The organism is Pseudomonas sp. 2024-210, assembly GCF_045062345.1.
In the GTDB taxonomy this organism is placed as follows: domain Bacteria; phylum Pseudomonadota; class Gammaproteobacteria; order Pseudomonadales; family Pseudomonadaceae; genus Aquipseudomonas.
Genome location: NZ_JBJGEJ010000015.1, coordinates 1 through 112,941, shown reverse-complemented (window position 1 = coordinate 112,941; position 112,941 = coordinate 1). Strand labels below are relative to the sequence as shown.

Annotated in this window: 105 protein-coding genes and 6 pseudogenes (1 of these 111 only partly in view); 51 read left to right on the top strand and 60 right to left on the bottom strand. The window is 55.4% G+C overall.

All coding sequences use genetic code 11. The annotated features are described in order from the left end of the window. On the bottom strand, positions 1-504 hold the 5' portion of the coding sequence (locus tag ACI7MX_RS18745; RefSeq protein ID WP_405592069.1) for a hypothetical protein. 357 nt of this gene lie to the left of the window's left edge; 504 of the gene's 861 nt are visible here — the first part of the coding sequence; it begins with the start codon at positions 502-504; its stop codon lies beyond the left edge, outside the window. 681 nt (positions 505-1,185) lie between these two features. On the opposite strand from ACI7MX_RS18745, the gene ACI7MX_RS18740 reads away from it, so the two are divergent. From ACI7MX_RS18740 to ACI7MX_RS18730, 3 genes are read left to right on the top strand one after another with little or no spacing between them, the layout of a single operon-like run. Further along, positions 1,186-2,730: an ADP-ribosyltransferase gene (locus ACI7MX_RS18740; RefSeq protein ID WP_405592066.1), complete on the top strand. Its 1,545-nt coding sequence runs from the start codon at positions 1,186-1,188 to the stop codon at positions 2,728-2,730. Positions 2,731-2,764: 34 nt separating this feature from the next. Then, on the top strand, positions 2,765-3,172 hold the full coding sequence (locus ACI7MX_RS18735) for an autotransporter domain-containing protein (RefSeq protein WP_405592063.1): 408 nt from the start codon (positions 2,765-2,767) through the stop codon (positions 3,170-3,172). After that, the gene (locus tag ACI7MX_RS18730) at positions 3,129-3,473 is read left to right on the top strand and encodes an autotransporter domain-containing protein (protein ID WP_405592060.1); all 345 of its coding nucleotides are present in this window, start codon (positions 3,129-3,131) and stop codon (positions 3,471-3,473) included. The genes ACI7MX_RS18735 and ACI7MX_RS18730 overlap by 44 nt, the downstream gene beginning before the upstream one ends. On the opposite strand, the gene ACI7MX_RS18725 is transcribed toward ACI7MX_RS18730, so the two are convergent. Both ACI7MX_RS18725 and ACI7MX_RS18720 read right to left on the bottom strand, forming a co-directional pair. Then, a complete protein-coding gene (locus tag ACI7MX_RS18725; RefSeq protein WP_405592057.1) occupies positions 3,409-3,813 on the bottom strand; it encodes a type II TA system antitoxin MqsA family protein in 405 nt (134 codons plus the stop codon). The genes ACI7MX_RS18730 and ACI7MX_RS18725 overlap by 65 nt on opposite strands. Positions 3,814-3,865: 52 nt before the next feature. Further along, positions 3,866-4,036 (bottom strand): type II toxin-antitoxin system MqsR family toxin, encoded by a 171-nt coding sequence (locus tag ACI7MX_RS18720; RefSeq protein WP_405592054.1) that lies wholly within the window; start codon positions 4,034-4,036, stop codon positions 3,866-3,868. A gap of 13 nt (positions 4,037-4,049) precedes the next feature. Between ACI7MX_RS18720 and ACI7MX_RS18715 the strand changes: the two genes are divergently transcribed. From ACI7MX_RS18715 to ACI7MX_RS18700, 4 genes are all read left to right on the top strand, one after another. Next, positions 4,050-4,253: a hypothetical protein gene (locus ACI7MX_RS18715; RefSeq protein WP_405592081.1), complete on the top strand. Its 204-nt coding sequence runs from the start codon at positions 4,050-4,052 to the stop codon at positions 4,251-4,253. Positions 4,254-4,505: 252 nt separating this feature from the next. Continuing rightward, on the top strand, positions 4,506-5,288 hold the full coding sequence (locus tag ACI7MX_RS18710; protein ID WP_405592051.1) for a hypothetical protein: 783 nt from the start codon (positions 4,506-4,508) through the stop codon (positions 5,286-5,288). 321 nt (positions 5,289-5,609) lie between these two features. Continuing rightward, positions 5,610-7,538: a YadA-like family protein gene (locus ACI7MX_RS18705; RefSeq protein WP_405633904.1), complete on the top strand. Its 1,929-nt coding sequence runs from the start codon at positions 5,610-5,612 to the stop codon at positions 7,536-7,538. Positions 7,539-8,261: 723 nt separating this feature from the next. After that, complete coding sequence (locus ACI7MX_RS18700) at positions 8,262-9,182, top strand: hypothetical protein (protein WP_405586033.1); 921 nt, start codon at positions 8,262-8,264, stop codon at positions 9,180-9,182. A gap of 140 nt (positions 9,183-9,322) precedes the next feature. Here the strand turns inward: ACI7MX_RS18700 and ACI7MX_RS18695 are convergent, their stop codons facing one another. The 8 genes and pseudogenes from ACI7MX_RS18695 to ACI7MX_RS18660 form a co-directional block, all read right to left on the bottom strand. Further along, positions 9,323-9,604 carry a nucleotidyltransferase family protein gene (locus ACI7MX_RS18695; RefSeq protein WP_314486574.1) on the bottom strand — a complete coding sequence of 94 codons (282 nt, stop codon included), beginning with the start codon at positions 9,602-9,604 and terminating at the stop codon, positions 9,323-9,325. Between the two features lie 224 nt (positions 9,605-9,828). Continuing rightward, the gene (locus tag ACI7MX_RS18690; protein ID WP_314486534.1) at positions 9,829-10,884 is read right to left on the bottom strand and encodes a linear amide C-N hydrolase; all 1,056 of its coding nucleotides are present in this window, start codon (positions 10,882-10,884) and stop codon (positions 9,829-9,831) included. Positions 10,885-10,906: 22 nt separating this feature from the next. Then, positions 10,907-11,272 (bottom strand): hypothetical protein, encoded by a 366-nt coding sequence (locus tag ACI7MX_RS18685; RefSeq protein ID WP_405586072.1) that lies wholly within the window; start codon positions 11,270-11,272, stop codon positions 10,907-10,909. Between the two features lie 89 nt (positions 11,273-11,361). Beyond that, positions 11,362-11,637: pseudogene (locus ACI7MX_RS18680) on the bottom strand (FAD-dependent oxidoreductase); the annotation flags it as partial. Between the two features lie 577 nt (positions 11,638-12,214). Further along, positions 12,215-12,430, bottom strand: a complete 216-nt coding sequence (locus tag ACI7MX_RS18675) for a hypothetical protein (RefSeq protein ID WP_405586030.1) — start codon at positions 12,428-12,430, stop codon at positions 12,215-12,217. Positions 12,431-12,603: 173 nt separating this feature from the next. Continuing rightward, positions 12,604-12,957 carry a winged helix-turn-helix domain-containing protein gene (locus tag ACI7MX_RS18670; RefSeq protein WP_405586027.1) on the bottom strand — a complete coding sequence of 118 codons (354 nt, stop codon included), beginning with the start codon at positions 12,955-12,957 and terminating at the stop codon, positions 12,604-12,606. A gap of 74 nt (positions 12,958-13,031) precedes the next feature. Beyond that, positions 13,032-13,739, bottom strand: a complete 708-nt coding sequence (locus ACI7MX_RS18665; RefSeq protein ID WP_405586024.1) for a winged helix-turn-helix domain-containing protein — start codon at positions 13,737-13,739, stop codon at positions 13,032-13,034. A 142-nt stretch (positions 13,740-13,881) separates the two neighbouring features. Further along, the gene (locus ACI7MX_RS18660) at positions 13,882-15,297 is read right to left on the bottom strand and encodes a mannose-1-phosphate guanylyltransferase/mannose-6-phosphate isomerase (RefSeq protein WP_405586021.1); all 1,416 of its coding nucleotides are present in this window, start codon (positions 15,295-15,297) and stop codon (positions 13,882-13,884) included. Positions 15,298-15,542: 245 nt separating this feature from the next. On the opposite strand from ACI7MX_RS18660, the gene ACI7MX_RS18655 reads away from it, so the two are divergent. The 3 genes from ACI7MX_RS18655 (at position 15,543) to ACI7MX_RS18645 (ending at position 17,838) form a co-directional block, all read left to right on the top strand. Continuing rightward, on the top strand, positions 15,543-15,971 hold the full coding sequence (locus ACI7MX_RS18655; protein ID WP_405586018.1) for a LexA family protein: 429 nt from the start codon (positions 15,543-15,545) through the stop codon (positions 15,969-15,971). Continuing rightward, complete coding sequence (locus ACI7MX_RS18650) at positions 15,961-17,244, top strand: Y-family DNA polymerase (RefSeq protein ID WP_405586015.1); 1,284 nt, start codon at positions 15,961-15,963, stop codon at positions 17,242-17,244. The genes ACI7MX_RS18655 and ACI7MX_RS18650 overlap by 11 nt, the downstream gene beginning before the upstream one ends. A 294-nt stretch (positions 17,245-17,538) precedes the next feature. Continuing rightward, positions 17,539-17,838 (top strand): hypothetical protein, encoded by a 300-nt coding sequence (locus ACI7MX_RS18645; RefSeq protein WP_314486521.1) that lies wholly within the window; start codon positions 17,539-17,541, stop codon positions 17,836-17,838. A 199-nt stretch (positions 17,839-18,037) separates the two neighbouring features. On the opposite strand, the gene ACI7MX_RS18640 is transcribed toward ACI7MX_RS18645, so the two are convergent. From ACI7MX_RS18640 to ACI7MX_RS18630, 3 genes are all read right to left on the bottom strand, one after another. Beyond that, the gene (locus ACI7MX_RS18640) at positions 18,038-18,364 is read right to left on the bottom strand and encodes a hypothetical protein (RefSeq protein ID WP_405586012.1); all 327 of its coding nucleotides are present in this window, start codon (positions 18,362-18,364) and stop codon (positions 18,038-18,040) included. 48 nt (positions 18,365-18,412) lie between these two features. Beyond that, positions 18,413-18,601: a hypothetical protein gene (locus ACI7MX_RS18635; protein WP_405586009.1), complete on the bottom strand. Its 189-nt coding sequence runs from the start codon at positions 18,599-18,601 to the stop codon at positions 18,413-18,415. Positions 18,602-18,875: 274 nt separating this feature from the next. Next, positions 18,876-19,568 (bottom strand): DUF421 domain-containing protein, encoded by a 693-nt coding sequence (locus tag ACI7MX_RS18630; RefSeq protein ID WP_405586006.1) that lies wholly within the window; start codon positions 19,566-19,568, stop codon positions 18,876-18,878. A 93-nt stretch (positions 19,569-19,661) separates the two neighbouring features. Between ACI7MX_RS18630 and ACI7MX_RS18625 the strand changes: the two are divergent. Continuing rightward, positions 19,662-19,850: pseudogene (locus ACI7MX_RS18625) on the top strand (methyl-accepting chemotaxis protein); the annotation flags it as partial. A 296-nt stretch (positions 19,851-20,146) separates the two neighbouring features. Here ACI7MX_RS18625 and ACI7MX_RS18620 read toward each other — a convergent pair. Continuing rightward, positions 20,147-20,587 (bottom strand): annotated as a pseudogene (locus ACI7MX_RS18620) (short-chain dehydrogenase); the annotation flags it as partial. 113 nt (positions 20,588-20,700) lie between these two features. Further along, entirely contained in the window at positions 20,701-21,429 is a 729-nt protein-coding gene (locus ACI7MX_RS18615) for an OBAP family protein (RefSeq protein WP_405586065.1), read from the bottom strand. A 182-nt stretch (positions 21,430-21,611) separates the two neighbouring features. Between ACI7MX_RS18615 and ACI7MX_RS18610 the strand changes: the two are divergent. Together ACI7MX_RS18610 and ACI7MX_RS18605 are read left to right on the top strand one after the other, a co-directional pair. Next, positions 21,612-21,832 (top strand): annotated as a pseudogene (locus tag ACI7MX_RS18610) (hypothetical protein); the annotation flags it as partial. A 104-nt stretch (positions 21,833-21,936) separates the two neighbouring features. After that, positions 21,937-22,866 (top strand): ZIP family metal transporter, encoded by a 930-nt coding sequence (locus ACI7MX_RS18605; protein ID WP_314486513.1) that lies wholly within the window; start codon positions 21,937-21,939, stop codon positions 22,864-22,866. A gap of 822 nt (positions 22,867-23,688) precedes the next feature. On the opposite strand, the gene ACI7MX_RS18600 is transcribed toward ACI7MX_RS18605, so the two are convergent. Beyond that, positions 23,689-23,892 (bottom strand): hypothetical protein, encoded by a 204-nt coding sequence (locus tag ACI7MX_RS18600; RefSeq protein WP_405586062.1) that lies wholly within the window; start codon positions 23,890-23,892, stop codon positions 23,689-23,691. 128 nt (positions 23,893-24,020) lie between these two features. On the opposite strand from ACI7MX_RS18600, the pseudogene ACI7MX_RS18595 reads away from it, so the two are divergent. The 3 genes and pseudogenes from ACI7MX_RS18595 to ACI7MX_RS18585 all read left to right on the top strand — a co-directional run. Further along, positions 24,021-24,350, top strand: a pseudogene (locus ACI7MX_RS18595) (DUF4113 domain-containing protein); the annotation flags it as partial. Between the two features lie 195 nt (positions 24,351-24,545). Next, complete coding sequence (locus tag ACI7MX_RS18590) at positions 24,546-24,695, top strand: hypothetical protein (protein WP_405596041.1); 150 nt, start codon at positions 24,546-24,548, stop codon at positions 24,693-24,695. 146 nt (positions 24,696-24,841) lie between these two features. Then, the gene (locus ACI7MX_RS18585; protein ID WP_405586000.1) at positions 24,842-26,620 is read left to right on the top strand and encodes a putative bifunctional diguanylate cyclase/phosphodiesterase; all 1,779 of its coding nucleotides are present in this window, start codon (positions 24,842-24,844) and stop codon (positions 26,618-26,620) included. Between the two features lie 144 nt (positions 26,621-26,764). Here ACI7MX_RS18585 and ACI7MX_RS18580 read toward each other — a convergent pair whose 3' ends face one another. Continuing rightward, the gene (locus ACI7MX_RS18580; protein ID WP_405585997.1) at positions 26,765-28,099 is read right to left on the bottom strand and encodes an amidohydrolase; all 1,335 of its coding nucleotides are present in this window, start codon (positions 28,097-28,099) and stop codon (positions 26,765-26,767) included. Positions 28,100-28,290: 191 nt separating this feature from the next. Between ACI7MX_RS18580 and ACI7MX_RS18575 the strand changes: the two genes are divergently transcribed. Then, positions 28,291-29,247 carry an AraC family transcriptional regulator gene (locus tag ACI7MX_RS18575; protein ID WP_314486502.1) on the top strand — a complete coding sequence of 319 codons (957 nt, stop codon included), beginning with the start codon at positions 28,291-28,293 and terminating at the stop codon, positions 29,245-29,247. Between the two features lie 378 nt (positions 29,248-29,625). Continuing rightward, entirely contained in the window at positions 29,626-30,897 is a 1,272-nt protein-coding gene (locus ACI7MX_RS18570) for an OmpP1/FadL family transporter (RefSeq protein ID WP_405585994.1), read from the top strand. 17 nt (positions 30,898-30,914) lie between these two features. Here the strand turns inward: ACI7MX_RS18570 and ACI7MX_RS18565 are convergent, their stop codons facing one another. The 8 genes from ACI7MX_RS18565 to ACI7MX_RS18530 form a co-directional block, all read right to left on the bottom strand. Further along, positions 30,915-35,615 carry an ATP-dependent helicase gene (locus tag ACI7MX_RS18565; protein ID WP_405585991.1) on the bottom strand — a complete coding sequence of 1,567 codons (4,701 nt, stop codon included), beginning with the start codon at positions 35,613-35,615 and terminating at the stop codon, positions 30,915-30,917. Between the two features lie 798 nt (positions 35,616-36,413). After that, positions 36,414-36,953, bottom strand: coding sequence for a DUF1523 family protein (locus tag ACI7MX_RS18560; protein ID WP_146387375.1), 540 nt, complete (start codon positions 36,951-36,953; stop codon positions 36,414-36,416). A gap of 225 nt (positions 36,954-37,178) precedes the next feature. After that, positions 37,179-37,904, bottom strand: a complete 726-nt coding sequence (locus tag ACI7MX_RS18555; RefSeq protein WP_405586059.1) for an amino acid ABC transporter ATP-binding protein — start codon at positions 37,902-37,904, stop codon at positions 37,179-37,181. Positions 37,905-37,983: 79 nt separating this feature from the next. Beyond that, positions 37,984-39,225: an FAD-dependent oxidoreductase gene (locus ACI7MX_RS18550; protein ID WP_405585987.1), complete on the bottom strand. Its 1,242-nt coding sequence runs from the start codon at positions 39,223-39,225 to the stop codon at positions 37,984-37,986. Between the two features lie 48 nt (positions 39,226-39,273). Further along, positions 39,274-39,984, bottom strand: coding sequence for an ABC transporter permease (locus ACI7MX_RS18545; RefSeq protein ID WP_122785551.1), 711 nt, complete (start codon positions 39,982-39,984; stop codon positions 39,274-39,276). Continuing rightward, the gene (locus ACI7MX_RS18540) at positions 39,981-40,700 is read right to left on the bottom strand and encodes an ABC transporter permease subunit (protein WP_314482722.1); all 720 of its coding nucleotides are present in this window, start codon (positions 40,698-40,700) and stop codon (positions 39,981-39,983) included. The genes ACI7MX_RS18545 and ACI7MX_RS18540 overlap by 4 nt, the downstream gene beginning before the upstream one ends. Before the next feature lie 103 nt (positions 40,701-40,803). Next, on the bottom strand, positions 40,804-41,553 hold the full coding sequence (locus ACI7MX_RS18535; protein WP_314482718.1) for a transporter substrate-binding domain-containing protein: 750 nt from the start codon (positions 41,551-41,553) through the stop codon (positions 40,804-40,806). Between the two features lie 13 nt (positions 41,554-41,566). Beyond that, positions 41,567-42,442: a MurR/RpiR family transcriptional regulator gene (locus ACI7MX_RS18530; protein WP_405585982.1), complete on the bottom strand. Its 876-nt coding sequence runs from the start codon at positions 42,440-42,442 to the stop codon at positions 41,567-41,569. 143 nt (positions 42,443-42,585) lie between these two features. On the opposite strand from ACI7MX_RS18530, the gene ACI7MX_RS18525 reads away from it, so the two are divergent. Beyond that, positions 42,586-43,602 (top strand): Ldh family oxidoreductase, encoded by a 1,017-nt coding sequence (locus tag ACI7MX_RS18525; protein WP_405585979.1) that lies wholly within the window; start codon positions 42,586-42,588, stop codon positions 43,600-43,602. 233 nt (positions 43,603-43,835) lie between these two features. Here the strand turns inward: ACI7MX_RS18525 and ACI7MX_RS18520 are convergent, their stop codons facing one another. The 3 genes from ACI7MX_RS18520 to ACI7MX_RS18510 form a co-directional block, all read right to left on the bottom strand. After that, entirely contained in the window at positions 43,836-44,399 is a 564-nt protein-coding gene (locus ACI7MX_RS18520) for a type 1 glutamine amidotransferase domain-containing protein (protein ID WP_405585977.1), read from the bottom strand. A gap of 235 nt (positions 44,400-44,634) precedes the next feature. Beyond that, entirely contained in the window at positions 44,635-45,183 is a 549-nt protein-coding gene (locus ACI7MX_RS18515) for a cytochrome b (RefSeq protein ID WP_405585974.1), read from the bottom strand. Between the two features lie 95 nt (positions 45,184-45,278). Then, positions 45,279-46,235: a DUF1853 family protein gene (locus ACI7MX_RS18510; RefSeq protein WP_405585971.1), complete on the bottom strand. Its 957-nt coding sequence runs from the start codon at positions 46,233-46,235 to the stop codon at positions 45,279-45,281. A gap of 183 nt (positions 46,236-46,418) precedes the next feature. Between ACI7MX_RS18510 and ACI7MX_RS18505 the strand changes: the two genes are divergently transcribed. From ACI7MX_RS18505 to pepN, 6 genes are all read left to right on the top strand, one after another. After that, entirely contained in the window at positions 46,419-47,309 is an 891-nt protein-coding gene (locus ACI7MX_RS18505) for an NAD(+) kinase (protein ID WP_153379091.1), read from the top strand. After that, a complete protein-coding gene (locus ACI7MX_RS18500; protein ID WP_314482696.1) occupies positions 47,309-48,280 on the top strand; it encodes a metallophosphoesterase in 972 nt (323 codons plus the stop codon). Before ACI7MX_RS18505 ends, ACI7MX_RS18500 begins: the two co-directional genes overlap by 1 nt. After that, positions 48,277-49,155, top strand: a complete 879-nt coding sequence (locus tag ACI7MX_RS18495; protein WP_405585966.1) for a rhomboid family intramembrane serine protease — start codon at positions 48,277-48,279, stop codon at positions 49,153-49,155. Before ACI7MX_RS18500 ends, ACI7MX_RS18495 begins: the two co-directional genes overlap by 4 nt. 180 nt (positions 49,156-49,335) lie before the next feature. Then, complete coding sequence (locus ACI7MX_RS18490; protein ID WP_122782382.1) at positions 49,336-49,596, top strand: YeaC family protein; 261 nt, start codon at positions 49,336-49,338, stop codon at positions 49,594-49,596. Next, entirely contained in the window at positions 49,593-50,423 is an 831-nt protein-coding gene (locus ACI7MX_RS18485) for a DUF2797 domain-containing protein (RefSeq protein ID WP_405586056.1), read from the top strand. Before ACI7MX_RS18490 ends, ACI7MX_RS18485 begins: the two co-directional genes overlap by 4 nt. Before the next feature lie 12 nt (positions 50,424-50,435). Then, entirely contained in the window at positions 50,436-53,093 is a 2,658-nt protein-coding gene (gene pepN, locus ACI7MX_RS18480) for an aminopeptidase N (protein ID WP_405585962.1), read from the top strand. 63 nt (positions 53,094-53,156) lie between these two features. On the opposite strand, the gene ACI7MX_RS18475 is transcribed toward pepN, so the two are convergent. From ACI7MX_RS18475 to ACI7MX_RS18465, 3 genes are all read right to left on the bottom strand, one after another. Further along, positions 53,157-54,383: an alkaline phosphatase family protein gene (locus ACI7MX_RS18475; protein WP_314482684.1), complete on the bottom strand. Its 1,227-nt coding sequence runs from the start codon at positions 54,381-54,383 to the stop codon at positions 53,157-53,159. 112 nt (positions 54,384-54,495) lie between these two features. Continuing rightward, a complete protein-coding gene (locus ACI7MX_RS18470; RefSeq protein WP_314482682.1) occupies positions 54,496-55,221 on the bottom strand; it encodes a FadR/GntR family transcriptional regulator in 726 nt (241 codons plus the stop codon). A gap of 356 nt (positions 55,222-55,577) precedes the next feature. Next, positions 55,578-57,314: an IlvD/Edd family dehydratase gene (locus ACI7MX_RS18465; protein WP_122784283.1), complete on the bottom strand. Its 1,737-nt coding sequence runs from the start codon at positions 57,312-57,314 to the stop codon at positions 55,578-55,580. A 190-nt stretch (positions 57,315-57,504) separates the two neighbouring features. Between ACI7MX_RS18465 and ACI7MX_RS18460 the strand changes: the two genes are divergently transcribed. The 7 genes from ACI7MX_RS18460 (at position 57,505) to ACI7MX_RS18430 (ending at position 64,046) form a co-directional block, all read left to right on the top strand. Next, the gene (locus tag ACI7MX_RS18460) at positions 57,505-58,827 is read left to right on the top strand and encodes an MFS transporter (protein WP_122784284.1); all 1,323 of its coding nucleotides are present in this window, start codon (positions 57,505-57,507) and stop codon (positions 58,825-58,827) included. An 11-nt stretch (positions 58,828-58,838) separates the two neighbouring features. Further along, positions 58,839-59,831 (top strand): AraD1 family protein, encoded by a 993-nt coding sequence (araD1, locus tag ACI7MX_RS18455; RefSeq protein WP_405585955.1) that lies wholly within the window; start codon positions 58,839-58,841, stop codon positions 59,829-59,831. A gap of 11 nt (positions 59,832-59,842) precedes the next feature. After that, positions 59,843-61,426, top strand: a complete 1,584-nt coding sequence (locus tag ACI7MX_RS18450; protein WP_405585952.1) for an aldehyde dehydrogenase (NADP(+)) — start codon at positions 59,843-59,845, stop codon at positions 61,424-61,426. A 101-nt stretch (positions 61,427-61,527) separates the two neighbouring features. Then, positions 61,528-61,830: a DUF5629 family protein gene (locus ACI7MX_RS18445; RefSeq protein ID WP_405585949.1), complete on the top strand. Its 303-nt coding sequence runs from the start codon at positions 61,528-61,530 to the stop codon at positions 61,828-61,830. Next, a complete protein-coding gene (locus ACI7MX_RS18440; RefSeq protein ID WP_405585946.1) occupies positions 61,820-62,992 on the top strand; it encodes a lactonase family protein in 1,173 nt (390 codons plus the stop codon). Before ACI7MX_RS18445 ends, ACI7MX_RS18440 begins: the two co-directional genes overlap by 11 nt. A gap of 155 nt (positions 62,993-63,147) precedes the next feature. After that, positions 63,148-63,321, top strand: a complete 174-nt coding sequence (locus ACI7MX_RS18435) for a hypothetical protein (protein ID WP_314482660.1) — start codon at positions 63,148-63,150, stop codon at positions 63,319-63,321. Between the two features lie 281 nt (positions 63,322-63,602). After that, complete coding sequence (locus ACI7MX_RS18430) at positions 63,603-64,046, top strand: hypothetical protein (protein ID WP_405585943.1); 444 nt, start codon at positions 63,603-63,605, stop codon at positions 64,044-64,046. On the opposite strand, the gene ACI7MX_RS18425 is transcribed toward ACI7MX_RS18430, so the two are convergent. Continuing rightward, positions 64,043-64,792 carry an anti-sigma factor family protein gene (locus ACI7MX_RS18425; protein ID WP_405585940.1) on the bottom strand — a complete coding sequence of 250 codons (750 nt, stop codon included), beginning with the start codon at positions 64,790-64,792 and terminating at the stop codon, positions 64,043-64,045. The two genes, ACI7MX_RS18430 and ACI7MX_RS18425, sit on opposite strands and share 4 nt — an antisense overlap. Beyond that, complete coding sequence (locus tag ACI7MX_RS18420) at positions 64,789-65,295, bottom strand: sigma-70 family RNA polymerase sigma factor (RefSeq protein ID WP_314482654.1); 507 nt, start codon at positions 65,293-65,295, stop codon at positions 64,789-64,791. Before ACI7MX_RS18420 ends, ACI7MX_RS18425 begins: the two co-directional genes overlap by 4 nt. A 185-nt stretch (positions 65,296-65,480) precedes the next feature. Here ACI7MX_RS18420 and ACI7MX_RS18415 point away from each other — a divergent pair, with 185 nt between their 5' ends. Continuing rightward, positions 65,481-66,563: a catalase family peroxidase gene (locus ACI7MX_RS18415; protein WP_314482651.1), complete on the top strand. Its 1,083-nt coding sequence runs from the start codon at positions 65,481-65,483 to the stop codon at positions 66,561-66,563. Next, a complete protein-coding gene (locus ACI7MX_RS18410; protein ID WP_405585937.1) occupies positions 66,560-67,102 on the top strand; it encodes a cytochrome b in 543 nt (180 codons plus the stop codon). Before ACI7MX_RS18415 ends, ACI7MX_RS18410 begins: the two co-directional genes overlap by 4 nt. Positions 67,103-67,163: 61 nt before the next feature. Here the strand turns inward: ACI7MX_RS18410 and ACI7MX_RS18405 are convergent, their stop codons facing one another. The 10 genes from ACI7MX_RS18405 to ACI7MX_RS18360 form a co-directional block, all read right to left on the bottom strand. Next, entirely contained in the window at positions 67,164-67,754 is a 591-nt protein-coding gene (locus ACI7MX_RS18405) for a glutathione S-transferase (protein ID WP_314482644.1), read from the bottom strand. Next, positions 67,751-71,392, bottom strand: a complete 3,642-nt coding sequence (locus ACI7MX_RS18400) for an AAA family ATPase (RefSeq protein WP_405585934.1) — start codon at positions 71,390-71,392, stop codon at positions 67,751-67,753. Before ACI7MX_RS18400 ends, ACI7MX_RS18405 begins: the two co-directional genes overlap by 4 nt. Then, entirely contained in the window at positions 71,389-72,633 is a 1,245-nt protein-coding gene (locus ACI7MX_RS18395) for an exonuclease SbcCD subunit D C-terminal domain-containing protein (RefSeq protein ID WP_405585931.1), read from the bottom strand. The genes ACI7MX_RS18400 and ACI7MX_RS18395 overlap by 4 nt, the downstream gene beginning before the upstream one ends. A gap of 82 nt (positions 72,634-72,715) precedes the next feature. Then, positions 72,716-74,350, bottom strand: coding sequence for a BatD family protein (locus ACI7MX_RS18390; RefSeq protein WP_314482636.1), 1,635 nt, complete (start codon positions 74,348-74,350; stop codon positions 72,716-72,718). Further along, positions 74,350-76,089, bottom strand: a complete 1,740-nt coding sequence (locus tag ACI7MX_RS18385) for a VWA domain-containing protein (RefSeq protein WP_405585928.1) — start codon at positions 76,087-76,089, stop codon at positions 74,350-74,352. Before ACI7MX_RS18385 ends, ACI7MX_RS18390 begins: the two co-directional genes overlap by 1 nt. Then, positions 76,086-77,162 (bottom strand): VWA domain-containing protein, encoded by a 1,077-nt coding sequence (locus tag ACI7MX_RS18380; protein WP_314482630.1) that lies wholly within the window; start codon positions 77,160-77,162, stop codon positions 76,086-76,088. The genes ACI7MX_RS18385 and ACI7MX_RS18380 overlap by 4 nt, the downstream gene beginning before the upstream one ends. Then, positions 77,155-77,649 carry a DUF4381 domain-containing protein gene (locus ACI7MX_RS18375; protein ID WP_314482627.1) on the bottom strand — a complete coding sequence of 165 codons (495 nt, stop codon included), beginning with the start codon at positions 77,647-77,649 and terminating at the stop codon, positions 77,155-77,157. The genes ACI7MX_RS18380 and ACI7MX_RS18375 overlap by 8 nt, the downstream gene beginning before the upstream one ends. After that, entirely contained in the window at positions 77,646-78,590 is a 945-nt protein-coding gene (locus ACI7MX_RS18370) for a DUF58 domain-containing protein (RefSeq protein ID WP_405585923.1), read from the bottom strand. The genes ACI7MX_RS18375 and ACI7MX_RS18370 overlap by 4 nt, the downstream gene beginning before the upstream one ends. A gap of 3 nt (positions 78,591-78,593) precedes the next feature. Then, positions 78,594-79,553 (bottom strand): MoxR family ATPase, encoded by a 960-nt coding sequence (locus tag ACI7MX_RS18365; RefSeq protein WP_314482621.1) that lies wholly within the window; start codon positions 79,551-79,553, stop codon positions 78,594-78,596. Positions 79,554-79,972: 419 nt separating this feature from the next. Further along, positions 79,973-80,329 (bottom strand): hypothetical protein, encoded by a 357-nt coding sequence (locus ACI7MX_RS18360; RefSeq protein ID WP_314482618.1) that lies wholly within the window; start codon positions 80,327-80,329, stop codon positions 79,973-79,975. 550 nt (positions 80,330-80,879) lie between these two features. Here ACI7MX_RS18360 and ACI7MX_RS18355 point away from each other — a divergent pair. Further along, entirely contained in the window at positions 80,880-85,736 is a 4,857-nt protein-coding gene (locus ACI7MX_RS18355) for an NAD-glutamate dehydrogenase (protein WP_405585919.1), read from the top strand. A gap of 72 nt (positions 85,737-85,808) precedes the next feature. Here the strand turns inward: ACI7MX_RS18355 and ACI7MX_RS18350 are convergent, their stop codons facing one another. Continuing rightward, the gene (locus tag ACI7MX_RS18350; RefSeq protein WP_314482612.1) at positions 85,809-86,072 is read right to left on the bottom strand and encodes a DUF4404 family protein; all 264 of its coding nucleotides are present in this window, start codon (positions 86,070-86,072) and stop codon (positions 85,809-85,811) included. A 290-nt stretch (positions 86,073-86,362) separates the two neighbouring features. Between ACI7MX_RS18350 and ACI7MX_RS18345 the strand changes: the two genes are divergently transcribed. The 3 genes from ACI7MX_RS18345 (at position 86,363) to rssC (ending at position 89,056) form a co-directional block, all read left to right on the top strand. Beyond that, positions 86,363-87,052: a VacJ family lipoprotein gene (locus ACI7MX_RS18345; RefSeq protein ID WP_314482609.1), complete on the top strand. Its 690-nt coding sequence runs from the start codon at positions 86,363-86,365 to the stop codon at positions 87,050-87,052. A gap of 340 nt (positions 87,053-87,392) precedes the next feature. Beyond that, positions 87,393-88,577: a two-component system response regulator RssB gene (gene rssB / locus ACI7MX_RS18340; protein WP_314482605.1), complete on the top strand. Its 1,185-nt coding sequence runs from the start codon at positions 87,393-87,395 to the stop codon at positions 88,575-88,577. Further along, the gene (gene rssC, locus ACI7MX_RS18335; RefSeq protein ID WP_122784310.1) at positions 88,574-89,056 is read left to right on the top strand and encodes an anti-sigma factor antagonist RssC; all 483 of its coding nucleotides are present in this window, start codon (positions 88,574-88,576) and stop codon (positions 89,054-89,056) included. Before rssB ends, rssC begins: the two co-directional genes overlap by 4 nt. 72 nt (positions 89,057-89,128) lie before the next feature. On the opposite strand, the gene dusA is transcribed toward rssC, so the two are convergent. Continuing rightward, positions 89,129-90,139 (bottom strand): tRNA dihydrouridine(20/20a) synthase DusA, encoded by a 1,011-nt coding sequence (gene dusA / locus ACI7MX_RS18330; protein WP_405585914.1) that lies wholly within the window; start codon positions 90,137-90,139, stop codon positions 89,129-89,131. Between the two features lie 102 nt (positions 90,140-90,241). On the opposite strand from dusA, the gene ACI7MX_RS18325 reads away from it, so the two are divergent. The 3 genes and pseudogenes from ACI7MX_RS18325 to ACI7MX_RS18315 all read left to right on the top strand — a co-directional run bounded on the left by ACI7MX_RS18325 (position 90,242) and on the right by ACI7MX_RS18315 (position 91,365). Then, positions 90,242-90,565, top strand: coding sequence for a hypothetical protein (locus tag ACI7MX_RS18325; RefSeq protein WP_405585911.1), 324 nt, complete (start codon positions 90,242-90,244; stop codon positions 90,563-90,565). A gap of 104 nt (positions 90,566-90,669) precedes the next feature. Beyond that, a pseudogene (locus ACI7MX_RS18320) lies at positions 90,670-91,099 on the top strand (glycoside hydrolase family 19 protein). Further along, positions 91,096-91,365, top strand: coding sequence for a hypothetical protein (locus ACI7MX_RS18315; protein WP_405586069.1), 270 nt, complete (start codon positions 91,096-91,098; stop codon positions 91,363-91,365). Before ACI7MX_RS18320 ends, ACI7MX_RS18315 begins: the two are co-directional and overlap by 4 nt. 39 nt (positions 91,366-91,404) lie before the next feature. Here the strand turns inward: ACI7MX_RS18315 and ACI7MX_RS18310 are convergent, their stop codons facing one another. From ACI7MX_RS18310 to ACI7MX_RS18300, 3 genes are all read right to left on the bottom strand, one after another. Continuing rightward, a complete protein-coding gene (locus ACI7MX_RS18310; protein WP_405585908.1) occupies positions 91,405-92,508 on the bottom strand; it encodes an alkene reductase in 1,104 nt (367 codons plus the stop codon). A 54-nt stretch (positions 92,509-92,562) separates the two neighbouring features. After that, positions 92,563-93,141 carry a TetR/AcrR family transcriptional regulator gene (locus ACI7MX_RS18305; RefSeq protein ID WP_405585905.1) on the bottom strand — a complete coding sequence of 193 codons (579 nt, stop codon included), beginning with the start codon at positions 93,139-93,141 and terminating at the stop codon, positions 92,563-92,565. A gap of 186 nt (positions 93,142-93,327) precedes the next feature. Next, positions 93,328-94,320: a GlxA family transcriptional regulator gene (locus ACI7MX_RS18300; RefSeq protein ID WP_405585902.1), complete on the bottom strand. Its 993-nt coding sequence runs from the start codon at positions 94,318-94,320 to the stop codon at positions 93,328-93,330. Between the two features lie 232 nt (positions 94,321-94,552). On the opposite strand from ACI7MX_RS18300, the gene ACI7MX_RS18295 reads away from it, so the two are divergent. Next, on the top strand, positions 94,553-95,443 hold the full coding sequence (locus ACI7MX_RS18295; RefSeq protein ID WP_314482433.1) for an MBL fold metallo-hydrolase: 891 nt from the start codon (positions 94,553-94,555) through the stop codon (positions 95,441-95,443). 97 nt (positions 95,444-95,540) lie between these two features. Continuing rightward, positions 95,541-96,086 carry a cysteine hydrolase family protein gene (locus ACI7MX_RS18290; protein ID WP_314482430.1) on the top strand — a complete coding sequence of 182 codons (546 nt, stop codon included), beginning with the start codon at positions 95,541-95,543 and terminating at the stop codon, positions 96,084-96,086. A 277-nt stretch (positions 96,087-96,363) separates the two neighbouring features. Here the strand turns inward: ACI7MX_RS18290 and ACI7MX_RS18285 are convergent, their stop codons facing one another. After that, positions 96,364-96,720, bottom strand: a complete 357-nt coding sequence (locus ACI7MX_RS18285; RefSeq protein ID WP_405585897.1) for an MmcQ/YjbR family DNA-binding protein — start codon at positions 96,718-96,720, stop codon at positions 96,364-96,366. A gap of 374 nt (positions 96,721-97,094) precedes the next feature. Between ACI7MX_RS18285 and ACI7MX_RS18280 the strand changes: the two genes are divergently transcribed. The 6 genes from ACI7MX_RS18280 to ACI7MX_RS18255 all read left to right on the top strand — a co-directional run bounded on the left by ACI7MX_RS18280 (position 97,095) and on the right by ACI7MX_RS18255 (position 100,295). Next, positions 97,095-97,445 (top strand): hypothetical protein, encoded by a 351-nt coding sequence (locus ACI7MX_RS18280; protein WP_405585894.1) that lies wholly within the window; start codon positions 97,095-97,097, stop codon positions 97,443-97,445. A gap of 366 nt (positions 97,446-97,811) precedes the next feature. Further along, positions 97,812-98,285, top strand: coding sequence for a hypothetical protein (locus ACI7MX_RS18275; RefSeq protein WP_314482425.1), 474 nt, complete (start codon positions 97,812-97,814; stop codon positions 98,283-98,285). Between the two features lie 27 nt (positions 98,286-98,312). Next, positions 98,313-98,696: a DUF1090 domain-containing protein gene (locus ACI7MX_RS18270; RefSeq protein WP_405585891.1), complete on the top strand. Its 384-nt coding sequence runs from the start codon at positions 98,313-98,315 to the stop codon at positions 98,694-98,696. Positions 98,697-98,728: 32 nt separating this feature from the next. After that, a complete protein-coding gene (locus tag ACI7MX_RS18265; RefSeq protein ID WP_314482420.1) occupies positions 98,729-99,064 on the top strand; it encodes a DUF2388 domain-containing protein in 336 nt (111 codons plus the stop codon). Further along, complete coding sequence (locus ACI7MX_RS18260; protein WP_405585887.1) at positions 99,061-99,246, top strand: hypothetical protein; 186 nt, start codon at positions 99,061-99,063, stop codon at positions 99,244-99,246. The genes ACI7MX_RS18265 and ACI7MX_RS18260 overlap by 4 nt, the downstream gene beginning before the upstream one ends. A gap of 638 nt (positions 99,247-99,884) precedes the next feature. Further along, positions 99,885-100,295, top strand: a complete 411-nt coding sequence (locus ACI7MX_RS18255; RefSeq protein ID WP_405585884.1) for an Ivy family c-type lysozyme inhibitor — start codon at positions 99,885-99,887, stop codon at positions 100,293-100,295. Between the two features lie 215 nt (positions 100,296-100,510). On the opposite strand, the gene ACI7MX_RS18250 is transcribed toward ACI7MX_RS18255, so the two are convergent. Continuing rightward, complete coding sequence (locus tag ACI7MX_RS18250; protein ID WP_405585881.1) at positions 100,511-101,194, bottom strand: glycosyltransferase family 25 protein; 684 nt, start codon at positions 101,192-101,194, stop codon at positions 100,511-100,513. 325 nt (positions 101,195-101,519) lie between these two features. Here ACI7MX_RS18250 and ACI7MX_RS18245 point away from each other — a divergent pair, with 325 nt between their 5' ends. After that, positions 101,520-102,017 (top strand): anti-virulence regulator CigR family protein, encoded by a 498-nt coding sequence (locus ACI7MX_RS18245; RefSeq protein WP_405585878.1) that lies wholly within the window; start codon positions 101,520-101,522, stop codon positions 102,015-102,017. Positions 102,018-102,052: 35 nt separating this feature from the next. Here the strand turns inward: ACI7MX_RS18245 and ACI7MX_RS18240 are convergent, their stop codons facing one another. The 9 genes from ACI7MX_RS18240 to ACI7MX_RS18200 form a co-directional block, all read right to left on the bottom strand. Continuing rightward, the gene (locus ACI7MX_RS18240) at positions 102,053-103,462 is read right to left on the bottom strand and encodes an amidase (RefSeq protein WP_405585875.1); all 1,410 of its coding nucleotides are present in this window, start codon (positions 103,460-103,462) and stop codon (positions 102,053-102,055) included. Further along, positions 103,459-104,739 (bottom strand): Zn-dependent hydrolase, encoded by a 1,281-nt coding sequence (locus ACI7MX_RS18235; RefSeq protein WP_405585872.1) that lies wholly within the window; start codon positions 104,737-104,739, stop codon positions 103,459-103,461. The genes ACI7MX_RS18240 and ACI7MX_RS18235 overlap by 4 nt, the downstream gene beginning before the upstream one ends. 15 nt (positions 104,740-104,754) lie before the next feature. Then, on the bottom strand, positions 104,755-105,450 hold the full coding sequence (locus tag ACI7MX_RS18230) for an ABC transporter ATP-binding protein (protein WP_405585869.1): 696 nt from the start codon (positions 105,448-105,450) through the stop codon (positions 104,755-104,757). Continuing rightward, positions 105,450-106,208 carry an ABC transporter ATP-binding protein gene (locus ACI7MX_RS18225; RefSeq protein ID WP_405585866.1) on the bottom strand — a complete coding sequence of 253 codons (759 nt, stop codon included), beginning with the start codon at positions 106,206-106,208 and terminating at the stop codon, positions 105,450-105,452. Before ACI7MX_RS18225 ends, ACI7MX_RS18230 begins: the two co-directional genes overlap by 1 nt. Then, on the bottom strand, positions 106,205-107,215 hold the full coding sequence (locus ACI7MX_RS18220) for a branched-chain amino acid ABC transporter permease (RefSeq protein ID WP_405585863.1): 1,011 nt from the start codon (positions 107,213-107,215) through the stop codon (positions 106,205-106,207). The genes ACI7MX_RS18225 and ACI7MX_RS18220 overlap by 4 nt, the downstream gene beginning before the upstream one ends. A gap of 1 nt (position 107,216) precedes the next feature. Beyond that, positions 107,217-108,077, bottom strand: a complete 861-nt coding sequence (locus tag ACI7MX_RS18215) for a branched-chain amino acid ABC transporter permease (RefSeq protein WP_405585860.1) — start codon at positions 108,075-108,077, stop codon at positions 107,217-107,219. Between the two features lie 67 nt (positions 108,078-108,144). After that, entirely contained in the window at positions 108,145-109,347 is a 1,203-nt protein-coding gene (locus tag ACI7MX_RS18210; RefSeq protein WP_314482390.1) for an ABC transporter substrate-binding protein, read from the bottom strand. 106 nt (positions 109,348-109,453) lie between these two features. Beyond that, entirely contained in the window at positions 109,454-110,221 is a 768-nt protein-coding gene (locus ACI7MX_RS18205) for a FadR/GntR family transcriptional regulator (RefSeq protein ID WP_405585856.1), read from the bottom strand. Between the two features lie 124 nt (positions 110,222-110,345). Then, complete coding sequence (locus tag ACI7MX_RS18200; RefSeq protein WP_314482385.1) at positions 110,346-111,059, bottom strand: murein L,D-transpeptidase catalytic domain family protein; 714 nt, start codon at positions 111,057-111,059, stop codon at positions 110,346-110,348. Positions 111,060-111,220: 161 nt separating this feature from the next. Here ACI7MX_RS18200 and ACI7MX_RS18195 point away from each other — a divergent pair, with 161 nt between their 5' ends. Further along, positions 111,221-112,780: a L,D-transpeptidase family protein gene (locus ACI7MX_RS18195; protein WP_314482383.1), complete on the top strand. Its 1,560-nt coding sequence runs from the start codon at positions 111,221-111,223 to the stop codon at positions 112,778-112,780. The last annotated feature ends 161 nt before the right edge of the window (positions 112,781-112,941 follow it).

Below are 112,941 nucleotides of genomic sequence, written 5' to 3'. Positions count from 1 at the left end.
CCCTTTGGTTGGATCATACTCGATCATTTCAGGCCACAGGCCTATTTGATACCAAAATATATATGCTAGACATGCCATTTCTCCACAGTTACCAGATTTAGAGGCAATAGCGTGCTCCAATTGTTTTTCCAAAGTTCCTGATGCGCGTACTTTATTGATTGAGTTTATTTTTGCGCTCCATTCCTCCAAAGTTGTACATGATGTGATTTTATTATCGGATTTATATGGGCTGCCTTTAAATAAAGCACGTGTTAGTGTTAATATTTGTTTTGCTTTGAGGGTTCTGCGTTCCTTTAAAGGAGCCCTGTGGATTTGCTTAGGTATCGTTATAGATAAAGAGTCAGTGTTGTTTGTGGGGGGGCTGTTAGCTGCTGTAGAAAATGATTCAGAGGAGTTTCCTGCTGAAGTAACATTACGCTTTATGCTGTTGGAATCTTGGTTTTCCAATCCTTGGGGTTGAGGAGGGATGACAGAAGTTGAGTGAGTGTTATGAACGGCTAGCATGGTGTACTCGTTGCGCGTGGGGTTTCAATGGTTATGCTCGGGGGTTTCGAGCTTGTGCGCTTTAAAATATCGCTCACTTCGTAAGTTTTTATGAAGATGGCAGCTTGATAATTTTTAAAGAGTGTTTTTTGTATTTTAAGTTATTCAAATACGAGAATTACTGGTTTTGCATAGTTGGCCAAAACGGGTGTTTGAATTTCGTAATCTTATAATAAACGATCTAGAGAGAATGCTAACGACGCCGATACGGGTATTTCGAAATTTGCAGAGGGCAAGATTTTAAATTTGGCGTCAGAGTTTTTTTGAGGTTTGTTTGACTGTTTATGAAGTATTTGAGTTCGCGGCCGGGGTTATTATTGCTTTGATTAATTATAGGGTGACGGTTTTACGTGTTTTGTGCTTGTCGATCAGAGACTGAGTCGAGTTCCTGCAGAATATTACCATTCCTTGTTAATTACCTCCTGAGAAGTGGCCGTTGGCGCAAATCCTTAATGTGGAGCAGGTTCTGGCCTGCAAGTAGTAATCTGGATATTTTTTCTCTATTGAAGTACACCGCTATGAAGATGGAGTGTGATGAGCGTTTTTTTAAAGAGTGGATTATTAGAATGATGCATTTTAAAAGTAAATTGCATGCTTTGGCCTATGTGTTAAATATATGGCCTGATTGAGGGGAGGGTAGATATGCTTAAAGGTATTAGTTCAAAATTTTTTTGCTGTCCCGGAGGCGATGTATTAGAAAACTTTAAGAGGGCAGGAGGCAAGAAGCATAAATACGTATTGCCTAAAAATATGCGATTGAAAAACTCACCTGCCGAGTTGGCTTCGAATGAGTATAGGTATATACGTCCTGATGCTAAAAAATTGGAAAGTGTAGTTCTGGTGAAAGTTTCAAATTTGAACGCAGAGAAAAACAATCTAATTGCGAATTCGGTGATACTTGAAGAAAAAAAACTCGAAAGTGAGACGCCTATTGCTCTTTCGTCTAAAATAAAGGTTTCTTTGGAAGCAGATTTAAGAAAAGTGATTGCAATAGTCGCTCGGAATCTGCGAGTTTTACGTGAAGATATATGTGCCAATAGTCCAGCATGGGATCTGAGTGTTGCGCCGAATAAAGAAAATAGCGATATAAATATCACCGAGGAAATAAATAACCTTTTATTTGGTGAGTCGCTCTCGCCAAAGGACTTAAGAGATTTCACGGCTAAAGATTTTACAGACGTTCTGTCGGATCTGATCACTAAACATTATGGGGCTGAAGTCGCAGCGCTCGCATGCAATAAAATCATTTGTTCTCAACTTAAAAATTCCGATAAAGAACGTGTGGGCGTTTTGATGGATTTAAATACAAGGCTGCAGGCGGCTAAAGATTTGATTGATGTTTACCGGTATCAAGCAAACTACCCATTCCTTGATTTTACGATGATCGCAAAAATGAAGCTTAAGCATACGGCCTCGTTGAGACTGGGTATTGTTCCAGAAAATATGTCGTTCAAGCATTATGCTGCTATTTCTTTTTATGTAAGTTCAAATTTTGAACTTATAAACAGTTATTTAAGGGGTGAGGATAAACACGAAATATTAGACCGTTTGACTGGCGATATTGTTGAGGCAGTAAATTACATGAGAGGTTTTTCAAGTAATAATTATATGCTGTTCAGAGGGATTAAGGTTGCACCAAGCAAGATAATAAAAGCAAGTGAAGGGGATTTGTATTTCGATAAGGCTTTTATGTCTACCAGTAAAAGACCTGATATTGCGAACTTTTTTATGAGTGTAGGGTCTTTGGATAATTCAGATATGGCCTTTTTTGTGTTAAAAGGCAAATCGGGGGCGGATATTTCAAAATTTTATTTGCCGTTTGGAGATATCAAAATAGAACCGGCGTATTTTTATTCATATAATAATGAATTTGATGCAGCAATTAAGTCTATCCTTAAATACAAGGAGTATGGCGCATGGATTGATTCAAGCACGAGCCAGAGAAAACGACTGGACGAGTTTCATAATCAGCAAGAAACACTATTTAAACCTGATACCAAGTTCAGAATATTGTTCAAGTGCTATGATAAAAAAGCCCATTTGTTTAAAATTGTTCTGGAAGAGGATGGGCTTAAAACTGGCCAGACAGCTGGTACGGTTGATGCATTAGTAGATCTACCATTAGGTAATTCGAGAGGGGATGTTAAATCAATTAATAGTTTTAACTTAAAACGTAGATCTCTATAAGTTTTACGCTACCTTCATCTTAAAAAATCTATACTTGGGCAATACTCCCGAATACAACTACGACTTGACGGCGTTTCAGGTAGGCACCGACCTCTACCGCAAGGTCAGAGCCGACGGCAGCCATGAGCAGGCCGGCATCTCGTTATCGGCGGGCACGCTCAATGCGGGTGTCAGTCATTACACCCGCAGCGCCGCCGGTGAGGACACTTTACGAGCCTATGGAATAGGCGCCTACTGGATGCACTTCGGTCCCTCCGGCTGGTATCTGGACGGCGTATTGCAAGTCAATCGCTTCGACATCGAGGCCAGACCTAACGACCTGACGAAACTGATAACCCGCGGCCGAGGCTACACCAGCCTCGCTGGAAAACGGCTACCCGTTCGAGGTCAACAAGGACTTGTACGTCGAGCCGCAATTGCAGCCGTTTTACAGCTACGTTGACCTGGACAGCAGCGATGACGTCGGCGCGAAAGTCCGCTTCAAGGATGTCGACTCTCTAATCGGACGCCCCGGCGTGCGCATCGCCAAGGACTGGGCCACGGAAGGTGTTAACAAAAGCGAACAGCCTACCAATGGCTGGATCCGCCCGAGTGTATGGCACGAGTTCAAGGGTAACCGAAGACCGATTTCTCTTCTGAGTCGGGTTACATTCCGTTCGAATCGAACATTCAGGGAGCCTAGGGCAAGGTCAATTGGTCATTCAGCAGCTCGGGATGGTGATCGAGCAGTTTCAGTAACTTAACCAGTGCCAGTGGTGGTTTAGTTTTACCGCTCTTATAACGGGAAAACGCATTTACGCCACAGCCGAAAATCTCGGCCGCTTCACGTTGGTCACGGTCCAGTTTTTTACGCACGGTGGTGATAAAGCCTGGATCAACAATCGCTGCATTCACTTGTTTGTTGAAGGCCAGCATCGCAGCACTCACACGGGTGGACTCGCTGGCATCCAGTACTGTTTCGCCACAGGCCGGGCAGAATTCGCCGGTGACTGAAGGGATCGCAGTGGACTCGTTCTTGTAGGTGTAAGGCAGGTCGCGAGTGTCATGCACCAGCTCTGCCGCGCCGCAGGATGGACATTTCATGTTCATAGCTCCTTGAAGGACACGATCAGCACATCATCCATGACCGTGAGTTTCAGGTAGACCTCGCCAGCGTGAGTTTACGCCGGTACACGTCCTGCCAGACCTTAGGGCCGGTGTGCGTGGTCATGCTTTTGTAAAAGTCAGCGGGGGCCAGTGCCATTACCACGCTGACGATGCCGCCAAAGTCAAAGACTAAAGCCGCGCCAGCGGTCAGTGTTGACAAGGAAGAGCGCACCTTGCCCGCTTCAATCAGGGCTTACTGCATGGTTCATGGAACCGCGAGAGCCCAACTTGACCGAGCGCATGCTCAACGAATTATCGAAATCACCGGCGACGGCGACCAAGGACTGATGGCGCTGCAAGCCTGTCAGGCCTACGCCAAAGAAGTATCGCGCAACAAATATAAAGAGCGGTCGAAGCTGGATGCGTCAACATCCTGACCGGCCACCGAATCTACAGATCATCGATGCAAACCCAGCCAAAGCTCTCGCTATAACCCTATGAATACTAAAAAAGCTTCTGCATCTATACGTTTCGTTGTCGAAAAAGCGCTTTGGCGAGAGTGCATGAGCGATATCTGATAGTTTTAATTACTCTGCGTGGCTAGATTGCAGTGATATTTACGTTGACATAAGTCTTGTAGAGCTTGGTCGAGCTCATCAGTATTGACGTCTTTATATAAGGGGTAGAGAGTGGGTTTAAGTTTTTTGTCTAGAAGCAGTGCTCCAAGAACTATTGATCAGATATGCTACGATTTTAATCGTCAAGTGTCACTGGATAATAAGGTGAGAACTCGAAATTTAGAAAAATTTGTTAGGCGTGTGAATAATACCCCGCACTCGAATAGAACAATAAGTGTTGAGAATTTTGGTTTTCTTAGCAAAGACCTTAGAGGCGTTAACGAAATATTTAGTCGTCAGGGAGGGGATCTGAAGTCCGCTAAATACAAAACTCTCTCAGAGACATTGTTGCTTGTAAAAAAACCAAAAAAAAGCGAAGTTTTGGCCAAGGATAAGGCTATTTTAGATCAGGTGCAGCGCGGGGCAGCTGATCTGAAAGAAAAGGCTGGTCTGTTGGGAACTGCAATTGAAAATATCGAGAAAGACTGCCTAACTATAATTAAAGATCTAGAGCCTGAATATGAAGAAAAGGCGCTTCGCTACTTGAATGATGCTCACCTGTCTTCTTGGCAAGATCATTTTATTGGCAAGACTACTTATTCTATATTTGCAACAGATTCGGAAGAGACGGAAGATCTCGCCTCTGCCCACGATGGAGGGTCTCAAGTAAAATTATGGTCTTGGGTCTCACTAGGACCGAAATTGCACTTAAAATTTCAGAAGGAAAATGAACTATCAGAGTTAAAAGAATTGATGGCAATAGCAGACAATATGATCAAGAGAAAGGTGGGCGTGCTATCTGTCCCTGATTTCACTCCTGACGAGTATAAGGTGTATGACCATGGGCAACAGTGACACTGTGCGAAGCCATAGGGCCTAACAAAGAGGTCTTATAAATTTGGCAGAATTCCGTACAAAAATAGGAACGCCCTTCTAAGTACGGTCGATGATCACTTATTAATATGCTAAGTATGCAGGGAGCGGGTGCGTGGTTCTTAGGAGCGGTGAATATTGTTGTGTAGGTAATTAAGTAGGATTGTCTTGGCGGGTTTAAGATTCTTTAAGATTCTTTAAGATTCTTTAAGATTCTTTAAGATTCTTTAAGGGTTTTTAATGTTTGTAAAGTGCGCGTAGTAGGTATCATTATCTTCAGTCTCTTGGGTCTTAGGTGCTTCGATGAAAAAATATTTTTTGTTTTTTACCGTGATTGTGGGAAGTGCAAATTCTTCTGCCGCGCCACTCGAAATTTGGAAGTATGGTGGTGGCGACGATGTAGATGCACTAGACCCAGATGCAAAAGAAATCGTTACCGCTGTGGATGTAAAAAGCTTAGGAGGTACAACTATTCCTGGCGGAGCATCATATGTACCTAGAAATCTGGTTTGTTCAGTTGTAGAATCGGCTGATGCTTATATTAATGCGAAGAGAAAAGAAGTCAAAAACCTAAGTGACCATAACAATTATTTGTCCACCACGTTAAAGGGGGAGGTCGATGCTAATACTGCTTCTATCGCAGTTAACAAGCAAGAAATTGGTGACAATAAGGCTGACGCTGATGCAAGAATCACTCGGGTAGATAGCAAGGTCGCGGAGAATAAACGTTCAATAGATGTTAATAAGGCCGACGCTGATGCACACATCACCCAGGTAGATAATAAGGCTGATGCGAATAAGTCTTTAATAGATGCCAATAAGGTCAGTGCCGACAGAGAAATGGCTGCCAATAAGGCTGAGGCTGATACAAAAATCACTAATATGGGCAGGGATGTTGCGTCTAATACCTCTTTAATAGCTGCCAATAAGGCTGAGGCTGATGCAAAAATCACTAATATGGGCAGCGATGTTGCGTCGAATACCTCTTCAATAGCTACCAATAAGGCTGAGGCTGATGCAAAAATCACTAATATGGGCAGCGATGTTGCGTCGAATACCTCTTCAATAGCTACCAATAAGGCTGAGGCTGATGCAAAAATCACTAATATGGGCAGGGATGTTGCGTCGAATACCTCTTCAATAGCTACCAATAAGGCTGAGGCTGATACAAAAATCACTAATATGGGCATGGATGTTGCGTCTAATACCTCTTCAATAGCTGCCAATAAGGCTGAGGCTGATGCAAAAATCACTAATATGGGCAGCGATGTTGCGTCGAATACCTCTTCAATAGCTGCCAATAAGGCTGAGGCTGATGCAAAAATCACTAATATGGGCAGGGATGTTGCGTCGAATACCTCTTCAATAGTTACCAATAAGGCTGAGGTTGATGCAAAAATCACTAATATGGGCAGCGATGTTGCGTTGAATAAATCTTCAATAGATGCCAATAAGATTGATGCCGATAGAGAAATCAATCGTGTGGACCGCAGGGTGATGGCTACTGAAACATCTATAGATGCCAACAAGGTTGAAGCCGATACTAAAATAACCGAAGTAGATACTAGGGTGACGGCTAATAAAGCAGCTATTGATGTCAATAAAATTGAGGCGGCTGCAGACATAAAAAAAGTGGATGATAAAGTTAAAGATAATCAGGCGTTGATATCGGGCAATAAGGCGGAGGGCGACAATAAGATTCGCGCGCTCGATGATAAGGTAGACATTAATGCGAAGATGGCTGCCGCTGACAAAGTCGAGACCGAGAACAGTATTAAAACGGTAGACGGTAAGGTCAATGAAAATAAAAAAGAAATAGTCAATACCGCTCAGCACCTTGAACAGTTTGCGGGAAGGGTAAATGACGTCGCTGAGCAGGTTGATGTTAATACTGCCATGAGTATGGTTAATAGGCGCCGCATAGGCATAGCCGAATTGCGTATAGATAATCTCGAGACGCGTGTACATGGTGTTGAGCAGAAAGTTAAACGTTTGGATAGAAATGTGAGTGGTTTTATGGCGCAAAGTGCTGCAATGAGTTCCCTAATAACCCCGATGAGTCCCGGCAAAACATCGGTCTCGGCAGGCTTTGGCACATCCGGGTCTGCTCAAGCCTTTGCCATCGGCGCGGGACGTCGAATTAATGAAGCGTTGAGCGTAAAGCTCAATGCTGCATACGATAACGTTTCAAAGCAAGTCACTGCAGGTGCAGGTGTTGGTTTTGAATTTTAAATATATTTAGCGTGGTGTGTTCTATAAGCCTTTATTGCTTGCCGGCCTACATTAAAATATTGAAAGCTCTATGTGTTATGTGAGGCCAGATTTCTAAAGTACATCTTGCATCTATATGACATTGCGATATTTATTTTTGGAAAGATAAAAAATCTTGTGGTTGCATTATCTGCTTGCTCTGGATCGTTGAGTATTTGCTATACCCGTCGTCCTAAGGGTGGTTTCGGCTGTCCTCTCCCGGTTAACGCTTATTCTTGATGACCATCGAATGGATTGCCGGCTTGCCGGCGCTATTCTTAAGTATCTTCATTTCAGTAGAAAAATTGTCTTGGAAAAACTATAGATATTGCGCTCGTTTCTATCCTTCGCAGATACGTGCGGTTTGATATTTTCTTCCCCATTATCTAGCCCTATACCGGAGCGTTAGGCCCTTCGCTGAACTCTTCTTCAAGCTCCTTAGCGTAGTCACGTACGGCGTGGTTGGGCAGCGCCGAATCGCTGCGATGGCCTGTATATCACCTGGCACATCACACTGCCGATTGGCATCCGCTTTTATGCTGCTCCAGCGTCTGCGTCGGAAGCTTTTGTGGGGGCTGATTTTACAGCATGATATTTTGTGTATTAGAGATGAGCCAATTTAGTTATTTGGGAGCGTTTTTTTAAAGTCTTTCATGCAAGGTTGTGGGTTAATCAGTTGAATTTAATCCGATCTGGTGATTTCTAATGTTTCGTATGGGTGACTGTGCACGTTCTTTTGTGAGTACGATTAGGTCAACCTTAAATGTGGGGGGTGGTTCGGCTGTTACAAGTTTTTCTGAGGTGTTAAAAGATACCTATAATACCAATGAAACACCCAGCATTAAGAAAGTGCCCAGTACGATTCATCATTTCTGGTATGGAGATACCGCTGTGCTTAGGGGGTATGCTGACAATCTTATTGCTACGGCCAAGATGAATAAGGGCTATTCGGTCGTCTTGCATGTTTTGTCTGCAGATAAAGGTGATTTGAAACGACTGAAAAAAGAGCTTGTTGGGGTTAAGGTTAAAGACGCGGTGCAAGAGAAGTGGTTTTCTAAATTTAAAAGTTCTGAGCGATACCATCAATTTGTGGAGGCGATGAGCGCCGAAGTCCGTTGTTTTGCATCCGGAGCAGACGTTATAAAGTCAGAGATATTGCAAAGAAAAGGCGGGGTTTGGAATGACGTCGACAATATTCCGTTAAAGCCACTCCCTAAGAAGCTGGTTGTTGAAAAAGGAGGCATGTTGACAGCGGGTCCGGTTTTGTTCAATCAAGAGTGTGGCGTGCATTCGAGTACATTGGCGACTCATAAAAATAATTCGATTGTTAAGGATATTAATAAATGCAGCTTTTCCAAGTTTAAAAATCTGGAAGGTGTTGTGTACAAACAGAATGAAAAAACTCGTGATGCTAGCGCTCATTTTCTGAAGATGTCCGAAATTGCAGGTTCGTTGCATTTCTCCAGGGAGTTAATGGGCAGGAGTAAGTGCTTTGAACGTGAGATTTTGGAACTCCGTATTGGTAAACAGTCGAGTAATGATTTACATGTAATATTTGATCGTTTTTTTCAGCCGGTCTTTAGTTCGAGTACGGTCTGGAAGAATCAGCAGTCCAGAAGTAAATGATGTTTTAGGGTTTATTCATGTTGTGCGTGTTTACGGCTTACCCTGTAGATCAACCAAGGTAAGTGCAGCTGTTTCGGGCAAGGCGGTTTATTCATATACCGATTGCGCGGTGCAGAATGATAAGGTGGCGACGTGATAGGTTAATCATCAATGTTTGAAGCTCTACGCAATGCGTCATGATGGCATCGGTGAGTCGGAGGTAAAGGCGCTGACGCAGGCGCAAGCAGTGGCCATATCTTCATCCAGCTTTTGGACTTGAAGCGGTCTTGGTAGATCTTTGTTTTCTGCGTGGCAAACCTTCCCGCTGGCCTAACAACCAACCCCAATAGATCGTCAAGGCCCAGCGGTGCTGCGATCTCGCATGAACCTGCTTCTCGTCGTCTGACGGCGACTGCCGTTACGGTTTCCGGCCAGTAGCACATTGCATCTGTCGCAGAAAGGTACGGTTGATCACCATTCTGAACATGCATTCTGGCTTAGTGTTTACTGACCATATTACGGTCGGATCTAGCCCTTTGAGGATGCTTTCCAAGGCTTTATCATCCTCTGAGGAGCAACGGTCAGCATCAAACCAAATGACGTCAACGTCGAGCTGTAAGCATTACAAAGCGGTGGCGATAATTTACAGGCGCATTAATGAATCTTTCTAAGCGCCCTCGAACTTGAAGGCGGGCGCTATTTTGAATTGGCTCGATACTTCCCCTGAATAAATCGTGCTTTGATTAGGGCCTAGATCCAGCTTCCTGACCACTCCTGTGGTTTTTGAAAAATCCATTTTTTTAAGGTCCACCCAAAAAGTGTTGGGCGTTATCGCCGATTCAAAAAAGTAGAGGCCCTGTTTGTGATCAATCACCGAGCGCCAGCGCGTTGAAGATATGTTCGGCTCCCCTGGGGTTGTGATGCCATAGGGCACAGACACGTTGCGAATAACACTGAACACACTGGCTAATGACAGGCGTGGATCCTGTGATTGCGCAACAGCGTTCACGTAGAAGGACGCACGAGCGAATCGATCAGCCGATCGATTAGTACCCGGCAGCATCACCGTCCCGCCAATGGCTTGCCAATAAGCGTTCATCGCCAGCTGGTCCGCGAAGGCGGGGGAGTTTGTCATCACCTGATAGGCCCGGTTGTGATGAATGACTTGCTTGCCATCAATGTATTCAATAATGGCGCTGTCGCCAGTGGCATCCGACATTGATAGGTGCAGTGTGGCGAGACGACTTTCTCCCGGCACCGCTGCAGTCACGACATTAAAAGGTTCAGTTTTCAGAACCTCTACGGCTTCAGCCACCGTGCTGAAATTATCAAGTACATACTGCGCCCACGCGGCAATACTCAGGCCGGGCTTGCCCTTTGTGAGGGGTGGGTATTCTGACTCAACGAGCCACAGTAAATTCGCAGAAAGCCCTGCTTCGTTTACGCCGTCTGTTGTTGAGATATCGTATCCGGTGGCAATAACACTGCCGTATTTGGACGTCCATTTAACAGAGTTAGGGCCCACCTCTCCAGTACGTTGCATACCCTGAGGGAAAACCCACAGGTTGGTCCCCACATCGGATTTCCAGTCCATGGACCGGGCAGTGATTACATTCTGATTGTCACCCAGGTAAACCAAACGTGTGCAGGCATGTGCGAGCTGTGCAGAAGTCAGTAAGCCTGCCAAAGCCAACGTCATAAGTTTCACGTGTTGTTTTTTCATTCCCTTGCTCCTTTATCAGGCGTTAAAAACGCATGGACACACCCAGTACAGGCCCGCGCTGAGTGACATCGTATTTGAACGTCTTGCCTGTAAAATCCTTGGTTCGATAGTCTTGAGCCAGCACACGATAACCCAAGCGAATTAAAGTCGGATATTCCAGCAGGTACAGCCTGTATCCGAGATATGCCTGCCCGTTATAAGTTTTCTTGGAGGACGTATCGAAACCACCCTTGTCGACAGCACCAGACAACGTCCACCTATCGTTTAAATCCACTTGGCTGCGTAACCCCGCAAACGGGGTCAGTCCAATGGGTTTTTTTACGAGTGCTGAAGCCAAGAGAGTCCACATCCACAGGGGTGTCAGTTTTGTCCAACGCACACCGAGCATGGGTTCCAAACGCCACGTGCGAGGTTCATTAAAAACGGTCTTACCCCCCAATTCGTACTGGTAGGCACGGTAGTAAGCGCCCGCCGCGAAAGCGACTGAGCGATTTCAGGCCCTAACGAGGTCCCAACTTTCGATCCAAGGTCGACAATAATGACTTCGACCTCGGCGTTATCACCCAAAACTGCACGCAGGCGAGCTGGTATTTCAGTCGCGGTTTCAATCCCGGTAACTCCACCACCCGCGACCACGACGGTATTGCGGGCTTTGCTCTCTGGCACATCTATCAGGCGCTGGAGGCGTTGTTCCAGTCGCATGGCTTGCTCAATCTGGTCTACGTCGAAGGCGTGTTTCGCGACACCCGGCGTATCAGCTAAGTCGCAGCTGTCACTGAAAAGCATTGGGACACAGTGAGTTAGTTCGGTAAAACTAACGGTACAACTTAGCTTTAAAAGCGAGAAATCTCCTTTAACGAAGTGCACAGATAACGCATTGCTATGCGGTCTGACTCAGACAGCAAGCGGTAGTGTTCAAGCAAGGTCGCTTCGTCGTGGCTGAGCCGTCGAGGAGCTGGTATTTTTTTGAAAGAGAAGAGGCCACCCAACACCCGCATAATGCCAATTGAAATCGACATAAGTCACCCTTCAGCCAGTAAGAACATATTCAGAGTTGCTGCTCTTTGACCGTGCTCAGGAAGGACACCCAAGCAAGCAAGTGGCATTGATTGAAGTGTAGGAACAGTTCTCTGCTCGCATAGGCAAATGCTGTGATTATTTATATCTAACAGGTGAGCGATGTTGATAGTGATCCTCGACCAACCTCAGTACCTTCCCCATTTTTATCTGTCTGACCTCGCCCTGTGCAAGCCACGACATGAATCATAGGATCTCGAACAGAACATTGAGGGACTGGGATCTTGTACGTTTTCTTGGCGAGAAACGCCCATCAGTGAAGTGTTTTCACCCGACGACTTTCGCCAATCCTGATTCTATCCAGCGCTCGATTCAATGCATCCAGGGCATCGAGCAGGGCTTTGGCCTCAATTTCTCTGCCGTCCCCCCATAGACGCTCTGCCATCGTGTTCAAGGCCTGGATTGATCGTTCTATATCCGCAGCTGTCGCGGGACCCGGCTTTTCAGGTGGTTTTTTAGGCTTTGTCAAAACGTCTTGCCCGAGATGTCAGAGATGTTCATGGATCGGCACAGCGGCACACGCACTCGTTGATTGTTGGCCACATGCTATCGCAGTGGCCACAGATGGCCTTGAGGTTTTTTGCTCTGACGCCGGAAATAACCATTCAGCCCTGTCATTGACGGCCTGAGGCAGGGATATTCCTATACCTGAGAGGCAGGTGAGCGCCTGGCCATTGGGAGGGCGTTTTTAAGATCTTGCACCAGGCAGTAACCACAGTTGCGCACGGACCTGAACAGGCGTTCGCCAAAAGCGTCTTTGACTTTATTCTGCAGGCGGCTCAAGCACATCTCCAGGCCGCTATAGCGGTGTATGTCTTTATCGATACCCAAAATGAGCTGCTGTTTACTGCAAACTCTTGAGTGGCTGAGCATCAGTGTCTTGATCAGCAGGGATTCGGTTGAGGTCAGGTCAATACAGGCGTGCGGAGTACGCAGTTCTCGGGCGGTAAAATCGAATACCCAGTGCTCTGGTAAGGCGTTTAGTGCGGTGTTCATATTAACGCGCTTCCCTGCGTGAAGAGTTATTGGGGGATTGCCTGTTCCCTGAGTGTTGGCATCAGGCGTGCTTATTATCCGTACACGCTTGACCGGCGCAGTCGATAGCCAAAACTGCGAACACTGAAGATCAGTTTGAGCTGATGTGCGTTTTTTATCTTTGTCCGGAGTCGACTGATGGCTTTCTCCAGAGCTCTGGGGTCGTAAAAGACAATGGTCGCGGCCAGGGCTTTTACGATGTGTTCATAACTCATGACCTGATGCGGTGCGCGCAGCAAGGTGTCGATAATCATCATCTCGGTGTGCGTGAGTTCGAGTGTGCTTGTGGCGCTGCACAAGTGTAACTTTGTTCGATCCAGTCTTAGCTGAAGAGGGGCGTGGTTCCAGCAAGACTCATTAAGCGTGCGCACTAATACGCTTGTTTTATCCTGCGCGTTACCCGGTAATTTTATGCAGTAATCAGCACCGGCAATATGATAGTCAACGCTTGATATCGCGTTGGGGTGGGTCACCAATACAAAGATGCAGGCACGTTGATTGACTGTGCGAACCTGTTTGATTATCTCAAGGCTGTCGTCCAGGTGACTGGCCATACCCGCTTCAATAAAAATGGCTTTTACAGCGTGCCAATCTGAGTCCCTGGCTTTTGTATTATTAAAAGCACTCAACGGCATAATGTCGGGACTGATAAATTTTCTCAGATGTTCGAGCAGTGCTTCGTTTTGCACGACGCTGATCACCGAGGGGGGAAGTATGTCGGTTCGATATATTGAAGAAAGCATACGTCCCACCTCACATACCGAGGCGCGGCCGTTTTTGGAATTTGCGCCTGCGCTAAATCGATGATGGCGCGAGTGTAATATCATATTTCATGACTGAACAGCGATGTTGCTGTCTGCCGTGCGGACTCTCTAGGTATGGCTGTTATGAGCGCCCGTATTTATCCTCAAATCGAACGATGTCATCTTCGCCCAAGTAAGTACCCGATTGAACTTCAATGAGCTCCAGGGGGCTCTGGCCCGGGTTTTCCAGTGCGTGCACCTGGCCAATCGGTATATAGGTCGACTGGTTCTCGCCAACAAGGTAGGTTCGCTCGCCATTGGTCACTCGGGCTGTACCGCTGACCACGATCCAGTGTTCGGCCCGGTGCCGGTGCATTTGCACGGACAGTTTGGCCCCCGGTTTTACGGTAATGCGCTTGACCTGATAGTGATGCCCATTGGCCACGCATTCATAGATGCCCCAAGGGCGGTATACGGTGCGCTGGTTCAAGTGCTCGGTGCGTGAGCTGCTTTTGAGTTGCTCGACGATGTGCTTCACCTCTTGCACATTATTCTTATGCGCCACCAGCACCGCATCCGTTGTTTCAACAATCACCAGGTCTTCAAGACCCACTGCCGCGACCAGTCTGCTGTCGGCATGGACATAGGTGTTGCGCGACTGCCGATTCACTACGTCACCCTTGAACACATTGCCGTGGTCGTCCTTGTCACTGACCTCCCAGAGCGCCGTCCAGGAGCCGATGTCGCTCCACCCAGCGTTGAGCGGTACGACCACCGCGTTAGGGGTTTTTTCCATCACGGCGTAATCAATCGAGTCATCCGGGCAGGCCGCAAAAGCGGCTTCATCGACGCGTGTGAAATGCATATCGCGCGTGCTACCCGCCAAGGCTGTTCGACAAGCGGCCAGAATGTCCGGGCGATAACGTTCGAGCTCTTGCAGGTAACATTTGGCGTGAAACATAAACAGTCCGCTGTTCCACAAGTAACCGCCGTGGGTCAGGTACTCGCGCGCTGTGTCGTGGTCTGGTTTTTCCACAAAGCGCTTTACGCGAAAACCTCCCGCGCCAATGGTTTCGCCTTTTTCGATATAGCCGTAGCCGGTTTCAGGATGGCTTGGAACAATCCCGAACGTCACCAGTTTGCCCGCCTGTGCCAAAGGCAAGGCTGTTTGAATGCTGGCCTCAAAGGCGGGAATATCTTTAATCAGGTGGTCAGCTGGCAGTACCAGCAAGAGGGGATCTGCCTGCTCACTGCACGCCTGCAGGGCCGCCAGCGCAATGGCCGGCGCGGTATTGCGGCCGACCGGCTCCAGCAAAATATTGGCCTGCTCAAGACCCAGTTGGCGCAGTTGCTCGGCCGCTATAAAGCGATGTTGCTCGTTGCAGATCAATTGCGGCACCGCGGTATTGAGCCCCCGTAATCGCTCAAGGGTGACTTGCAGCATCGACAGCTCCCCCGTCAAGGGCAGAAACTGCTTGGGAGTGAGTTGGCGCGAGAGGGGCCAGAGCCTGGAACCTGAGCCTCCAGACAGAATGACAGGCAAAATTTGGGTCATCATTAGAGCGTCCTGAGCTGGAAAAAACTAAGGACTTTTCTTCCACGAATACGTTGGTCTGAGTGAAGTCAACCGCACTCATCAGGCTGTCGAATAGTCAGCGGCGCTCAGTTGAACCCAAATTCATTTTTTTTTACAGCGCCTTGTACAGAAAGGCCGCCTGTCAGAAACATCTGTCAGAAGAATTGACCGGATGCGGCCTACAACGTTAACTGTATATTCATACAGTTAATTGGAGGGCGCGTATCATGGGCTTCACTCTTTTGGGTCCCCTTGCAAGTGGGGGGATTCGCTTGCCGCTGTGTGCGTTCAAGATTCCTGCCGGGTTTCCATCGCCCGCGACAGATCATATGGAGAAGCAGATCTCGCTGGATGAGGTGCTGAACGTTCGAGCCCCGCATGTCTATCTGGTGACCATCGATGGTGACAGCATGCAGGGGGTGGGTATTTTTGCTGGTGATCTGGCGGTGGTTGATCGCTCAATCGAGCCGGCACATGGCCATGTCGTCGTGGCGCTGCTCAATAATGATCCGCTGTGCAAACGCCTGTGCCTGCGCGGCAAGAGCGTCATTCTGTGCTCGGAGAACCCCAAATACCCGGACCGGCATGTGATGGAAGGGGACGACCTGTCGATTTGGGGGGTTATTACCTACAGCGTGCGCAGCCATGGACATTAAGACGCCGCCGGTGTTTGCCTTGATCGACTGCAACAGTTTCTATGCATCCTGTGAGCGAGTGTTCCGGCCTGATTTGCGCAAAACGCCAATAGTGGTGCTCAGCAACAACGACGGGTGTGTGATTGCCCGGAGCTACGACGCCAAGCCGTTTGTGAAGATGGGTGAGCCGTACTTCCAAATCAAGCACAAACTCAAGCAGCATGGCATCGTGGCCTTCTCGTCGAACTATGCGCTGTACGGCGACATGAGCGAGCGCGTGATGAGCGTGATCGAGTCGCTTGTCCCTGCTGTTGAGGTATACAGCATTGATGAAGCTTTTGCGGATCTGGCCGGCGTGCCAGGTGACCTCGAAGCGCTCGGGCGGCATATCCGTGCCCAGGTGTATCGCAGCACTGGCATCCCGGTCGGTGTTGGTATCGCCGGCACGAAAACGCTCAGCAAACTCGCGAATCACTCGGCCAAGAAATGGCAAGCGCAGACCGGAGGTGTCGTTGATCTCCGTGACCAAACCAAGCGCGATTGGGTACTGAAAAAAAGCTCAGTTTCAGATGTGTGGGGAGTGGGGCGCAAGATGACGCTGCATCTGGAAGGCATGGGTATCAAGTCAGCTTGGGATCTCTCACAGGCTGATGCTTGGATGCTTCGAAAGAAATTTAGCGTGGTGATCGAGAAAACAGCTCGTGAGCTAGCCGGAACCCCATGCCTTGAGCTCGACGAGCCTGATCCACCTAAGCAGGAAATTTGCTGCAGCCGGATGTTCGGAAAACGGTTGTCCCAAATTGCGCCTATCAAAGAAGCTGTAGCCACCTACATGCAGCGTGCTACGGAGAAACTCCGGGCGCAGAAATCGCTGTGTAAGAAAGTCCGGGTGAGCATTCGCACCGGGATGTTTAATCCTGAGGAAGCGAAATATGCCAATGGCGTATTGGTTGAACTGCCTTATCCGACTGACGATGTGCGATTGATGACCAAGGCTGCTGTAGACGCGGTGGATAGGATCTTTCGACCAGGCTTCAAATACAGCAAGGCAGAGGTTCTCCTTGTAAACCTCTGCCAGAAGGGTGAATACACCGACGACCTTTTCTCTGGTTCTCAACCTGAAGCTACCGAGAAAGTCATGAGCGTGTTGAATGCAATTAACGGTAGGTGGGGCAGGGGGACACTACGTGTTGCCAGCGTGCCCTCAGATCCTGATTGGGGCATGCGCAGGGAAATGATGAGTCAGAGTTTTACTACGCGTGCTGATCAGCTTTGGACGGTGTATTGCAAGTGAGGCGACGGAAACGAACGGGCAAAATACCGTCTGAAAGGAACCACCGCTGAGCGACTCGAGTCAGGGATCAAGCGTTCAAGTGAGCGGTTTATTGAGCAGCCATTCTCGATTGTCCATGTGAAGGCGCTGATGATCATTCGGGTCTACGGTATCGTCGCGTTCAGCATGGGCACTAGCGTGGCGGCCTTGCGCACCAGATTTTCCGCCATTGACGCGGTTGAACCGCCGATGTTTGGAACGACTCGCTACGCTTGAAAGTCTACCTGTCTCTACTCATTGGTAAGGTACAGCGCAATGGATAAGACAATAACCGTCGATCAACTGGCTACAACCGACCTTAGATCAATTAACGAGATATGGCTTGGCGGGACTCATACCCAATTATGCCTATGGCGTGGCGAACAAGTTTTCACACACGAGATGATGAGCGAGGGTACCCACGATCAGAATGTCCGACGCTTGTGCTTACAGTTGGTTAATCCTAACGAACAAGCTGCAGTGGCCCGCGTTGAGAAAATGGTGCGCGAAGGGCTGAAAAAGATAGGTAAGGTAGGCGAGTTTTATCCCGCAGAGGAGACGGATACTCATCAATAAGAAAAGGCGCACCATTAAGAGGGAGTCAAGCCCATCACCTATTGTCGCTTGGAAGTAGATGCTCATAAGGTGATCTGGAACGGTTGCCTTTCAAAAGCGAACCAGCGTCGGCGGGCAATGGGAGGGGCCGGCGTTGAGAGCTAATGCTAGAGCCCAGATAGATGAACTTCACGCGGCTGGTTTAGCCTGCGCAAGACCCTCATCTTGCTTTCGTAACCGCAAGGGCTTCATGCCACTCAGAATAGGGCGTGTTTTCGACGTGACGCTGATTAAAGTCGGGGGAACCATCGTCCCACCACACTGGGCCGCGCTCACCCAGCTGAACCTTGGCCTTTTGTACCTTGGCCCTTGCGACCTTCAATTGGTCCGGATCACCTGACGCTTTAGCGGTCTTTACCTCACGACGTGCGGCCATCAGTTCGTTAACAAGGTTTTGCCGAACGTCTGCGGGTAGTGAAGGGTTACTGCACCGCCAGAGTTTGCCATTGACTACGAAATAGCGGCCATCGGGTGTAGTTGGATACATCAGTGCAGCTCCTGAGGCCTTGCTACGCGGTCGGACACGTCCTTTGCGTCAGTTTGGGCGGGTGCAAAATGGCAGCGCATACCGAGCTGACAGGTATTTCCAGCGTACGCTAGGTACGTCCTCTTCCTGAACGAGTGGGTGGTGTCGACGTGCGATTCGCAAGATCCCCCACAACATGGAAATGGCTATGGACAACCACGCGGTGATGATGCTGAAAATTGTCATTGCAAGGCTCATAAGCTCTCCCGTTGCTTTGTCGACTTCTAATCTTCTAATAGTGACCTTGCTCCCTTACGTGAAATTCAATTTATTAGTCTGGGCGTTCGTCAACAGATCCATCAGTTCATTAATGTGTCTTATGTGCAGTGGTATGCGCTTCGCCCGTCGATGGCACCTACCAGATGATCATGGCATCCGAGTGCCAGTGAATGACTGCCTGCGCTTAGTTATCACTGGCCGAAGCTATCGAGGGGGCGAGAATAGTCATCAATATGCGGTTCTTGCCAGAGTCTTACCTGGCGCGTCGAGTGCTCAGCGCCGTTGACCAGAGGTTATGACCGCAACGTAAGCAGCGTGCTTCTTGTTCCTTCTCGATAGATTGCGCGAAACCGCACTTCACGCAGCAGTAGAGTGTTGACGCGGGCACTTTCTGAAATTCAGGTCGATGCTCTTCAGGGAGGACTGACAGTCCAGGGCAAAGGTCTTTCTCGTCAAAGAAATAAAGACTGATGTCTCCATCAGTTTCTACTAACCCTAATCTCACTTGTCCTAGATGTTCGACGCCTTGCTGCCTAAGCTCCATTAATAATTCGCTATTTGACATGTTGAGCGTCTCGAATGCCTTCATTTCGAACATTCCATTGCTAATGACGGTCACAGGCAAACCATCGATCCAGGCTTCAAATTTCTTGCTCTTGGTCATAGCCAGAACAATCATGCGGTAAAGCAGCAAAAGAGTGAGGAAGACGACTGCAACCGGTAAAAGGGGCACGTCATGATAGAAAGATACGTCTCCCGCCGCTGAACCCAGCGTCAGAATAACAACTAGCTCAAACAGTGATAGTTGCCTAATGCCTCGTCTGCCACTTGATTTTAGAAAAAGAAACACTGCTAAAAAAGCAAAAGTAGCCCGGAAGCCTACTTCAAGCAAATAAGACAGTGGGAATTCGTCTATCAACATTCGTTGTATATCAAAAGGGGACATAATTACCTCTGTTTTATTGTTGTGAGCGGCCAGTAACGCCTTAAAACAGCAGCTTGGATAGCCCGTGTGGAGGCGGTTGAGTATAAGCTTACTGCCCGTGCAGGCGAACAATGTCGAGGCTTCGTCGTAGTCGCGGATAAGGTTAGGCAATGAGCTGGACGTACCAGAGACGCGACGGAAGAAATGGCCTCTGAAGACTTGCTGAATCAGAAGTGGGTCGATGAATCCGTCGGTGAAATGGCAAACAGTAAGTCCCAGGCGCAACAGTCTCTTGCACTTGCTATCTAGACGGGCGAGGTCAACGTGATGATCCAGTAACTGCGTAACGAATTTTGCCGTTCAAATCGGGCATGAACCTCCTTGTGTCTAGGCAATCAACGTATCGCCTGTTAAATGTCGGCCATCGTAGAGGCCTAGAGTTCCATCGACGTGCCGATGGAATCCAGGCACCGATTCAACGTTAATCATCGCAGGCGACGTTTTTCGGCTGTCCGTCGAGCGAGTGCCAATGCAATACCGCCTAATGCCAGAGCAGCTACCGCGACGATGAGCATCGGGCGATTTTTTTGGGCTTCTCTTCTGCCCCCTTCCGCAGCGAATGCATGTGCTGCAGCCCGACCTATGCCGTTTGAGGCGCCAGTCATTACGACCACTTCGTCCTGGAGCTGCCTGGGTTTATTAGGTGCCTGCACATCACCGCGAGGAGTCGTTATTGGGACGGTTTGTTCTTCCTGTGCATGAAAAAGAAACGCCTTCAGCTTGAGACGCGCACCATCACTGAGAATCAAGGTAAGGTCTTCGATCACGCCAGCGACTCGGTCAGGGAAAACTGGCTCGCCCACAGCGTCGAGTTCGTCGTATAGGAATTTCTGACCTTCAAGCCACCCGACCGCAGTCAAGAGTTCGGGGCCTAAATAGTATTTTCCATCAAGGAAGAAACCTGGAAAATTACGAGTTCGCTCTGGGCTCTCGATTAAATATCGTTCCCCTGGTTTCATGCCGGTTGCTGAGTCGATCATGATCACATCCTCTCTTCACTGGTTTGCAATAGAGGAAGGGCTCTTACTGATCGTTCAATCGAAGTGACCGGGAGGTCGCTAATCCTCGCGATCACTGATTATGGGCAATGAAGTTAGTGTTGATGCGGTGTATGCGTCGGATCCGTTATCTGGAAAACCTTACCCTGACTCCACGCATCCGCTCCAGGCGCAACGGCGGGCGTCGGTATGTCGGCTCGAGCTTTCTTCTTCTGCGCGCTGTCTATACCGAATCGACGATCCCGATCTGCAATCATCTGTGGGTCGGCCTGCCCATCTGCTGTGAAGCCCATCATTAGCTGAGGCACGCCAAGGGGCAGGTCTTTATTGAGGTCGGAATGCCAGGTATGCCATGTCTTGCCATAGGTATGAACGAGTTTTTCCATCAAAGCATGCTCGGCTACCTCTGGGATTCCAGGAGCCACGAGCTGACCTGACTTCACTTCGTGAACATGACTGTGCCAGAGTGCTTGCTCGGCTTTGGGCAGGCCCGCGAACAAGTGTTCGCTGATGATGTATTCGACCCCCATCAGCTTGGCGTCCTTACGATTGCCATCGTAGATCACGCACTGGATAACTTCCTCGTTGAGAATCGCGCAGTAGTGGTGGGCCTCCATCTGGGCATTCATGTGGCCGTTGTAAAAATGGAAGCCATCCAGATAGGCATTCAACGCGTCTATCGGCGGACGTGATTGAAGCAGTGCAGCACCGGCCTCAAGTGATTGCGTGGCTGGGGATTTGGCATCGCCAGGCGTGATGACGTTAGAGGGCGAATTGTTACCCGCACAGGCGGCAAGTAGTTGAGCTAACACCACCACGCTCATCGTTTTGACCCCATAGGATTTGCGTATTCCACTCATCGAGAGTCCCTTCAGTCGATTTAATTTAATGCGTGCCTTGTCGCTTCAATAACTTTTTCAGCACGCCCTATCGTGGCAGCGATATGGATATCCGCCGAGTAAGGAAAGTTTATATCCACTCGACATTTCCGACGACAGGAGCTATTTCAATCATTGTGATGTTGAACAAGGGCGCGAAGGGGCGAATGGCGGAAGGCGTGGAAGAGGAGGGCGAGTTGTATCGTGCGATCAATGGCGCTGGTAACGACTCCCATATCACCAGCCTGCTATAACTCTCCTTTGAAAAGCCCTTCATGCGATTCAACCCAACTTCTCCCAAGGAAAACTGCCGGGGATGCCTGAGTTCACCAATGGGTGGGAGTACGTTTAACAGCCCGCGTCAGCAGTGGACGGGGGCGATGGCACCGCCAGGGTCCAACTGAGCGCTGAACCTGGGCCAGGTCGACGCCGTTCTCTACCACGGAGGAAGTAATGCCTGAACCATCGACACCAGCCGAGACATCTTCACGAAACTGGCTGGATCGTGCATCCCGTCAAGGATGGGCGGGAGCATTGTTCTGGACTTCAACTTTAGCTCTAACGCTGCTGCTGCTGGTGGCCGGGTACAGCGCTATCGTCGAGGCCGATGCCTCTAACCTGCGCTATGCCCTGCTTGGCGGGTTCAGTGGGTTTGGAGCAACGGCCTTGGGCGCCCTGGCAGCGATAGCGCTTCGCGATATCAGCTCTCGCAAGCAAGACATCATGCTCGGCTTTGCGGCAGGAATGATGCTTGCCGCCAGCTCCTTTTCCTTGATTCTTCCGGGTATTGAGGCGGCACAGGCCATCACGGGTAGTCAGTTATGGGCTGCCTGCGTCGTAGTTTTGGGGCTAGGGCTTGGAGTCGCGTTGATGGTAGGTCTTGACCGATTCGTTCCGCATGAACATGCAGAAATCGGACGTAAGGGGCCAGACACTGAGCGCTTCAACCGCGTTTGGTTATTTGTACTCGCGATCACATTGCACAATCTCCCAGAGGGCATGGCCATCGGCGTCAGCTTTGCCAATGGCGACCTGCGCGTTGGCATGCCCCTGACTACAGCGATTGCAATCCAGGACATACCTGAGGGATTGGCGGTAGCCTTGGCCTTACGCGTCACCGGCATCTCTGCAATTCGCGCCGTGCTGATAGCGATAGGTTCAGGGCTAATGGAGCCACTGGGTGCTGTGGTGGGGCTTGGCATATCAAGCGGGTTTGCCTTGGGTTATCCAATCGCTTTAGGACTCGCGGCAGGAGCAATGATATTTGTCGTCTCACATGAGGTGATTCCGGAGACACATCGAAACGGTCACGAAACGCCAGCGACCTTGGGATTGATGATCGGCTTTGCTGTAATGATGTTTCTAGATACCGCTCTGGGCTAGGCGTCGCGAACGAAACTCATACTCTCAAATGATGACCGGTAGGCGGGGTTATTCGGCACCCAGTCATGGGGTTCGAGCTTAAGTGTCTTCAGGTGACTTACCTGCTGGCGAGTGCCTTTCATCAAAGCATCTCCCCGTATGGACAATCACACTACTTTAAACATAAGAGGGGCGGCGGCATGGATGTTCCTGCGTGCGCTTGGACCAAAGTGAAGGGTCATGGCTCACGATGGAACAGGTTGGCGTCGCATCAAGACTCTTTAAACTTTGGGCATGAGCGCGGTGTCGATTGCATAAGGCACTGAGGCAGGTGGAGGGTATGTCAATGATAGGGATCGTGATACCGGCTCATAACGAAGAGCGGCTTAAGGTTGCAGACCTCGAAAGGACAGGAGCACGTATTGTCTGGACAGCTACCAACCCAGTGACCACCCGTGCGCGCCGGGACTACAAGTGCCGCGGTGGGTTTGGGGCGTATCTGGCCTCTCTGACTCCTCCCATTACCCACCTAAGAGTCGAGACGTTCTTGAGTTCAGACTCTACTCATCTCGAGGCGGAGTGACCTTGTGGATCTGATTGATTGGATTCAGTGGCCTGCCATGGTCGTGACTGTCGTCTCAGCTTGGTATATCGGGTCTCAACAACCACGTCGACGCATGATTGCCTTTTGGGGGTTCATCCTCAGCAATGCGCTATGGGTTATGTGGGGATGGCACACAAATGCTTACGGATTGATAGTGCTCGAGTGCATTTTGCTGGGCCTCAACGCTCGTGGGTTCAGGAAAAATCGGCACGGTAGCCAAGCTTCCGAATAAGTGGCGACTACTTATTCTGAAAATTCTTTTTAAACCCACGCAGGTTCATCGAGCAAAGGCAGATCTGTAGAACGATCAACGCGTAAGCCTCAGCATGAGCACCCCAAATAACCCACAAGATATTGCTGAAAATGAAACAGAAAAACCCCGCCATCCTTCTTGCGGGCCGCTGAGACCCGATCAGCCAAGCCGCGATCACTGTCACGACCATGGCAGGCCACTGAACCCAATCCAGATAACTCAAGGCAACCCCCTAAATCTCCCAACGATAAAGAAGAGAGAGATTCAAGGAGGATTAATTCAGTTTTTTTGAATGGTTTTGGCGTCTAGCTGTGGGCAGCAGTGGACCAGGCGAGCGCGGATCCGTGGATGTTGCGCAAGAAGTTCAGCGTCGTCATCGAAAAAACGGCCCGGGAGTTGGCCTGTACGCCGTGCCTGGCGCTGGACGAACCCGATCCGTCCAAGGAGGAGATCTATTGCAGCCGCCTGTTTGGTAAACGCTTGACCACGGTAGCGACCATTGTTGATAGCGTCTTTCAGCCGGTTTCAAGTACAGCAAGGCTGAAGTGATGTTGCTCGAGCTGCACCAGCCCGGCATGGAGCATGCGCCGGGAATTGATGAGCCAAAGCTATATCACTCGGCTGGACCAGTTCTGGCGGGTTTCGTGAGTCGCGCCTCAGGGACTGTAAAGTTAGGTAAACATTTCCTGTCGCGGTGCAGGCGTTGATATAAGAGCAACGTTTTTTCTGTTGAAAGTGAGTGCGCAGTAATGATGTTGAAGTCTTTGGTCAAAGCCCTTGTTGTAGCGATGGCGGTAGCGTCGTTGTCGGGCTGCTGGATGTTTATGCCGCCAGGTGGTGGTCATGGCCACGGTGGTGGTGGTGGTGGTGGTGGTGGTGGTCATGGCCTTGATGGTGGTCACTACGGCGGTGACGGGGGCGGACACTATGGCGGTGGCGGTCATCGCTGATAGGGGCGCTGTGGCGGGCTCTGCAGAGCACATGAGCCGGTAATACTGGATTGCACCGAGCAGGCTAGCCCGCGTCGATTAGCGCGGTGGCTTGCCTGCATGGTGCAATCCTTATAAGAGTGCTTTACTCAAGCCGCGTATTTCAGCACCCACCGTTCCATGCCGTAGCCTTTTATCCGAGGGCTTTACATGTCAGCTACGCCCGCCATGCTGTTGATCGTTGACGACGATGTGAATGTTCGCCAAGTGCTTGAGGTTTCCTTGCAGAGCCAGGGTTACCTGACCGTGACAGCTCGTTCGGGCGAAGAAGCGCTGGTCAAGGTTGCACAGCAAACGCCTGATTTGATTCTGCTCGATATCATGATGCCGGGCTTGAGCGGCTACGAAGTGGCCCGCCAGCTCAAAAGCAATTCATCCACGGCACCCATTCCGATCATCATGCTCTCGGGCCTGGGCGATCCCGGTGCTCGCATCTTGGGGCTTGAAGCCGGTGCCGAAGACGTCCTCAATAAACCGACGGCCAGTGATGAACTCTGGTTAAGGGTGCGTAACCTGTTAAGGCTCAAAGCTTTTGGGGATTATCAGAGCGATCAGACCTTGCTGCTGGGCGACCAACGCGTCGATCAGGAACGGGCGCATTTGGTCTTGGAGTCCGCACAGCAGCGCTTGCAATTGGCTCACTACGACACGCTGACCGGCCTGCCCAATCGCAATCTCTTTTACACCACTTTGCAGATGGGACTGACACAGGCGGAACTTCGTGGCTGGCACCTGGCCGTGATCACGGTCAGTCTGAACGAATACAAGCCTGTCAGCGAGACCTGGGGCCCGATCAAAGGTGATCAGATGCTGGTCGAGCTGAGTCATCGACTGATCAATTGCCTCAATGTCAGTGACACATTGGGACGCATGGACGGTGACGAATTTGCCATGATCCTGATGATCCGCGAAGGCCAGCCTGACGCGCAGCAGATGGTTAATCGAATCCGTGAGACGCTGCGCGAACCCTTCGATGTGCTTGGGCATGACGTACCCATGACGGCCAACCTCGGTATTGCCTTGTTCCCCAATGACGGATCCGATGCCCATCATTTGGTCAAGCAGGCCAATACCGCGCTGAGTCGGGCCAAGGAGGTGGGCAGGGACGCTTACCGTTTCTATACCCCGCAAATGAATGTCGAAGCCTTGGCACGCCAGGAACTGGAAAACATGCTGCGTGCGGCGGTATACAAACAAGCGTTCGAGTTGTGCTATCAGCCGAAGATTGCCCTGGTTGACGGCCAGATTTGCGGCGTTGAGGCGCTGTTGCGTTGGAACCGGCCGGGTATGGGGCCGATCTCCCCGGGGGTATTCGTGCCTGTGCTTGAAAGCCTGGGGCTTATTTCAAAAGTCGGCCGCTGGGTCATCGACACGGCCTGCCGCCAAATCGCTGAGTGGCAGCGTTCAGGTGTGGGGCTGGTGCAAGTGGCGGTCAATGTCTCGGCACTGCAACTGGCGGAAGACGATCTGATCCAAGAGATTGAGCGCTCGCTTAAAACGCATCAGGTTGAAGCGCAATGGCTTGAACTGGAGCTGACAGAAAGCTCACTGATGGTGAGTACGCCGCATACCATTGCCAGTTTGCTGGCGTTGAAAGACATCGGGGTCAAGATCTCGATTGATGACTTCGGCACGGGCTATTCGAGCCTCGCGTATCTGAGCCGTTTTCCGATCGATAAACTGAAAATCGATATCGCGTTTATCAAAATGGTGACCCACAACCCTCAGGATGCCGCCATCGCCCGAACCATCATCGAGCTGGCGCACAGTCTTGATTTACAGGTGATTGCCGAAGGGGTAGAGACCCGCGAACAGCTGGAGTTTTTGACCGACAATGGCTGTGATCAAGTGCAAGGTTTTTTGTTCTGCCGCCCGTTGCCGGCCAACGAGCTGGAAAGGCTCCTGCGTGAGCCTCGCAGCTTTATTTGACGTGGTGTGTGTAACCGCTGACGAGGAGCGAGGGCTGCGATCGTCGCAGAACGCTCAAGCCCGGTAATGGGGGGCTGACGCACCGAGGCGTCCCATTCTACGAACGCTTCGCGCTCGATCGCAGCCTTCGGCAGCGGCTACAGGTCAAGGTGTAGCATCCCGCTGCGGATAGTTGAGTACAAATTGCACATGGGCTTTCACGCCGGTGGCCAGCGTTGCATCATCGGCGGTGAAGTATGGGCTGTGATTATTGGGCACTTTGCTCATGTCTTGATCGGCGGGGGTGGCGCCGAGAAAGACGAACAGGCCCGGGACTTTTTGCGCGTAGTACGAGAAGTCTTCGCTGGGTGACAACGACGCCGGCAGTTCCTCAACCTTGCCCGGTGCAGCCAGCGCCAGTGCTTTAACCATTGAGCGGGTCAGGTCGGGGTCATTGGTGGTAACGGGCGCATGGTTGACCACTAGCACCTTCGCTTCGGTCTCGTAGGCGGTAGAAATACCCTGCACCAGAGCAGGCATTTTTTTCAGCAAGGTCTCGCGGATGGCCGGGCTGTTGCTGCGAATGGTCCCGGTCATTTCCACCGTCTCGGGGATGATATTGCTGGCCGCGCCTCCGTTGATGGTTCCGACACTGATCACGCCCATACCCTGACTCAAATCGGCACGACGACTGACCAGCGTTTGCAGACCGTTAACCACCGCCGCACTGGCTACAATCGGGTCCACGCCGCTCCACGGTGCCGAACCGTGCGTCTGCCTGCCCTTGAGGGTGATGCGAAAGCCGTCACTGCTGTTGAGCACGGTGCCTGCCTTGTAATACAGATGCCCAGTGGGATAACCCGCCATCACGTGCACGCCAAAAATGGCCTCGACCTTGGGCGTGTCCAGCGCCCCGTCGCGGATCATGGCTTGTGCACCGATCAGGGTGTCAGTCTGGAAGTCGTCGACGTCTGCCGCGCCTTCTTCGGCAGGTTGGAACAGGAAGACCACGGTGCCGGCCACTTGATCGCGATGTTGGGCCAATACCTTGGCTGCACCCAGCAGCATGGCCGTGTACGTGTCATGACCACAGGCGTGCATCACCGGCACGGTTTTGCCCAGACGAACACCAGTTGCTTGGCTGGCGTACGGCAGGCCGGTCATTTCCTTGACGGGCAGCGCGTCCATATCAGCCCGCAGGGCCATCACCGGGCCGGGCAGGCCGCCTTTGAGCACACCGACAACCCCGGTTTTGCCCACTTGAGTGCGCACCTCAATCCCCAAGGCCTTGAGATGGTCGGCGACCAATGCTGCTGTTTTGACCTCCATATTGCCCAACTCCGGGTTCTGATGAAGGGTGTGGCGCACATCGATGACTTCTTGGTTGACCTGGGCTACAGCGGGGTCGACCCAGTTAAAGTCTGCCGCTTGAGCAATGTTGGCGGTCAAGGCTGCGAGCAGGGAAATAGACAGGGGCGTGGCACGAAAGCGCTTGGACATAGGGGCTCTTATGATTGTTGTTGGACGTGGCAGGGTAAGTCGGACTGCTGCGGCGACAAAGGGTGGGCAGGTTAATAGTGTTCGGTTATCGAGCACTGGACGTGTGGATAATTGATATCGCAACGGCTACATGGGTACTCTTGCGGACGTGACAACCACAATAATTAAAATTTCGATCGAGTGCCTTGCCGATGGAAAGCCGCCTGCTGAGTGAACGCAGTAGCGTGTTCCGACACGCAGATCCCCATGCCGTGTCCGACTATGTGAACCAGCATGTCGGGCAACATTGTATTGGCCTGAGTCGCACGACCCGTCCGCAAGCCAGCCTGAACCACCGAAAATTTGCCGAGGTGGATTTGTGCCGCATCAGCTATGGCGGCAGCGTGCGCGTGACGTCGCCTGCGCTAGAGAGCATTTTCCATTTGCAAGTTCTGCTTCACGGTAATTGCCTGTGGCGCGGGCCCACGCGTGAGCACCACTTGCTGCCAGGAGAGCTTTTGGTCATTAACCCGGACGATCCGGTTGACCTGACGTACTCGCAAGATTGTGAAAAATTCATCCTCAAACTGCCGGTCAAACTGCTCGAAGACGTGTGTGACGAACAACGTTGGCGGCGACCGGCTGGCGGAGTGCGCTTTATGCGCAACCACTATCGACTGGACGAACTGGAAGGGTTTCTCGGTTTGCTGGGCATGGTGTGTCAGGAGTCCGAGGCCAGCGATCCGGTGCTCAAAGTGCAGGAGCATTACACGCAGATAATCGGCAGTAAATTACTGACCCTGATGCAAACCAATATCAGTCGAGAGAACCTTGCCTCGGCGAGCGTGGGCCTGGAGCGCATCCTCGATTACATCGAGCGCAATCTCAAACACGAACTCAATGCTCAAGACCTGGCGGTGCAAGCGCGCATGAGTCAGCGCTCGCTGTACACGCTGTTCGAGCGCCAGCTTGGCGTGACGCCGCTGCATTACATCCGTCAACGCAAGCTGGAACGAATTCACACCTGCCTGAGCGATCCCAGTTGTACGGTTCGCAGCCTGACCGAACTGGCGCTTGATTATGGTTTTCTACATTTGGGGCGTTTCTCGGAAAGTTATCGTTTGCAGTTTGGCGAGTTGCCCTCCAGTACACTTAAACGACGGCATTGAATGGGTTCAGGAAGGTTGCGCCGCTGTGTGCAGCGTACGTTGCCGCTTTTGCAAAGTGACACGCGATAATCGCCTCGGCTTGCCCGACGCTCAGGCTCCTGTGAGGGGCAACAGTGTGGTTTCCTTGTTTCGGTAGAGGCAGGGCGGGATGTTGAAAGCTGCAAGCCCGATAACACTAACCTTTGTTGTAGACACTGAACGAAGCCCTCGCAATAACCCTCAATCATTTACACCTATCACTCTCTATTCCCACACTGAATAACACCTCATTCTTGTTCTATTGTCCTACACAGAGGCCCGATTTAGAGCGCTCCGGCTATGGCGCCTGCCCAGGAATATTGGTAGCGTGCGCGCCGATTACCTGAGAGAACTCTAATAATGAAACACACCATGCCTAAGGCCTTGCTAGGCCTTGCCGTTGCACTTGCCTCTTCGTCGCTGTGGGCCAGCGGTCTTACCATCAACGAACAAAGTATCAGCGCGATGGGCACGGGCTTTGCCGGTCGCTCATCGGCTGCCGACGATGCCAGCACCGTGTACGGCAACCCGGCCGGTATGGCACGTCTGAAGCAGGAACAGGCGAGCCTGGGAGCCGCCACGCTCAACGCGAAAACCGACATCAGCCAAACCCGCAGCACCTTTGGCGGCAAGGAAGACGGCAATATCGTGCCGCTGACCACGGTGCCCATGGGCTACTACGTTAAACCGATCGACGAACACTGGGCGTTCGGTGTCGGTGTCTACGTACCTTTCGGATTGATCACTGACTACGACAGCGGGTTTGCCGGCCGCTACTTCGCCAACAAGAGCAAGATCCAAGTCATCACGTTCCAGCCAACGGTCAGCTATGCCTTTAACGACAAGGTGTCGATCGGTTTTGGCCCGACTATCAACCGCATCGACGGCGAATTGACCTCGCAAGTGCCTAATGTTCAGTCCCTGGGCCGTAACGACGGCAAAGTGAAGATCGACGGCGATGACACGGCTATCGGTTTTAACGCCGGTATTTTGGTACAGGCCGATGACAAGACCCGTGTGGGCCTGACGTACCACTCAAAGGTCAGTTACAACCTTAAGGGTCACACCAAGGTCAGCGGCGGCAGCTTCAGCTTGCTGGGCCTCAGTGGTAAGAGTTATGACGCCAAACTGGGCCTTGATACCCCGGAATCTGTGGACGTTTCGCTGACGCACCAGCTCAATGACGACTGGACGCTGTACATGGGCAGCACCTGGACGCGCTGGAGCCGATTCAAAGACATTACGGTCGAGAACAGCAACGTCAGCCCCTATTTGAGCGGTTCGCTGAGCACCATCACTGAAGAGCAAAACTGGCATGACACCTGGGCCCACGCCATTGGTGCCGCGTATCAGTTGAACCCGCAATGGGTGCTGCGCACCGGCTTGTCGGTGGATGAGTCGCCGACCAACAACACCAACCGCTCCCCGCGTATTCCTACCGGCGACCGGACGGCCATCAGTTTTGGTGCAGGCTGGACGCCAGTGAGCAATCTCACTGTCGACTTTGCTTATTCCTATCTGTGGGAAGAGAGCGTCAAGATCAACGACAGCTCGGCCTCGAAGGGCGCCTACAGCGCTAAGTTCAAGAACACCGCGAGCGGTTTCGGTTCTTCGGTGACTTACCGCTTCTGATCCATCAAGGCCAGCGCTCAGCCATACCAGCTCAACCCCTTGGGCGCACTGGCAAAGCCCGCTTCACGCAATGCGGCCGTTATCGGCGAGTTCCAGGTGGACTGCTCGTCGATACGTTCCAGCGTGAACGGCCGCCGTTTGTGTTTTCTCAGCGCGGCGACCAGGGCCTGCGCGCCCGCTTTCAGGCGTTCGGGGGCAATGGGCGCGTCATGGGCGACAAAGCTCACTAACTGGCGGCCGCCCTGGGTCAGATAAAACAGCAAACAGCCGTCCACAATGACCACCAAGGCCCCGGCGCGACGGGCCGGGGTGGTCTTTGCACGGTTCGCAGGCCATGCCAACGTCACGCCGAAAGGGTTGGCCGGGTCCAGCACGGACAAGGCAATGGCCACGGGCCTGGCTGGTACGCTGTCGGCGAGGGCGCGCAGCCGGTCTATGGTGCTGCGCTCAGCAAACTGGGCCCCCCCAAGACCTTCAACAAAGCGACCGCGCAGTATGCGCCCGGTGTCTTCCATCGTGCGCAATACGGGCGCAAGGGCAGGAAACCCGCCCGGCACGTCTTCCTGTACTGCCGCGCCCCGTGTGACCACCCCGTAGCGGTCGAACAGGCCTTCGACCAATGCGAGTGCGCGTGCGGTATCGCTGACGGGGGCATGGGGCAGTAATGACCAGCGCCCGGTGAGGGGGCGTGTGGTTGAGGTGGGCGTTGAAAGAGGGGTAAAGGGCGCGCGCAATTGCCCGCGGCGATGACGGGAGTGACTGAGGTGGCGTGGGCGTTGCGGTGCTTGCGTGACCGTCAGCTGACGTAAGGGCGCCCAGCTGTCACCGGTTATAAAACCACGCCACACCAAGTCCCATACGGCGTTATGCAGTTCGTCTGCAGACTGTGTTGCAGTGCTTTGGGTCAGCGTAGCCAGTTGATGGCCGAAATAAGCGCCGCCATCGGCCAGCAGATCGAGAATGGCCTGCTGCAGCGGCGAAAGCAGGTCTTCATCCAGCGCCGGGGGCAAAGTTTCACCGACATAGTCGCGAAGGTGCAGGGCCACCAGACCATCGTCATCACCCAAGGCTCCGTGGCCTGACCAGAGCACTTCACCCGCGCTGATCAGCTCGTCGAGCATGCCCGGCGTATAGTCGCTGACGCGCATGGCCAGCACCTGATTCTCCCAGATGGATAGGGGGAGCACGCGCCCGGCCAGTTGCTCGATCACCCGCACCAGTCCGTCGATGCCCCAAAATACGCCGCTCATGGGCGGCTCCTGAGCGCGGGCAGGATGACCGTCGGTTAGCGCGATCAGCCCCTGACGCTCTAGCAGAAGCCGCACATAAGCGACTCCCGGCACGGGCCGGGTCGCTTCGCGGGCGGCTTGCAAGGAGCGCAGGCGCAGGCGTTTGAACACCTCTTCGGCAATCCATTCGTGGCGGGCCTTGGGGGCAATCATCAGGGCTGCGTCCTGGGTTGCTTCAAGGCGCCGCTCAACGCCGAAGTTGCCCTTGAGGACTTTGCCTTGCTCGCACAAGCGCTCCAGGCCGTGGTCGACAATCGCCACGCCCAGGCCCAGATACCGGGCCGCCTCGCCTGTGGTGAAAGGCCCGTGAGTCCGGGCGTAGCGGGCCAGCAAATCGCGCAGTGGGTCGGCGACTGGCTGCAAAAAGATCTCGGCAATGCCCGCAGGTAAATTCACGCCCAAGGCATCGCGTAAGCGGGCGGCGTCTTCTACCGTCGCCCAGCGTGTTTCGCCGGCCATCGACACGGCAATCGCTCTGCCCGTGTCGCTCAAGGTTTGCAAAGAGGCGGGCAGGGCGTCGGGTTGATCAACCCGCAGGGCTAACTGCGCCGTGGACAAAGGCCCCAGTACCCGCAGCAGGTCAGCCACGCCTTCGGCTCCGGCAACCCGGCGATCCTGCGCGGTGTGTTGCAACTCCTGTTCGACACGCTCGGCAATGGCTGGGTCGAGCAAGTCGCCCAGATCGACCTGACCCAGCAAGTCAGCCAGCAGACCGCTGTCCAGTGCCAGCACCGAGGCCCGGCGCTCTGCCAGAGGGGCATCGCCCTGGTACATAAACTCGCCGACATAGCCGAACAGCAAGCCCGCAGCAAAAGGTGATGGGCTTTGCGTTGTGGTCTCGACGAACTGCACGGTGCCGTCATTCAGACGCTGCATCAGGGTATTGAGCGCGGGCAAGTCGTAGACGTCTTGCAGGCATTCGCGGGCGGTTTCGATCAAGATCGGAAAGTCCGGGTAATCGCTGGCAATGGCCAGCAACTGGCCCGCGCGCAAGCGTTGCTGCCACAACGGCGAGCGCTTGCCGGGGTTGTGACGTGGCAGCAGCAAGGCCCGTGCGGCACATTCGCGAAAGCGCGCGGCGAACAGTGCCGAGCCGCCCACGGCATCAGCCACAACGCGTTGCAATTGCTCAGGTTCAAACACAAACAGCTCGGCGCCGGGCAAGCGGCCTTCACTGGCCGGAATGCGCACAATAATGCCGTCATCGCTGGACACCACCGAGGGGTCGATTCGCAGGCGCTGACGTATCCGCTCGGCGATGGCCAGCGCCCACGGGCCGTGTACACGCTGGCCGTAAGGGGAGTGCAAAATCACTCGCCAGTCCCCGGTTTCATCCAGACAGCGCTCAATGACCAACGCCCGATCAGTTGGCAATGTGCCGGTGGCCTCACGCTGCTCGGCGACCAGTGCGAGCAGGTTGTTGACCGCGTTGGCGTCCAGGCCGATGCTTTTGAGACGCTGCTCTCGCTGTTGGCTGGGTGTTTCGCTGGCCCGCTCAATGTCCAGTTCGCGCAGGAAGGCACCAATGGCTTCGCCCAGCTCGGCCGGGCGGCCCAGGCCATCGCCGCGCCAAAAAGGCAGGCGCGCCGAGCGGCCGGGGGCGGGTGTCACGACCACTTGATCACGGGTGATTTGCTGGATACGCCAGGATGATGCGCCGAGGGTGATGACGTCATTGACCCGCGACTCGTAGACCATCTCTTCGTCGAGTTCGCCTACCCGGCGAGAACCGGCACGCTCCTCGCCCTCGGGCAGTATCACGCTGAACATGCCGCGATCGGGAATGGTGCCCCCGCTGATCACCGCCAATTTGTGCGAGCCGGGGCGGGCAGTCAGTTGCCCGGTCTGACGGTTCCACACCAGACGGGGACGAAACTCGGCGAATTCGTCCGACGGGTAGCGGCCTGCCAGCATATCCAGCGTGGCGTCAAACACACTGCGGGTAAGGGCGCGAAAGGGATCGGCGCGACGGACGCGGGCGAACCAGTCGTCCACATCCAGCGGGTCCATGGCGACGGCGGCAATGGTCTGTTGGGCCAGTATGTCCAGCGGGTTGCGCGGGGGCTCCAGGGTTTCCAGTTGCCCGCTGAGCATGCGATCAACCGTAACCACCGCATCCAGCAGATCGCGTCGGGTGCGTGGGTAAATCAGGCCTGCCGATATCCCGCCGACTTGGTGCCCGGCGCGGCCCACGCGCTGCAAGGCGCTGGCCACCGAAGGCGGTGCGGCGACCTGAATCACCAGATCCACCAGCCCCATATCAATCCCCAGTTCAAGGCTTGAGGTCGCGACCACGCACCGCAGTTCACCTGACTTGAGAGCGCTTTCGATGTCGGCCCGCTGCTCCTTGGACACTGAGCCATGATGGGCACGGGCAATCAGTGGCGCTTCACCCGCAGTGCGCCGCGTAGTGCCCCCGGCGGACGATACAAAATGCTCGGGCGGCGTGTTTTCGGACAGGTCTGGGTCGCCAAGCTGTTCGGCATACAGCTCATTGAGCCGTGCGGTCAGTTTCTCGGCGAGGCCGCGGGCATTGGTAAAGACCAGCGTTGAGCGCTGTTTGAGCACCTGTTGCAGAATACTGGCCTCGACATGGGGCCAGATTGAGCCGACGTTCCCTTGCTCGCTGGTGATCGATGACTGATTGCGCGCCGAGAGATCGCTCATGTCCTCAACGGGCACCACAATGCGCACGTGCAACTGACGACTGGAAGGCGGGTTGACCACCGTCACCGGCCGGGCGCCGCCGAGGAACCGCGCGACGTGATCCACCGGGCGCACTGTGGCGGACAGCCCGATGCGCTGGGCGGGTTGGGGCAGCAAGGCGTCAAGCCGCTCCAGGCTCAGCGCCAGATGCGAGCCGCGTTTGCTGCCTGCCACGGCGTGTACTTCATCGACAATTATCGTCTGTACGCCGCGTAGGGTTTCGCGGGCTTTTGACGTCAGCATCAAATACAAAGATTCGGGTGTGGTGATCAAAATATCGGGCGGGCGTCGCACCAGCCGGGCGCGTTCTGCCTGGGGCGTATCGCCCGTGCGCATGCCCACGCTGATTTCCACGGCGGTGTCGCCGCGCAAGACACGCTGGGCACGCACGCCATCCAGTGGCAGGTTCAAATTGCGCTGCACATCGCTGCCCAAGGCTTTGATCGGGGAGATATACAGCACCCGAGTCGTCGATTTGCCCGGCGGGTGATCGGCGTTGGCCGCGGCGTCGCGCTCTTCAAACAACTGGTCGATGGCGTGCAGGAATGCCGCGAGGGTTTTACCTGAACCGGTAGGGGCGATGACCAGCGCGCAGTGTTGCGCGGCAATGGCCGACCAGGCGGCGAGTTGCACGGCAGTAGGGCGGGGGAAGGTCGATAAAAACCAGGCGCTGGTGGCCGGGGTGAATCCGGGCAGGCGCTCAGGGGGAGAAGGGGGAGTCATCAGCAGCAGAACCTCGGGGCGGTAACACCTCTAGCGTAGCCCGCGGTTCAGAAAGTGGGGCAGTCCCTGTAGGTACCGTCTTGATCTTGATCTTGATCTTGATCTTGATCTTGATCTTGATCTGCCGCCCCATCGGGATGGCCGAGTGGAGGTTCTGCGCAGTGGGTCGACCGGCATGGATGCCGGGAGAGCCGTGTTGGGCCATGGATGGCCCGTCACGGCGTGCCCACGGAGCGGGACCGGAGCGAGGGGACTTGAGCGCAGCGAAAGCCGTACGCAGGTGCGGAAGCGTTTTGGTTACTTTGCCGCTTTTGCAAAGTGACACGCCGTAAGGGCGTAACCCGTAGAAAGTATTAATACATCAAATGGATATGCACGCTGGCCAATTAAAAGCTTCGAGTACATATCCATTATTAGTGTCTAGTTGAACTAAAGGTTCCGCCCTTACGGCGGCTCACTTTTGTCAAACAGCCACAAAAGTAAGCAAAAAGGCCTTGCCCCTGCGTACGGCCTTCGCTGCGCTCAGGTCCCCTCGCTACGGTCCCGCTCCGTGGGCACGCTGCGACGGGCCATCCATGGCCCGAGCGCAGCTCTCCCGGCATCCATGCCGGTCGACCCACTCCGCGAAACCTCCACTCGGCCTCCCGACGGGGCGGCAGATCAACATCAAAAGCCAGATCACAAGCCAGATCACAAGCAGATCACAAGCAGATCACAAGCAGATCACAAGCAGATCACAACCTTGCTGGCGAGGAACGAAGGCTACGATCGGTTTGATGCGCCACTGCAACGCACAGCTTAATTAACCGGCATTTGCGGGCGGTGTTTGACACGACGTTTGATAAACACAGCAATCACAATCAGCACCAATGCCAGCACCGTGAAGAAAACGGTATTGAACCAAGGGAAAGGCTCTTCGCGGCTGGTGGTGGCTTCAATCGACGTCACGTTAGGGAACACCGAGAAAATCTTGATGCGCCAGCCGTAATAACGAATCAGCGCCAATTGCTCGGCATCACGCGAATAACCCTGAGCCTTGGCCTGAATGTCAGCCGAGTCGAACTTGAAGTACCAAGGGAATGACCAGCCCGTGTCCTCGTTGCGGTACACCATGACTTTTTTGGTCACCGGGTCTTCGGTGTTGATGAAGTACACATCCCGAGTCGGCCCGTCGGCCGGGTTTTCTGCGTTGATGACGCCATTGTGATCAACCCGTTTGACTTCAACTCCCGTCACCATCACGACATCGTGCTGAGGAAGAAAGTAAAACAGCCCAAGCCCGACAGCGCCCACTGCTAGCAGGACCACGCCCAGAATGATGCCCTTGAGCCATTTCATGCCATCACCACGTACATATCGAAATTTCCTGATTACTGATAATTGAACTCATCGCGCCGAATTCGGTAGCGGGCACTTTGCCCAACGCTGCGTTTGGACGCGCAGGGTGACCAGAAGGCAGACCGCCCAAATCCCGGCGGATCTTATCGCAGCCTGTGCCAGCGACTACAAGTTCCGGGTATGTCTCCTACATAATTTGTATCAGTTTAGGGGGCTTTGGACGGTTCAATGCACGATTTGCGCTAGAAACGCCTTGGCCCGTGGGCTTTTCGGCGCGTTGAAAAATGTTTCGGGTGGCGAGTCTTCGACAATCATGCCGCCATCAAGGAATAACACCCGCTCCGCCACTTGCCGGGCAAAGCCCATTTCGTGGGTCACGCACAACATGGTCATGCCGCTGCCCGCCAGTTTGACCATGACGTCCAGCACTTCACTGACCATTTCCGGGTCCAGTGCCGAGGTCGGCTCGTCAAACAGCATGATTTTCGGCTCCATGCACAAGGCGCGGGCAATGGCTACACGCTGTTGCTGGCCGCCAGAGAGTTGACTCGGGTACTTGTGCGCCTGGCTGGCGATGCCGACTTTATCGAGAAAGTGCTCAGCCAGCTCAATGGCCTTTTTACGGGACAGCCCCCGCACTGACATGGGCGCCAGAATGCAGTTGTCGAGCACGCTCATGTGGGGGAACAGGTTGAAGTGTTGGAACACCATGCCAATCTCGCTGCGCACCTGCGCCGCTTCACGGCTGGTCTGCGACAGATCCGTGTTGTTGACCAGAATGCGACCTTTTTCGGCAATTTCCAGCCGATTGATGCAGCGAATCAGCGTCGATTTGCCCGATCCCGAAGGGCCGCACAGCACGATTCGTTCGCCTTCATGCACTTTAAGGTCGATGCCTTTAAGCACATGAAATGCGCTGTAGTATTTGTTTAAACCCGCTATATCCACCACCACTTTGCGGCTGTCTGTGACGGGAGACACGGGGTTATGAACGTAAGCCGGTTGAGCCTGCATGGTGCGTCTCCAATGATCAGTAAAAGCGCTCGGCGCTGTAAGGCGTCGGGTCAGTGAACGGGTATTCGCCGGTTATCATTTCGGCCAGCAGACGGCCACTGACCGGGCCCAAGGTCAAACCATGGTGGGCGTGACCAAAGTTGAACCACAGGCCTTTATGCCGGCTGCCGGGGCCAATCACCGGGCACATGTCCGGCAGGCAAGGGCGGCGGCCCAGCCACGGTTGTGCATCCACGCGTTCACCTAGCGGGTACAGGAGCTGGGCCCGTTCTTCGCAGCGCCGTAGCTGGATTTCGTTGATCGGGTCATCACTGTCGGCAAACTCGATGCCGGTGGTCAGGCGTATACCGCCCACCATCGGCGCCAGAACATAGCCACCGACCGAATCAAGAATCGGGTGCTGCATGCGCTGGCCGTCCTTGGCTGCATAGTGCATGTGGTAGCCGCGCTTGATCGCCAGTGGTATGCGGTACCCCAGCGGCTCGAAGATGGACCGGGCTTGCGGGCCGAGCGCGACCACCACCTCATGACCGACCATCAGCCCTTGATCACTCTCGACCTGCCATTGCCCGCCGGTCTGGCGCAGGCTGGCGGCATCGCCGATCACAAAGGTGCCACCGCGCTGCTTGAACAATTGGGCGTAGCCACGGGTGAGGCCGCCCGGATCGCTGACGGTTTTGGGGTCTAGCCAGTGAATGGCACCGATCACATCGCTGTGCAAACCGGGTTCCAGCGCGTGCACTTGTTGTTGATTGAGCACGCACCAGTTCAGGTCGAAGTCATTCAAGGCCCGAGCATCCGCCTGAGCCTTGTCGAAGTCGGCCTGCGTGCGATAGACCTCGATCCAGCCGCTGTCTTGAATCAAATGCGTCATGCCAGCCGGTTCTGCGAGCAGGTCATGCTCACTCACGCAGCGCTCAATCAGCGGCAGCATGGCGGCGGTGGCTTTGGCCAGCCCTTGAGGGGAAGACTGTTGCCAGTAGTTCATCAGCCAGGTGGCCGCTTTGGGCAGGTGCTTGAAGCTGTAGCGCACATCCGATTGCTGATTGAGGCCGTAGCGCAGCAGTCGTGTGATCTCTCGGGGGAACGAATAGGGGATCACGCTGGCGCGTTCGATCAGCCCGGCATTGCCGTGACTGGTGCCGCTGCCCGGTTGCGCGCGGTCTATCAAGACCACGTTGCGGCCGCGCGCCTGCAAGTGCAGCGCGGTACTGACGCCCACGATGCCGGCGCCCAGAACGAGAGTGTCGCAGTGCATAGTCACTTCCTTAAAACGGTGGGCCGACGAGGCAGCCCGGCAATGGGCTTATTGCAAGTGGCGGCCGAGGCGGCCTTCAATCAGTTTCAGGCTGCGCCGCACCACTTCCACGATCAGCAGGTAGAGCACGGCGGCCCACAGGTACACCTGAAAGTCGAAGCTGCGCGAGAAAACCATTTTGGTCACGCCCATCAAGTCGTAAATGGTGACCAGGGAGGCAATGGCACTGGCCTTGATCATCAAAATCAGTTCGTTGCCCAGTGGGCCGATGGCCACCAGCAGCGATTGCGGCAGGATGATTTTGCGAAAAGTGGTCCAACGCGACAGGTTCAGTGCCTTGCAGGCTTCGCGCTGGCCTTGGGCGACTGACAGAATGCTGCCGCGCAGAATTTCAGCCTGATACGCCGCCGTGTTCAGGGTGAACGCCAGTAAGGTGCAGAACCACGCATCGCGGAAGAACCACCACAAGCCAATGTCTTGCCACAACCCTTTGAATGAGCCCAGCCCGTAATACAACAGGAACAACTGCGCCAGCAGCGGCGAGCCCCGGAAAAAATACACATAGGCGCCGGTAAAATTGCGCACAAAGCGATTGCTCGACAAGCGCCCCAAGGCAATCAGCAGCCCGAGCAGAGCACCCAGCGTGAATGAAATGGCCACCAGTTTGAGGGTGACCAGCATGCCGTCGATGAAGCGTGGGCCGTAGCGTTCGAGCAACTCGGGGCTGAGAAAGAGGTTTTGCAGTTCCGCCAGGCTCATGGCTGCACGCTCCGTATATGGCGGTTGAAATAGCGCTCAAGAAAAGCGAACAGACGCCCCGAGATCGCTGAGAAAAACAGGTAGATGAAGCACGCCACGCTGTAAAACAGCATCGGGTCTTTGGTCACGCTCACGGCCAGATTGGTTTGGCGCATGAGGTCGACCAACGCGATGGTGGACACCAGCGACGTGTCCTTGAGCAGCGACAGCCAGTTATTCGACAGACCGGGCAGGGCGATGCGTGCCAACTGCGGCAGCACCACCTTGCGAAAGGTGGTGAACGGCGACAATCCCAGCGCCGAGGCCGCTTCAAACTGGCCCTTGGGAATGGTTTTGAATGCCCCCAGCCATATTTCACTGGAGAAGGCGGCAAATACCAGACTGAACGCGATCATCGCGGCGACAAAGGTATTGATCGTGAACTGCGCGTCATAGCCCATCAGCGCAAGGATTTTCTGCGCGGCGATCTGGCAGCCGTAATAAATGATCAGCAGCGTCAAGAGTTCCGGCAGGCCGCGAAAGACTGTGGAAAAGGTCGTCGCCCACGCGCGCATCCAGCGGTTTTTAGAGCGTGCGGCGATGGCCACGATCAGCCCAAGCGGCAAACCGATGGGCAGGCAGCTCAACGCCAGCGCAATGGTTACCAGCGAGCCGGCCAGCAACGCCGAGCCCCAGCCGCCACTGGCAAAGGAGAGTAATGAGAGTTGATCGAGCATGCTCGAATCCCCGGGCAAATATGGGCCGATTTCAGCCGCCGCGCACGGTGCGTGCGCAGGGCCGGGTGAGAGGCGGGCAAGCCCTCACGCGAGGGCCGGCAACTCAGTAAATGTCGAAGTCGAAGTACTGGCTGGAAATCTTTTTATAGGTGCCATCGGCCACGATTTCGTCCAGTGCCTTGTTGAAACGCTCGCGCAGCGCGTTGTCTTGTTGGCGCACGGCAATAGCGGCGTCGGCCATAGTGCCGTCGACGTCACCAATGATTTTGCAGCAGTCTTTGCCGGTCTTATTGACCCATTCCAGCAACGGGAACTTGTCGGCAATCACCACATCGACCCGCTCGTTGGCCAGCTCGCTGTTGGCTTCATCCAGGGTCGGATAGAGCTTGAGGTCGGCATCCTTGTAATGCTCTTCGGCATAGATGCTTTGGGTTGCGGCACTTTGCGCGCCGACGGTTTTACCCTTGAAGTCGGACTGGGCATCGGTGATCGACGAGTCCTTGGGTACGGCGATAGACAACGGCGTGCGGTAATAGTGGTTGGTGAAAGCGATCTTCTTTTTGCGCTCTTCGTTGACGATCATCGAGGCGACAATGGCGTCATATTTCTTGGCCATCAGCCCGGCAATAATCCCGTCCCAATCCTGAGCCACGATCGTGCACTCGGCATTCATGCGCTGGCACACGGCATTGGCAATGTCGACATCGAAGCCGTGCAGTTTGTTGTCTGAGTCAACGTAGTTGAAAGGAGGGTAGGCGCCTTCCGTGGCGATTGTCAGTTTCTCGGCCTGCGCGTTGGACGCGAAGGCAGCAACCATTGCACATGCACTGGCAAAGCGAATGACGTTGTTCATCTAGCACCTCGTTTTATTGTTTTGAACCGGGAGAGGAGGTGTAGCCCACGAACTCGTTGTGCAAGGCCGCGGTTGCCTCAAGACGTTTTTCGACGTCCGGTCCCAGTTGTTTGCAGACTTCGTTGATCAGCAGGTGCACCAGCGACAGCATGGCTGCGGTGGATTCCCAGAACAGATTGAATTCGGTGGGCACGCGGAACACTTCATCGGCGTTTTGCTCGGCCCAGTCGCAGAAGGTGTCGGTAATCAGCGTGACGGCAATACCGGCCTCGCGCGCCTTACGGCATAACAGCTGGGCGTGGCGCGAATAGCGGCGGGCTTCGAACACCACCAGTGCGCAGTCCTCGGGCGGGCACAGCAGCACATCGGCGTAATGCCCGGCGGCGCCATCCACCCGTTGCACGCCATCGCGCAGGTATTGCAGCAAATGCACCATGGAGTCCGCGATGCCTCGCTCGGTCTGGAAACCGGCGACAAATACCTTGCGCCGGGTGGCCAGGCGCTGGCTGACGGTTTGCCATTGCGGGGTCAGGCTGTATTCGTAGACCTTGACCAGCGCCGCCACTTCCAGCTCGAAGCTGCGCGGCAAACCTTGCGGGCTCTGGCTCGATTGGAGGCGGAACTCCTGCAGGCGATCACCGACCAGCCAAGGGCCATCGCCGAGGTCATCTTTCAGGTCGTTTTTGAGGTCTTTGAAATGGCTGTAGCCCAGCGCCCGGCAAAAACGCCCGACACTGGACTCGCTGACGCCCAGTTTGGAGGCGATGTCGGCGGCGGTCTGAAAGGGCAGCTCATAAAGATTGGCCAGCATATAACTGGCAATCGCCCGACCCGAAGGCGCGGCGGTTGACAGGCTGCTTTCAAGGCGTTGTTTAATCGACTGGCTCACGGCTGCTTCCTGTTGTTGTATCAGCGCGTTGCAGAAAGTGAAGGTTTTCTGTCATTAAGTCAACAATTGACAGATAACTGTCACAACCTGATAGTTGGCCTCGACCTTGCACCCCGATAAAAACAATTCCATTGGAGCGCCCCATGTCCCAACCCGCCACTTCATCGCTGACCCTCGGCGAATTGACAGCCCTCTTGCAACAGATCTTCGAACGCCACGGTACCTCTGCGGCGGTGGCGCAGGTGTTGGCTGACAACTGCGCACGGGCGCAGCGAGACGGCTCCTACAGTCACGGGGTATTCCGCATTCCCGGTTATTTGTCGTCACTGGCCAGCCACTGGGTGGATGGCCAGGCGGTGCCGGTGGTTGAGGACGTAGCGAGCGGTTTTGTGCGGGTGGACGCGGCCAATGGCTTTGCCCAGCCTGCGTTGGCAGCGGCCCGAGGGTTGCTGGTGGAAAAGGCCCGCAGTGCCGGTATTGCTGTATTGGCGATACGCAACTCCCATCACTTCGCGGCGTTATGGCCCGACGTTGAGCCGTTCGCCGAAGAGGGGCTGGTGGCATTGAGCGTGGTTAACAGCATGACCTGCGTGGTGCCGCATGGCGCCTCCAAACCGCTATTCGGGACTAACCCGATCGCTTTTGCCGCACCGCGTGCGGGCGGCTCGCCCATCGTTTTTGATTTGGCCACCAGTGCAATTGCCCACGGCGACGTGCAAATTGCTGCGCGCAAGGGCCATACGTTACCTGCGGGCATGGGCGTCGATAAACACGGCGAGGCGACTGAAAACCCCAAAGAAATTCTCGACGGCGGAGCCTTGCTGCCGTTTGGGGGGCACAAGGGTTCGGCGCTGTCGATGATGGTGGAACTGCTGGCGGCCGCGTTGACGGGGGGTAACTTCTCGTTTGAGTTTGACTGGTCGAAACACCCTGGCGCGCAGACGCCCTGGACGGGGCAATTATTAATTGTGATCGACCCGAGCAAATCCGCGGGCAACAACTTTGCCGAGCGCAGTGCTGAGCTGGTACGTCAGATGCAGGGTGTGGGTCTTGAGCGTATGCCGGGAGATCGACGTTTTATAGAGCGGGCCAAATCCTTGAGTGACGGCATTGTGTTGGGGGATGAAGAACTGAGCAGGTTGCGTGCGTTGGCGAAGTAGGGTGTTGGCGCTGCCCCGCCTGTGCAATGCCCTCGATGATCAATGGCTTTTGCGTCACGGAAGATCAGCTCACAGGGTTCAAGGTCGTAGCCCGCGTGACGTTTGCCTTCCGGTTAGAGGGTGGCAAGGCCGCAGTTGTGTCCATGAATAAGTGAAACAGCAGCGGTGAAAATGACCGGCACGTTTTGTCGTGCCGGTCATAGCCGTCTTAATCTTTTAACGTATGTCCAGCCTTATGCCCCTTCAAGCGCCCCTGCGATCGCCTTATTGAAGGCCGGGATGTCTTTGGGTGTACGCGAAGTAATCAGGGTCCAGCCATTGGCTTGGCATTGCTTGACCTCGACATCTACCCAACCGGCAGCACCGGCATTTTCCAGATCAAGCTTGACGCTGGGATAGGAGGTGAGGGTTTTGCCCGAGATAACCCCTGCGTTAATCAGCAACCATGGGCCATGGCAAATCGCGGCGATGACTTTACCCGCATCAGCGAATTCTTTGACCAGGCGCTGAGCGTGTTCATCCAGTCGCAGTGTATCGGCGTTGACTGTACCGCCTGGAATCACTAGCGCATCAAAATCCGACGCTTTGAGTTCGGCCAGCGCAGCCTGAGATTCGACTGTACGATCTTTCTCAGTGTCCTGAACGAATGTCTGGGTAGTACCGCCTTCACTTGAACCGTGGGTGACAGAAGCACCCTGCGCCTTGAGAGCTTCCAACGGTTTAATCAGCTCGTCACGTTCGATGCCCGTATTGGAGGTGATAAACAGTATTTTTCTACCTGTCAGTTGATGACTCATAGTGATTACTCCCTCTGCGTATCAAGATAATTAAATCAAGCGTGCGCTGGATGATTCATCCGACGCGTTGAAGATGGGAGGTCTGAGCGGTTTGGAAAGTTCATCTGGATTCATCCTTTGAACTTAAGCGACGGCGCCCTAGGCATTTCGCATGCCCCGCAGGCCTTGGCCTGCGGGGATTTTACCGGGCACAGCATTGTAGCTATGAATGCCCCGACACCGCGGGAGCCGCCGTTCAGCGGCGTTCTGGCAGCATGCGCAGCAGAGTGTTGTCCTTGATCAGGTAGTGGTGAGCCAGCCCGGCCAACGCATGCAAGCCAATCAGCCAATAACCGATGGTGCCGCCCAGCTCATGCCAACTTTTGATTTGCTTGGCGAAATCCGGGTCTTTAGCGGTAAGCACCGGCAGATCGAAGCCATAAAAGAACACTGACTTGTCGTTGAAGCTCAAGACCAGATAACCCAGGACCGGCATGGCGATCATGAACAGGTACAACGCCCAGTGCATCAGGGTGGCGAGAGCCGTCTGCCAGGCGGGTGGGGTGGGCGTGATTTTCGGAGCGACGCCCAGGGTTCTGGCTAGCAGGCGCAACCACACCAGCGTAAAGACGGTGAGCCCGAGCATGAAATGCGCGTCTTTCATCAAGTTTCGACCGTCACTGTCTTTCGGGAAAATTCCGCGAAACTCAATCGAGGCGTAGATCAGTACGAACAGCAGCACCATCAACCAGTGCAAGGCGATGGACATTCGGCTGTAGTGGTCGGCGGAGCTTTTCCAGGACATGGTGTTTCCTCACGGTTCAGGTCAAAAACCGCCGTTCTTGTGTGACGGCGTGTGATTACTTTAAACCGGTTGCGCCATGTCGCACGTGAGATGTGTCAGTTTTCAGGGGTGCCCGGCACATTGGGCCAAAGATCGGAGACTAAAAACAACCGTTCAGCCTCTTCCCAGTCACCGTCGCCGTTTTCACTCAGGCGCACCAACAGTTGCGCCGGGGCCTGTGGGTGCAATTCGGCCAGCCAGACTGCGAGCTGTTGCTCGCTCCACAAGCCTTCGGCGCCGTAACGGGCCGGCGCCAGCCAGGCATGGCGGGGCAAGGGCTGCCAGCAGCCGGCGGCACTTTGCCGGATAAACGCTGGCCAGTCACTCTGGTGCAACCAGCGCCCGCGCAGGTGTTGCGGATGGACACCGGCAGGCGGCTGCGAATGGCCGGGCCACGGGTAGAGTAAATAGCCGCCCAGCCACATATGCGCGCTGAAGGCTTGGATATCGAGCCCCGCGAGGATTTCGCGGCTCTCAGAACGGCTCGACATGGGCAGCTGGTGCTGGGTGAAGTGCTTTAGCTTGCGCTCCAGCCGGTCATTGCTGCCGGGGCCAAGCCACTGCGCCGGGTCGCGACCGTCGCCCTGTTGCGGTCCAAGGTAGAGTTTTATGGCCATTTCCAGATGGTGCACACCGTCGCGGTCTCGCAGTAAAAAGTCCAGCTCGCCCAAAGTATGCCCGCGCACGCGGATGGGCAGGTTGGCGGCAATCAGCTCAACCCCTGGCGCCTGTTGCAGTGCAAAGTGCCAGAGTCGTTCGTAATAACGGCCCAGTCGGCGCGTGGTGGCCAACGCCAGCCATTGCTGGAGCGGCTCACTGTGTTGATCCAGTTCACGCAGCCAGCACTCAAGTTGCTGCGGCGCCTGCACCCAGTCGCTGCCCGTCAAGGGATGACGCTGTGGCCAAGGGGTGTGTTCGAGCATCGGCGGGGCAAGTATCACCCACGCCAGATCACGCACCTGCGGGTGACGCAATTGATGGGGCAGGGTGAGCAAGTCGGGAAATAGGATCATGATCCGAGCATAGCTGTTTGGCATCACCCTGAGAATGTGCCTGTCAATATGGCAGCATCCAGCGGGTTACGCCTGCCACTGCAATCAAACAGCGAGCGGCCACAGGGCTGAAAGGGTTTTGTCTATCGGCGCGTTTCGCCCATAATCGCTGTTTTAGCCCGCCTAGAATCTTGCAGGAGCCTCATGGAGCAATTTCGTAATATCGGCATCATTGGTCGTTTGGGCAGTTCTCAGGTGCTCGATACGGTTCGCCGACTGAAAAAATTCCTGCTTGAACGGCACATGCACGTGATCCTCGAAGACACCATCGGTGAAGTGTTGCCCGGCCATGGTCTGCAAACGTCCTCGCGCAAACTGCTGGGTGAAGTCTGTGACATGGTGATTGTGGTAGGCGGCGATGGCAGTTTATTGGGCGCGGCCCGTGCCCTGGCCCGTCATAACGTCCCGGTGCTGGGTATCAATCGGGGCAGTCTGGGCTTTTTGACCGACATTCGACCTGACGAGCTGGAAGTCAAAGTCGCCGAGGTGCTCGACGGCCACTATCTGGTTGAAAACCGTTTTTTGCTGCAAGCCGAAGTCCGCCGTCATGGCGAGGCCATCGGTCAGGGCGATGCGCTCAATGATGTGGTGCTGCATCCCGGTAAATCCACGCGCATGATCGAATTCGAACTGCATATCGACGGTCAGTTCGTGTGCAGCCAGAAAGCCGACGGCCTGATCGTGGCCACGCCGACCGGCTCAACGGCTTACGCGATGTCGGCGGGTGGCCCGATCATGCATCCCAAACTGGATGCCATCGTCATCGTCCCGATGTATCCACACACCCTGAGCAGCCGACCCATTGTGGTCGACGGCAACAGCGAGCTGAAAATCGTGGTGGCCAAGGACATGCAAATTTACCCGCAAGTCTCCTGCGACGGTCAGAACCATTTCACCTGCGCGCCGGGTGACACCGTGACCGTCAGCAAAAAAGCACAAAAGCTGCGTCTGATTCATCCTTTGGACCACAACTACTATGAAGTGTGTCGGACCAAGCTGGGCTGGGGTAGCCGACTGGGCGGCAGGGCTGACTGATGCTCGATCCAGCGCGCAGTTACGATCTGATCGGTGACGTGCATGGCTGTGCTCATACCCTTGAGCACCTGCTGGAGCGTCTGGGTTATCGAAAACTCGCCGGTATTTGGCGACACCCTCAACGCATGGCGGTGTTCCTGGGCGACATCATTGATCGCGGCCCGCGCATTCGCGAGTCGTTGCACATCGTCTACGACATGGTTCAGGCCGGTCAGGCGCTGTGCCTGATGGGCAACCATGAATTCAACGCGCTGGGCTGGTGCACACCGGCCCCGGCGGGCAGCGGCAAGCAGTTTGTGCGCGAACACAACCCGCGTCATGCCCGCCTTATCCACGAAACCCTTGAGCAGTTCGAGGCGTACCCGGACGAGTGGCGTACGTTTGTGCAGTGGTTTTACGACATGCCGCTGTTTGTCGATGCCGGACGCTTTCGCGTGGTACACGCCTGCTGGGATGCGCAGGTGATTGCCTCTCTGCGACAGCAATACCCCGATGGCTGCATTGATGAACCCTTTTTGCAGGCCGCGGCCCAGCCTGGCAGCTTCGCCAACCTGACCTTCAACCGGCTGTTGCGCGGCACCGACATGCGTTTGCCCGATGGCATGACCCTGACCGGTGGCGATGGGTTAACGCGGGCGTTCTTCCGTACCAAGTTCTGGGAAGACGACCCCAAGACTTACGGAGATATTGTGTTTCAACCTGACGCACTGCCCGAGCGCGTGGCGCAAAAACCGCTGTCCTCGACCGAGAAGAGCGCGTTGTTACGTTACGGTAGCCATGAGCCCTTGTTATTTGTCGGGCATTACTGGCGCAGCGGCAAACCCGCGCCTATCCGGCCCAACTTGGCCTGTCTCGATTACAGTGCCGTGCTGTACGGCAAACTGGTGGCTTACCGGCTTGATCAGGAAACCCGCCTCGATCCGGGCAAGTTTGTGTGGGTCGACGTCGAACGCCCGGAGGCGATTCAATGAGTGTTGTACAGGTGTTGCGTCTACCGTTGTCGGTCGATTTAAGCGGTTTTGTGGCCTTGCTCAAGCGCCTGCAAGTGCCCCATCGGGTCAGTGAAGAGGCGGGCGAGCAGGTGCTGTGGGCACCCGACAACATTGCCGAAGATGTCCGTAATCTGTATCAGCGCTTTCCCGCAGGTGATCCTGAGCACGAGCTGCCGGTTGTCGAGCGCCCGGCACCGATGGCCCGTCCAGGCTTGGTCCGGCAATTGCGCGACAGCCCGGCCACCGCGATTATCTTGCTGCTGTGTGTACTTGTAGCGGTCGTCACGCAACTGGGCGATAACCTCTCGACCCTGAGCGGGCTGACCTTTGTCGATTACACCATTCGCGGTCAATATATCCAGTTTGCCCCGTTGTCCGAGACCCTGGCGTCAGGGCAATGGTGGCGGCTGTTTACCCCCATGCTGATTCACTTCGGTTTCCTGCACATCGCCATGAACGGTATGTGGTTCTGGGAACTGGGGCGACGTATTGAAATGCGTCAGGGCAGCATCAAGCTGATCGGCCTAAGCCTGTTATTCAGCTTGGTGTCCAACTTTGCCCAATACCTGTTCGGCGGCCCGAGTCTGTTTGGCGGGTTGTCGGGGGTGTTGTACGGCTTGCTGGGGCATATCTGGATTTACCAGTTGATGTCGCCCAACCCCATGTACTCCCTGCCTCGTGGCGTGTTGGTGATGATGCTGGTGTGGCTGGCGCTGTGCATGTCCGGGTTGGTGTCGATGATCGGCTTTGGCCAGATTGCCAACGCGGCGCATGTGGGCGGGTTGATAATTGGCTGCCTGACCGGCTTGCTGGGCGGGCTTTGGGCACGACGCAAACTTGCGATGCACCCGTAGCAGCTGCCGAAGGCGGCGTCCGATTGCGAAGCGATCGTAAAATCTGAATACCGGGTTTAACAGGCATACCGAACTGCCTTATTTTACGACGGCTGCGCCGTCGAACGCAGCCTTCGGCAGCTGCTACGAATCGTGTTGCGACCGTTACCTCACTATTTTTTAAAGAGCGGAACCAGAAACATGTCCTCTTTCAACGAAATGATTAAAAACATCACACCCGAGATCTATCAGAGTCTGAAACTGGCCGTAGAAATCGGTAAATGGGCTGACGGCAACAAATTGACCCCCGAGCAACGCGAGCTGTCGTTGCAGGCCATGATCGCCTGGGAAGTCAACAACCTGCCCGAAGACCAGCGCACTGGCTACATGGGCCCGCAGGAGTGCAGCTCCAAGTCGGCGCCGGTGCCGAACATCCTGTTCAAGTCGGATGCCATCCATTGATTGAGATTGGTCGCGGTGCAATCAGCAAAATGTCGGCACGTCTGGAAGGGCCGACCGTTCAATACGCGTTTCGTTTGGGCGATACCGAGGTGCCAGTCAATCCATTGATCGGCACTAAACTGCGTCTGGAATTCCTGGGAGAGATTTACTGTTCCCACTGCGGACGCAAAACCAAGAAGAGCTTCAGTCAGGGTTATTGCTACCCGTGCATGACCAAGCTGGCGCAGTGCGATGTGTGCATCATGAGCCCGGAGCGCTGCCATTACGACGCTGGCACGTGCCGGGATCCGTCGTGGGGCGAGCAGTTCTGCATGACCGATCACGTGGTGTATCTGGCCAACTCTTCGGGCGTCAAGGTTGGTATTACCCGTGGCACACAACTGCCCACACGCTGGCTCGATCAGGGCGCCAGTCAAGCGTTGCCAATCGTGCGCGTCGCGACTCGCCAGCAGTCGGGTTTTGTCGAAGACCTGTTTCGCTCGCAAGTGGCTGACCGCACTAACTGGCGGGCACTGCTAAAGAGCAATGCCGAGCCGGTCGACCTCGCAGCGGTGCGTGATCAGCTGTTCGACAGCTGCGCCGAAGGTTTGAACAGCTTGCAGGAGCGTTTTGGCTTGCAAGCGGTCCAACCCTTGCATAGCGTCGAGCCTATCGAGATTTGTTACCCGGTTGAACAGTACCCGAGCAAGATTGTCAGCTTTAATCTGGACAAGGATCCGATCGTTGAAGGCACGCTGATGGGGATCAAGGGCCAATACCTGATCTTTGACACCGGCGTTATCAATATTCGCAAATACACGGCCTACCAGCTGGCCGTGCATCAGTAAAAGGACACCCGCATGCGCACCGAACAACCGCAAATGATCTACCTGAAGGACTATCAGGCGCCCGAGTATTTAATCGACGAGACGCACCTGACCTTTGAGTTGTTCGAGGATCACACGTTGGTCCATGCGCAATTGGTGATGCGCCGCAACCCTGCGCGCGGCGCAGGTTTGCCGGCGCTGGCGCTGGACGGTCAGCAACTGCAGCTGTTGAGTGTGGCGATGGATGATGCCGAACTGACCGCAGCGGACTATCAACTGACCGACAGCCACTTGATCCTGCACCCGACCAGCGAACAGTTTGTGGTCGACACCAGCGTCAAGATCCACCCCGAATCCAATACCGCGCTGGAAGGCTTGTACAAGTCCGGCACGATGTTCTGCACCCAATGCGAAGCCGAGGGCTTTCGCAAGATCACCTATTACCTCGACCGCCCGGACGTGATGAGCAAGTTCACCACCACCGTGGTCGCGGAGCAGCATCGTTACCCGATACTGCTGTCCAACGGCAACCCGATCGCCAGTGGCCCCGACGAAGATGGTCGGCACTGGGCGACCTGGGAAGACCCGTTCATGAAACCGGCTTATCTGTTTGCCCTGGTGGCCGGCGATTTGTGGTGCGTTGAAGACACCTTTACCACCATGACCGACCGCGACGTCGCCCTGCGCATTTATGTCGAGCCGGAAAACATCGACAAGTGCCAGCACGCCATGACCAGCCTGAAAAAGTCGATGCGCTGGGACGAAGAAACCTACGGCCGTGAATACGATCTGGACATTTTCATGATCGTTGCCGTCAGTGACTTCAACATGGGCGCGATGGAGAACAAAGGTCTCAACATCTTCAACTCCAGCGCCGTCCTGGCTCGCGCCGAAACCGCCACCGACGCTGCGCATCAGCGCGTTGAAGCGATTGTCGCGCACGAATACTTCCACAACTGGTCGGGCAATCGCGTGACTTGCCGCGACTGGTTCCAGCTGTCGCTCAAGGAAGGGTTCACGGTGTTTCGTGACTCTCAATTCTCGGCCGACATGAACTCGCGGGTGGTCAAGCGTATTCAAGATGTGGCTTACCTGCGCACCCACCAGTTTGCCGAAGATGCCGGCCCTATGGCCCATGCCGTGCGCCCTGACAGCTTTATCGAAATCTCCAACTTCTACACCCTGACGGTCTACGAAAAGGGTTCGGAAGTGGTGCGCATGATCCACACCCTGCTGGGCGAAGTAGGCTTTCGCAAGGGCAGCGACCTGTACTTTGAGCGCCATGATGGTCAGGCCGTGACCTGCGATGACTTTATCAAGGCCATGGAAGACGCCAATGGCGCCGACCTGTCCCAGTTCAAGCGCTGGTACAGCCAGGCCGGTACACCGCGTCTGGCGGTCAGCGAGCACTATGATGCGGCGCAAAAGACCTACAGCCTGACCTTCGCCCAAAGCTGCCCGGCGACCCCGGACAAGGTTGAAAAACTGCCGTTCGTGATTCCGGTTGAACTGGCCCTGTTGAACGTCCAAGGCGCTGAACTGCCGCTGCAACTGACGGGCGAGACGAACGTTGCGGGCACCACGCGGGTGCTGTCGGTGACCGAAGCCGAGCAAACCTTCACCTTCGTGGGCGTGCCTGAAAAGCCGCTGCCCTCGCTGTTGCGCGGTTTCTCGGCGCCGGTCAAATTGCAGTTTGCCTACAGCCGTGACCAGTTGATGTTCCTGATGCAACACGACAGCGATGGTTTCAACCGCTGGGATGCGGGTCAGCAACTGTCGGTGCAGGTGTTGCAGGACTTGATCGCCCAGCATCAACGTGGCGAAGCCCTGACGCTGGACCCGCGTTTGGTTGAGGCGCTGCGCAGCGTGCTCAACAATGCGAGCCTGGATCAGGCCATGGTGGCCGAGATGCTGTCGTTGCCGGGTGAGGCTTACCTCACTGAAATCAGCGAAGTGGCCGATGTCGACGCGATCCACACGGCCCGCGAGTTTGCCCGCAAGCAACTGGCGCAAAGCCTGTTCGATGATCTGTGGTCGCGTTATCAGGCCAACCGCGCGGTGTCCAAAGTCACGCCCTATGTGGCAGAAGCCGAGCATTTTGCCCGTCGCGCCCTGCAAAATATTGCGCTGTCTTACTTGATGCTGACGGGTAAACCTGAGGTTTTGGCGGCTGCGCTGGAGCAGTTCGAGCACAGCGACAACATGACCGAGCGCCTGACCGCGCTGGCGGTACTGGTCAACTCGCCTTTCGAGGCCGAGAAAGCCGCCGCGCTGGCCAGTTTTGCCGATCATTTCAAAGATGATCCACTGGTCATGGACCAATGGTTCAGCGTGCAGGCGGGCAGCACCTTGCCTGGCGGTTTGCAGCGCGTGCAGCAGTTGATGGAGCACCCGGCGTTTACCCTGAAAAACCCGAACAAGGTGCGCGCGCTGGTGGGTGCCTTTGCCGGCCAGAACCTGATCAACTTCCATGCAGCTGATGGTTCGGGTTATCGCTTCCTGGCCGATCTGGTGATCCAGCTGAACGCCTTGAACCCGCAGATTGCTTCCCGTCAATTGGCGCCATTGACCCGCTGGCGTAAATACGACAGCGCCCGTCAGGCGTTGATGAAGGCTGAGCTTGAGCGCATTCGCAACTCAGGCGACCTGTCCAGCGATGTGTTTGAAGTGGTCAGCAAAAGCCTGGCCTAACCGCTGATGTAAAAAGAGGCGCTACCCGAGCAATTGGTTAGCGCCTTTTTTATGTCCGTCGTTTCAGTGTTGCAGGGTCACCAAGCGTGATACCGGCACCTTATTCATTTCTACGGTGTAGTTGACGTTGCCATTGATGTCTTTCACGTCGTTATCGATGTATTCACCCTGATGATTGGGCACAGAGGCGATGTGCTGACCGTCACGGTAAATGTGTACGGGTTTGCCACGCGGTTTGTCGCCTTGCCACGTCAGCACCACCTGCGAGCTGGCCGGTACAGCCTGAGCGGTAAGTTGTCTGACGCCCAGTGCACCGATCAGGGGCAACCCGTCCATTGAGTGCTGTGCCGCATTCGGGGTGACGCCAAAGTGCTTCAGTATTGTGGGGGTGATGTCGGCCTGACTGGCAAAGCCATACAAACCGCTGTGCCCTGGGTTGGTTGGCGCGCTGACAGGGTCGGTCAGTTGCGCGTTAGCCGATTTGTTCATCGCAATAAAGGTGGTCTTTTCACTCAGGGTTTGTTGCCCATGGTTGTACCCATCAGGTAGTCGACGGCCGTGGTCTGGCGAGACGATGACTAACCAATCCTCCTTGGGATGAGTCGTTTGACGACGTTCCAGCGCCGACAGCAACTGGCCCACCTGCGCATCTACGCCTTGAATGGCCTGTTGATACTCGGTGGCAAAACCATGATCGTGACCCGCCAGATCAGGCTCGTCGAAGTGGGCGAATACCAGGTCAGACTTGCCATATTCAAGTTCGTAGCCGGCTTTATCGGCCACACACTGATCCACGTCCAGGCATTTGGTGCCGGTGTCGATATAGCCTTGGGCGATGTCTTCGGCGAAGTTGTCGTTAATGGTGCCCCAACTGACAATACTGGTCGTCTTGCGCTGTGGCGCGGCGCGCTTGAGTTGTTCAAACAGGCTGGGCGCCTGGTTGCGCAATGCACCATTGTTGGCGTCGACTTGATGCCGGTTCACCCAACTGCCAGTCAAAATAGTCGCCCAACCCGGCCCGCTGTTGGTCAGTTGTTCAGTTGAGGTGCCGTCAACGCCACCGATGTAACTTTTGGCCAGTTTGAGGCTGCCAATGTGCGGGGCCATGTTCTGTGCAATGGCTTCCTGGAGTTTTTCGTATTGCATACCGTCCACACCAATCAACAAGGCTTTTTGAGTCTTGGATGTTTGGCTGTCAGACGAAGAGGGAGTGAGTGCATGAGCGGCCACAGAGGCCAATGACAGGCTCAGGCAGGCAGCAATGGAAAGCGCAACAGTGGAATAACGCATGGCAGATCTCAGTGAAGGGATGGGACACCGGCGAGTATTCAGGCCGTGTATTTCACTGGGGTGTATCTGCTCAAGCGTTTAAACCACGGGATGTTTCTGCGCCCCGTGGCGTTCACACGGTGACGGGTTCTTGGCTTAGCACTGTATCCAGCGCCGTGCGTGCATCATCCAGTTGCACCAGCGTGGCATGCCGCGCGCCCAATGCGTCGTGGTTTTCGATGGCCGTCAAAATGGCCTTGTGCCGAGGCAGCGCCAGTTCATGCAAGTTGGGACGGCGATTTGAATGCTTTAACGCTTCACGCAACGCCAACGACAGCATATTGCACAGGTTGGCAAGCAAGTCATTGTGAGTAGCATCGGCAATGCGACTGTGAAAATCCAGGTCGGGCTGTAACAACGCTTCAGGTGTTTCAGCTTTTTCCATGCGCTCATAGGCATCACGAATAGAGGCGATTTCTTCCTCGGTCGCGTGCTGAGCGGCGAGGGCGGCCACGGCGGGTTCGATAATGCTGCGCACACTGGTCAGCAAGGCAAAGAATTCGTTTTGCGGCGAACTCTGCATCAGCCAATGCAGCACATCGGGGTCAAGCATGTGCCACTCGCGCCGTGGCTTGACCACCGTTCCTACGCGCGGTTTGGAGTACACCAGGCCTTTGGCAAGCAACACCCGCGTGGCTTCGCGCAGCACTGGACGGCTGACGGCATACTCTTCGCACAGCAAGGCTTCTGCGGGCAGTTTGTCATCGGGCTTAAAGCGCCCGGAAACAATTTGCATGCCCAGTTCCTGAACGATGCGCGCGTGCATACTTTTGCGCTCGGAGGGCTGACGATAATCCATAGGGCGTAGGTCGATCCTGTGGCAGAAAGGCACCGATGATAACAGCCACGACAGGCGTAAACCTCACAAAACCCTGAACTCGCGGCGTTTTGTAGTTGCTGGCCAGGGCTGCGATATGCCCGACAACCAAAGGCGCGAGCATGACCTGTCAGGTAAAGCCCTGATCAAGCTGTAGCAGTTGACGAGTAATGCGAGGCTACGTTCGACGATGCAATCGTCGCAAACGGTATGACCACGATGTTTCTGATGCATCGGGTTATTTGGATTTACGACGGCTTTGCCGCCGATCGCAGCCTCGCAGAGCTCGTCAGCTGCTACGGGTTTTTTGCCACCTTGCGGCTACAGATATTGCACTATCAATGTGAATGACGCGGCACTTCTGATCCGCGGCAACCGACCAGAAAGTCAAAGTCGCAACCCTGATCGGCCTGCATGACGTGGTCGATGTACAGCTGGCGATAGCCGCCAATCAGCAGGTTTTTTGGCGGTTCGATGTCGGCCAGTCGGGCAGCCAGTTCTGCGTCGCTGATGTCCAGGTGCAAACGCCCGCTGGCGCAGTCCAGTTCGATCCAGTCACCTTCTTGCACGGCAGCCAATGGCCCGCCCGCCGCAGCTTCGGGTGCCACATGCAAGACCACGGTGCCATAGGCCGTGCCGCTCATGCGCGCATCGGAAATACGCACCATGTCAGTCACGCCCTGGGCCAGCAGCTTGGCCGGCAAGCCCATGTTGCCCACTTCGGCCATGCCCGGATAACCCTTGGGCCCACAGTTTTTCATCACCAGTATCGAATCGGCGGTGACGTCCAGTTCCGGGTCGTTGATGCGCGCTTTATACATGTCGAAGTTTTCAAATACCACGGCTTGCCCGCGGTGTTTCATCAGCGCCGGGGTGGCAGCAGAGGGTTTCAATACGGCACCCAGAGGCGCCAGGTTACCGCGTAATACGCAGATACCACCGTCCGCCACCAGCGGGTTTTCAATCGCACGGATGACTTCGTCGTCGCCGTAAATCGGCGAGTTTTTCACATTGTCCCATAGGCTCTGACCATTGACGGTCAGTGCATTGGGGTGCGGAATCAAGTTGTTTTCACCCATCCGGCGCAGCACGGCAGGCAGGCCACCCGCGTAGTAGAACTCTTCCATCAGGAAGCGCCCGGAAGGCTGCAAGTCCACCAGCGTCGGAGTGCCGCGACCGATACGGGTCCAGTCATCCAGCTCCAGATCGACGCCAATGCGCCCGGCGATGGCTTTCAAATGGATCACCGCATTGGTCGAGCCGCCAATGGCCGCATTGACCCGAATCGCATTTTCAAAGGCTTCTTTGGTCAGCACTTTGGACAGGCGCAGGTCTTCACGCACCATTTGCACTGCACGCATGCCGGACATGTGCGCGAGTACGTAACGGCGCGAATCGACCGCCGGAATCGCAGCGTTGTGCGGCAATGACGTGCCTAATGCTTCGGCCATACACGCCATGGTCGAGGCGGTGCCCATGGTGTTGCAGGTGCCCGCCGAGCGTGACATGCCGGCTTCTGCCGAGAGGAACTCGTCGAGGCTGATGGCGCCCGCTTTATAAGACTCATGCATCTGCCAGACGATAGTGCCAGCGCCGATGTCTTTGCCCTTGTGCTTGCCGTTCAGCATCGGTCCACCGGTCACCACGATAGCGGGGACGTCGCAGCTGGCGGCCCCCATCAACAGGGCAGGGGTGGTTTTGTCGCAGCCGGTCAACAGCACAACGCCGTCAATCGGATTGCCGCGAATGGCTTCTTCCACGTCCATGCTGGCCAAATTGCGGGTCAGCATGGCGGTCGGGCGCAGGTTCGATTCGCCGTTGGAGAACACCGGAAATTCAACCGGGAAGCCGCCTGCTTCGATGACGCCGCGCTTGACGTGCTCAGCAATGGTACGGAAATGGGCGTTGCACGGCGTCAGTTCGGACCAAGTGTTGCAGATACCAATGATCGGTTTGCCCTGAAACTGATGGTCGGCAATGCCTTGATTCTTCATCCAGCTGCGGTACATGAAGCCGTTTTTGTCCGCGCTGCCAAACCATTGGGCGGAGCGCAGGGGAGGCGTTTTATCAGACATGTCGGGCTCTCTTATTGTATGACTAATTGGTTTTTATGCTCCTAAAGTAGCTGGAAAAATGCTGTCTTGGAAGTGTTGTTGAGTAAATAGTATTACTATATAGTCGTTTTTAACTGAGAGCTGATCCTGGCATTTTCCCGCCTGAGGCCACTCCAGAGGTGCCATAACAAAAACAATGGGAGACCGTCATATGAGCCAGGAACTCGGGCTTATTCGCCGCATTACGTTAAAACTCATTCCGTTTCTGATCCTGCTGTACCTCATTGCCTATGTAGACCGCTCTGCCGTGGGCTTTGCCAAGCTGCACATGGGCGCTGACGTCGGTATTGGCGACGCGGCTTATGGGTTGGGCGCGGGCTTGTTCTTTATCGGTTATTTCCTGATGGAGATTCCCAGTAACCTGATGCTGGAGCGCTTCGGCGCGCGGCGCTGGTTTGCCCGCATCATGTTGACCTGGGGCGCCATCACGATTGGCATGGCGTTTGTGCAGGGGCCGCACAGTTTCTATGTCATGCGTTTTTTACTCGGCGTCGCCGAAGCAGGGTTCTTTCCCGGCGTTCTGTACTACATCACTCAGTGGTTCCCGGTGCGTCATCGCGGCAAAATTCTGGGCCTGTTCATCCTCTCGCAACCCATCGCCATGATGATTACCGGGCCCATATCGGGCGGTTTGCTCGGGATGGAAGGCGTGTTCGGCCTGCACGGCTGGCAATGGCTGTTTATCGTGATTGGCATGCCGGCCATTCTGCTCACCTGGCCTGTACTGCGTTACCTGCCGGATGGCCCGAAACAGGTCAAATGGATGACTCAGCCCGAGAAGGACTGGCTGGTGGGTGAGCTGGAAAAGGACTTGCAGGAATACGGCCAGACCCGTCATGGCAATCCGTTGCATGCACTCAAAGACAAGCGTGTGTTGTTGCTCGCGCTGTTCTACCTGCCCGTTACTTTGAGCATCTACGGTCTGGGCCTGTGGTTGCCCACGCTGATCAAACAGTTTGGCGGCAGTGACCTGACCACCGGCTTTGTGTCCTCTGTGCCGTACATCTTCGGCATCATCGGCCTGCTGATCATCCCGCGCAGTTCAGACCGTTTGAATGACCGCTACGGGCATTTGGCCGGGCTGTATGTCGTGGGCGCGATTGGCTTGTTTTTCAGCGCATGGTTGACGGTTCCGGTGTTGCAACTGGGGGCGCTGTGTTTGGTGGCGTTCTCGCTGTTCTCCTGCACGGCAATTTTCTGGACGTTGCCGGGTCGCTTTTTTGCAGGCGCCAGTGCGGCGGCCGGGATTGCCTTGATCAATTCGGTCGGCAACCTCGGCGGCTATATCGGCCCGTTCGTGATTGGTGCACTCAAGGAATACACCGGCAATCTGGCCTCGGGCCTGTATTTCCTCTCGGGCGTGATGGTGTTCGGGTTATTCCTGACGGTTGTCGTGTACCGCGTACTGGAGCGCAAACACGTGCTCAAACCCACTGAATTTGCGGCCAGCGCACGTGCGGCCACTCATCCTTAAGGAAGCTTGTTATGCGTTTAGTACAGTTTGAATTGAACAACGGTGAGCGCCGTGTCGGGTTGGTAGACGGTGGCCTGGTGCGTGAAGTGCAGGATGCAACCAGCGTGCGTGAGTTGGCCCTGGCCGCGATTGAAGCGGGCATCGGCCTCGCCCAACTCGTTGACCAACAGGGTTTGGGAATGACCCATGATTACCCGACGTTATTGGCAGATTTGCGGGTTTTACCGCCGCTGGACCACCCTGATCCGGCGCATATGCTGATCAGCGGCACCGGCTTGACCCATTTGGGCAGTGCTTCGGCGCGGGACAAAATGCACCAGCAGGCGGGCGATGAGTCGACCTTGACCGACACCATGCGCATCTTCAAATGGGGTGTGGAGGGCGGCAAGCCAGCTACGGGTCAGGCCGGTGTGCAACCTGAGTGGTTCTACAAAGGCGACGGCAGTATTGTCGTACGCCCCGGCCAGCCGTTCCCCTTGCCGCCGTTTGCCGAAGATGCGGGCGAAGAGCCGGAAATCGGTGGCCTGTATGTCATCGGTCATGACGGCAAGCCTTATCGACTGGGCTTCGCCGTAGGTAACGAATTTTCTGACCACGTAATGGAACGTAAAAACTACCTGTATCTGGCCCATTCAAAACTGCGCAGCTGTTCGTACGGGCCTGAACTGCGGGTCGGCGAACTGCCCCAGCATTTGGCGGGTCGCAGCCGGATTCTGCGTAACGGCCAAGTGCTGTGGGAGAACGAGTTTCTCAGCGGCGAAGCCAATATGTGTCACAGCCTGGAAAACCTCGAATATCACCATTTCAAATACAGCCAGTTTCTGCGGCCGGGAGATGTGCATATTCACTTTTTCGGCACGGCGACCCTGTCGTTCGGTGATGGCATTCGCACGCAGCCCGGCGATATTTTCGAAATCAGTCAAGCCGAGTTTGGCGCACCCCTGGTCAACGGTATTGCCCCGGTGGACGCGGTATTCGAACCCGGCAGCATCGGCACACTTTAAAAGGAAACCCCATGACGCAGATTCTCGGACACAACTACATCGGCGGCCAACGCAGCGCTGAAGGCAGCACCCTGGTCAAGAGTGTCGATGCCACCACGGGCGAAACACTGGCCTACGATTTTTATCAGGCAACACCGCAGGAAGTTGATCGCGCCGCGACCGCAGCTGCCAGCGCTTACCCGGCATTTCGGGCCTTGAGTGCCGAACGCCGTGCTGAATTTCTCGACGCCATTGCGGATGAGCTGGATGCACTGGGCGATGAGTTTGTCGCCACAGTGTGCCGAGAAACGGCATTGCCTGCGGGTCGTATACAGGGAGAGCGGGGGCGTACCAGCGGGCAAATGCGTTTGTTTGCCAAGGTGCTGCGCCGTGGCGATTTTTATGGAGCACGCATTGATCAGGCACTGCCGGATCGCACCCCATTACCTCGTCCTGATCTGCGCCAGTACCGTCTGGGTGTTGGGCCCGTCGCGGTGTTTGGCGCGAGTAATTTTCCGTTGGCTTTTTCCACGGCCGGCGGTGACACCGCTTCGGCACTGGCGGCCGGTTGCCCGGTGGTGTTCAAGGCTCATAGCGGGCACATGGCTACTGCGGAGTGGGTGGCGGACGCGTTGATTCGTGCCGCTGAGCGCACGGGCATGCCTGCTGGTGTGTTCAACATGATTTATGGCTCGGGCGTCGGTGAAGCATTGGTCAAGCACCCGGCCATTCAAGCGGTCGGTTTCACCGGCTCACTGCACGGCGGCCGCGCGCTGTGCGACATGGCGGCAGCACGTGCGCAGCCGATCCCTGTCTTCGCCGAGATGTCCAGCATCAACCCGGTGATTATCCTGCCGCAGGCCTTGGCGACGCGCAGCACAACCATTGCCCGTGAACTGGCAGCCTCTGTGGTACAAGGGTGCGGGCAGTTCTGCACCAATCCCGGTCTGGTGATCGGGATTCGCTCACCGGCCTTTACCGCGTTCATCGAACAATTGGCCGGACAAATCAGCGAGCAACCGGCACAGACCATGCTCAACGCCGGCACCTTGCGCAGTTATGGCAAAGGCCTGGATGCCTTGCTCAGCCATGACCGTATCGAGCACGTGGCCGGGCAGACGCAGCAAGGCCGTCAGGCCCAACCGCAGCTGTTCAAGGCGGATATCAGCTTGTTGCTGGAGGGCGACGAGGTATTGCAGGAGGAGGTCTTTGGCCCGACAACGGTGGTGATTGAAGTTGCCGATCAAGCCCAACTGAGTGCTGCCGTTAACGGCCTGCGCGGTCAGCTCACTGCAACGCTGATAGGCGAAACAACTGACTTTGAGCAGTTCGGCGAATTGACCGGGTTACTGGAGCAAAAAGTCGGACGTATTCTGCTTAATGGCTACCCGACTGGCGTTGAGGTGTGCGATTCGATGGTCCACGGTGGGCCGTATCCGGCGACCTCCGATGCTCGCGGCACGTCGGTGGGCACCTTGGCCATCGACCGTTTTCTGCGTCCGGTGTGCTTGCAGAATTACCCTGACAGCTTGCTGCCGGATGTGTTGAAAAATGCCAACCCGCTCGGCATTCAACGCTTGGTGGATGGCAAGTTCTCGAACCGGGCCATCGGCTGATGTGATCAAAACTGGCGACGTGCTCAGTGAGCACGTCGCTGGACATAGGTTCATACGTTTATTTGGCCTATCATTACGCCTTTCCAACAGGTGAATGATTAATGAGCGAATCCAACCAGACCTTGCGTGCGGCCCTTGAAACCAGCGATATGCTGGAAATCGATGGTCTGCACGCCTTTGAATTCTCTATGGACGAGAAGGGTCTGTTCATTCAAGCCATGGACGGTCGTGCAGAAAAACGCTGGGAGTTTACAGCCGCTCAAGTTGAGGCGGCTGTTTTTAACGATCAATTGCAAAGCTGGTTACTGAACGGTGATGCGGGCGAGCATCGCCTGGTCTGCTTAAGCGCCTTTACGGGCAACAACAATAATGATGATGAGTCCGAGGTTGCTGATGAAGCTTAAATGGTTGCCCTTGTTGTTGGCTTCAGGTGTCGGTGCAATGTCGGCGCAAGCCGCTTCCGAGAACGAAGTGGAGCTATTGGTCGGCTCCTATACCCAAGGCAAAAGCCAAGGTCTCTATCGTTTGAAGTTCAACAGCGACAGTGGCCACCTCACGCCTGAACCCCTGCAAGTTTTCAAAACTGCCAATCCGAGCTGGTTGACCTTGTCCAAAGACCAGCAGCGCCTTTTTGTGGTCAATGAAAATGGCAAGGGTCAAACCGATGTAGTAGGCCGGGTCAGCAGCCTGGCGATTGACCCGAAAACCAATGAGTTGACCCCGATCAATCAGGTCAAGTCGTTGGGTGAAGAGCCGACGCATTCGAGCCTCAGCGCGGATGAACGCTACTTGTTCGTGGCCAACTACGGCGTGCACGAAGACCCGGGTGGCAGTCTTGCCGTGTTACCTGTCAATGCTCAGGGCCAATTACAGCCCGTGACGCAAATGAGCAGTCATCAGGCCAGTCGGGTTAACCCTGAGCGTCAGATGTCTGCTCATGTGCACTCAATCGTGTCATCGCCGGATGGCAAGTTTGTGTTTGCCAATGACTTGGGCGCGGACAAGATTTTTGTCTACCAGTACGATCCAGCGGCCAACCCCGAGCACCCGTTAGGTGCCGCCAATCCCCCGGCGGTTGAGCTGCCTGCAGGCAGCGGTCCTCGGCATCTGCTGTTCTCCAAAGATGGCAAGCACGCCTACCTGACCACTGAAATGAGTGCTCAGGTGTTTGTGTTCGATTACGCAGACGGTCATTTGAAACAGCGTCAAGCTGTGGATCTGGCCCACGGTCAACCTCAGGAAAAACGTGCGGCGGGTGCCTTGCACGCCAGTGCGGATGGAAAATTCCTGTACGTCAGTAATCGTGGTAAAGCCAATGAATTGCTAGTGTTCGCCATTGATCAGACAACTGGCGAACTGACTGAAATCCAACGCCGTTCGGTTGAAGGGGATCATCCGCGTGAGTTCGCCTTGAGTCCCAATGGCAAGTTCCTGCTGGTCGCCAACCAGATGAGCAACGCCATCGTGGTCATGGAGCGCGATGCTAAAACCGGCAAGCTGGGCAAGACTGTACAAACCTTGCCGATGGACGCACCTTCTGATGTGAAATTCATCAACCGGCCTTAACGCTTGCCGCTTGCCGCAGAAGGCTACGCCATCTATCAATCTGGCTGATAGACCCTAGTGGTGAAATGAATTTCTGTGCAATAGCCCTCGGCGGTATGTTGGTTTCACGGCCTTAAACGGCACGCAAGCCAACTGAATCGTCGAGGGTTAGTGTTATGAACTTCAATCTTTTCTCCGTGATTGCAGCATCCGCCATTTCCGCCACTGTGGTGCTGCCGGCAAGCGCCAACACCGTGGTCAGCGACAAGAAATCCATGGCTTATACGCAAAAATATTTGCAGCAAAGCGCCCACTTCTATGCGGCGTTAGCACCGAAAACCCATTTGTGAATACCAGCGTTTGTCGTGAGTGAGCCTATTCAAACCGGTGCCGGTGCGTGGCTAGAGTGAAACCAATACGCTTTTGGAGGTGTTAAAGAAATACCGCAGGTAAGGGTTAAGGGTGCTTTTAATGAAGTTCGAGCGCGGGCTAGCCGCTCACAACACTTCATTTGGAATGAGCTTGCCCCATGACAAACCCTGTAGACATTTAAGAGGCGTTAAGCCGACCCTATTTACTGACACAAGCGGTCGCCCGGCATTTCTCGAACCGCCCCACCTTGCGCAGCGTGGTGAGGGCTTTACTCGAAAAATCACTGAAAAGAAAATTCAACCCTCCCATTACCCTGATTCACCTCGATCAATTAAAAATTATCTGGACTGTCGATGAAGCTGAACGAGCGCTGGACGTTGCTCGTCAGCAGGCGATTGTTGAGGCTGTGCTTGAGCATATAGCGCTCGGAACGCCCATTAGTTACACCTTCTATGAAGATGAACAGTGCTATTTGGCCGAGCTGTCTGATGGCAGTGTACCCACACGCCAAACACAACCCTTTTTACGGATGTCCCCAGTCGAACAGTCGATACGTGAGGTGGTTCGGGACTGGGTGTGGGGCTATCAACAAGCATTGGTTGACTATTGGAATCAGCCGGTCGACGGCTATCGCAGCCGGCAACATTGGCTGGGAATATTCATCGGCGAGTTTCGTGAGCAATCCCGCTCAGTGCCCACCTAAAATCCCACCGTGTTCATCAACTGCGCAACTGGGCCCTCTGCAGGGCCGACCATGGCGTAGTTGTAGCCGGGGCCTGACCAATAATCGGCCTGCAAATCGCCATCGCGTCGACTTCCGCGAGTCAGTAAGGTGTTCTGAGGTCCAGGCGGGCGAATGTAAAAGCTGATTTGCTGTCCCTGCGTATTTTCGTAGAGCACCATGGCTGCGCCGCCCTGATCGGTGGTGAGCAAACGGCAACTGACCGGTTCAAATCCCGCTCGACTCAAGTCTGGCAAGCGCTCAGCGTGGCTGAAGTGACGGTCCATCCAGGCTTGCAGATCGCTGCTCTGTTCAACGTGATAGTCGGCGGGCAGAAAACCTTGCTCAGCAAACATGCGGTGTGCGGCCAGTGCATCGGTCATGGGTAATAGGCTGGGGGCCAGTGTCATCTGTCTGGCCTGCCAGCCGCCCAACCCACCCACGCTCACTGCAATCAACAGCACCGCAGCCGTGGCCCAGTGGCGCACGGATTGTCGACGCTGGCGCTGGCGAATGGCTGCAGGATCAAGTGCTGGATTAACCGGTTGCAGCAAGGTTTGTTGTAACGCCGTACGCAGGTTTTGCGCGTCGTGCTGCCAGGCGTGGACGCTTGCTGCAACTTCGGGATGGGCTTCTAGATAGAGTTCAACCTGCTGACGTTCTGACTCGCTCAGCGCGTGATCAACGTAAGCATGCAAGTCGCGCTCACTGGGTGGGGTGGTGATCATTTAAGTCTCCGCAAAACAGGGCGGGTGATTTCGCCTTCGCTGAGCAGGCGCAACGCCTGGCGCGCGCGTGACAGGCGTGACATTACGGTGCCAATGGGCACTTCAAGAATCTCCGCGACCTGCTGGTAGCTCAAGCCCTCAACGGATACCCATAGCAACAGGGCGCGCTGCTCGGTGCTCAGCCGTTCGAATGCTTGCAGCGTCGATTGTGCGATGACCGTGCGTTCGGTGGAGGGCTGTGAGTCGTCGCGCCCGGTAAAGAACTCAAGCATGCGTGCGTAGCGTCGAGAGCGCCGATGGTTGTCGACAAACTGGCGATACAGGATGGTAAACAACCACGCCCGCAAATCCCCTTCAGGGCGTTTGCTGGCGACACTGCCGAGTGCCCGCTCCAGACAGGTCTGCACCAGGTCGTCGGCATTGCTGGAGTGACGCGTCAACGACAGCGCAAAACGCCTTAGACGCGGCATAAGTTCGCGCAGTTGCTCGTCAAATGGGGGCATGGAGTCCTGCACGGCATTGGTCTGTTAGTCGGGTTCGAACCCTGCAGACGACTAGGGTTAAGGATTATTCCCGACGCGTAAAAATAAAGTGCTTAAAAATATTCGCAGCTCTGCGGGAATAAGCCTGATTGGCCTGCGTCTCATAGGCCATCCACCTAATGGCCCCGTGGCCTCGGAGTTCTTACATGGTAGATCAATTGCCGCCTGCGCAGTCCGTGAAACCTGCGTTGAGCCCGGCCAGTGTGTTGCTGCGACTGGCGGGTATCGGTGCAGTGGTGGCGGTTATCGCGGGCACGTTTTTTTACGTTAATGGCACCTTGGACGCTCAGCGACTGCAGCCCAAAACCCTGGTAAATGCCTTGGAGCACAACAACGGTGTGCATCCGGGTTATCGACGCAATCATGCCAAGGGGATGTGTGTGATCGGCTATTTCGAGAGCAATGGCAATGCGCAGCAGCTTTCCAGAGCACTCGTGTTTCAGGCAGGACGCACGCCGGTAGTCGGGCGCTTTGCCTTGCCCAGCGGCAACCCTTACGCGCCTGACAGCAGCGTGCCGATTCGCAGTCTGGCAGTGCGTTTCACCGAGGCCAATGGCCAACAATGGCGCACAGGAATGAACAGTATGCCGGTCTTCCCGGTGGGCACGCCCGAGGCGTTCTATGCCATGTTGCAAGCCGGAGCACCCGAGCCAGCCACGGGGAAGCCCAAGCCAGAGGCCATGCCCGCGTTCTTTGCCGCCCACCCGGAAACGGGGCCCTTTTTGCAGTGGGTCAAATCGGCAAAGCCGTCCGCCAGTTTCGCCACCGAAACCTATAACGGCATCAATGCCTTCTATCTGGTCAATGCGGCCGGCCAGCGCCAGGCTGTGCGCTGGGGTGTAGTGCCTGAAGGTCAGGACGCCCCTGGCGCGAGTGCGCCCAACGAAGCGGATTATCTGGAAAAAGATCTGGCGCAACGCTTGTCGGCCGGGCCATTGAAATGGCAGTTCAACCTGACATTGGCCGAGGCGGGCGACCCCGTGAATGATGCCAGCAAACCCTGGCCAGCCGAGCGCAAAGTGGTAAACGCCGGCACCCTGGTGCTGCAAAGCGCTACACCGCAAAACAATGGCGAGTGCCGCGACATCAATTATGACCCGCTGATTTTGCCCAGTGGTATAGAAGGCTCGGCTGACCCGTTACTGGCCGCGCGTTCAGCTGCTTATGCCCGTTCGTATCAACGGCGTACCGCTGAAGTGGATCAACTGTCACAGGAGCCTCGTCCATGAGCGAACCCACCACCCATTTCGCCCCTTTGGCGCGTTTGCTGCACTGGCTCATGGCAATGATGATTATTGCCATGCTGTTTATCGGCGCGGGCATGGCAGCCTCGGTCTCTGAGCGCCATGAGTGGCTACTGAACCTGCACAAGCCCTTGGGGATCGCTATCTTGCTGTTGGTAGTCGTGCGGTTGATCGTACGCTTCTCGACTCGTCAACCGCCGTTGCCCGCTGACCTCGCGCCGGTACAGGTGCTGGCGGCCAAGCTGTCCCATGTGTTGTTGTATGCGCTGATGTTTATCTTGCCGGTGGTGGGCTGGGCGATGATCTCAGCGGCGGGTGATCCGGTGATGCTCAGCAGCTCATTGCAACTGCCATCGATTTTACCGGCTAACCCTACGACCTTTGCCTTTCTGCGCAAGGCCCATACGTACTTGGCGTATCTGCTGTTTTTTACCGTGTTGCTGCATCTGGTGGCGGCGCTGTTCCACGGTTGGATTCGCCGTGACGGGGTATTACAAAGCATGCTGCGCAGCAAAGACGTGTAGCCGCTGCCGAGGAACGAAGGCCGCCGATCGCAGCCTTCGTCCCTCGTCAGCGGCTACGATTTTATTGCGTTTTAGCCATCACCGAGGTGAACAACGCAGACGCCAAGAACCGTTCCAGCCAAACCCGCAGGTGCGGGTAGGGCGCCTGCTCGAACCACTCACGATCAACATGCGCGAACTGCCGTATAAACGGCGCCAGTGCCACGTCTGCCAAGCTCAACCTGTCGCCCGCAAGGTACGGCGCATGCCCAAGCAGATCTTCCAGGTGCTGCAGAAATTGCTCTCCTTGCGCCCGGTAATGTTCCATGGGCTGCTCCGGATAGCGAATCGCGTATTTATAACGATCCAGATGCGTCTTGAATACGTGGTCGTTTTCTTCAATCAGCGCTGCACTGTCCGGGCCCAGCCAGTTATCCGGATCCTTCTGGGCTAAGGCCCAGCGCATGATATCCAGACTTTGCTCTATCACCCGCCCATCGGCACACACCAGCACGGGCACCGTGCCTTTGGGTGACAGAGCCAGCATTTCGACCGGCTTGGCTTTCAGGCTGACTTCAACCGTGGTCAAGGGCACGCCGCTGTAGCGCAACGCCATGCGCGCGCGCATGGCATACGGGCAGCGGCGGAAGGAATACAACACGTGTGCGGTCATTTGACCTCCACAGAGCTCAAGCCATTACCTTGGCGGCGGACCTGGATTTGCACCGGTATGCGTTCGTGCATTTCCTGCACGTGGGAAATTACCCCGACTTTGCGTCCCTGGGCTTGCAGGCCGTCAAGTGCATCCATTGCCAGCTGCAACGATTCCGGGTCGAGGCTGCCGAAGCCTTCGTCGATAAACAGCGACTCGATTTTCAGTGTGCTGGAGGCCATCGAGGCCAGACCCAATGCCAAGGCCAGCGACACAAGAAATGTTTCGCCGCCGGACAATGAATGCACCGAGCGCAGTTCGTCGCCCATTTCGGTGTCCATCACCAGCAACCCGAGCATGCTGCCGCCGCGTTTGAGGCGGTAGCGTTTCACCAGTTGCCGTAACTGGGCGTTAGCGTGATGCACGAGTAAATCGAGGTTATAAGCCTGGGCGATCTTGCGGAAGGTATCGCCCGTTGCCGAGCCGATCAGGGCGTTGAGACGGGCCCAGCGCTGCCATTCGTCATAGGCCTGGGCGATGCGTTGCGCCAAGGCCTGATTAGCTTCTTGGCGTCGCTGGTCTTCGGCCTGCTGGGCGCGCAGTTCAGCCAGTTGTTGATCGCTGGATGCAAGCAATGCATTGAGTTCATTAAGTGCGTTATCGAGCGCTTCGGCATCGAGGTTGCCATTGGCCTGGGCCTGATGCTGGTTTAAACGTTGCTCGCGCTCTTGCAGCAGGACGCGGGCTTGTTCCACAGCTTTTTCGCTGGCTTGCAGTTGCTGGCGCAGGTCACGGACATACGTGTCATCGAAGGCCAGCAACTGTTGCAGGCGAGCGTTGTCGAGCGCTGTGTGCTGCGCTCGCCATTGCACAACTTGTGCGCTTAAGGTGCTGTGTTCCTGTTGTAACGCCTGCTGACGCTCTTGCTGGGCTTTGACTTCGGCCGCCAGTTGCACCAACTGTTTGGCAGTGGTTTGTAACGCTTCGCTGGCGTGAGTATGGGTGCTGCGGGCCTGCTCAACGGCCTGTTCAAGTTGTTGCTGCCATTGTTCGACACTGCTGTGTTCGCCTAATAGATCCTTGAGATTCTGCTGGCTGGCGTTTTGCTGTTCAAGCAACTCGGCCACGCTACGTTGCAGGTTCTCCCGTTCTTTGGTGTGGCTAGCCTGTTGATACTGTTCGCGCTCGATTCGGTTCGTGCGCTCTGCCTGTTCAGACAGTTCGTCACGTTGCTGATCGAGTTGTTCCAGGCGCTGCGTCACCTGCTGATCAAGGGCCATGAAGCCGGCAGCTGCGTTGTCACGCAATGCAGCCACTGTGGTCTGGGGCAGGACGCTGGCAAACCCGAGCATTTCTTCCTCAAAGCGCGTGCTGTCGGCTTTGAGGTGCTGCTGCTGGTCGCTCAACTGCTGTTTGGCGAGTTGACTGCTTTCGCTGCAACGCTGAAGTTGCTGCTGCAACGTGGCGGCTTCTTTTTGCAAGGTCAGCAGGGTGTTTTGGCGCTCCTCGTCTTGGGCGATGCTGTGTTGCAACTGGGTCAGGCGCAGCGTCAGCCAGGTATCGCGCTTGGCCGCGTCTTGTGCCTGCCATTGCGTGTACAGCGGGTGCGCTTCCAAGTTTGGGGCTAGGGCCTGCTGTTCTTCGATGATTTGCTGGTGCTGTTGCAGAAACTCGCGATGCTGAGCGTTCACGCCACCGACTTTCTCGCGCAACTGAATCAGTGTTTCTTTGAGTGCATCCACTGCCTTGCGAGCATTGGCTTGCTCTTGCTCATCAAAACGCGACAGGCTTTGCAACAGCGCTTCTGGCTGGTGATACGGGTGTTCATGGCTGCCGCAGACCGGGCAGGCCTGGTCGTCTTGCAGTTGCGCGCGCAACTCTTCGACACTGGCGCTGCGGGCCAAACGCTGGCGCTCAAGCAGTTGCTGTGTCACCTGGAGTGCCTGTTCAGCGGCCTCAAACTGTTTCTTGGTCTGGGTGCCTTGCTCGATCAGGTGTTCGCGCTCGGTTTGCAAGGTGTGCAACTTAAGCTGCACCGCCTGCAAGCGTGCTTCAAGGGCTGAATGGCCGCTGCACAGGCGCTGCAAGTCTTCAAAGGCCCGCTGTTGCTGACGATTCTCAGCCAACAGGCTGCTCAAGGTCTGGATTTGCTCGTTGACGGCATGCGGTTCGGCTTTGGCTTCCTGAAACAGTATTTCCAGGGTGCTGTTCAGTTCGTTGAGTTGCTGGACCGCTTTGCTGGCGCGTTGCTCAAGGGCCGGAAGTTCTTCGCGGCCTTTGCTGAGGGTGTTGCTTAGGCGCACCAACTGTTGCAGCCCGCGACGATGGCCGTCCCAAGCGCTGGCCAGCGGCGCAAGCTCAGTGCTTTGTTCAAGTTGCACGGCAATCAACGCCAGGCGTTCAGTGCTGTGGTGCTGGCGTTCAAGCAACGCGTCCAGGACCTTTTGCCCGTCGGCGCAGGCTGCTTCTGCCTGCTGTTTAAGCGTCTGTTGCGCGTTGAGTGTTTGCGTCAGGCGGCTGAGAGTGGCGTGTTCTAAATGCGCTTTTTGCAAATGCGGCGCAGCATCACGTTGTTCGGCCTGTGCTCGGCTGGCGGCGTGTTGCGCGTCCTCGAGTGTTTGCTCAAGACGGGTTTGATCTTGGCCAAGATCAGTTTGCTGTTGCAGATGCGCAGCGATCTGCTCGGCCAGCGGGCTCAACTGTGCGTCCAGTTCGGCCAAACGGGCAAATTGATGACGTTGAGGTGCGAGTTGTTCCAGCCACTCCAAGGTCTGGCGTTGCTCGGCTTGACCCTCCCACAGCGTTTGCGCGTGCTGCAATTGTTCGGTAGCGCTATGTTGCTGCTCTTTCAGTTCACCCAGGGCTTTAAGCCATGAGTGTTGCAGTTCGAGCTGCTTGAGCTGGCTCTGCCGGGTTTTGAGTTGCTGTTGGGCGTCGCTGAAGCGTTGATCCAGTTCGGCGCGGGCTGCTGGCTCCATCGGTGTAACGCCAATCGCCTGATCCTGCAATTGCTTATGTACGTCACGGGCCTCTTTAGCCTTGTCGAAGGCGCGCTTGCCGAGCTGGGTGTACAACGCGGTGTCAGTGAGCTTTTCGAGCAGTTCGCTGCGTTCGTTGTCGTCGGCCTTGAGGAAGGCGCTGAACTCGCTCTGGGCCAGCATCACGGCGCGGGTGAACTGTTCGAAGTTCAGCCCCAGACGTGATTCGAGCTGCACCTTGTAATCGCCTTTTTGGCTGGCCAACAGTTGGTCGCTGTCCAGATCGCGCAGGCTCTGGCGGCTGGCTTGCAGTTTGCCATTGGCTTTTTCACGAGCGCGGTTAGCTTCCCAGCGGGCACGATAACGGCGCCCGTCAATCCCGATGAAATCGACTTCGGCATAGCCTTCGCCCGTGCCTCTGCGCAGCAGGGTCCGCGGGTCGCCGGTGGCGATTTCGCCATCGGCGTCCGGGACTTTGGCATCACGGCCCGTGTTATTGAGGCGCGGTACTGCACCAAACAGCGCCAGGCACAGGGCGTCGAGCAAAGTGCTCTTGCCAGCACCGGTGGGACCCGTGATCGCGAACAGCCCGGCACTGGCCAAGGGTTCGGCAGTAAAATCCAACTCAAATGGCCCAGCCAGAGAGGCCAGATTTTTCAGGCGAATGGCAAGAATTTTCATGGCTGTTCACCTTGCAGCTGTACTTCTTGCAGCAGCACTGCAAAGTCCTTGAGGGTTTGCTCGTCGGCCTCGCTGCCATAGCTGTCTTGCCAAGCCCGACTGAACAGCTCCTGCGGGGTCAGTTGGTCGAGTTCAATCAGCTGCGTGGCGTCGTCATCCCCCGAGCGACTGCCGCTGCCCGCGTATTCGGCGGCAATGCGCACTAAACGCACGGCTTTGCCTTGCAGAGCGGTTTCTATTTGCTGACGCAAGTCGGGCTGCGGCTCGTCGAGTTTGACCCGCACTTCGAGCCAGGGCTGGCGCTGGGGGTCGGCCAGCAAATCAATGTCGGGCAGTTCGGTCAGTTGGCTGAGAATCTCTGCCAGTGGCGCCGGGCCGATGCGCTGCAGGTTAACGGCCCGTGGGATCAGGCGCGGTTCGACGCTGATCAGGTTTTCGCCCTCCAGCATCACATCGAGAATCTGATGCTGGTAGCCGATTTCTGAGAACGACAGCGGAATCGGAGAACCGCAGTAGCGAATGCGTTCTTCGCTGTTGACCCGTTGTGGCTTGTGCAGATGGCCCAGCGCGACATAGCTGATGCTGGGGCCGAACAGGCTGGCGGGCAGCGCTTCGGCGTTACCGATGATCAGGCTGCGCTCGGAGTCTTCAGACACTGAACCGCCCGCCATGTGGGCGTGGCTGATGGCGATGAGCGCCTGCCCCGGCTGGCGTTTGGCGTTGGCGGCGGCAATCAGCCATTCATGCACCTGACCAATGCCGCGCAGGTAGTTGTCGCCCAACTGCGCGCCTGTCACTTCGGCTGGGCGCAGGAACGGCAGAGCCAGGCACCATGCCGCGGTTTCGCCGGATGCGTCGGGTAACGGGATCAGCAGGCGCTCGGCATCGAGCTGACCATCATCGAGCCATAACACCCGGCCCAGTGCATGAGTGCGCAAACGGCGCATCAGGGGAGCGGGCAGTTCGATGCGGGAACCGGAGTCGTGGTTGCCGGCAATCATCACGATGGTCAGCGCAGGCTGTTGCTCGTGAGCGCTGACAATGAAGTCGTACAGCCGCTCTTGCGCTTTGACCGGCGGGTTTACGGTGTCGAAGATGTCCCCGGCTATCAGAAGTGCATCGGGTTGTTGTTCAGCCAGTTGGGCCAAAAGCCAGCTTAGAAAGCAGGCATGTTCGAAATCGCGTTCCTGACCATGCAGGTTTTGCCCCAGATGCCAGTCGGACGTGTGAAACAGGCGCATAACAAAATCCGTAAAAAGTGCTTTAAAGCGGGGGTGCCTTCCTGGCCGCGAACTCGCGTCTACAGGCAACCTTCGCCGTCAATTATTTGGGGTAGAGCGGCGGCAGGCTGCTGGAATCGCTGCCTGCGTCTTGCTCGCGTTCGGCGGCAGGGATGCTGCGAATCGCCTTCCACAACTCTTCACCTTGCCAATGCTGGCCGGTTTCGCTGTAGAGCGCACCGTTGAGGCCGTCCAGTGCGTCGGACAGCAGCACAAAGCGCGCCGCCATCTCGGCGAGGGTTTCAGGTTGCTGACGGGCCCAGGCATCCAGTGCTTGTCGTGTAGCTTGCGGGTCGTTGGCCAGGCAGGCGCGTTTAAGATCATCCAGTAACGTGCGCGGGCTTGGCCCGGTTTGCGCGGCACGCAAAATCGCAGGCTGCCATCTTGCTCGCCACCACAAGCCAAAGCCGAGCAGGGACGTAAACGTCAGAATCAAGGTGCTTACTTGCCACCGCCACAGGGTTGAATCATCCCTCAGGGCAAGCGGCTCGTTGCTGACCGGAGTGTCCACCGCCAGGCTCGGGTTTTCCGCCACCTGCAAGGTGCGGGCGGGCAAATAGCTGCGTTCCAGGCGGTCTTCGTGAGTGTTCCACCACACCACTTCAACCGCAGGCAGTTCGACTTGGCCGACACGTGTCGGCACCAGGGCTTCACGTTCTTCGCGGCTGCCGATCAGGCCGTTCTCACTGATTTGATTGCTCAGCAGAGGCAGGTCCGGGTAGCGCCGCAGGCCATTGACATCAGTGGCAGGCAGGGCGGGCAATTGGGCGCTGGAAAGGCCTTCGGCCTTTAAGGTCAGGGTGCGCGTCAAAGAGTCGCCGACCTGGCAATGGTCGGGCTCGGGGTTCCACGATTCGCTCATGCTCAAGCTGCGCGCCGGTAACCAGGCGGCAGTAGCGGGATAGTCCGCAGGCTTGGGTTTGACCTCCAGCGGAATCTCGGCTGAGGTGACGTGAATCATTTTTCCGGGTTTGGGGCCGAGCGGCGCAGGCGCTGTGGCTTGCTGGCTGTCGACTTGGGTGGCGCTGAAGGTTTGTGCCGGAATGATCAGTTGGCCGCTGTGTTGCGGGTAAATGCCGTAGCGCAGTTCGATGACACCGTGGCGCACGCCGTTGATCATTTTCTCGTAGGTGCGCGACTCGCCCAGTTGCTCGACGATGGCGTCGCTCAGGTGCAACGGGGTCAAGCTGCTGTCGTCGTACAGGGCGACCGAGTGATAGATACGCAAGGTCAGGATGGACTGCGCCTGTACGTAGATGCTGGGTTGATCAAGGCTGGACTCGATAAACACCGGGGCCAGTTCGTTTTCACGGGCACTGCTTGGCGAGACCGTCAACTGGATCGGCTGACTGTGATAATCACCGACCTGTAAGGGCGGAATGGTGACGGTGCCGGACTGTTTGGGCTGCAACGTGATGATCCAGCGCGTGGTGGCTTTGTTGTCATCGCTCAGATTGGTCAGGTGATTGACCTGACGCGTACCGCGCACCTCGAACAGGGCGTCGAGGGGCGTCAGGTCGGGTTTGCCGAACAGCGTAGCGTCGCTGGATTCAAGCGTCAGTTCGACGGTTTCGCCGGAATCGAGCTGATCGCGATCCACACTCGCGACCAAGCCCAGCGCATGCGCTGGCAAGGTCCAGCAACAGAGCAAAAGTAGCAAGACGCAGATGCGATTCATTAAGGCGTGTCCTGATGTTGCTGCTGTTCGTACCAAAATTTTCGTCGCAACAGTTCGCTGGGGTTGTCGGGTATCTGTCGTAACCACTGCTCCAGGGCTTGGCGATGTTCTTCGTCCAGAGAATCAGAGGCCGGGGCCAGAGGGCGCGTGGTGGTCGAATCCTCGTTGCTGGTTTCACCGGGCGGCGGTTCGTTGCCCGGTGGGGGTTCGAGCGTGTCGTCGGTATTAGACGGTGCATCAGGTTCAGTGACAGAACTGTTTTCCTGCTGTTGTGTGGTATCGCCCGTCGCACTGCTGTTACTGGTACTGATGGGCGGCGATTCTTCTGGTTCAGCCGGATTTTGAGCGGTTTTATCGGGCGTCGGGTTGTTTTCGGCGCGCTGTTGTTCGAGCACGTGTTCAATTAACGCTTTGTTCTGCGCGGCTACCTGTAAGTCGGGCTGCAACTCCAGTGCCTGTTCGTAGGCATCGATGGCGGCTTCCAGTTCACCGCTTTTGGCCAATGCATTGCCGCGATTATAATGCGCGCTGGCGCTATTGACCTCGGCAAAGCGTACGGCGGCAGCGGGGTAATCTCCGGCCTGGTACAGGGCAATGCCCTGCCAGAGAGGGTCCTTGAAATGCTCGATCGCTTCCAGCGGTTTTTTCTGTTCCAGCAAGCGCTGGCCTTGTTGGTCAGGGCGCAGCCACAGGTCGGTGAAGCTCATGGCATAGCTTGGCTGGGGCATCATAAACAGCAACGGCAAACACAGCAGCCAGCCGCGACGTCCTGCGCACGCGGTCAGCAGTAATAAAGGCAACAATAACCAGAAACCCTGATCGGCCCATGTGTCCAGATGCACGGTCTGGTCCCGGTCGCGCAGGTGTCGGGGGCCGTCGAGCAAGCCAAGGCCGCGCAAGTCGTTGTCATCCAGCCGGGCCTGACGATAGCGGCCGTCGACTTCAAGGGCAAAAGCCCGCAAAGCCGGGCTGTCTAGGCGCGGCACGAGGATCGCGCCCTGGTCGTCCTTGAGAAATTGTCCGCTTTCATCCACCACTGGCGCGCCGTCGCGGCTGCCGATGCCCAGCATCAATAATTGCGCGGTATGGCCTTTAAGGGCATTACGGATACCTTCGCGCTCTTGCTGGCTGAGTGCTGAGGTGATCAGCAACAAGCGGCCTTGGCCCAAGGCACCCTGATCGAGAAGCTTCAGGGCTTTTTCCACGGCCAGATCAGCGCGTTGGCCGGGCTGAGGCATCAGCGAGGGCTTGAGCGCTTCCAGCAAATTGTGGCTAGTGGCCAGATCATCAGACAACGGCACCAGCGTGTGCGCGCTTCCCGCGTAAACAATGACGGCGGTTTGTGCATCGTTGCGGCTTTGCAGCAGGTCATAAAGTTTGCGCCGCGCCTGCTCCAGCCGGTTGGGCGATTTATCAGTTGCGAGCATGTCCGGGGTCAGTTGCAACATGACCACCAGCGGGTCGGCCGGTTTTTGCGTGGATTGTTCAACGCGCTCCCAACTTGGCCCGAGCAGGGCCAGCAGGGCCAGCAACCAGGCACACCCCAAGGAGATCCAGGGCAGTTTGCTGGAGCGGCCATTACCGCCGCTGAGCAGTACGCGATGAAAGGCGACGGGCAGAATCATTTGCCAGCGACCGGTGCGTTTTTGCCGATGCCAGAGTTTCCACAGTAGCCAGCCGAGCAGCGGCAGTGCCAGCAGCCATTCGGGACGAAACCAGTGCGGCCAGAGGGCGCTCATCGGCGTCTCCGCAGGCGCAGGCGTTTAAGGCGTGAGCGCCACTCAGGGTGTTGTTGCAGAAAATGTTCCTTGCTCAGCATGCGTTGTAACGGACTGTTGGGCCACAGTTCACGGATGACCAGCAACACGCTCAGCAGTAACGCCCCCGCCAGCGGCCAGCTGTACAACGATTGGGCCGGGCGTGCCTGGGTGGGTTGCTGGGCCACGGGCTCGAGCTGGTCGAGGGTGTCCTTGATGGCCGCTAACTCTTGACCATCGTGTGCGCGGAAGTATTGGCCTCCGGTGACCTTGGCAATCTCCTGCAATGCAGGTTCGTCCAGATCGATTCCGGGATTGCTGCCGAGCATGCCGTTTGCGCTATTGGCCTGAGGGTCGGCGCCAATGCCGATCGGATAAATGCGCACACCTTCCTCTGCGGCCAGGCGTGCTGCGGTCAGAGGGTCGATCTGGCCACCGTTGTTGGCACCGTCGGTGATCAGGATCAGTACCCGGCTTTGCGCCGGTCGCTGGCGCAGGCGTTTCAGCGCCAGGCCGATGGCGTCGCCAATGGCGGTGTTTTTACCGGCGATGCCGATGCGTGCCTCGTCAAGCCAAGTGCGCACGGTGTGCCGGTCGAAGGTCAGGGGCGCTTGTAAATACGCCTGGCTGCCGAACAGGATCAAGCCGACCCTGTCACCTTCACGTTCTTCCAAAAAGTCGCCGAACAAGCTTTTGACCAGATCGAGACGGCTGATGTCTTCGTTTTGCCAGTGCATGTCCGGGAAGTCCATTGACCCGGACACGTCTACGGCGACCAGTAAATCACGGCCACTGGCGGCAATCGGCAACGGTTCGCCTAACCATTGCGGGCGTGCCGCAGCCGTCAGCAGCAACAGCCATATCGCTATATACGGAATTTTCTGGCGCCATACGGGAATTTTGCTCCGCGCTTTGCGTTGAGCCAGTTCTTCGAGGTCGCTGAGAAAGCTGACTTTGAGGGCGGCTTCGCCGCTATCGGCTGCTGGCAGTACCCAGCGCATCAGCCAGGGCAAGGGCAGCAGGACGAAAATCCACGGCCAGGCGAATTCAAACATGTTTGCGAATCCAGGTTTCGACCGCTTGATTGAGCCCGGCAATGGCCTTGTCATCGAGCTTGCACTCGGGTTTATAGGCGCCTTCCACCAAGACCATCCAGCGCGTCAGTCCCGCCGCCGGGCAGCGGTTATCCAAAAACGCCAACCATTTGCGACCGTTGAGGGTGTGGCTCTGGCTATAAGGGTAATGGGTGCGGCACAGGCGTTTGAGCAGGCCATTGAGTTGTTGCAGCCAGGCCCCGGCGGGAGCGCCGTCGTAGGGCTTGGGGAAATTCGCCAGTTCTTCGAGTGCAGCCAGCCGTACCGGGTCCAGAGGTTGTTCGACGCGTGTGCTCTGGCGTTTGGCCGGCAGGTAACGGCGCAGCCACCACAGGCCCCAGCTCAAGGCCGGAACAAGGATCAGCAGCAGCCACCAGCCCGGTGCGGGTGGCCAAAAGCCGATAGGCGCAGGCTGGATCAGGGGTTGCAGGTGCTCAAGGTCTTTCATGGCGTTTTGCCGGGACGTTTGGCGTTGAGGTATTCACGCAATTGCTCGACCATTTCGCTTTGTGTGCTTAAGGGCATCAGCATGACCCGCAATTTTTGCGCAAGCAGCTCCCAGCGGGCAATACGCGCTTCGGCCTGAGCGCGGTAGGCTTGACGCAAGTCGTAATTAAGCGTGTCGAGTTCCAGTTGAGCGCCGCGCTCGGTAAACCGCAACAGCCCGGCGGCGGGCAGGGCGTGATCAAGTGGGTCAGACAGGGGCAGCAGCATCAAGTCGCAATGACGTGCCAACAGGCTCAGTTGTTGCTCGGCGGCGTCGGTGAGGGCCCGCTCATCGCAGATCACAATCACCAAACTGCCGGGACGCAGCACTTCGCGAGCCCGAATAAGGGCCATCCCCAGCGCATCGCGATCGGACTGCACTTCTGTGTGCAGCGACTGGTTGACCCTCACCAGCCGGTTCAGCAGTTGCAGCAGACTCTGCTTGCTGCGTCGCGGCTTGATTTCGTAATGTTCATGGTCGCCGAACACCAGCCCGCCCACCCGGTCGTTGTGACTCAGGGCGGCCCAGCCGATCAAACTCGCGGCCTGAGCGCAGAGCACTGATTTGAACATCAAGCCGGAACCGAAAAACAGACGGCGGCTTTGCTCGGCCAGGATGAAAATGGGCCGCTCGCGCTCCTCATGAAACATTTTGGTGTGCGGCTCTTGGGTGCGAGCTGTAACGCGCCAATCGATGGTGCGTACATCGTCACCTGCCTGATAGACGCGTACCTGATCGAAATCCACCCCGCGCCCGCGCAATTTTGAGTGATGCAAACCCGCCAGCGGGCTGCGCTGGCTAGGGGAGGCGAAAAGTTGGACTTCGCGTACCCGATGACGCATTTCGATCAGTTCGGCGAGTGTGACCCGAATACCGGGTTCGGCGGGCAAGGGGTTGTTCATCGGTCAGGCAACGGCAACAACATCAAGAATGCGCTGCACGACACGGTCCTGATCTATGCCGGCGGCTTCGGCTTCAAACGACAAAATAATGCGATGACGCAACACGTCGAACAGCACGGCCTGGATATCTTCAGGGCTGACAAAGTCACGCCCGGCCAGCCAGGCATGTGCTCGGGCGCAACGGTCGAGAGCGATGGAACCCCGCGGGCTGGCGCCGTAGGCGATCCATTCGGCCATTTCCGGGTCGAATTTACCGGGTGTGCGCGTGGCCATGATCAATTGCACCAGGTATTCCTCCACGGCATCCGCCATATACAAACCAAGGATTTCCTTGCGCGCCGCGAAAATGGCTTGTTGGCTGACGCGGCGTTCTGGCTTGGTCTCGCCGTTCAGCGCTTCGCCACGCGCCTGTTGCAGGATGCGGCGTTCGACGGCGGCGTCCGGGAAACCGATTTTGACGTGCATCAGAAAGCGGTCGAGCTGAGCTTCAGGCAGCGGGTAAGTGCCTTCCTGCTCAATGGGGTTTTGCGTGGCCATCACCAAAAACAGCGGCGACAGCTCGTATGTGCTGCGACCCACGCTCACCTGACGCTCGGCCATGGCTTCGAGTAACGCAGATTGAACCTTGGCGGGCGCCCGGTTGATTTCATCGGCCAGCACCAGATTGTGAAAGATCGGCCCCTGCTGGAAGACAAAGCTGCCGGTTTCGGGACGATAGATTTCGGTGCCGGTGATGTCGGCAGGCAACAAGTCAGGGGTGAACTGAATGCGGTGGAACTGTGCTTCGATACCTTCTGCCAGCTCTTTGATGGCTTTGGTTTTCGCCAAGCCAGGCGCCCCTTCGACCAGCATATGGCCGTCAGCCAGCAGCGCGATCAACAAGCGGTCAATGAGTTTTTCCTGACCGAGAATCTGTGTTGAAAGAAAGGTTCGCAGCGCTAACAGCGCTTCACGATGTTCCATCGATGACTGTTCCTGAAAAGGCTGCCTGCGGCGTAAGAATTACGCCGGGGTTGGGGGCGTTACTTTAATCCATTGGAGGGGGTTGGGACTAATGGCGGGCGGGCATTTGTTGAAAAAACCTGAAATTCGCCCGGTTGTTGAGAATGCTGCTCATCTCAGAGGGTTTTCAGGCGTTCAAAGTGCCAACACAGCAGGCTGGATATGGCACCCCGTGCGCTGTGCCAGAAAGGGGCTTGGAGCCGCCATCGTGCTGGTAAGTGTGATTGCAATGGGTCGGTGGTGAATAAACCCGACGCAGCAATAAAGGCGACATCCGTAGCCTAAGCCACTGTAAAACTTGATACAGGGTATTTCGAGACAACCCTGGTCGAGCCTTTACGATCCTTTGACAGGTGGAACATCGCCTCTGCGCCCGAAGTTTATTGATCCAGCAAGCTCACGTAGTTGCCACTGCCGCTCAGAATATTGCGCAGTGTTTCTTCCACCTCAGCCAAATCGCTTGGGTCGGTCTTGTGAAAAATCTCGAGCGTGGTGTCGCCGTTGAGTGCGTCCGCGTCGGCGGGATTAATTTCGATCAGCAGAAGATTAGGGCTCAGGGTCGCTTTTACGCCCATCAGATAGGCCGGTTCGTCCCAGCTGAACTCCACATCCTCTTCATCTGGAAAGCGGGACATCAGGAAAATGTCATCTTCACTGCCAAAGCAGGACAGAACGGCCAGATTGTCTTCTTCAACGTCGCACGGGTTGACGACAAGCGTGGTGGTGGTCATTTGCATGGTAAAAATCCTGGCGCTCTGCGCGCATCTACAAGCGGAATAAAGGCCCGATTTTGACACTCTGAACAGATTTATGCAGTGTTGAATGAAAATGTGTCAACGAGGTCTGTAAGAGTCAGGTAAGTCATTTCTGATAATAGCTGAGGTTTTTGAGTTTCCTTTAACAAGTTTTTTCATCCGAGACTGCTAGGGTTGTTCTCTATCAGGTCACAAGCCTACGTCCCGATGTCCGAATATGTCGCCGCACCGCAAGCAGGCCGGGCGCTTCAATCGTTAAGCTGCGTTCGGGACAGTTACCTTCAAAAGAACCAGCCTGTTCAATCGGCAGTCCTTTTGCAGATACCCATCCTGGAACGTGAATGTGACCCGCGGGTCGCGGCCAGCTTCACCTCCTTGCCCTGCTGTTTTTAGGGGCTGTACGAAATGTTTTCAACGCGGCATAACCGAGCGCAGATACATTTCGTACAGAGCCTAGTCAGCACTGGCAACTCCCTCGCGGGAATAGCATGCGACGCTTCTCTCAATAACAAGCCCAAGCGGAGTACCACAGATGGCGTTCTTCACCGCAGCCAGCAAAGCCGACTTCCAGCATCAACTGCAAGCCGCACTGGCCCAGCACATCAGTGAACAGGCATTGCCACAAGTAGCCCTGTTTGCCGAGCAATTCTTCGGCATCATTTCTCTGGATGAACTCACTCAACGGCGCATGTCCGACCTGGCAGGCTGCACGCTGTCGGCCTGGCGTCTGCTGGAACGTTTTGACCCGGCGCAGCCGCAGGTCAAGGTCTTCAATCCCGATTACGAGCGCCATGGCTGGCAGTCCACGCACACGGCGGTAGAAGTACTGCACCACGATTTACCGTTTCTGGTGGATTCGGTACGCACCGAGCTCAACCGTCGGGGTTATAGCATCCACACCCTGCAAACCACGGTATTGAGCGTGCGTCGTGGCAGTAAAGGCGAGTTGCTGGAAATCCTGCCCAAAGGCACCAGCGGCGAAGGCGTCTCCCAAGAGTCGCTGATGTTCCTTGAGATTGACCGTTGCTCCAATGCGGCTGAATTGAATGTACTGAGCAAGGAGCTGGAGCAGGTTCTGGGTGAAGTCCGTGTTGCCGTCACTGATTTTGAGCCGATGAAGGCCAAGGTTCAGGAGCTGTTGGCCAGCATTGACAACAGTCCATACCTGGTTGCTGCGGATGAAAAAGCTGAGATCAAGAGCTTCCTCGAATGGCTGGTGGGCAATCACTTCACCTTTCTGGGCTATGAAGAGTTTGTGGTACGTGATGAAGCGGATGGCGGCCATATTGAATATGACCCGCAGTCATTCCTTGGCTTGACCAAGCTGCTGCGTGCCGGGCTGACGGCAGAAGACCTGCGCATCGAAGATTACGCGGTCAGCTACCTGCGTGAGCCGACCCTGCTGTCGTTTGCCAAAGCCGCACACCCAAGCCGCGTTCACCGCCCGGCTTACCCTGACTATGTATCGATCCGTCAGATCGACGCCGATGGCAGGGTCATCAAGGAATGCCGCTTCATGGGCCTGTACACCTCTTCGGTGTATGGCGAAAGCGTACGGGTAATTCCGTATATCCGCCGCAAGGTTGCTGAGATTGAACGCCGTTCGGGCTTTCAGCCCAAGGCTCACTTGGGCAAGGAACTGGCTCAGGTTGTTGAAGTGTTACCCCGTGACGATCTGTTTCAGACGCCTGTGGACGAGCTGTTCAACACCGTGATGTCGATTGTGCAGATTCAGGAGCGCAACAAAATCCGCGTGTTCCTGCGCAAAGACCCGTATGGCCGTTTCTGCTACTGCTTGGCCTATGTACCGCGTGATGTGTATTCCACCGAAGTTCGCCAAAAAATCCAGCAAGTGCTGATGGATCGTTTGCAGGCCTCGGATTGCGAGTTCTGGACCTTCTTCTCGGAATCGGTATTGGCCCGTGTGCAGTTGATTCTGCGCGTAGACCCCAAGAACCGCATCGACATCGATCCGGTCATGCTGGAAAAAGAAGTGGTTCAGGCGTGTCGCAGCTGGCAGGACGATTACGCCAGTCTGGTGGTTGAAAGCTTCGGTGAAGCCAACGGCACCAAGGTGCTCAGCGATTTCCCGAAAGGTTTCCCGGCGGGCTACCGTGAACGCTTTGCCGCGCATTCGGCCGTGGTCGATATGCAGCACTTGATGAGCTTGAGCGATAAAAACCCGCTGGTCATGAGTTTCTATCAGCCGCTGGGTCAAAGTGCCGGTCAGGAGCTGCACTGCAAGCTGTATCACGCCGATACACCGCTGGCATTGTCCGACGTGTTGCCTATTCTGGAAAACCTCGGCTTGCGTGTTCTGGGCGAGTTCCCGTATCGCTTGCGCCACGCCAATGGCCGTGAATTCTGGATCCATGACTTCGCCTTTACGGCGGGTGAAGGGCTGAATCTGGACATTCAGCAACTCAACGACACGTTGCAGGATGCATTCGTACATATTGTCAGTGGCGATGCTGAAAACGATGCCTTTAACCGTTTGGTGCTGACCGCAGGCTTGCCGTGGCGTGATGTGGCATTACTGCGTGCCTATGCGCGTTATCTCAAACAGATTCGTCTGGGCTTCGACCTGGGCTACATTGCCAGCACCCTGAACAACCACACAGATATCGCACGCGAATTGACACGTTTGTTCAAAACGCGCTTCTATCTGGCCCGCAAGCTGACGGCAGAAGACCTGGAAGACAAGCAACAGCGTCTGGAACAGGCCATCCTGACGGCGCTTGACGACGTGCAGGTACTCAACGAAGACCGTATCCTGCGTCGCTACCTGGACTTGATCAAAGCCACCCTGCGGACCAACTTCTATCAGCCGGATGCCAATGGCCAGAATCGTCCGTACTTCAGCTTCAAGTTCAACCCTCACCTGATTCCTGAGTTGCCCAAGCCGGTTCCGAAGTTTGAAATTTTTGTCTACTCGCCACGGGTCGAAGGCGTGCACTTGCGTTTCGGCAACGTAGCGCGTGGTGGTTTGCGCTGGTCGGACCGTGAAGAAGACTTCCGTACCGAAGTGCTGGGCCTGGTTAAAGCGCAGCAAGTGAAGAACTCGGTCATTGTGCCGGTGGGCGCCAAAGGCGGGTTTGTGCCACGTCGCTTGCCGCTGGGTGGCGGTCGCGACGAAATCCAGGCCGAAGCGATTGCCTGCTACCGGATCTTTATTTCCGGCCTGCTGGACATTACCGATAACCTCAAGGACGGCGAACTGGTACCGCCGTTGAACGTCGTGCGTCACGACGACGATGACCCGTATCTGGTGGTGGCTGCTGATAAAGGGACTGCCACCTTCTCTGATATTGCCAACGGCATTGCCATTGATTACGGCTTCTGGTTGGGCGATGCATTTGCCTCGGGTGGTTCGGCCGGTTATGACCATAAAAAGATGGGCATCACCGCCAAAGGCGCCTGGGTGGGCGTGCAGCGTCACTTCAAAGAGCGCGGTATCAACGTTCAGCAAGACAGCATCAGTGTTGTGGGCGTGGGCGATATGGCCGGTGACGTGTTCGGTAACGGCTTGTTGATGTCCGACAAACTGCAACTGGTGGCTGCCTTCAACCACCTGCATATCTTTATTGACCCGAACCCTGAACCGGCCAATAGCTTCATTGAGCGTCAGCGTCTGTTTGATCTGCCGCGTTCGGCCTGGTCAGACTACGACACCAGTATCATGTCGGCGGGTGGCGGGATTTTCTCGCGCAGTGCAAAAAGCATCGCCATTTCGCCTGAAATGAAAGAGCGCTTTGCGATCACGGCCGACAAACTGACCCCGACCGAACTGCTCAATGCCTTGCTCAAAGCGCCGGTTGATCTGTTGTGGAACGGCGGCATTGGCACGTACGTCAAGGCCAGCACCGAAAGTCACGCCGATGTGGGTGACAAGGCCAACGATGCATTGCGCGTCAACGGCAACGAACTGCGCTGCAAGGTGGTGGGTGAGGGCGGTAACCTCGGCATGACTCAACTGGGTCGCGTGGAGTTCAACCTTAACGGTGGCGGCTCCAACACGGACTTTATTGACAACGCTGGCGGCGTGGACTGCTCTGACCACGAAGTGAATATCAAAATCCTGCTCAACGAAGTGGTGCAGGCTGGCGACATGACCGAGAAGCAGCGCAACCAGTTGTTGGGCAGCATGACCGATGAAGTGGGCGGTCTGGTGTTAGGCAACAACTATAAGCAGACCCAGGCCATCTCATTAGCGGCCCGCAAGGCTTATGAGCGGATTGCCGAATACAAGCGTCTGATGAGCGATCTGGAAGCCCGTGGCAAGCTGGACCGTGCCATTGAGTTCCTTCCGACCGAAGAGCAATTGGTTGAGCGGGTCGCTTCGGGCCATGGCCTGACCCGCGCCGAATTGTCGGTTCTGATCTCCTACAGCAAGATCGACCTGAAAGAGGCGTTGCTCAACTCTCAGGTGCCCGATGACGACTACCTGACCCGGGATATGGAAACTGCATTCCCGCCGATGCTGGTGAGCAAGTTTGCCGCGGCGATGCGTCGTCACCGCTTGAAACGTGAAATCGTCAGCACCCAGATTGCCAACGACTTGGTCAACCACATGGGTATCACCTTTGTGGAGCGCCTCAAGGAGTCGACCGGTATGAGCGCCGCCAACGTGGCCGGTGCTTATGTGATCGTGCGGGACATTTTCCACCTCCCGCACTGGTTCCGTCAGATTGAAGCGTTGGACTATCAGGTGCCCGCTGAAATCCAGCTGGCGCTGATGGATGAGCTGATGCGTCTGGGTCGACGAGCCACGCGCTGGTTCCTGCGCAGCCGTCGCAACGAGCTGGATGCGGCACGTGATGTGGCGCACTTTGGGCCGCATCTGGCGGCTTTGGGGCTCAAACTTGACGAACTGCTGGAAGGACCGACCCGCGAAGGCTGGCAGACCCGTTATCAGGCTTATGTAGCTGCGGGAGTGCCTGAGTTGCTGGCGCGCATGGTGGCCGGTACGACGCACCTGTACACCTTGCTACCGATCATCGAAGCGTCGGATGTGACGGGCCAGAATGCAGCGAATGTGGCCAAGGCCTATTTCGCGGTTGGCAGTGCGCTGGATCTCACCTGGTACTTGCAGCAGATCAGTAACTTGCCGGTGGAGAACAATTGGCAGGCGCTGGCGCGTGAAGCGTTCCGTGACGATATTGACTGGCAGCAGCGTGCAATTACCGTATCGGTACTGCAAATGACGGATGCCCCGGTTGAGATCGAAGCGCGTCTGGCGTTGTGGTTGGAGCAGAACCACTCGATGGTTGAACGCTGGCGTTCAATGCTGGTGGATTTGCGTGCCGCTACGGGCAATGACTATGCGATGTACGCCGTGGCCAACCGTGAGTTGTTGGACTTGGCGCTGAGTGGTCAAACAGGGCTCTGACAGCCTGAGTGGTAAAACAAAGCCCCGGCTCGGATGAGCCGGGGCTTTGTTGTTTAGGGCCGTTGCGGATGTTTAGATGCCGATATTGCCCAGGGTTTGCACGATATTGCGCAACGTTCCGGCCAGCGCCGGATGATCCAGTTCGAAGCGCTCTACGGCGAGATTGACGTTATCTGCCAGACTCGAATCGCTGGTGGCTTTTTCAATATCAATCTGAGCCTGAATTTGTGTGGAGAGATCGTTTAAGTGATCACGCTCTTCTTGAGTGAGCGGCGGGTTCTGTTCCAGTTGCTCGCGCAAGGTGTCGAGTTGTTGTTGCAGTTCGCGGGCAGGCATAGCATTCATCCTTTATTGATAGGCTCTGGTGTAGACCTTCAATGTTGGCAAAAGGTCGGTAACGGGTTTCTAGATTAATCCACCCGGGCTGCGCGTGCATGATCTCAATCAAAAACCTCCGAGCGCAGTGACAGGCTTTATGGGCAAATTCGCTGTCAATTGAACGTCCGACAGGTGCATATGTCTGTGTAGGGTGTTTCTTTGGGCTGTGATAAACGCAATTGCCGTTATACTCCACCCTGACCCAGGGCGTAGCGCCCAAGTATTAAGTATTTTCAAGGAGCTGTGCTATGCGCTGGACTGATCGTCTTGCTCAAGTTTTTGTCTGTGCCGGTATGGCGATGGCGCCATTCGCCGCTAATGCCGCGACCGAAGATGACCCATGGGAAGGGGTCAACCGTGTTGTTTTCATCTTCAACGAAAAACTGGACACCTATGCCCTGAAGCCGCTTGCTCAGGGTTATCAGTTCATTACGCCGCAGTTCCTGGAAGATGGCATCCACAACATGTACCGAAATGTCGGTGACGTGCGCAACCTGGCTAACAATGTCTTGCAAGCTAAACCGCATGCGGCGGGCGTAGACACCGCTCGTCTGTTGATGAACACCATTATTGGTGTCGGCGGTTTCTTTGATGTGGGCACCAAAATGGGCCTGCAACGCAACGATGAAGACTTCGGTCAGACGCTGGGCCGTTGGGGTGTTGCCAGCGGTCCATACGTGGTTCTGCCGCTATTGGGCCCCAGCACCGTCCGTGACGCCATTGGGATCTACCCTGATACTTTTGTCGAACCGTACCGTTACATGCATGACATCCCGGCGCGTAACACCACCGCCGCCATGGAAATCATTGATACCCGTGCCAGCTTGCTGTCTGCTGAAAAGTTGATCACCGGCGACCGATACGTGTTTATTCGCAATGCTTATCTGCAAAGCCGTGAATTCCGTGTTAAAGACGGGCAGGTTGAAGACGACTTTTAATTCTGCTGCTGGGTAAAAAAAACGGCCCCAGCGGCCGTTTTTTTATGGGCTGGGGATGAGTATTAATCGCGTTTGAGGGGGTTTGTACCTTGGTTTTTGTTGGGGTTGCAGGGGTTCTTATAACTCGCGGGAATTTAACCCGCCGAACACTCAAGTCCACCATCGCCCTGAGCTTGAAACCCCTCGCGGATGGGAGTACCGTCTGCGCCTTACACGGGCACCTTTAGCGGATCGAGCACGACAATCGATTTGAAACAGGGATGTTCACACGTCATTTCCGTCGTTGAGTCCGATGCGTTCGTGATTCCACGCCAACCTCATTCTGGCGCCGTTTGCCCACATGCAAAAAACCAGTGCCACGCTGCTGATCATTGATGACGACGAAGTAGTACGCGCCAGTTTGGCGGCCTACCTTGAAGACAGTGGCTTCAGTGTCCTGCAAGCCAGCAATGGCATGCAGGGTCTACAGGTGTTCGAGCAGCAGTCGCCAGATCTGGTGATCTGTGACCTGCGTATGCCGCAAATGAGTGGCCTGGAGCTTATCCGTCAGGTTACCGAGCGCTCACCGCAAATGCCGGTGATCGTTATATCGGGCGCGGGGGTCATGAGTGATGTCGTTGAAGCTCTGCGTTTGGGGGCTGCCGACTACCTGATCAAGCCCCTTGAAGACCTTGCCGTGCTGGAGCACTCCGTTCATCGAGCGCTGGATCGTGCCCATTTGTTGCTTGAGAACCAGCGCTACCGCGAAAAGCTGGAATCAGCTAACCGCGAACTCGCAGCCAGTCTCAATTTATTGCAGGAAGACCAGAACGCTGGCCGGCAGGTTCAGATGAACATGCTGCCCATCAATCCGTGGTCTATTGATGACTTCGACTTTGCTCATCAGATTATTCCGTCCCTGTACTTGTCTGGCGATTTTGTCGACTATTTCAGGGTTGATGAGCGTCGTGTAGCCTTTTATCTGGCTGACGTTTCGGGCCACGGTGCCTCTTCAGCGTTTGTAACCGTGCTGCTTAAATTCATGACCACCCGCTTATTGTTTGAATCCAAGCGAAATGGAACCTTGCCAGAATTCAAACCCTCTGAAGTACTGGGGCATATCAACCGTGGCTTGATCAACTGCAAGCTGGGTAAGCATGTGACGATGGTGGGTGGTGTGATCAATGAAGACACCGGTGAGCTGACCTATAGCATTGGCGGTCATTTGCCACTGCCTGTGCTGTACACGCCCGACAGCGTGAGTTACCTGGAAGGGCGAGGGCTGCCTGTTGGTTTGTTCAACGAAGCCACGTATGAAGATCATGTTTTGAAATTGCCGGACGTTTTTAGTCTTACGCTGATGTCGGACGGCATATTGGATCTCTTGAATGAGCCTACGCTCAAAGAGAAAGAAGCTGCGTTGCCTCAAATGGTTAAAGCAGCAGGCGGCAGCCTGGATGGTCTGCGTCAGGTCTTCGGATTAGCTACACTCGGGGAGATGCCGGATGATATCGCCTTGTTGGTGTTGAGCAGGAATCTTAAATGAGTACCGGTAGAATTCAGTTCGCCGAACAGGACGGTACCTTCGTCCTGAAGTTTGTGGGTGAAGTGCGTCTGACGTTGTGTTCGGCCCTGGATGCGACAATCGAGAGGATCTTCACCGCGTTGAACTTCAATGCCATCGTGATAGACCTCACCGAAACCCTTAGCATCGACAGCACCACCCTCGGTTTGCTGGCGAAGCTGTCTATTTTGTCGCGTCAAAAAATAGGGTTGTTGCCAACCGTGGTGACCACCCACGAAGACATCACCCGACTGCTGGAGTCGATGGGCTTCGATCAGGTGTTCAACATTATCGGCAAGCCGATACCATGCCCTGATTGCCTTACAGACCTGCCGTCTCAGGATCAGACTGAAGAAGTGGTGCGGGTCAAAGTCCTGGAGGCTCACAAAATACTGATGGGCCTCAACGACTCGAACCATGAAGCGTTCCATGACTTGGTGAACGCTCTGGAGCGTCATTGAGTCATCGTGCGAACTGATCAAAAAAAGGGGCCGTTCCTGCGCAGGAACGGCCCCTTTTTTGATGGGTAAGCGTTAGCGGCCTTCCAGCAGCTCAGCGGCTTGATCCAATAACGCCAAAGGATCCGCTGCTTTATGGATGTCGACTGACAGCAACTGTCGGAAGCGCCGTGCGCCTGGAAAACCCTGGCCTAACCCAAGAATATGTCGCGTGATGTGATGCATCGCTCCACCCGCTGCAATATGCGCGGCGATATAAGGTCGTAACAGCGACAACGCTTGTGCCCGCGTAATCACAAGGTCAGTGCTGCCGAATAACTGCTGATCGACCTCAGCCAGAATATATGGATTGTGATAAGCCTCGCGGCCAAGCATCACGCCATCAAACACCTGCAAATGTTCCTGGCATTGTTCAAGGGTTTTGATCCCGCCATTGAGAATGATCTCAAGTTCAGGAAAATCCTTTTTAACCTGTGCGGCCACGTCATAGCGCAGGGGCGGAATGTCACGGTTTTCCTTGGGTGAAAGTCCTTCCAGAATGGCAATACGCGCGTGCACAGTGAAGCTGGTGCATCCGGCGTCGCGCACCGTACCCACGAAATCACAAAGCTCTGCATAACTGTCGCGGCCGTTGATACCGATGCGATGCTTGACTGTGACGGGTATCGACACCGCGTCGCGCATGGCTTTCACACAATCGGCCACGAGCGACGGGTGTGCCATCAAACAAGCGCCGATCATATTGTTCTGCACCCGATCACTCGGGCAGCCGACATTCAGATTCACCTCGTCATACCCGGCCTCCTGCGCCATGCGTGCGCACACGGCCAAATCTGCAGGCGTGCTGCCGCCCAATTGCAGGGCCAGCGGATGTTCGGTTTCGTCATGGCGCAAAAAGCGTTCTGCATCCCCGTTGATCAACGCGCCAGTGGTAACCATTTCGGTATACAACAGTGCATTTTTGGACAGGAGGCGCAGGAAGAAGCGGCAATGACGGTCGGTCCAATCCATCATAGGGGCCACGCTAAAGCGTCTGGACACCGCAGAGCCTGTGTTTACGTGGTTTGTAGCTGATTTTTCTAACATTTTGCTCTACGTGTTTTAGGCGTGTTTTAGGGGGTAAAAGGGCGTTTTTTGTGGCTCGGTGGTACGAAGTACCACTTCAAAGCTGACACGTACCACTTTCAAATGGCAACTATCAGGGCAAGAAACCTGGCGACTGGGGTAGTTACCTACACAGCCCAGATCCGCATTAAACGCGACGGTGCCCAATTCTACCAAGAGAGCCAGACTTTAGCCCGTAAACAGGCCGCCCAAGCTTGGGTGAGCAAGCGTGAAGCTGAACTGGACCAACCCGGAGCCATTGAGCGTGCACACCGCGTAGGTGCCACAGTTAAGGAAATGATCGAGCGCTACATGCTTGAAATGGAGAAGCCTCGCGCACTAGGTAAAACCAAATTGGCCACGCTCAAAGCGATCAGCGAATCCTACTTACTAAGGCCAGGTCAATGACGAAGACTTGAGTATGCTGTCTGGCGCATGAGGCCAGAAGGGGGCGCTGTACTGCCTCAGACCGCTGGCAATGATTGGTGCACTTGGGCGCTGTCCTGTTCTTGATGACCATGGCAGCGCCGAGTCTTTGCCCTGTCGCCCAGATCGGCCACAAGTCCGGCCAGTTCCGTTTCATGCGCGAACTGGGCAATGACCAATACCTAACGGCACACTGGGCAAACGCTTGGGCAACACCCCCCAAGGCGGAGGAAGACGGCCAAAATATCGAGGCAGTGGCCTGATCCAGATCACCGGCCGGGCCTACTAAATGATGTGCGCCGAAACGCTGGCCCTTGACCTAATCAACCAACCCGAGCTGCTGGAAAAGCCGCCGCACACGTGCATATCAGCGGCGTGGTACTGGGCATCCAAGGGGCTGAACACGCTTGCTGATACAGGCCAGTTCAACCAGATCACCTAGCGTATCAACGGTGGCCAGAACGGCGCTGCCGATCGGCAGGCGTGTATGCCCGGGCGCTCAAGGTGCTGGCGTGAAGTTCGACACGGTGAAGTGGAGCGGGGTGCTGCTGGTCAGCTTTGCCCTGATGGCTGGCAGCGCGTGGGCCGCACGGATATGGCAGGTCAACGCCTACGATCACCCGTTGTCCGCTGAAGACGCCTCACACCAACCCGTGCTCACCGATATGGTCAATGCCAACGCCGCGTTAGTAGTTGGCCGATCAGGGCAAGCGCTTTGCCCTTACCAATCTTGTTGGGTCGGCGAGATAATCAGATCGTTTACGGTGACGTTAGCCGGCTGATTCAGGGCGTAACGTCGGGGCGAAGTCGCTCGACGCATCTCAGTAGTCGCCATTCGGCCAGTCGATGTATCCCTTGGCACCGCCGCCGTAATAGCTCTCTCTTGGAGCGATCGTCAGCGCTGCACCGCGACGCAGACGCTCTACCAGATCTGGATTGGAGATGAACAGGCGGCCAAAGGCCACGGCGTCGATTTTGTTCTGAGCACGACGCTCGATTGCCATTTCAAGGTCGTAGTTGTTGTTACCGAGGTAAGGCCCCTTGAATAGGCCGCTCAGGGCGTCCATATCGATGCCTTCTGGAACTTCGCGACTGGTCGCTGTAGCACCCTCGACGAAGTGCATATAGGCCAGATCAAGCTTGTTTAGCTCAGGCACCAGGTACCCGAAAAGACCCATGACGTTGCTGTCTGGAGGTGTGTTGCCTGCGTCGGGTGTTACGGGCGACAGGCGAATACCCACACGGTCGCTGCCCCAGATTTCGATCACCGCCCGAGTGACCTCAAGGGTCAGGCGCGCCCGGTTCTCGATCGAACCACCGTACTGGTCGGTGCGCTGGTTAGTGGAGTCACGCAGGAACTGGTCGAGCAGGTAGCTATTGGCTGAATGGACTTCCACACCGTCGAAACCGGCGTGTTTGGCATTGCGTGCAGCTACACGGTATTGCTCGATGATGCCGGGAATTTCGTCAGTATCCAGGGCGCGTGGGGTGGAGACCGGAACGAAGCCCTCAGTGGTGTAAGTATTGCCTTCCGCCTTGATTGCGGAGGGGGCAACCGGCGCCTGGCCGTTGGGTTGTAGCTCGACACTGGAGAAACGGCCGACGTGCCACAACTGCAACACAATTTTACCGCCTTCGGCATGTACAGCATCGGTGACGGTCTTCCAGCCTGCAGTCTGCTCCTTATTCCAGATACCCGGAGTAGCTGCATAGCCACGGCCTTGGGCAGAGATGTTGGTCGCTTCGGCGATGATCAGCCCAGCTGACGCACGCTGGGCATAATAGGTAGCGTGCAGCTCGTTGGGGATACCATCCTCGGCGTAGCGGCTACGTGTAACGGGTGCCATAACGATTCGGTTGGCGAGTTTGATCGCTCCAAAATGAGTAGGTCCGAACAAATCGGTGCGGGTAGTGTTGTCAGTCATATGTAAGCTCATTTTAGTAGACCAGTCGTCTAGTTAAAGGGTAAAAAAAGCCGCTCAACCGAGCAGGCTTTTAGTCATGGTTAACGCCGATAAAAATGGCCGAGCAGAACGGTTCACTTTTGCCATCAATGATGCGCCCAGCCAAAGCTGGTACATGGACTCGGCCAGCGAAACGCTATCGCGAGTGAAGATGCTGCCATCTTCGACTCCGCGCTCGATGGTATCGGTGAGCAAATTTATGATCCGGACGGTGCCTTTCTCCAAGACCTGACGCATAACTTCGGAAAGATCGCAGACTTCAGCACCGAGTTTAACGACCAGGCATTTGTTGTCGACAGAGTCGTCGTGCTGGGTTTCGCTCCAGTACTCAAAGTACTTCAGGAGACATTCAGCGCCACTAGCCTGTTGTTTGAGAATCGGCCTTATACGTGACAGATACTCGTCAAAATACTCATCAAGCAGGGCTTGGCCAAATTCTTCCTTGGACTTGAAATAGTAATAGAACGAACCTTTGGGCACGCCTGCCGTACTCAACACTTCGTTGAGACCAACAGCGGTATAGCCTTTGTGGGTCATCAGAGCCCGGGCTACATCAAGGATGTGCTCACGTATGTCATTAGCTGGTTTCTTCATGGCGGGGAGTCTAACTAGAATTAGACCAGTCGTCTATAAGGCTCGACGAATGGCGATTTGTCTTGATGGTGCCGCGCAGATACATCTGAGGGCATGTGATGACAATCGCCTATGCTGTACCCGATCTGAGCCTACGATTGAATAGATGATGATTCGGGCATCTTCGCGTGACATACCGCCAACATTTCAGATGCTGTCACTCTTTCGCTCGTTCTTTGGATTCATTCCAAGGCAAAACATTTTTCGATAGTCAGATGGCGATGTACCCAGATGAGCAGCGAAATGTTGTCTTAAAGAAAGGGACGTCCCAAACCCTACCTCATCCGCGATGCATTCAATCGATAACTCGGTTGTTTCGAGTAGTTCCTGCGCTCTGACTACGCGCTCCGTGTTTAACCATTTAGATACGGTAGTGCCGGTGGCCGCCTTAAATCGACGAGTAAAGGTGCGCCTGCTCATTTTTGCCATGTCTGCCAAGACATCGAGCGACAGATGGCTGGCCACATTCATTCGAGCCCACGCCAATACATCTGACAAATGAGTTTCGCTGGAGAGCTGCAGTACAGGATGTTCCACGTATTGAGCCTGGCCCCCCTGCCTGTGAGGTGGTGTCACCAGCAGTTTGGCGGTCCGATTGGCTACATCAGCTCCTAGACGCTGGCGCACCAGATGCAGGCAACAATCAATTGCTGCCACGGTTCCAGCGGAGGTCATGATGTTGCCATCACTGATATAGAGCACTTCAGGCCGAAAACTGACCATTGGAAACCTCCGCGCAAATTCGTCGCGGGCTACCCAGTGAGTCGTCGCCTCTTTCCCGTCCAGCAGCCCGGCATCGCCGAGCACAAATGCCCCTAGGCATAACCCGACGATCAACTTGTCTTTGGAATGCGCGAGCTGCAGCGCCTTCACCAGCGGTGCAGATGCAGCGACCGACGGATCACCCCACGCGGGAATGACAATGACGTCACTTGCCTCCATCAGTTCCAGGCCGTGGACTACAGACAGCCCAATGCCTTGGTCACTGCTCAGCATGCCCGGCACCTCTGCGCAGAAATTGACCTCGTATTCAGGTTCACCCGGCACGCTTTGAGCGGTTCCCAATACAACGCCAGGAACAGAAAGGTGAAAAAGGCTCACGCCGTTGAATGCTAGAACTGCAACACGTATGGCTTTCATCAGGCGGCCTCAGATTGATCCTGTAGTGGCCCACTGCTTGTCTCACGCAGGAATGGGAGGGCCGCTCACGCGGAATTTTTTCTCAGCAAGTAATGCACTACCTACCGTTGACCCTCAATGGCAATACAGATTAGTTGGCCCGATTATATCGAAACATGTCATTCAGGCCACTGTTGGGCGCCAAGGTACTGGCCCAGAATGGTCTCCTCGATGTACCAACAGGATTAATTCCATGAAATCTACAGCGCTTCCTCTCGCCTTTGGCATTGTCTGCGTTGCAGTCGCTACAGCGGCGTTCGCGGACACTCATGCCCCCCAGGCATCTGACGCCTCCCACAAACTGGATCTTCAGCAGGTTCGCAATGCCACGGTAAAAATCACTTACGGTGACACTACGTTCTTGATCGATCCAATGCTGGCTAAAAAAGGGGCTTACCCCGGGTTTGAAAATACCTACCGAAGCAACCTTCGCAATCCGCTGGTCGATCTACCCGAATCCCCTGACAGGGTTGTTTCGGGTGTCGACGCAGTCATCGTCACGCATACACACCTTGACCACTGGGATGATGCGGCACAAAAAGCGCTGCCTAAAGACATCCCGCTGTTCACTCAGCACGAAGACGATGCGCAGTTAATTCGTTCTCAGGGTTTCAAGAATGTACGTGTACTGACTGATGAAGCTGAATTCGGCGGCGTCAAAATCACCAAAACCGGTGGTCAGCATGGCACCGATGAAATGTATGCCGTACCAGCCCTCGCAAAGCCGCTGGGCGAAGCCATGGGTGTGGTGTTTCAAGCGCCAGGCTACAAGACCCTCTATCTCGCTGGTGACACTATCTGGCGCAAAGAAGTCGACCAGGCTATTGAGAAGTATCACCCTGAAGTCATCGTGCTCAACGCCGGGAAAGCAAAAATGACGGGGTTCGAGGGTGCGATCATTATGGGTGAGGAGGACGTCCTGCGTGCCGCACAGACCGCCAAAGACTCTAAAATTGTCGCGGTGCACATGGACGCGGTTAACCACATGTCCCTGAGCCGTGATGAGTTGCGCACTTACGTCAAGAAACAAGGTATCGAAAATCGCGTTGATATACCCGAAGACGGCGCTTCGCTGGAATACTGATTTAAACCATATTGGGTCGTGGTAGCGGGCAGGTTTCTTACCCACCAGCAATCTCAACCTTCAGGCAACATCTCTTTGATTTGATCGGAGATCGCTCATGAAACAAGGTCTTGTAGTAGTTGATCTGCAAAACGAATACCTGCCCACTGGTAAATTGCCTTTGAGCGGTATTGAGGCGGCTGTGGCGAATGCTCGACGTGTCGTGGACCATGCGCGAAATACAGGTATTCCCGTTTTTCACATACGGCACGAATCAGATAATGCTGATGCCCCCATCTTCGTAAAGGGATCTGAAGGCGCGCAAATTCAGCCAGCGGTAGGCCCTGAGGATGAAGAACCTGTGATTGTTAAAAAGCACATTAACGCCTTTAGAGACACTGACCTCAAGAAGCAGCTGGATGCATTCGATGTTCAGGCTATCGTGGTAATAGGTGCGATGAGTCACATGTGTATCGACGCCGTCGTACGTGCTGCAGCGGACATGGGGTACCCGGTGACAGTGTTGCATGATGCTTGCGCCACCCTGGATCTCACATTCAATGGCGTTAACGTGCCAGCGGCTCATGTGCATGCAGCGATGATGGCCGCGTTTGAATTTGGGTACGGCACGGTTAAATCTGTGGACGATTATCTCTCGGCGTGAGTGTGTATCTATGCAGTTTCGCGCCAACTAAGTCTGAAACTGAATAGATGCTATACCTCCCCTTAGACAAAGGGTCCCGCGGGGCCCTTTGTGTTGATAATGATTGTAGGGTCGCCAAGATCCAACGGTGACACCACTAGTTTTTACGTTTCATTTCTCAGGCTTGTGTGAGTGGCGTGCTGGCTTCGCGTACCAGAAGTTGCCTATAAATCAAGAGTCAACTTTCAAGCGTACTTGCTTAAATGATTCGATCCCCTTTGGTGTTCGCATCGAACCGCTACTTGGTTAACGCGTAACTGTCTTGAATCAGTTCGTGTATGTGTTCGATTACTACCGAGCCGTCCAATACCACACTGATCCAGTGCTCTTTGTTCATGTGGTAACCCGGAACAATACCCACCATTTGACGAAGTGAACCCACCTTGTCCGGATGGCATTTCACATCCAAAATATCAACCTCTTCCTCGCCTGCAAGACCTAACTTTTCCTTGGGTACGTTCATCACTATTCCAAACCACTTCTCAGATCCCCCGTGCCTTAGGACGGCGTACTTTGGGAATTTACGCCTAGGGTAATCAGGCTGGATATCGAACGCTTTTACCACATAGCTCAACACTGTTTTTCTAGATGACATAGGACTGTCTTTGGGTATTGGGTAGCTGAGGAGTCATCTGGCAATCGCATTGTGGCAATCCTCGGCCATGCGTCGCCACCTTGCACCTACCTATGCACAGAGTAATACCCAAGGTGTAGCTCATGCGGGGGGGAGGGCTGCCGAATTGAATCGCTCCGGGTTTTTTCGCCACTCTCCAAGCTCGCGCCATTACTCCTCTGGTCGGCGAAGCCCGCCACTCTGATTGTCCTCTTGGGCACTCAGCTCATTAGGCTGGGTGTCGCGCTTAATCCAGGCATAGAGTCAGTGGGCGTTATATGAAAGTGTTATTTTCTTGGTCCGATAGAGTAGTCGATTAAACGACATACGTTGTCGGTCAGCGTTGCTTAGTGGTCATGCTTGTTGCAAAGCTATCCGAGATAGAAGTTTTTCTAACGGCTTCTACGGTTGATTTAAGTCAGTTCTCACATAATAGTGACTTGCCTATAAGTTTGTTTCGTTCAGAAATAAAATATGAAGATGGCCGGCACGGGAGTGAAGTGAAACACACAGTCTATGCCTGGGGTAGGGGGAAATGGATTGAGATAGGGCAGAATTTAAAGGCGTGCAAGGCTATTGAAAATAATATTTCTACCTGTACCAGGTTGTTAGAAAATGTAGAACAGTTGAAGACTTTAGAATTTAATAAGATAGGTGTCCCCAAGCTTTCACAACATCAGTTGATTATTTATGAAATGGGGGTCTAATAATCGGCAGTCTAAGGCTTAATCTTCATGCTGCTCAGCCGGGCAGATGGGCTTAGCGCCAACAGCTTATGATACCGGTATGCCGTTCGCCTTAGAGAGTCTGAGGCGAGCAAGGGTGATGAGGCTGATTGCCAATATCATGATGAGCTCATTAGCCCAGAGCTAGTATTTCAGGCCGCGTTCAGGTGGTTGCAGCGCTTGCTCACCCGTGCGTGGAGGGTATGTGGGAAGCCAGTAAGAATGATTAAGACTGAGTAATGTGCTCTTAAGGACTTATTGAAAACGGCCTTTTATGATGGTTGCTTGCAACTGGTGATGAGTGAATTTAATGCCAGTTCTGAATAGCGTGCTGCTCAGGGGGTAAAATTGAACTGGCTGTATATTAAAGGTGGAGATTTTGGCGGGTGCACGGTCTGGGAGCGTTCAGTGGCCGTGAATAAACAAGGCATTTTATTCGTGGCTGCAACCTTCGGCGGGGAAGAGCAAGAAGTGGTCGTATTAACACTGCGTAAGTTAACGCCTGCGCTTGTCTGTTTCGGCCACGTGTATGTACCAGTCGATTGGTTGCTCGATAACTTTCCGGTGTCCAGGCACAGGTGTCAACCCATCGTGATGGAAGCGCTTCGTATTGTTAAACTCCGCGCCCGTCATAGCCAAAATGCACACTCTTTTAACAGCGAGGTTGTTTATTCATGCTCCCAAGATTCATTAGATGCGTGGGGCGGTTGCAGCCCACAGTTTTCTCGCGCTTATCAACGTAAGGCGATTGATGACTACCTGGGTAATGTTGAAGGTGATGTTCAGCCCTCTAAGAGCGTTCGATTAGATGTGCGTATTTAATTCATATTTTCATGCTGAGGCCTAAAGATGCGTAAGAAAGTAATCAGTCAATTGACATTAAGTATCGGGTTGGGGTGCCTCTTAATGAGTGGTTACTCTGCGGGTCATAATGACAGTACCTGTGCTGAGCGGCGGGATGAAATACTGTATCAATTGGATCAGGCCAAACAAAATGGTAATCCCTATAAGCAATCGGCACTTGAAACAGCACTTCGCAATGTACAGCGGTACTGTCAGGATGAACCGGTTGGGCGTCGTCAAAATAAAATAGCAAGCGCTGCGGCTGAGGTCATTTATAGAAGTGAGCAACTTGAAAAAGCCTTGGAAGAGGGCACGCCCGGCAGAGTCAAAGAATGCCGTGATAAACTGCATCACGCTCGCAGGCAATTAGCACGCGTGACAGAAGATTAGCGATGTAGGGTAATTAAATAATGAGCGTCTGCATGAGCAATGCGTGGGTTAAGGTCATGGCGATTTCCGCAGTGGCAACATTTTCCAGTTCGGCCATGGCCCTGAATGATTTTTGGCTTGAAACCTTCATATCCAGTACGTCCGGTGGAACAACCTATCTCACTTCCAGGGACAACAAACTGAACGTGTCCGTCCTTGAAGATGCGAGCAGTTTTGTTGCAAGCGATGGTGACATCCGAGGCCCTTATCTGGAGGCGTCAATCAATGCTCTACGGGCATCTAAATCCGCCCTGGAAGTGAGTGATATGGAGTTCGCCACACAGATACTGTTGTTATCGGTATCTGAGCCGGTGGGGGAGTCATCATGAAACTTAATATGTTACTTGCCGGCGTCCTTATGTCGACGGTCAGCCTTTCAGGTTGCACAACCAGTGACTGGATTCAAGCAGTGGGGGGTGCTGCACAAGCGCGTGACGATTACGGCAAAAAAAAGCGTATCGAACGGCTAAAAAAAGCAAATACCGCGGCCTCGCGCGTAAAGAACTCATAGAGTGATCGCGCGTAATTGGGGGGGGGCGAGTGGCACTGGAGAGTTATCAAAAATGCCGGCTTCTCGGTTGGCCGTTCAACCTTAGCGGCGCTTGATTTAAACTCTTTTCCGAATCATCAGATCCACTAATAGGCGAACTTAAGCCCGTGCTTCGCCGAAATCTCGCGCATCTCGATCGCGTTACTATCTTTAACGAAGGCGACTGCTTCTTACCAATGAAGCCTCCACTCTCTGCACCTGCCAATGATCCGCACAGTACCGGTGACTGCCGCTAAGGCAGCGCAGTTTAATGAAAAAAAGCATGGCGAGCCCCTAGCGTCACCGGCAGCCGCAGAGGCAAAGGAAGCGTGAGATGTGCGAGAAGCCCTAAAGCCATGTCTACATTCGATTGACCTGATCAGTTCGACCTGCGTGAGGATATGAGACAGATCCAATGGCGCAGCGAACCTTTCGCTGGCGCCCGTAATGACATAGCCGGGCAACTCCAATAGGTGAAAGGTGCCCTGGTAGTGTTGGCAAGCTCCGCTCTTCGTGATCATAGGGTGCTGCGGGGAAAGGAACTCAGTAGATGCCTGATTCTGATCTACCCTGTACAGGCGGTTCAGTATTCAATCATTAAATTTTGGTACGGAGTCAAAATGAGAGTAAATCACCTGGCGGTTATGACCGGAGTCTCTTTATTTTTAATAGCATCTGCAGCGTCTGCCGAACAATATTTGCCGGAAATCATCAGCAAAGACCCGTACAAAAACGCCTATGCACAGATGCTGAGCTTTCCAGATTGGGTGAATAAAGCTCAGGGGACTGCAACGCCCGTTGAGAAGGTTTCGGCAGGCGGAAAAAGCTTTCTTGTGGGCCATATGTGCAAGCCACATGACTGTGCTAACAATCAGTTAAGCGTTGTTTTCAGTGCGAATGGCAAGAAGTCGTGGGGACTTCTTGCGACACGTTCTGCGGATGAGGAAGCCTTCACAAAGCAGGTGCTAGGAAATCCAGACAGTATTGTCGAAGGATTGTTGAATAAATCTTTTTCGGACAACAATCCATGAGTCTAACCGGAAAAAGACTGTCGGTTAGCTGGTTCAAACTCTGGTTATGAAAGTCCTGAGGGCCTGGCTCTGGCAGGGTGATGGCTTAGAGGTGATTGCCGGCTGCCCCTGGCGTGTGTAGCCAGCCCTCAGGGCTACAGCAACCTTTTACCCTGATCCTCGAAGCTGTCGAGACCACTGCCAGGCAAGCTGTTTGATCAAATTACTAAACCTGATCAAAGGTCTCGATGCAGGATTGTCTTGGCGATATTTTTGAATATCTGCACGTACTGTTTGCGCCAGTTATCCTGCCAGTACAGGGCATCAGGGCAGGTTCCATCCGTCGACCGGGCCGTCAGAACGTCGCTGGGGGCGAGTTCTTCAGGTTGTTGTTGGCTCAGCATAGGGAATGCCATATAGGCTTTGAAGTGCTTCGAATAGACTTTATCGATGGCGGTGCCTGAATAAGGTGAATGACGCAGAAGATGTTCACAGCCTTGTTTAGACAGAATATAAGCATGGGTGCCTTTGGCACGCACCCTTGCGACGCCCCGGTGCCAGGTGAGCCATACTTTTCCCAGATTTGCCCCTAAATAGAACAGTTCCGGATCACAATGATTCAGAAAGTTATTTATTTGTGATACTTGCTTGGGGGCGAATGAAACCAATGTGGCGTCATCTTCTAAAATCAACACGCGCCGGTAATTTCTTTCCAGCGCCAAAGTGGCACATTTAACATGAGAGTCGAAGCAACCGCGCTCTGGATTCTCAGAATCACGCTCTACGATCAGAAATTCAATGTTTAACCCGCTACCTTCAAACTCCCGCATCAGCAACTCGCGGCGATCAGTACGTGGCTTCAAACTTATACAAAAAACGCCGTCTATATCCAGCAGTCTCAGATCCTTGACTTTAGACATACCTTAAAATCTACCCCGTCCTTATAGGTTTAATTACACCCGGCAAATACGTTGTCTGCTGTGGCTTGTGCTCCTCACGTAATTTTGCCCGATGAATGCCGAATGTTCAAACACGGGGTAGCCGTGCCCTTTTATTGGTTTTATGTAAATGACTTATCCAAGTATTCAATTTTTCTAGGTGCAGCGGCGTCAGAAAAGCTGTGCGTAAGGCGATATTAATGGATCAGCCTACGAAATTTACAGCCCCCACCCCTCATAAGCCGTTGAACCAAATGCACATTTGGGGTCTACAACAGGTAGGGAATTTCCTTTTGAGAATATCGATATGTTGAATTCACGTTCGTTGATGACAGCGTTAACCTGCCTTGCGCTCGCCTGCGGTTCAGTGACCGCACTGGCTGATCCTGGAAACGGCAATGGGCCCGGGAATGGTCCTGACAAGCGGAACACGCAAGGTCAGCAGGGGCCAAAACCTCAAGATAGGCATCAAGGCAAGTCAAGCGATCAGCCGTCGCAAGGCAAGCGTCCAGAAGAGAAGTCACACAACAAAGGGCCAAGCGTTAACCGCCAGCATGCGATGGGCATCGTGGGTCAGCATCGTGATTACTGGAGCCCCGGCCCCGCATTGCCGCCGGGTGTGCAAAAGAACCTTGCGCGCGGTAAGCCGCTGCCACCGGGTATCGGCAAAAAACTCGACGGTCGGCTCGCTAAACAATTGCCTCACTATGAAGGCTATGAGTGGCGTCAGGCCGGGACTGATTTGATTCTGGTGTCTTTGGCCACCGGCATCATCTATGAAGTGCTTAATGGCGCATTCCATTAAGCACTGTTGGACTTGGACGATGCCTCTGCACAAATTTACCGGCTAAAAGGCGCGTGCGGATGGCGACTCGGGAAATGTTTCTCATAGGCCCGACAGACCCTGAGCACTGTGTCATCGGCAAATCGTGCGCCGACCACTTGCAAGCCGACCGGCAAACCGTTTTCGGCCAGACCACAGGGCACAGACGCGGCAGGTTGTTGAGTCAGGTTGAAGGGGTAGCTGAAGGGCGTCCAGTGCATCCATTCGCCGTAGTCTGAATCGGGTGGCACGTTATGCCCGGCCGCAAACGCGGTGATGGGCAACATCGGCGTCACTAGAATGTCGTAGCGTTGATGGAAGTCGCTCATCTGCGCCACGAGTGCGGCGCGGGCCTCAAGGGCGGTGCTGTAGTCCTTGAGGCTAATGCGTTCACCCAGTGCGGCAATGCGTTGCAAGCCGGGATCGAGCAGGTCGCGTTGGGCACTGTCCAGTTGCCCGGCCAGACGCGCCGCTCCGGCAAACCATAACGTATTGAACGTCTCCAGCGGGTCACTGAAACCCGGATCAATGTGCTCGACCTCTGCGCCCAGTTCACTCAGGCGCGCCACCGCACGGGCGATGACGGCAGCCACCTGCGGATCGACTTTGATGTGGCCCAAGTCAGTACTGTAAGCAATGCGCAGTCCCTTGAGGCTTTGCTCTGCGGGTAACCACGGCGTGGTTCGCGGTGCGCCGATCAGGCCATCGCGGGCATCCGGTCGGGCGACGGTTTGCAGCATCAACACGGCATCCTCGACAGTGCGGGTCATCGGCCCTAAATGCGAGAGGATGGTCATGGAGCTGGAAGGCCATTGCGGCACATAGCCAAAGGTCGGTTTGATCCCGAAAGTGCCTGTGAAGGCACAGGGAATGCGGATCGAGCCTCCAGCATCGCTGCCCTGATGCAAGACCCCCAGATTGAGGGAAGCAGCGGCCGCCGCACCGCCAGACGAGCCGCCTGCTGTCATACGGGTGTCCCACGGGTTGCGGGTGATGCCATACAGCGGGTTGTCCGTGACGCCTTTCCAGCCAAATTCCGGTGTGGTGGTTTTACCCAGCAACACGGCTCCGGCTTGGCGCATGAAGGCCGTGAACGGGGCATCTACGTCCCACGGGCCTTGTGCCGAGGTGGTGCGCGAGCCTTTACGCGTGGGCATGCCCTGGGTCAGCGTCAGGTCTTTGATGGAAGCCGGAACACCATCCAGAGCGCCGCAGGGTTCGCCTTTAAGCCAGCGTTGTTCCGAGGCGAGGGCAGCGCGCAGTGCACCGTCGGCATCAATATGGCAGTAGGCGTTGACCAGCGGATTGAAGCGCTCGATACGTGCCAGCGCATCTTCAGTCACGTCCACCGGTGAAAGGCTTTTATCGCGGTAGCGGCCCAGCAGTTCAACGGCGCTCATTTGGCCTATCTCAGTCGTCTGGCTCATTGTTTTTGCTCTCCCTGAGCCGCATGGACCATGGCTCGCAGCAGCACGGCGCAGCCATCGGCCAGATCCTGCGGCGCCGCATTTTCAATTTCGTTATGGCTGATACCGCCTTCGCACGGCACGAAAATCATTCCAGCGGGGCCCAGTTCGGCGACGAATATTGCGTCGTGTCCGGCACCGCTGACAATTTCCATATGGCTGAGCCCCAACTGCTGCGCGCCTTTGCGCACCGCATCGACACACGCAGGGTCGAAGTCCAGTGGCGGGAAGTCGGCGGTGGGCGTCAACGTGTAGCTCAAACCGTGGGCGGTGCTGGCGTCTTCAATGGCGTTGCGCACTTCATCGACCATGGCTTGCAGCTGATCTTCATGCAGGTGACGCAAGTCGATGGTCATGTGCACCTGACCGGGGATGACATTGCGCGAGCCGGGGTGCAGGGTCAGGCAGCCCACGGTGCCGCAGGCGTGAGGTTGATGGTGCAGGGCAATACGGTTGACCGCGCTGACGACGTGCGCGGCGCCGACCAGTGCATCCTTGCGCAGGTGCATCGGGGTCGGCCCGGCGTGGGCCTCGACGCCAGTCAAGGTCAGGTCAAACCATTTTTGCCCCAGGCAACCCATCACCACGCCAATGGTGATGGCCTGATCTTCCAGCACCGGGCCTTGCTCGATATGGGCTTCAAAATAAGCGCCCACGGGATGACCCAGCACCGCACGGCTGCCGGCGTAGCCAATACGCTGTAACTCAGCGCCGACCGAAACGCCTTGTTCATCCTGTTTGTCGAGGGTGTCTTGAAGGTCAAATTTGCCGGCGAACACCCCGGAACCCATCATGCAGGGCGGGAAACGCGAACCTTCTTCGTTAGTCCACACCACGACCTCGATGGGCGCCTCGGTGACGAGATTCAAATCATTGAGAGTACGGATCACTTCCAGCCCGGCCATGACCCCGTAACAACCGTCGAACTTTCCGCCCGTGGGCTGGGTGTCGATATGGCTGCCGGTCATGACTGGCGCCAGGTCGGGTTGACGCCCGGCGCGGCGCGCGAAGATATTGCCGATGGCGTCAACACTGACGGTGCAACCGGCGTCTTCACACCAGCGCACAAACAAATCCCGGGCCTGGCGGTCAAGGTCAGTGAGGGCCAGACGGCAAACCCCGCCCTTGGCCGTGGCGCCGAGTTGTGCGAGATCCATCAATGACTGCCACAAACGCTCACGGTTAATCAGCGGCGCGTTGCTGTTGAAAATATCGGACAAGGCGATAGGACTGTTCATGATGACTTTTCTCCTTCAGGCGCTCAGGGCCAGATAACGGTTTTTGATGGTCGGGTCGGCACGAAACTCGGCAGCGCTGCCTTCGTACACCACACGGCCTTGTTCGAGTACGTAATGGCGGTCGGCAAGCGCGTCGCAGACCTTCAGGTTCTGCTCCACCAACAGCACGGGCAGGCCGTCTTCCTTGATCGTGCGCAAAATCTTCACCAGCTCATCGACAATCACCGGCGCCAGCCCCTCGGTAGGTTCATCGAGGATCAACAGCTTAGGGTCGTTGACCAGTGCCCGGGCGATGGCGAGCATTTGCTGTTCTCCGCCGGACAACGCATGGCCCGCATTTTTGCGCCGCTCCTTGAGGCGCGGGAACATCGCGTAGACATCCTCCAGTTGCCAGCGGCTGCTTTTGCGCTGGGCGATGCGCAGGTTTTCCTCAACGCTGAGCAAGCGGAAAATGCCGCGATGCTCCGGCACCAAGGCCAGCCCCTCACGGGCAATTTCAAAGACCTTGCGCCCGACCATGTCTTGACCGTTGAAGCGCACCTCGCCTTGGCGCGGGCAGATAATCCCCAGAATGCTGCGCAATGTGGTGGTCTTGCCCGCACCGTTGCGCCCGAGCAATGTCACCAGTTCACCAGGATTGACCTGTAACGACACGCCTTCAAGGACGTGGCTCTTGTCGTAGTAGGAATGGATAGAGTCGACAGTCAGCATCAGGCGGCTTCTCCCAGATAGGCAGTGCGTACACGTTCATCGGCGCGGACAAATTCAGGCGTGCCTTCGACCAGAATCTGGCCTTGGCTCATCACGGTGATGCGCTGGCTGATGGACATGACAATGCTCATGTTGTGTTCAATCAGCAGCACCGTGTGGTCGCGTCCCAGGTCGCTGATCAGTTGGGTCATGATCGGAATGTCGTCGATGCCCATGCCCGAGGTCGGCTCGTCGAGCATCAACAGCTTGAGTTTGGAGCAGATCGACATGCCCACTTCGAGCACCCGCTGTTGGCCGTGAGACAGTTCACCGGCCAGGGTGTTGGCGCGTGGAGTCAGTTGCAGGCGTTCGAGCACCTGATCGGCCATGTCGTGGTGCTGGCGACGGCTGTCCACATGCCGCCAGAAATTAAGGGCGCCCAGTCCATCCCGGCCTTGGGCCGCCAGACGCAAGTTCTCGCGCACGCTGAGATTCTGGAACAGGCTGGTGAGCTGGAATGAGCGGGCCATGCCCAGCGCAACGCGGCCGTGGGAGGGCTTTTTAATGATGTTCTTGCCATCAAACACAATGGCACCGCCGGTGGCCTGACGCTCTCCGGTTAAACAGTGGAACAGACTGGTCTTGCCCGCGCCGTTAGGGCCTATCACGGTGTGAATGGTGCCTTGCTCGACCCTCAGGTTGACGCCGTTGACCGCATTGAAAGCGCCGTAGGCCAGTTGCAGATTTTCGGTTTGCAGCAGGGGCTGTGGCGTGCTCATGGCTTTTCCTCCTGAAGGGGCTGTTGGCGTTTGCGCGTGCCCTTGATCCGTTCAAACAGGCTCGACAATCCGCCCCACAAACCGCCGCGCATAAACACCACCACCAGAATCAAAATGACCCCCAGCAGCATGAGCCAGCGTGGCCACAAGTCAGACAGGAAATCCCCGAGCAATACAATGGTGCCCGCACCCAGCAAAGAGCCGAACAACGACCCGGTGCCGCCGACAATGGTCATGATCAGAATGTTCTCTGACATGGCCAGGTCGATGTTGGACAGTGGGACAAAATGCAACAGCATGGCGTAGAGCGCTCCGGCCACTCCGGTGACGGCGCCGGACAACATAAACACCAGAATCTTGAAGTGCCGGGTGTCGTAGCCGATGGCGGCGGCGCGGGTTTCGTTTTCGCGGATGGCCATCAAGGTGCTGCCGAAAGGCGAAGCAATCACTCGGCGGGCGCCGATAAAAATCAGCAAGAACAACACGGCGACAAAGCCGTAGAAATAGCGTGCGTCACTGAGGGACAACAGTAGGGCATCGCCGATGCGAATTTCGGGGCGGGGCACGTCCAGCAGGCCGTTGTCGCCGCCGGTCCAGTCGCTAAGGGTATAGGTCAGGAAATAAGCCATCTGGCTGAAGGCCAACGTCAGCATCACGAAGTAAATGCCGGTTCGGCGGATGGCCAGCGCGCCCACCAGAAACGCCAGAAAGGCGCCCACCAACGCGGCACCGAGCAAGGCACTGAACAGGCCCAGATGCAGGTGAATCATCAGCAGGGCCGCGCAGTAAGAGCCGGCACCAAAGAAAATGCCTTGGCCGAAAGACAGCAAGCCGGTGTAGCCCAGCAGCAGGTTACAGGCCAGTGCAGCCATGGCGAAGATCAGGATTTCAGTGGCCAGAGTGGCTGAGGGCAGCACCAGCGGCAGGCCGATCAAGACCGCAACCACCAACAGCAGCATGGAGCGCGACTGGGTTTTGGCGAAGGGCAGGGGGTTTTTCTCATTCATGTCAGGCTCTCCCGAACAGGCCATAAGGGCGCAGCAGAATCACCACGGCCATTGCGCCGTAGATCATCAAGCTGGCGCCCTGAGGCCAGATAGTTGTCATCAGGCTTTGCACCACGCCCACCAGCAAACCGCCGACCAGCGCACCACTGAACGAACCCATGCCGCCGATGACCACGACCACAAAGGCCACACCGAGGATTTCCGGGCCAACGAAGGGCTGCGCACCGCGTAACGGCGCGAACAGCACACCGGCAATCCCCGCGAGACCCGCGCCAAGCGCGAAGGTCATGGAAAACAGGCGAAAAATATTGGTGCCCAGCAGGGAGACGGTTTCGGTGCTTTCGCTGCCCGCGCGCACCAACGCACCGAAGCGTGTGCGCTCCAGCAGCAGCCACAAGGCGAAACCGATCAGCGCCGAGAAGGCGATCAGGAACAAGCGATAGTAGGGGTACACGAAGTCGCCTATCACCAGCACGCCACGCAGCAGCTGTGGCACGGCCACGCTTTTACCCACCGGGCCCCAGATCATCACGCTGGCTTCCTGAATGATCAGGGCAATACCCAGCGTCACCAGAATCTGGAACATGTGCGGCAAGTGATAAATGCGCTGGATCAGCAGGCGTTCGATCAGCCATGCCAGCGCCGCTACCAGCAAGGGTGTCAACAGCAGTGACAGCCAGAAATTGCCGGTCAGGCTGACCACCGTGTAGCAGATATAGGCGCCCAGCAGAAAAAACGCCCCGTGGGCAAAGTTAACGAAGTTGAGCAGGCCAAAAATGATCGTCAGTCCCACCGCGATCAAGAAGTAGATCATCCCCAGGCCCAGGCCGTTGAGAATCTGAAACAGGTAAAGTTCGAGCATGCAGATACCCTCGGCAGACGATCATGCGTCATCGACTGCCCGTTGAAAGGTGCTTGAAAACCGTGGTTTAGCCCAGTACGCAGCCCGTGCTTTCGACTGGCGAAAAAGAGCGCCCGGAACTGATCACCGAGGCCAGATCGTCTGCGTCCTTCATCTGGTTGGCGGGTTTGCCCACCAGCAGGTAGTAATCCTTGATCACCTGATGGTCACCGGCGCGGATCGACTCCGAGCCGGTGGGGCCTTGGTAGTTCAGGCCCTGCATGGCTTTGGCGACGGTCGGGCCGTCGAAGCTGCCGGTCGCTGCAATGGTGTCGAGCATGACCTTGGTGCTGATGTAATCAGCCGCCAAAGGGTAGGTGGGGTTGATGCCGTATTTGGCTTGAGTGGCTTTGACCAGTTCGCGATTGAGCGGGGTATCGACCTGATGCCAGTATTGCGCTCCGAGGTACACCCCTTCGAGAATGTCGCTGCCCAATTCTTGAAATTGATCCAGACCGGCAGACCAGACCAGTAGCACTTTCATCCGCTCCTTGATGCCGAAATTCACCGCCTGACGCAGCGCATTGTTTGATTGGCTGCCAAAGTTGAGCAGTACCAGCACATCGGGTTTGGCGACGATGGCATTGGTCAGGTATCCGGAAAACTCTTGTTCCTGAAGCGAGTGATAGCTGTTGCCGATGTGCTCCAGGCCGTGCTCTTCAAGCACTTGGCGGGTACCGTCCAGCAACGCTTCGCCGAACACGTACTGCGGGGTGATGGTGTACCAGCGTTTGGCATCGGGCAGGGTCTTGATCAGGGGCACCAGGGTTTCACGAATGGCGCCGTAGGTTGGCACCGACCAGCGAAAGGTCGCGCTGTTGCAATCCTTGCCGGTGACTTCATCGGCCCCCACGGGCGTCATGAAGACCCCGCCAGCCTTGTTCACTTCCTTGGCCACGGCCAGCGCTGATGAAGACAGTGTGCAGCCCTGAAAGAATCTTGCCCCGTCCTGTGCGATGGCTTCTTGCACTTTGCGCACCGCCTTGCCGGCATTGCCTTCCGTGTCGATGACCTTGTAATGGAGCGGTCTGCCGAGCAGTTGCGGGTATTGCTCAACAGCCAGACGTGAGCCCATGTCAGCAAACTTGCCATAACTGGCGAAAGGCCCGGACATCGACTTGAGGCCATAAAAGGTAAAGGGTTCGCTGGCGAAGGCCTGACGGATGCCCGGCGCGAGGCCAAGAGCACCGGCAGCCGCCAGACCCGCTTTCAACAACGTACGACGCTGCATGGAATGACTCCCTGATTTAATTATTGGCAGGAGTAGCAATGACAAACCGCAGAACAGGGCCTGTGAGCAGGCCTTTTTTAGTGGTGTTGGCTAACAGGGTAAGGCTTTAGCTGTGATCGAACTCCAGTAGAAAGTGTGGGCTGACTTGACCTTCAAGTGCTGTCATATGGTGTTCGGCATCGCACATGTGCTCGTGCATCAACGTGCGCACGCGCGGTTCGTCTTCAGCGCGCAAGGCAATCAATAGTTGCTTGTGATAGTCGAGGTTGGCCGCGTCGAATTGCTGGCGCTTGGGTTTATAGGCTTTTTTCAGCACCACCAGATCGCGCAGCAAATCGTTGAGGAATTGCGCCATAAAACTCAGTAACGGGTTGGGGCAGGCGCGGGCCAACAGGGTGTGAAACTCAAGCTCCGCCAGACGTTGTTCGCGCTGGCCCGCCTCGCTGTCTTCGGGGGTGCTGCAAAAATCGACATTGGTTTGCAAGGCCGCGAAGTCCTGGGCACTGAGTCGGCCAATAACGGACACGGCCAGTTCGACCTCAATGACTTTGCGCAGTTGATAGACCTGCTCGCCATCCAGATGCTGGAAATGCAAATAATTGCGCAAGGCGCGGCTGGCGGGTTCGGTGCCGGCCTGATTCAAATAGGCGCCGCCGCTGGGACCTGTGCGGGTGCTGACCAGCCCTTCAACTTCCAGTGCCTTGAGGGCTTCGCGGGCCGACCCTTTGGAGCACTGAAAGCTTTCCATCAGCTCACGCTCAGTGGGCAGGCGATCACCGGGCTTGAGGGCGTCGGTCACAATCGAGCGTTTGACCGATTCGACAATCACATCGGAAAGCTTCTGGCGTTTGCGGCGCAGCGGGCGACTTAGCATATGTTCTATTTATCGTATTAATGCGGATTAATAGTAATAAATAGCGCTTGGCCCGATCAGTCAATGAAAGACCGGGCAGCGTGTCGTTTTTAGCTAAAAGGGGTCGTTAACAGAGCGGTCGCTGTCAGCCTTTTTTCGACGAGACGATACTGGCCACCAAACGAGGTTTGCAGTTGAGGTACGCCGAGGACTGCAGCCATTTTTGATCCGGATACCAGGCAAACATGAACTGCCCGTCCTTGAGTTTGTCTACCACGGTACGGGCAATCTGCGGGCGTACAGCAGGGCAGCCCTGACTGCGACCGATGCGGCCTTGGGTCTGGCTCCACAGCGGATTCACGTAACTGGCCGGATGGATCACGATGGCACGATCACGGGCGCTGTCGTTGAAACCCGGTTCCAGCCCGTCCATGCGCAATGAGTAGCCGTTGGCACCCTGATAGCTTTCCTGAGTACGAAACAGACCCAGGCTGGATTGATGGCTGCCCTCGTTATTGGAAAATTGAGTGGCGAAGTTTTCACCGGACTTTTGTCCGTGGGCCACCAAATCACGCAGCACCAGGGTCTTTTTTTGCAGATCGAAGATCCACAGGCGGCGGGCGGTAGAAGGTTGTGAATAATCAATCACGGCCAGGTTTTCGGCAGGGCTGGCCCCGTTGTTGACCGCGCATTGCATGGCACTCAGAGCGCTTTGCAGTACGAGGGGGTTGAGTTCCGGGGCGGCTTGGGCAAGGCTGTTGTAGAGCCCTTGTTTAGAAATATTGGCGGCGAACGCAGGGTTGCACAGAGCTCCCAGCGTCGCGGCGACCAGAAAGAGTCGTCGCAAAGTAATCGGCATAGATAACGATATTCCACTGTTTAAAGGTTACTGAAACTCCGTCACCCGATGGCTGCTATGTTTAAGACAGACAGACACAATTTAGCTGCTAGCCTTCGGGGTCAGCCGTGACGGTGATACGGTTAATTTCAACGCAACGGCCATGGATTGGAGTAAAGCAGTTGATCAAAAAACACGCAGTTTACTTGAGCATTGCCTTGCTCGTAGCGCCATTGGTCGCGTCGGCTGACGACATGGCTGTTCAGCCGCTCAACCCCGTGCAGATGGCATTGCTCCAATTGCCGCAGTCTTGCCCTGCACTGGCCACGGGTGTGGACACGCAACAACAGGCGCTGTTGCAGGCTTTTTATCAGGCACAGAATGATCAGATGGTGTGGACGGACCCCGGTCGCGTCGCCGCCTTGAAGGCGGCGTTGGCGCAATTGGCCGACGATGGCCTAAACCCTGCTCACTATCCGCTCCCTGCGGGTCATGATCTGTGTGCCGATATCGACACCAGCCGGCAATATCTTAAAGCGTTGCATGACCTGCACTTCGGGCGGCTGGCCCAAAGCCGGTACGAGCCGGTCTGGCATTCCGATTCTGTGGTAGAGCCCGACCCTCAAGCCGAACTATTGGCCCTGGCCGTACCCGGCGTGCAGGACGTGAGTGCAGCGTTCGAGCGGGCCAGGCCTGCCTTCGAGCAATATCAGAACCTGCGTAAGGTCTACGCCCGCGTGCGTCAGCAACCTTTGACGCAGTGGCAGCCAATCCCCGATGGCCCCTTATTGCGTCCCGGGATGCAGGATCCTCGGGTTCCGGCACTGGCCCGGCGACTGGCCGACGAGGGCTATTTGAGCCGTCAGGCATCCGTCAACAACACCTACAGCAATGATCTGGTCTCGGCGGTTAAAAGTTTTCAGCTGGACCACTCGTTGCAGGCGGATGGCGTGATCGGGGCGGGCACGATAAAGGAACTTAACGTCAGTCCGGCCACACGGCGCGACCAATTGCGGATCAATCTGGAACGACTGCGCTGGATGGCTCGCGATTTCGAGCCCACCAGCCTGCTGGTCAATGTCGCGGCGGCTCAACTGGCGGTGTACAAGAATGGTCAACCGGTGTGGCAGACCCGCACTCAGGTGGGGCGCCCCGACCGGCAGACACCGCTGTTGAAATCCACCGTCAACCGGTTGACCCTAAACCCGACCTGGACCATTCCACCGACCATCTTCAAGAAAGACAAACTGCCGCAAATTCGCCGCGATCCTTCATTCCTGAGTCGTCATGACCTGCAAGTGATCGACAGCAGCGGGCGGCCGATTTCCCCTGGCAGTGTTGATTGGGATCGCCCCGGCAACATACTCTTGCGACAAGGGGCCGGGCCACGCAACCCGTTAGGGCGTATCGCTATCCGCTTCCCGAACCCGTTCGCGGTGTACCTGCATGACACGCCCAGCCAGGCGCTATTCAGCAAAGGCCCCAGGGCATTTAGCTCGGGCTGTGTACGCGTTGAATCAGTGTTTGAACTGCGTGACTGGCTGGTGACCCCGTCCGAGAAAGTGCGCACCGAGGAGTTGCTCAGCACGGGCCGCACCAGCGAGTTCAGATTGTCCAACCCCATGCCGATCCTGATGACCTATTGGACAGCGCATGCTGATAAAGACGGAAAAGTGGTCTACTCGCCGGATATTTATAATTTCGACCCTGCGTTGATCGCGGCTCTGGCCAAACAGGGCTAAAGCCTGCGGGTCATCCCCCGTAGCCGCTGCCGCAGGCTGCGGCTACAGGTTCTTTACACGTTTAACTGTCATGAGATTTTTTATGCCCCGCTGGCCAGACTCACGTTTTACCGAATTGACAGGTATTACTCACCCCATTATTCAAGCGCCCATGCTCGGCG

Bases quoted from the DNA above. Each gene is read 5' to 3' on its own strand.
- dusA (WP_405585914.1), bottom strand. From the start codon at position 90,139: ATGTTAGAAAAATCAGCTACAAACCACGTAAACACAGGCTCTGCGGTG.
- ACI7MX_RS18210 (WP_314482390.1), bottom strand. From the start codon at position 109,347: ATGCAGCGTCGTACGTTGTTGAAAGCGGGTCTGGCGGCTGCCGGTGCT.
- ACI7MX_RS18265 (WP_314482420.1), top strand. From the start codon at position 98,729: ATGAGCAATGCGTGGGTTAAGGTCATGGCGATTTCCGCAGTGGCAACA.
- ACI7MX_RS18615 (WP_405586065.1), bottom strand. From the start codon at position 21,429: ATGAGCGTGGTGGTGTTAGCTCAACTACTTGCCGCCTGTGCGGGTAAC.
- ACI7MX_RS18515 (WP_405585974.1), bottom strand. From the start codon at position 45,183: ATGTCCTGGAAAAGCTCCGCCGACCACTACAGCCGAATGTCCATCGCC.
- ACI7MX_RS18490 (WP_122782382.1), top strand. From the start codon at position 49,336: ATGTCCTCTTTCAACGAAATGATTAAAAACATCACACCCGAGATCTAT.
- ACI7MX_RS18665 (WP_405586024.1), bottom strand. From the start codon at position 13,739: ATGCTTTCTTCAATATATCGAACCGACATACTTCCCCCCTCGGTGATC.
- ACI7MX_RS18495 (WP_405585966.1), top strand. From the start codon at position 48,277: ATGAGTGTTGTACAGGTGTTGCGTCTACCGTTGTCGGTCGATTTAAGC.
- ACI7MX_RS18685 (WP_405586072.1), bottom strand. From the start codon at position 11,272: ATGCTCGGTGTGCGTTGGACAAAACTGACACCCCTGTGGATGTGGACT.
- rssB (WP_314482605.1), top strand. From the start codon at position 87,393: ATGCAAAAAACCAGTGCCACGCTGCTGATCATTGATGACGACGAAGTA.
- ACI7MX_RS18235 (WP_405585872.1), bottom strand. From the start codon at position 104,739: ATGAACAGTCCTATCGCCTTGTCCGATATTTTCAACAGCAACGCGCCG.
- ACI7MX_RS18410 (WP_405585937.1), top strand. From the start codon at position 66,560: ATGAGCGAACCCACCACCCATTTCGCCCCTTTGGCGCGTTTGCTGCAC.
- ACI7MX_RS18290 (WP_314482430.1), top strand. From the start codon at position 95,541: ATGAAACAAGGTCTTGTAGTAGTTGATCTGCAAAACGAATACCTGCCC.
- ACI7MX_RS18540 (WP_314482722.1), bottom strand. From the start codon at position 40,700: ATGCTCGATCAACTCTCATTACTCTCCTTTGCCAGTGGCGGCTGGGGC.
- ACI7MX_RS18705 (WP_405633904.1), top strand. From the start codon at position 5,610: ATGAAAAAATATTTTTTGTTTTTTACCGTGATTGTGGGAAGTGCAAAT.
- ACI7MX_RS18650 (WP_405586015.1), top strand. From the start codon at position 15,961: ATGGACATTAAGACGCCGCCGGTGTTTGCCTTGATCGACTGCAACAGT.
- ACI7MX_RS18525 (WP_405585979.1), top strand. From the start codon at position 42,586: ATGTCCCAACCCGCCACTTCATCGCTGACCCTCGGCGAATTGACAGCC.
- ACI7MX_RS18280 (WP_405585894.1), top strand. From the start codon at position 97,095: ATGCTTGTTGCAAAGCTATCCGAGATAGAAGTTTTTCTAACGGCTTCT.
- ACI7MX_RS18225 (WP_405585866.1), bottom strand. From the start codon at position 106,208: ATGAGCACGCCACAGCCCCTGCTGCAAACCGAAAATCTGCAACTGGCC.
- ACI7MX_RS18560 (WP_146387375.1), bottom strand. From the start codon at position 36,953: ATGAAATGGCTCAAGGGCATCATTCTGGGCGTGGTCCTGCTAGCAGTG.
- ACI7MX_RS18520 (WP_405585977.1), bottom strand. From the start codon at position 44,399: ATGAGTCATCAACTGACAGGTAGAAAAATACTGTTTATCACCTCCAAT.
- ACI7MX_RS18570 (WP_405585994.1), top strand. From the start codon at position 29,626: ATGAAACACACCATGCCTAAGGCCTTGCTAGGCCTTGCCGTTGCACTT.
- ACI7MX_RS18200 (WP_314482385.1), bottom strand. From the start codon at position 111,059: ATGCCGATTACTTTGCGACGACTCTTTCTGGTCGCCGCGACGCTGGGA.
- ACI7MX_RS18415 (WP_314482651.1), top strand. From the start codon at position 65,481: ATGGTAGATCAATTGCCGCCTGCGCAGTCCGTGAAACCTGCGTTGAGC.
- ACI7MX_RS18370 (WP_405585923.1), bottom strand. From the start codon at position 78,590: ATGAACAACCCCTTGCCCGCCGAACCCGGTATTCGGGTCACACTCGCC.
- ACI7MX_RS18285 (WP_405585897.1), bottom strand. From the start codon at position 96,720: ATGTCATCTAGAAAAACAGTGTTGAGCTATGTGGTAAAAGCGTTCGAT.
- ACI7MX_RS18395 (WP_405585931.1), bottom strand. From the start codon at position 72,633: ATGCGCCTGTTTCACACGTCCGACTGGCATCTGGGGCAAAACCTGCAT.
- pepN (WP_405585962.1), top strand. From the start codon at position 50,436: ATGCGCACCGAACAACCGCAAATGATCTACCTGAAGGACTATCAGGCG.
- ACI7MX_RS18355 (WP_405585919.1), top strand. From the start codon at position 80,880: ATGGCGTTCTTCACCGCAGCCAGCAAAGCCGACTTCCAGCATCAACTG.
- ACI7MX_RS18440 (WP_405585946.1), top strand. From the start codon at position 61,820: ATGAAGCTTAAATGGTTGCCCTTGTTGTTGGCTTCAGGTGTCGGTGCA.
- ACI7MX_RS18575 (WP_314486502.1), top strand. From the start codon at position 28,291: ATGGAAAGCCGCCTGCTGAGTGAACGCAGTAGCGTGTTCCGACACGCA.
- ACI7MX_RS18365 (WP_314482621.1), bottom strand. From the start codon at position 79,553: ATGGAACATCGTGAAGCGCTGTTAGCGCTGCGAACCTTTCTTTCAACA.
- ACI7MX_RS18460 (WP_122784284.1), top strand. From the start codon at position 57,505: ATGAGCCAGGAACTCGGGCTTATTCGCCGCATTACGTTAAAACTCATT.
- ACI7MX_RS18590 (WP_405596041.1), top strand. From the start codon at position 24,546: ATGGCCACGGTGGTGGTGGTGGTGGTGGTGGTGGTGGTCATGGCCTTG.
- ACI7MX_RS18325 (WP_405585911.1), top strand. From the start codon at position 90,242: ATGGCAACTATCAGGGCAAGAAACCTGGCGACTGGGGTAGTTACCTAC.
- ACI7MX_RS18450 (WP_405585952.1), top strand. From the start codon at position 59,843: ATGACGCAGATTCTCGGACACAACTACATCGGCGGCCAACGCAGCGCT.
- ACI7MX_RS18385 (WP_405585928.1), bottom strand. From the start codon at position 76,089: ATGAGCGCCCTCTGGCCGCACTGGTTTCGTCCCGAATGGCTGCTGGCA.
- ACI7MX_RS18505 (WP_153379091.1), top strand. From the start codon at position 46,419: ATGGAGCAATTTCGTAATATCGGCATCATTGGTCGTTTGGGCAGTTCT.
- ACI7MX_RS18250 (WP_405585881.1), bottom strand. From the start codon at position 101,194: ATGTCTAAAGTCAAGGATCTGAGACTGCTGGATATAGACGGCGTTTTT.
- ACI7MX_RS18245 (WP_405585878.1), top strand. From the start codon at position 101,520: ATGTTGAATTCACGTTCGTTGATGACAGCGTTAACCTGCCTTGCGCTC.
- ACI7MX_RS18475 (WP_314482684.1), bottom strand. From the start codon at position 54,383: ATGCGTTATTCCACTGTTGCGCTTTCCATTGCTGCCTGCCTGAGCCTG.
- ACI7MX_RS18425 (WP_405585940.1), bottom strand. From the start codon at position 64,792: ATGATCACCACCCCACCCAGTGAGCGCGACTTGCATGCTTACGTTGAT.
- ACI7MX_RS18465 (WP_122784283.1), bottom strand. From the start codon at position 57,314: ATGTCTGATAAAACGCCTCCCCTGCGCTCCGCCCAATGGTTTGGCAGC.
- ACI7MX_RS18215 (WP_405585860.1), bottom strand. From the start codon at position 108,077: ATGCTCGAACTTTACCTGTTTCAGATTCTCAACGGCCTGGGCCTGGGG.
- ACI7MX_RS18390 (WP_314482636.1), bottom strand. From the start codon at position 74,350: ATGAATCGCATCTGCGTCTTGCTACTTTTGCTCTGTTGCTGGACCTTG.
- ACI7MX_RS18585 (WP_405586000.1), top strand. From the start codon at position 24,842: ATGTCAGCTACGCCCGCCATGCTGTTGATCGTTGACGACGATGTGAAT.
- ACI7MX_RS18580 (WP_405585997.1), bottom strand. From the start codon at position 28,099: ATGTCCAAGCGCTTTCGTGCCACGCCCCTGTCTATTTCCCTGCTCGCA.
- ACI7MX_RS18605 (WP_314486513.1), top strand. From the start codon at position 21,937: ATGCCTGAACCATCGACACCAGCCGAGACATCTTCACGAAACTGGCTG.
- ACI7MX_RS18470 (WP_314482682.1), bottom strand. From the start codon at position 55,221: ATGGATTATCGTCAGCCCTCCGAGCGCAAAAGTATGCACGCGCGCATC.
- ACI7MX_RS18645 (WP_314486521.1), top strand. From the start codon at position 17,539: ATGGATAAGACAATAACCGTCGATCAACTGGCTACAACCGACCTTAGA.
- ACI7MX_RS18445 (WP_405585949.1), top strand. From the start codon at position 61,528: ATGAGCGAATCCAACCAGACCTTGCGTGCGGCCCTTGAAACCAGCGAT.
- ACI7MX_RS18295 (WP_314482433.1), top strand. From the start codon at position 94,553: ATGAAATCTACAGCGCTTCCTCTCGCCTTTGGCATTGTCTGCGTTGCA.
- ACI7MX_RS18420 (WP_314482654.1), bottom strand. From the start codon at position 65,295: ATGCCCCCATTTGACGAGCAACTGCGCGAACTTATGCCGCGTCTAAGG.
- ACI7MX_RS18640 (WP_405586012.1), bottom strand. From the start codon at position 18,364: ATGTATCCAACTACACCCGATGGCCGCTATTTCGTAGTCAATGGCAAA.
- ACI7MX_RS18545 (WP_122785551.1), bottom strand. From the start codon at position 39,984: ATGAGCCTGGCGGAACTGCAAAACCTCTTTCTCAGCCCCGAGTTGCTC.
- ACI7MX_RS18345 (WP_314482609.1), top strand. From the start codon at position 86,363: ATGCGCTGGACTGATCGTCTTGCTCAAGTTTTTGTCTGTGCCGGTATG.
- ACI7MX_RS18405 (WP_314482644.1), bottom strand. From the start codon at position 67,754: ATGACCGCACACGTGTTGTATTCCTTCCGCCGCTGCCCGTATGCCATG.
- ACI7MX_RS18690 (WP_314486534.1), bottom strand. From the start codon at position 10,884: ATGAAAAAACAACACGTGAAACTTATGACGTTGGCTTTGGCAGGCTTA.
- ACI7MX_RS18695 (WP_314486574.1), bottom strand. From the start codon at position 9,604: ATGTGCTACTGGCCGGAAACCGTAACGGCAGTCGCCGTCAGACGACGA.
- ACI7MX_RS18655 (WP_405586018.1), top strand. From the start codon at position 15,543: ATGGGCTTCACTCTTTTGGGTCCCCTTGCAAGTGGGGGGATTCGCTTG.
- ACI7MX_RS18400 (WP_405585934.1), bottom strand. From the start codon at position 71,392: ATGAAAATTCTTGCCATTCGCCTGAAAAATCTGGCCTCTCTGGCTGGG.
- ACI7MX_RS18240 (WP_405585875.1), bottom strand. From the start codon at position 103,462: ATGAGCCAGACGACTGAGATAGGCCAAATGAGCGCCGTTGAACTGCTG.
- ACI7MX_RS18230 (WP_405585869.1), bottom strand. From the start codon at position 105,450: ATGCTGACTGTCGACTCTATCCATTCCTACTACGACAAGAGCCACGTC.
- ACI7MX_RS18700 (WP_405586033.1), top strand. From the start codon at position 8,262: ATGTTTCGTATGGGTGACTGTGCACGTTCTTTTGTGAGTACGATTAGG.
- ACI7MX_RS18260 (WP_405585887.1), top strand. From the start codon at position 99,061: ATGAAACTTAATATGTTACTTGCCGGCGTCCTTATGTCGACGGTCAGC.
- ACI7MX_RS18670 (WP_405586027.1), bottom strand. From the start codon at position 12,957: ATGAACACCGCACTAAACGCCTTACCAGAGCACTGGGTATTCGATTTT.
- ACI7MX_RS18635 (WP_405586009.1), bottom strand. From the start codon at position 18,601: ATGAGCCTTGCAATGACAATTTTCAGCATCATCACCGCGTGGTTGTCC.
- ACI7MX_RS18375 (WP_314482627.1), bottom strand. From the start codon at position 77,649: ATGAAAGACCTTGAGCACCTGCAACCCCTGATCCAGCCTGCGCCTATC.
- ACI7MX_RS18310 (WP_405585908.1), bottom strand. From the start codon at position 92,508: ATGACTGACAACACTACCCGCACCGATTTGTTCGGACCTACTCATTTT.
- ACI7MX_RS18435 (WP_314482660.1), top strand. From the start codon at position 63,148: ATGAACTTCAATCTTTTCTCCGTGATTGCAGCATCCGCCATTTCCGCC.
- ACI7MX_RS18270 (WP_405585891.1), top strand. From the start codon at position 98,313: ATGCGTAAGAAAGTAATCAGTCAATTGACATTAAGTATCGGGTTGGGG.
- ACI7MX_RS18725 (WP_405592057.1), bottom strand. From the start codon at position 3,813: ATGAAATGTCCATCCTGCGGCGCGGCAGAGCTGGTGCATGACACTCGC.
- ACI7MX_RS18350 (WP_314482612.1), bottom strand. From the start codon at position 86,072: ATGCCTGCCCGCGAACTGCAACAACAACTCGACACCTTGCGCGAGCAA.
- ACI7MX_RS18600 (WP_405586062.1), bottom strand. From the start codon at position 23,892: ATGGTCGTGACAGTGATCGCGGCTTGGCTGATCGGGTCTCAGCGGCCC.
- ACI7MX_RS18565 (WP_405585991.1), bottom strand. From the start codon at position 35,615: ATGACTCCCCCTTCTCCCCCTGAGCGCCTGCCCGGATTCACCCCGGCC.
- ACI7MX_RS18660 (WP_405586021.1), bottom strand. From the start codon at position 15,297: ATGATGACCCAAATTTTGCCTGTCATTCTGTCTGGAGGCTCAGGTTCC.
- ACI7MX_RS18630 (WP_405586006.1), bottom strand. From the start codon at position 19,568: ATGTCCCCTTTTGATATACAACGAATGTTGATAGACGAATTCCCACTG.
- ACI7MX_RS18360 (WP_314482618.1), bottom strand. From the start codon at position 80,329: ATGCAAATGACCACCACCACGCTTGTCGTCAACCCGTGCGACGTTGAA.
- ACI7MX_RS18205 (WP_405585856.1), bottom strand. From the start codon at position 110,221: ATGCTAAGTCGCCCGCTGCGCCGCAAACGCCAGAAGCTTTCCGATGTG.
- ACI7MX_RS18550 (WP_405585987.1), bottom strand. From the start codon at position 39,225: ATGCACTGCGACACTCTCGTTCTGGGCGCCGGCATCGTGGGCGTCAGT.
- ACI7MX_RS18300 (WP_405585902.1), bottom strand. From the start codon at position 94,320: ATGAAAGCCATACGTGTTGCAGTTCTAGCATTCAACGGCGTGAGCCTT.
- ACI7MX_RS18380 (WP_314482630.1), bottom strand. From the start codon at position 77,162: ATGTTTGAATTCGCCTGGCCGTGGATTTTCGTCCTGCTGCCCTTGCCC.
- ACI7MX_RS18255 (WP_405585884.1), top strand. From the start codon at position 99,885: ATGAGAGTAAATCACCTGGCGGTTATGACCGGAGTCTCTTTATTTTTA.
- araD1 (WP_405585955.1), top strand. From the start codon at position 58,839: ATGCGTTTAGTACAGTTTGAATTGAACAACGGTGAGCGCCGTGTCGGG.
- ACI7MX_RS18510 (WP_405585971.1), bottom strand. From the start codon at position 46,235: ATGATCCTATTTCCCGACTTGCTCACCCTGCCCCATCAATTGCGTCAC.
- ACI7MX_RS18535 (WP_314482718.1), bottom strand. From the start codon at position 41,553: ATGAACAACGTCATTCGCTTTGCCAGTGCATGTGCAATGGTTGCTGCC.
- rssC (WP_122784310.1), top strand. From the start codon at position 88,574: ATGAGTACCGGTAGAATTCAGTTCGCCGAACAGGACGGTACCTTCGTC.
- ACI7MX_RS18305 (WP_405585905.1), bottom strand. From the start codon at position 93,141: ATGAAGAAACCAGCTAATGACATACGTGAGCACATCCTTGATGTAGCC.
- ACI7MX_RS18740 (WP_405592066.1), top strand. From the start codon at position 1,186: ATGCTTAAAGGTATTAGTTCAAAATTTTTTTGCTGTCCCGGAGGCGAT.
- ACI7MX_RS18220 (WP_405585863.1), bottom strand. From the start codon at position 107,215: ATGAATGAGAAAAACCCCCTGCCCTTCGCCAAAACCCAGTCGCGCTCC.
- ACI7MX_RS18500 (WP_314482696.1), top strand. From the start codon at position 47,309: ATGCTCGATCCAGCGCGCAGTTACGATCTGATCGGTGACGTGCATGGC.